This window comes from Paenibacillus athensensis, assembly GCF_004514475.2.
GTDB lineage: Bacteria > Bacillota > Bacilli > Paenibacillales > NBRC-103111 > Paenibacillus_AL > Paenibacillus_AL athensensis.
On record NZ_MYFO02000002.1, the window covers coordinates 115,344 to 230,686 of the forward strand.

The 115,343-nt window shown below is 55.1% G+C and carries 104 protein-coding genes, 1 tRNA gene, 2 pseudogenes and 1 other annotated feature (2 of these 108 cut by a window edge); of the genes and pseudogenes, 87 read left to right on the plus strand and 20 right to left on the minus strand.

Features of this window, described 5'->3' with window-relative positions; genetic code table 11:
* On the plus strand, positions 1-2,014 hold the 3' portion of the coding sequence (locus B5M42_RS04550) for a molybdopterin oxidoreductase family protein (RefSeq protein ID WP_456238742.1). Its footprint begins 287 nt before the window's first position; only the last 2,014 of its 2,301 coding nucleotides appear in the window; its start codon lies beyond the left edge, outside the window; it ends in the stop codon at positions 2,012-2,014.
* Between the two features lie 339 nt (positions 2,015-2,353).
* Here B5M42_RS04550 and B5M42_RS04555 read toward each other — a convergent pair whose 3' ends face one another.
* Positions 2,354-7,147: a DEAD/DEAH box helicase gene (locus tag B5M42_RS04555; RefSeq protein WP_134757128.1), complete on the minus strand. Its 4,794-nt coding sequence runs from the start codon at positions 7,145-7,147 to the stop codon at positions 2,354-2,356.
* 1,030 nt (positions 7,148-8,177) lie between these two features.
* Between B5M42_RS04555 and B5M42_RS04560 the strand changes: the two genes are divergently transcribed.
* From B5M42_RS04560 to B5M42_RS04575, 4 genes are read left to right on the plus strand one after another with little or no spacing between them, the layout of a single operon-like run.
* Positions 8,178-9,218, plus strand: coding sequence for an HD-GYP domain-containing protein (locus B5M42_RS04560; RefSeq protein ID WP_134757126.1), 1,041 nt, complete (start codon positions 8,178-8,180; stop codon positions 9,216-9,218).
* A 17-nt stretch (positions 9,219-9,235) separates the two neighbouring features.
* Complete coding sequence (locus B5M42_RS04565) at positions 9,236-10,129, plus strand: diguanylate cyclase (RefSeq protein WP_167690304.1); 894 nt, start codon at positions 9,236-9,238, stop codon at positions 10,127-10,129.
* A gap of 26 nt (positions 10,130-10,155) precedes the next feature.
* A complete protein-coding gene (locus tag B5M42_RS04570) occupies positions 10,156-11,964 on the plus strand; it encodes a GAF domain-containing sensor histidine kinase (protein ID WP_167690302.1) in 1,809 nt (602 codons plus the stop codon).
* The gene (locus tag B5M42_RS04575) at positions 11,951-13,603 is read left to right on the plus strand and encodes a thiamine pyrophosphate-binding protein (RefSeq protein ID WP_167690299.1); all 1,653 of its coding nucleotides are present in this window, start codon (positions 11,951-11,953) and stop codon (positions 13,601-13,603) included. Before B5M42_RS04570 ends, B5M42_RS04575 begins: the two co-directional genes overlap by 14 nt.
* Before the next feature lie 132 nt (positions 13,604-13,735).
* Here B5M42_RS04575 and B5M42_RS04580 read toward each other — a convergent pair whose 3' ends face one another.
* Positions 13,736-14,023 (minus strand): hypothetical protein, encoded by a 288-nt coding sequence (locus B5M42_RS04580; RefSeq protein WP_134757118.1) that lies wholly within the window; start codon positions 14,021-14,023, stop codon positions 13,736-13,738.
* Between the two features lie 228 nt (positions 14,024-14,251).
* Here B5M42_RS04580 and B5M42_RS04585 point away from each other — a divergent pair, with 228 nt between their 5' ends.
* Genes B5M42_RS04585 through pgmB form a run of 3 tightly spaced genes read left to right on the plus strand, consistent with a single transcriptional unit; the run spans position 14,252 to position 19,533 of the window.
* Positions 14,252-16,519: a glycoside hydrolase family 65 protein gene (locus B5M42_RS04585; protein ID WP_230632675.1), complete on the plus strand. Its 2,268-nt coding sequence runs from the start codon at positions 14,252-14,254 to the stop codon at positions 16,517-16,519.
* Positions 16,520-16,553: 34 nt separating this feature from the next.
* A complete protein-coding gene (locus B5M42_RS04590; RefSeq protein ID WP_134757815.1) occupies positions 16,554-18,851 on the plus strand; it encodes a glycoside hydrolase family 65 protein in 2,298 nt (765 codons plus the stop codon).
* A gap of 37 nt (positions 18,852-18,888) precedes the next feature.
* Positions 18,889-19,533, plus strand: coding sequence for a beta-phosphoglucomutase (gene pgmB / locus B5M42_RS04595; RefSeq protein WP_134757817.1), 645 nt, complete (start codon positions 18,889-18,891; stop codon positions 19,531-19,533).
* A 243-nt stretch (positions 19,534-19,776) separates the two neighbouring features.
* Here pgmB and B5M42_RS04600 read toward each other — a convergent pair.
* Positions 19,777-19,881, minus strand: a pseudogene (locus B5M42_RS04600) (LuxR C-terminal-related transcriptional regulator); the annotation flags it as partial.
* A gap of 572 nt (positions 19,882-20,453) precedes the next feature.
* On the opposite strand from B5M42_RS04600, the gene B5M42_RS04605 reads away from it, so the two are divergent.
* From B5M42_RS04605 to B5M42_RS04615, 3 genes are all read left to right on the plus strand, one after another.
* A complete protein-coding gene (locus B5M42_RS04605) occupies positions 20,454-21,038 on the plus strand; it encodes a hypothetical protein (RefSeq protein WP_230632678.1) in 585 nt (194 codons plus the stop codon).
* 95 nt (positions 21,039-21,133) lie between these two features.
* The gene (locus B5M42_RS04610) at positions 21,134-21,394 is read left to right on the plus strand and encodes a hypothetical protein (RefSeq protein WP_134757828.1); all 261 of its coding nucleotides are present in this window, start codon (positions 21,134-21,136) and stop codon (positions 21,392-21,394) included.
* Positions 21,391-21,780, plus strand: coding sequence for an aspartyl protease family protein (locus B5M42_RS04615; RefSeq protein ID WP_134757830.1), 390 nt, complete (start codon positions 21,391-21,393; stop codon positions 21,778-21,780). The genes B5M42_RS04610 and B5M42_RS04615 overlap by 4 nt, the downstream gene beginning before the upstream one ends.
* Before the next feature lie 156 nt (positions 21,781-21,936).
* Here the strand turns inward: B5M42_RS04615 and B5M42_RS04620 are convergent, their stop codons facing one another.
* Positions 21,937-22,158, minus strand: coding sequence for a helix-turn-helix domain-containing protein (locus tag B5M42_RS04620; protein ID WP_028556998.1), 222 nt, complete (start codon positions 22,156-22,158; stop codon positions 21,937-21,939).
* Between the two features lie 260 nt (positions 22,159-22,418).
* On the opposite strand from B5M42_RS04620, the gene B5M42_RS04625 reads away from it, so the two are divergent.
* From B5M42_RS04625 to B5M42_RS04670, 10 genes are all read left to right on the plus strand, one after another.
* Positions 22,419-23,111, plus strand: a complete 693-nt coding sequence (locus B5M42_RS04625) for a DUF6483 family protein (RefSeq protein ID WP_134756813.1) — start codon at positions 22,419-22,421, stop codon at positions 23,109-23,111.
* 86 nt (positions 23,112-23,197) lie between these two features.
* Positions 23,198-23,929 carry a class I SAM-dependent methyltransferase gene (locus B5M42_RS04630; protein ID WP_134756811.1) on the plus strand — a complete coding sequence of 244 codons (732 nt, stop codon included), beginning with the start codon at positions 23,198-23,200 and terminating at the stop codon, positions 23,927-23,929.
* Positions 23,926-24,912, plus strand: a complete 987-nt coding sequence (locus tag B5M42_RS04635; protein WP_134756809.1) for an MBL fold metallo-hydrolase — start codon at positions 23,926-23,928, stop codon at positions 24,910-24,912. Before B5M42_RS04630 ends, B5M42_RS04635 begins: the two co-directional genes overlap by 4 nt.
* A gap of 104 nt (positions 24,913-25,016) precedes the next feature.
* Positions 25,017-25,979 (plus strand): phosphatidylglycerophosphatase A family protein, encoded by a 963-nt coding sequence (locus B5M42_RS04640; RefSeq protein WP_134756807.1) that lies wholly within the window; start codon positions 25,017-25,019, stop codon positions 25,977-25,979.
* Positions 25,980-26,273: 294 nt separating this feature from the next.
* Positions 26,274-28,814 (plus strand): response regulator, encoded by a 2,541-nt coding sequence (locus B5M42_RS04645; RefSeq protein WP_167690250.1) that lies wholly within the window; start codon positions 26,274-26,276, stop codon positions 28,812-28,814.
* A 168-nt stretch (positions 28,815-28,982) separates the two neighbouring features.
* Complete coding sequence (locus B5M42_RS04650; protein WP_134756803.1) at positions 28,983-29,444, plus strand: hypothetical protein; 462 nt, start codon at positions 28,983-28,985, stop codon at positions 29,442-29,444.
* Positions 29,445-29,652: 208 nt separating this feature from the next.
* Positions 29,653-30,699, plus strand: coding sequence for a GerMN domain-containing protein (locus tag B5M42_RS04655; protein WP_134756801.1), 1,047 nt, complete (start codon positions 29,653-29,655; stop codon positions 30,697-30,699).
* 124 nt (positions 30,700-30,823) lie between these two features.
* Complete coding sequence (gene rph, locus B5M42_RS04660) at positions 30,824-31,582, plus strand: ribonuclease PH (protein ID WP_134756799.1); 759 nt, start codon at positions 30,824-30,826, stop codon at positions 31,580-31,582.
* Positions 31,566-32,210: an XTP/dITP diphosphatase gene (locus B5M42_RS04665; protein ID WP_134756797.1), complete on the plus strand. Its 645-nt coding sequence runs from the start codon at positions 31,566-31,568 to the stop codon at positions 32,208-32,210. Before rph ends, B5M42_RS04665 begins: the two co-directional genes overlap by 17 nt.
* A 181-nt stretch (positions 32,211-32,391) precedes the next feature.
* Positions 32,392-32,865, plus strand: a complete 474-nt coding sequence (locus tag B5M42_RS04670) for a DUF5680 domain-containing protein (protein WP_134756795.1) — start codon at positions 32,392-32,394, stop codon at positions 32,863-32,865.
* A gap of 27 nt (positions 32,866-32,892) precedes the next feature.
* Here the strand turns inward: B5M42_RS04670 and asnB are convergent, their stop codons facing one another.
* Positions 32,893-34,737, minus strand: a complete 1,845-nt coding sequence (gene asnB, locus B5M42_RS04675) for an asparagine synthase (glutamine-hydrolyzing) (RefSeq protein ID WP_134756821.1) — start codon at positions 34,735-34,737, stop codon at positions 32,893-32,895.
* Positions 34,738-34,958: 221 nt separating this feature from the next.
* Between asnB and B5M42_RS04680 the strand changes: the two genes are divergently transcribed.
* The gene (locus B5M42_RS04680) at positions 34,959-35,072 is read left to right on the plus strand and encodes a DUF4023 family protein (protein ID WP_134756793.1); all 114 of its coding nucleotides are present in this window, start codon (positions 34,959-34,961) and stop codon (positions 35,070-35,072) included.
* 112 nt (positions 35,073-35,184) lie between these two features.
* On the opposite strand, the gene B5M42_RS04685 is transcribed toward B5M42_RS04680, so the two are convergent.
* The gene (locus tag B5M42_RS04685; RefSeq protein WP_134756791.1) at positions 35,185-35,442 is read right to left on the minus strand and encodes a hypothetical protein; all 258 of its coding nucleotides are present in this window, start codon (positions 35,440-35,442) and stop codon (positions 35,185-35,187) included.
* Between the two features lie 145 nt (positions 35,443-35,587).
* On the opposite strand from B5M42_RS04685, the gene B5M42_RS25255 reads away from it, so the two are divergent.
* On the plus strand, positions 35,588-35,719 hold the full coding sequence (locus B5M42_RS25255) for a hypothetical protein (protein WP_268999077.1): 132 nt from the start codon (positions 35,588-35,590) through the stop codon (positions 35,717-35,719).
* A gap of 194 nt (positions 35,720-35,913) precedes the next feature.
* Here the strand turns inward: B5M42_RS25255 and B5M42_RS04690 are convergent, their stop codons facing one another.
* A complete protein-coding gene (locus B5M42_RS04690; protein WP_134756789.1) occupies positions 35,914-36,111 on the minus strand; it encodes a hypothetical protein in 198 nt (65 codons plus the stop codon).
* 163 nt (positions 36,112-36,274) lie between these two features.
* Positions 36,275-36,507: a binding site (T-box leader), on the plus strand.
* Between the two features lie 38 nt (positions 36,508-36,545).
* Between B5M42_RS04690 and B5M42_RS04695 the strand changes: the two genes are divergently transcribed.
* Entirely contained in the window at positions 36,546-38,408 is a 1,863-nt protein-coding gene (locus B5M42_RS04695) for an arginine--tRNA ligase (RefSeq protein WP_407946109.1), read from the plus strand.
* Positions 38,409-38,518: 110 nt separating this feature from the next.
* On the opposite strand, the gene B5M42_RS04700 is transcribed toward B5M42_RS04695, so the two are convergent.
* Together B5M42_RS04700 and B5M42_RS04705 are read right to left on the minus strand one after the other, a co-directional pair.
* Positions 38,519-38,830: a hypothetical protein gene (locus B5M42_RS04700; RefSeq protein WP_134756787.1), complete on the minus strand. Its 312-nt coding sequence runs from the start codon at positions 38,828-38,830 to the stop codon at positions 38,519-38,521.
* 182 nt (positions 38,831-39,012) lie between these two features.
* Positions 39,013-39,086, minus strand: a tRNA-Arg gene (locus B5M42_RS04705).
* 169 nt (positions 39,087-39,255) lie between these two features.
* Here B5M42_RS04705 and B5M42_RS04710 point away from each other — a divergent pair.
* The 6 genes from B5M42_RS04710 to B5M42_RS04735 all read left to right on the plus strand — a co-directional run bounded on the left by B5M42_RS04710 (position 39,256) and on the right by B5M42_RS04735 (position 46,025).
* Positions 39,256-40,155 (plus strand): hypothetical protein, encoded by a 900-nt coding sequence (locus B5M42_RS04710; RefSeq protein WP_134756786.1) that lies wholly within the window; start codon positions 39,256-39,258, stop codon positions 40,153-40,155.
* 249 nt (positions 40,156-40,404) lie between these two features.
* On the plus strand, positions 40,405-41,706 hold the full coding sequence (gene tig, locus B5M42_RS04715) for a trigger factor (RefSeq protein WP_134756784.1): 1,302 nt from the start codon (positions 40,405-40,407) through the stop codon (positions 41,704-41,706).
* A gap of 161 nt (positions 41,707-41,867) precedes the next feature.
* A complete protein-coding gene (gene clpP, locus B5M42_RS04720; protein WP_134756782.1) occupies positions 41,868-42,458 on the plus strand; it encodes an ATP-dependent Clp endopeptidase proteolytic subunit ClpP in 591 nt (196 codons plus the stop codon).
* Positions 42,459-42,470: 12 nt separating this feature from the next.
* A complete protein-coding gene (gene clpX, locus B5M42_RS04725) occupies positions 42,471-43,733 on the plus strand; it encodes an ATP-dependent protease ATP-binding subunit ClpX (RefSeq protein ID WP_134756780.1) in 1,263 nt (420 codons plus the stop codon).
* A 96-nt stretch (positions 43,734-43,829) separates the two neighbouring features.
* Positions 43,830-44,927 carry a flavodoxin-dependent (E)-4-hydroxy-3-methylbut-2-enyl-diphosphate synthase gene (ispG, locus tag B5M42_RS04730; protein ID WP_134756778.1) on the plus strand — a complete coding sequence of 366 codons (1,098 nt, stop codon included), beginning with the start codon at positions 43,830-43,832 and terminating at the stop codon, positions 44,925-44,927.
* A gap of 222 nt (positions 44,928-45,149) precedes the next feature.
* The gene (locus B5M42_RS04735; RefSeq protein ID WP_230632681.1) at positions 45,150-46,025 is read left to right on the plus strand and encodes a divergent polysaccharide deacetylase family protein; all 876 of its coding nucleotides are present in this window, start codon (positions 45,150-45,152) and stop codon (positions 46,023-46,025) included.
* On the opposite strand, the gene B5M42_RS04740 is transcribed toward B5M42_RS04735, so the two are convergent.
* Positions 46,018-46,698: an N-acetylmuramoyl-L-alanine amidase family protein gene (locus B5M42_RS04740; RefSeq protein ID WP_134756776.1), complete on the minus strand. Its 681-nt coding sequence runs from the start codon at positions 46,696-46,698 to the stop codon at positions 46,018-46,020. The two genes, B5M42_RS04735 and B5M42_RS04740, sit on opposite strands and share 8 nt — an antisense overlap.
* Before the next feature lie 179 nt (positions 46,699-46,877).
* Here B5M42_RS04740 and lonB point away from each other — a divergent pair, with 179 nt between their 5' ends.
* The 16 genes from lonB (at position 46,878) to hemG (ending at position 64,626) form a co-directional block, all read left to right on the plus strand.
* The gene (gene lonB / locus B5M42_RS04745) at positions 46,878-48,596 is read left to right on the plus strand and encodes an ATP-dependent protease LonB (protein WP_209280787.1); all 1,719 of its coding nucleotides are present in this window, start codon (positions 46,878-46,880) and stop codon (positions 48,594-48,596) included.
* A gap of 99 nt (positions 48,597-48,695) precedes the next feature.
* Complete coding sequence (gene lon / locus B5M42_RS04750; protein WP_134756774.1) at positions 48,696-51,041, plus strand: endopeptidase La; 2,346 nt, start codon at positions 48,696-48,698, stop codon at positions 51,039-51,041.
* A 37-nt stretch (positions 51,042-51,078) separates the two neighbouring features.
* Positions 51,079-51,738, plus strand: a complete 660-nt coding sequence (yihA, locus tag B5M42_RS04755; protein WP_134756772.1) for a ribosome biogenesis GTP-binding protein YihA/YsxC — start codon at positions 51,079-51,081, stop codon at positions 51,736-51,738.
* A gap of 228 nt (positions 51,739-51,966) precedes the next feature.
* On the plus strand, positions 51,967-52,554 hold the full coding sequence (locus tag B5M42_RS04760; protein ID WP_134756770.1) for a non-ribosomal peptide synthetase module: 588 nt from the start codon (positions 51,967-51,969) through the stop codon (positions 52,552-52,554).
* 40 nt (positions 52,555-52,594) lie between these two features.
* On the plus strand, positions 52,595-52,831 hold the full coding sequence (locus B5M42_RS04765) for a hypothetical protein (RefSeq protein ID WP_134756768.1): 237 nt from the start codon (positions 52,595-52,597) through the stop codon (positions 52,829-52,831).
* 135 nt (positions 52,832-52,966) lie between these two features.
* Positions 52,967-53,368, plus strand: a complete 402-nt coding sequence (gene speD, locus B5M42_RS04770) for an adenosylmethionine decarboxylase (RefSeq protein ID WP_134756766.1) — start codon at positions 52,967-52,969, stop codon at positions 53,366-53,368.
* A gap of 140 nt (positions 53,369-53,508) precedes the next feature.
* Positions 53,509-54,048, plus strand: coding sequence for an S-adenosylmethionine decarboxylase (locus B5M42_RS04775; protein ID WP_134756764.1), 540 nt, complete (start codon positions 53,509-53,511; stop codon positions 54,046-54,048).
* Positions 54,049-54,212: 164 nt separating this feature from the next.
* Entirely contained in the window at positions 54,213-55,592 is a 1,380-nt protein-coding gene (gene hemA, locus B5M42_RS04780; RefSeq protein WP_134756762.1) for a glutamyl-tRNA reductase, read from the plus strand.
* Between the two features lie 141 nt (positions 55,593-55,733).
* Positions 55,734-56,459: a cytochrome c biogenesis protein CcsA gene (gene ccsA / locus B5M42_RS04785; RefSeq protein WP_230632683.1), complete on the plus strand. Its 726-nt coding sequence runs from the start codon at positions 55,734-55,736 to the stop codon at positions 56,457-56,459.
* A 4-nt stretch (positions 56,460-56,463) separates the two neighbouring features.
* A complete protein-coding gene (locus B5M42_RS04790) occupies positions 56,464-57,159 on the plus strand; it encodes a precorrin-2 dehydrogenase/sirohydrochlorin ferrochelatase family protein (RefSeq protein ID WP_134756749.1) in 696 nt (231 codons plus the stop codon).
* A gap of 15 nt (positions 57,160-57,174) precedes the next feature.
* The gene (hemC, locus tag B5M42_RS04795) at positions 57,175-58,125 is read left to right on the plus strand and encodes a hydroxymethylbilane synthase (protein WP_134756747.1); all 951 of its coding nucleotides are present in this window, start codon (positions 57,175-57,177) and stop codon (positions 58,123-58,125) included.
* Positions 58,126-58,130: 5 nt separating this feature from the next.
* Complete coding sequence (gene cobA / locus B5M42_RS04800) at positions 58,131-59,696, plus strand: uroporphyrinogen-III C-methyltransferase (protein ID WP_134756745.1); 1,566 nt, start codon at positions 58,131-58,133, stop codon at positions 59,694-59,696.
* A gap of 229 nt (positions 59,697-59,925) precedes the next feature.
* Positions 59,926-60,921, plus strand: a complete 996-nt coding sequence (hemB, locus tag B5M42_RS04805; protein ID WP_134756743.1) for a porphobilinogen synthase — start codon at positions 59,926-59,928, stop codon at positions 60,919-60,921.
* Between the two features lie 173 nt (positions 60,922-61,094).
* Positions 61,095-62,159 carry a uroporphyrinogen decarboxylase gene (gene hemE / locus B5M42_RS04810; RefSeq protein ID WP_134756741.1) on the plus strand — a complete coding sequence of 355 codons (1,065 nt, stop codon included), beginning with the start codon at positions 61,095-61,097 and terminating at the stop codon, positions 62,157-62,159.
* Positions 62,160-62,163: 4 nt separating this feature from the next.
* A complete protein-coding gene (hemH, locus tag B5M42_RS04815; protein WP_134756739.1) occupies positions 62,164-63,117 on the plus strand; it encodes a ferrochelatase in 954 nt (317 codons plus the stop codon).
* 45 nt (positions 63,118-63,162) lie between these two features.
* Positions 63,163-64,626 (plus strand): protoporphyrinogen oxidase, encoded by a 1,464-nt coding sequence (gene hemG, locus B5M42_RS04820; RefSeq protein WP_230632685.1) that lies wholly within the window; start codon positions 63,163-63,165, stop codon positions 64,624-64,626.
* Between the two features lie 102 nt (positions 64,627-64,728).
* Here the strand turns inward: hemG and B5M42_RS04825 are convergent, their stop codons facing one another.
* Positions 64,729-65,388 (minus strand): Crp/Fnr family transcriptional regulator, encoded by a 660-nt coding sequence (locus B5M42_RS04825; protein WP_134755785.1) that lies wholly within the window; start codon positions 65,386-65,388, stop codon positions 64,729-64,731.
* Positions 65,389-65,467: 79 nt separating this feature from the next.
* Between B5M42_RS04825 and hemL the strand changes: the two genes are divergently transcribed.
* The 3 genes from hemL (at position 65,468) to B5M42_RS04840 (ending at position 67,668) form a co-directional block, all read left to right on the plus strand.
* The gene (hemL, locus tag B5M42_RS04830; RefSeq protein ID WP_134755783.1) at positions 65,468-66,766 is read left to right on the plus strand and encodes a glutamate-1-semialdehyde 2,1-aminomutase; all 1,299 of its coding nucleotides are present in this window, start codon (positions 65,468-65,470) and stop codon (positions 66,764-66,766) included.
* Positions 66,767-66,939: 173 nt separating this feature from the next.
* The gene (locus tag B5M42_RS04835) at positions 66,940-67,218 is read left to right on the plus strand and encodes an ArsR/SmtB family transcription factor (protein ID WP_134755781.1); all 279 of its coding nucleotides are present in this window, start codon (positions 66,940-66,942) and stop codon (positions 67,216-67,218) included.
* A 66-nt stretch (positions 67,219-67,284) separates the two neighbouring features.
* On the plus strand, positions 67,285-67,668 hold the full coding sequence (locus B5M42_RS04840; RefSeq protein ID WP_134755779.1) for a VOC family protein: 384 nt from the start codon (positions 67,285-67,287) through the stop codon (positions 67,666-67,668).
* Positions 67,669-67,782: 114 nt separating this feature from the next.
* Here the strand turns inward: B5M42_RS04840 and B5M42_RS04845 are convergent, their stop codons facing one another.
* The 5 genes from B5M42_RS04845 to B5M42_RS04865 all read right to left on the minus strand — a co-directional run bounded on the left by B5M42_RS04845 (position 67,783) and on the right by B5M42_RS04865 (position 71,880).
* The gene (locus B5M42_RS04845) at positions 67,783-68,031 is read right to left on the minus strand and encodes a hypothetical protein (RefSeq protein ID WP_134755777.1); all 249 of its coding nucleotides are present in this window, start codon (positions 68,029-68,031) and stop codon (positions 67,783-67,785) included.
* 69 nt (positions 68,032-68,100) lie between these two features.
* Positions 68,101-68,691, minus strand: coding sequence for a hypothetical protein (locus B5M42_RS04850; protein WP_134755775.1), 591 nt, complete (start codon positions 68,689-68,691; stop codon positions 68,101-68,103).
* 46 nt (positions 68,692-68,737) lie between these two features.
* Entirely contained in the window at positions 68,738-69,658 is a 921-nt protein-coding gene (locus B5M42_RS04855; RefSeq protein ID WP_134755774.1) for a polyprenyl synthetase family protein, read from the minus strand.
* Positions 69,659-70,309, minus strand: coding sequence for a response regulator transcription factor (locus B5M42_RS04860; RefSeq protein ID WP_134755772.1), 651 nt, complete (start codon positions 70,307-70,309; stop codon positions 69,659-69,661).
* The gene (locus B5M42_RS04865) at positions 70,306-71,880 is read right to left on the minus strand and encodes a sensor histidine kinase (protein WP_167690178.1); all 1,575 of its coding nucleotides are present in this window, start codon (positions 71,878-71,880) and stop codon (positions 70,306-70,308) included. The genes B5M42_RS04860 and B5M42_RS04865 overlap by 4 nt, the downstream gene beginning before the upstream one ends.
* Before the next feature lie 821 nt (positions 71,881-72,701).
* On the opposite strand from B5M42_RS04865, the gene B5M42_RS04870 reads away from it, so the two are divergent.
* The 9 genes from B5M42_RS04870 (at position 72,702) to B5M42_RS04905 (ending at position 83,063) form a co-directional block, all read left to right on the plus strand.
* A complete protein-coding gene (locus B5M42_RS04870) occupies positions 72,702-72,902 on the plus strand; it encodes a hypothetical protein (RefSeq protein ID WP_134755768.1) in 201 nt (66 codons plus the stop codon).
* Positions 72,903-73,144: 242 nt separating this feature from the next.
* Positions 73,145-73,579 carry a hypothetical protein gene (locus B5M42_RS04875; RefSeq protein WP_134755766.1) on the plus strand — a complete coding sequence of 145 codons (435 nt, stop codon included), beginning with the start codon at positions 73,145-73,147 and terminating at the stop codon, positions 73,577-73,579.
* A 269-nt stretch (positions 73,580-73,848) separates the two neighbouring features.
* Positions 73,849-79,617, plus strand: coding sequence for an RHS repeat-associated core domain-containing protein (locus tag B5M42_RS04880; RefSeq protein WP_167690176.1), 5,769 nt, complete (start codon positions 73,849-73,851; stop codon positions 79,615-79,617).
* Between the two features lie 5 nt (positions 79,618-79,622).
* On the plus strand, positions 79,623-80,111 hold the full coding sequence (locus tag B5M42_RS04885; RefSeq protein ID WP_134755762.1) for a contact-dependent growth inhibition system immunity protein: 489 nt from the start codon (positions 79,623-79,625) through the stop codon (positions 80,109-80,111).
* 35 nt (positions 80,112-80,146) lie between these two features.
* A complete protein-coding gene (locus B5M42_RS04890) occupies positions 80,147-80,956 on the plus strand; it encodes an RHS repeat domain-containing protein (RefSeq protein WP_230632687.1) in 810 nt (269 codons plus the stop codon).
* Positions 80,953-81,132: a papain fold toxin domain-containing protein gene (locus B5M42_RS25695; protein WP_167690174.1), complete on the plus strand. Its 180-nt coding sequence runs from the start codon at positions 80,953-80,955 to the stop codon at positions 81,130-81,132. Before B5M42_RS04890 ends, B5M42_RS25695 begins: the two co-directional genes overlap by 4 nt.
* A gap of 11 nt (positions 81,133-81,143) precedes the next feature.
* Entirely contained in the window at positions 81,144-81,446 is a 303-nt protein-coding gene (locus B5M42_RS04895; RefSeq protein WP_134755760.1) for a hypothetical protein, read from the plus strand.
* Positions 81,447-82,149: 703 nt separating this feature from the next.
* A complete protein-coding gene (locus B5M42_RS04900) occupies positions 82,150-82,410 on the plus strand; it encodes a hypothetical protein (protein ID WP_134755758.1) in 261 nt (86 codons plus the stop codon).
* Between the two features lie 95 nt (positions 82,411-82,505).
* The gene (locus B5M42_RS04905) at positions 82,506-83,063 is read left to right on the plus strand and encodes a CPCC family cysteine-rich protein (RefSeq protein ID WP_209280764.1); all 558 of its coding nucleotides are present in this window, start codon (positions 82,506-82,508) and stop codon (positions 83,061-83,063) included.
* Between the two features lie 263 nt (positions 83,064-83,326).
* Here B5M42_RS04905 and B5M42_RS04910 read toward each other — a convergent pair.
* A pseudogene (locus B5M42_RS04910) lies at positions 83,327-83,631 on the minus strand (ATP-binding protein); the annotation flags it as partial.
* A 162-nt stretch (positions 83,632-83,793) separates the two neighbouring features.
* Between B5M42_RS04910 and B5M42_RS04915 the strand changes: the two are divergent.
* From B5M42_RS04915 to B5M42_RS04945, 7 genes are all read left to right on the plus strand, one after another.
* On the plus strand, positions 83,794-84,045 hold the full coding sequence (locus tag B5M42_RS04915; protein ID WP_134755755.1) for a papain fold toxin domain-containing protein: 252 nt from the start codon (positions 83,794-83,796) through the stop codon (positions 84,043-84,045).
* Between the two features lie 68 nt (positions 84,046-84,113).
* Positions 84,114-84,413 carry a hypothetical protein gene (locus B5M42_RS04920; RefSeq protein WP_134755753.1) on the plus strand — a complete coding sequence of 100 codons (300 nt, stop codon included), beginning with the start codon at positions 84,114-84,116 and terminating at the stop codon, positions 84,411-84,413.
* Between the two features lie 293 nt (positions 84,414-84,706).
* Positions 84,707-84,868 (plus strand): hypothetical protein, encoded by a 162-nt coding sequence (locus B5M42_RS04925; RefSeq protein WP_167690172.1) that lies wholly within the window; start codon positions 84,707-84,709, stop codon positions 84,866-84,868.
* A gap of 266 nt (positions 84,869-85,134) precedes the next feature.
* Positions 85,135-86,127: a YhdH/YhfP family quinone oxidoreductase gene (locus B5M42_RS04930; RefSeq protein WP_134755751.1), complete on the plus strand. Its 993-nt coding sequence runs from the start codon at positions 85,135-85,137 to the stop codon at positions 86,125-86,127.
* A 123-nt stretch (positions 86,128-86,250) separates the two neighbouring features.
* A complete protein-coding gene (locus B5M42_RS04935) occupies positions 86,251-86,838 on the plus strand; it encodes a hypothetical protein (protein WP_134755749.1) in 588 nt (195 codons plus the stop codon).
* Between the two features lie 41 nt (positions 86,839-86,879).
* Positions 86,880-87,365, plus strand: coding sequence for an ankyrin repeat domain-containing protein (locus tag B5M42_RS04940; protein ID WP_134755748.1), 486 nt, complete (start codon positions 86,880-86,882; stop codon positions 87,363-87,365).
* Positions 87,366-87,452: 87 nt separating this feature from the next.
* Positions 87,453-87,782 carry a hypothetical protein gene (locus B5M42_RS04945; protein WP_134755746.1) on the plus strand — a complete coding sequence of 110 codons (330 nt, stop codon included), beginning with the start codon at positions 87,453-87,455 and terminating at the stop codon, positions 87,780-87,782.
* Positions 87,783-87,817: 35 nt separating this feature from the next.
* Here the strand turns inward: B5M42_RS04945 and B5M42_RS04950 are convergent, their stop codons facing one another.
* Entirely contained in the window at positions 87,818-88,099 is a 282-nt protein-coding gene (locus B5M42_RS04950; RefSeq protein ID WP_134755744.1) for a hypothetical protein, read from the minus strand.
* Between the two features lie 102 nt (positions 88,100-88,201).
* Here B5M42_RS04950 and B5M42_RS04955 point away from each other — a divergent pair, with 102 nt between their 5' ends.
* Complete coding sequence (locus B5M42_RS04955; protein WP_134755742.1) at positions 88,202-88,516, plus strand: hypothetical protein; 315 nt, start codon at positions 88,202-88,204, stop codon at positions 88,514-88,516.
* 109 nt (positions 88,517-88,625) lie between these two features.
* Here B5M42_RS04955 and B5M42_RS25260 read toward each other — a convergent pair whose 3' ends face one another.
* Positions 88,626-90,212 (minus strand): phosphodiester glycosidase family protein, encoded by a 1,587-nt coding sequence (locus tag B5M42_RS25260; protein WP_329959248.1) that lies wholly within the window; start codon positions 90,210-90,212, stop codon positions 88,626-88,628.
* A gap of 427 nt (positions 90,213-90,639) precedes the next feature.
* On the opposite strand from B5M42_RS25260, the gene B5M42_RS04965 reads away from it, so the two are divergent.
* From B5M42_RS04965 to B5M42_RS05000, 8 genes are all read left to right on the plus strand, one after another.
* A complete protein-coding gene (locus B5M42_RS04965; RefSeq protein ID WP_134755738.1) occupies positions 90,640-91,530 on the plus strand; it encodes an RluA family pseudouridine synthase in 891 nt (296 codons plus the stop codon).
* Between the two features lie 114 nt (positions 91,531-91,644).
* Positions 91,645-92,754: a LysM peptidoglycan-binding domain-containing protein gene (locus B5M42_RS04970; protein ID WP_134755736.1), complete on the plus strand. Its 1,110-nt coding sequence runs from the start codon at positions 91,645-91,647 to the stop codon at positions 92,752-92,754.
* A gap of 237 nt (positions 92,755-92,991) precedes the next feature.
* Positions 92,992-94,011 carry a zinc-binding dehydrogenase gene (locus B5M42_RS04975; RefSeq protein WP_134755734.1) on the plus strand — a complete coding sequence of 340 codons (1,020 nt, stop codon included), beginning with the start codon at positions 92,992-92,994 and terminating at the stop codon, positions 94,009-94,011.
* Positions 94,012-94,031: 20 nt separating this feature from the next.
* Positions 94,032-94,430, plus strand: a complete 399-nt coding sequence (locus B5M42_RS04980; RefSeq protein ID WP_167690170.1) for a MerR family transcriptional regulator — start codon at positions 94,032-94,034, stop codon at positions 94,428-94,430.
* 661 nt (positions 94,431-95,091) lie between these two features.
* Positions 95,092-97,764 carry a valine--tRNA ligase gene (locus tag B5M42_RS04985; protein WP_134755730.1) on the plus strand — a complete coding sequence of 891 codons (2,673 nt, stop codon included), beginning with the start codon at positions 95,092-95,094 and terminating at the stop codon, positions 97,762-97,764.
* Between the two features lie 6 nt (positions 97,765-97,770).
* Positions 97,771-99,159, plus strand: coding sequence for a bifunctional folylpolyglutamate synthase/dihydrofolate synthase (locus B5M42_RS04990; protein WP_134755729.1), 1,389 nt, complete (start codon positions 97,771-97,773; stop codon positions 99,157-99,159).
* 7 nt (positions 99,160-99,166) lie between these two features.
* Positions 99,167-100,558, plus strand: coding sequence for a UDP-N-acetylmuramate--L-alanine ligase (gene murC, locus B5M42_RS04995; protein ID WP_134755727.1), 1,392 nt, complete (start codon positions 99,167-99,169; stop codon positions 100,556-100,558).
* A 124-nt stretch (positions 100,559-100,682) separates the two neighbouring features.
* The gene (locus B5M42_RS05000) at positions 100,683-102,419 is read left to right on the plus strand and encodes an SPOR domain-containing protein (RefSeq protein ID WP_134755725.1); all 1,737 of its coding nucleotides are present in this window, start codon (positions 100,683-100,685) and stop codon (positions 102,417-102,419) included.
* A 724-nt stretch (positions 102,420-103,143) separates the two neighbouring features.
* On the opposite strand, the gene B5M42_RS05005 is transcribed toward B5M42_RS05000, so the two are convergent.
* Complete coding sequence (locus B5M42_RS05005) at positions 103,144-104,610, minus strand: N-acetylmuramoyl-L-alanine amidase (protein WP_134755723.1); 1,467 nt, start codon at positions 104,608-104,610, stop codon at positions 103,144-103,146.
* 184 nt (positions 104,611-104,794) lie between these two features.
* On the opposite strand from B5M42_RS05005, the gene B5M42_RS05010 reads away from it, so the two are divergent.
* From B5M42_RS05010 to B5M42_RS05070, 13 genes are all read left to right on the plus strand, one after another.
* Positions 104,795-105,037, plus strand: a complete 243-nt coding sequence (locus B5M42_RS05010; protein WP_134755721.1) for a DUF4321 domain-containing protein — start codon at positions 104,795-104,797, stop codon at positions 105,035-105,037.
* Between the two features lie 208 nt (positions 105,038-105,245).
* On the plus strand, positions 105,246-105,959 hold the full coding sequence (locus tag B5M42_RS05015; protein WP_134755719.1) for a Maf family protein: 714 nt from the start codon (positions 105,246-105,248) through the stop codon (positions 105,957-105,959).
* A 115-nt stretch (positions 105,960-106,074) separates the two neighbouring features.
* Positions 106,075-106,530 (plus strand): RrF2 family transcriptional regulator, encoded by a 456-nt coding sequence (locus B5M42_RS05020; RefSeq protein ID WP_134755717.1) that lies wholly within the window; start codon positions 106,075-106,077, stop codon positions 106,528-106,530.
* Positions 106,531-106,698: 168 nt separating this feature from the next.
* Positions 106,699-107,388, plus strand: a complete 690-nt coding sequence (radC, locus tag B5M42_RS05025; protein WP_134755715.1) for a RadC family protein — start codon at positions 106,699-106,701, stop codon at positions 107,386-107,388.
* 65 nt (positions 107,389-107,453) lie between these two features.
* On the plus strand, positions 107,454-108,488 hold the full coding sequence (locus tag B5M42_RS05030; RefSeq protein WP_134755713.1) for a rod shape-determining protein: 1,035 nt from the start codon (positions 107,454-107,456) through the stop codon (positions 108,486-108,488).
* A gap of 32 nt (positions 108,489-108,520) precedes the next feature.
* A complete protein-coding gene (gene mreC / locus B5M42_RS05035) occupies positions 108,521-109,372 on the plus strand; it encodes a rod shape-determining protein MreC (protein WP_329959257.1) in 852 nt (283 codons plus the stop codon).
* A gap of 13 nt (positions 109,373-109,385) precedes the next feature.
* Positions 109,386-109,913: a rod shape-determining protein MreD gene (mreD, locus tag B5M42_RS05040; RefSeq protein WP_134755709.1), complete on the plus strand. Its 528-nt coding sequence runs from the start codon at positions 109,386-109,388 to the stop codon at positions 109,911-109,913.
* Between the two features lie 70 nt (positions 109,914-109,983).
* Positions 109,984-110,643 (plus strand): septum site-determining protein MinC, encoded by a 660-nt coding sequence (gene minC / locus B5M42_RS05045; RefSeq protein WP_134755707.1) that lies wholly within the window; start codon positions 109,984-109,986, stop codon positions 110,641-110,643.
* A 41-nt stretch (positions 110,644-110,684) separates the two neighbouring features.
* A complete protein-coding gene (gene minD / locus B5M42_RS05050) occupies positions 110,685-111,479 on the plus strand; it encodes a septum site-determining protein MinD (protein ID WP_134755705.1) in 795 nt (264 codons plus the stop codon).
* 8 nt (positions 111,480-111,487) lie between these two features.
* Positions 111,488-112,636: an FtsW/RodA/SpoVE family cell cycle protein gene (locus tag B5M42_RS05055; RefSeq protein WP_134755703.1), complete on the plus strand. Its 1,149-nt coding sequence runs from the start codon at positions 111,488-111,490 to the stop codon at positions 112,634-112,636.
* A gap of 167 nt (positions 112,637-112,803) precedes the next feature.
* Positions 112,804-113,841 (plus strand): M23 family metallopeptidase, encoded by a 1,038-nt coding sequence (locus B5M42_RS05060; RefSeq protein ID WP_167690168.1) that lies wholly within the window; start codon positions 112,804-112,806, stop codon positions 113,839-113,841.
* Positions 113,834-114,721: a M50 family metallopeptidase gene (locus tag B5M42_RS05065; protein WP_134755699.1), complete on the plus strand. Its 888-nt coding sequence runs from the start codon at positions 113,834-113,836 to the stop codon at positions 114,719-114,721. The genes B5M42_RS05060 and B5M42_RS05065 overlap by 8 nt, the downstream gene beginning before the upstream one ends.
* Before the next feature lie 21 nt (positions 114,722-114,742).
* Positions 114,743-115,343, plus strand: the 5' portion of a protein-coding gene (locus tag B5M42_RS05070; RefSeq protein WP_134755697.1) for an Rne/Rng family ribonuclease. It continues 563 nt past the right edge of the window; 601 of the gene's 1,164 nt are visible here — the first part of the coding sequence; its start codon is at positions 114,743-114,745; the stop codon falls past the right edge of the window.

The following is a 115,343-nucleotide window of genomic DNA, read 5'->3' on the forward strand; positions in this document are numbered from 1 at the left end:
CTTCGGCTCAGGTGCGAACGCTGCGCATGACGCGCCTGCTGCCAGATTGCTCGCAGCCGCTGCCGAAGCTTCCGTGTCGACGGCCGAACGGTCCGCTGGACCAGCCACGGCGTCTGTCGGGCTGCCATATGCCGCTGCCGGCGATTCATGGCGCTCACTGAGCTGGGACGATGCCCTTGCAGGCATTGCTGCCGAGATCAAAGCGCTGCAAGCCGAATACGGCAACGACGCAGTTGGCGTCTATGGCGGGGGCTCTTTGACCAATGAGGTCAGCTACTTGCTCGGCAAGTTCACCCGCGTTGCTCTGCGTTCCAAATATATCGACTACAACGGTCGTTACTGCATGTCGTCGGCAGCAGCGGCCAGCAACAAGGCGTTTGGCGTCGACCGGGGAATGACGATGCCGCTGTCGGAAATTCCACAGGCCAAATATATCCTTCTGGCCGGCACAAACATTGCCGAATGCCAGCCGACGATGACCCCTTATTTATTGGAAGCGAAAAAAAACGGAGCGGTCATCGTCACCATCGATCCGCGCAACACGATGACCTCCAAAATCGCCGACATTCACGTCCGTCTGCAGCCTGGCTTTGATTCCGTGTTCGTAAACGGCTTGCTGAATGTCATAGTGACAGAAAAGCTGTACGACGCCGCGTTTCTGGAACAGCGGACATCGGGCTTTGAGGAGCTGGCAGCTGCGGTCAAGCCTTTCACGCCCGCGCGCGTGGAGGAGCTGACCGGCGTGCTGGAAGGCGTTGTGCGGACGATTGCCCGCGGTTTTGCCAAAGCGGAAAGCGGCATTGTCATGACGGCTCGCGGCTTGGAGCAGCAGGTCAACGGTGTGGAAAATACGCAAAATTACATCAATCTGGCGCTGATAACCGGCAAAATCGGCCGCAAAGGCTGCGGTTACGGCGCTGTAACCGGCCAAGCGAACGGGCAGGGCGGACGCGAGCATGGGCAAAAAGCCGACCAGCTGCCGGGTTACCGGCTGATCGAGAATGAAGCAGACCGCGCTTACGTTGCCGGCGTCTGGGGCGTCGACCCGGGCGAGCTGCCGGGCAAGGGCGTATCGGCCTACGAGCTGCTGCAAAAGGTGGACGAAGGCGAGATTCAAGCGCTGATTGTTCTCGGCTCCAATCCGCTCGTCTCCAGTCCGAACAGCCGGATGGTCGAGCGGGCGCTGCAGAAGCTCAAACTGCTCGTAGTTATCGACATGTTCGAGACGGAGACGGCCCGATATGCCCATTGGCTGCTGCCCGGCTCCTCGTTTCTCGAAGGCGAGGGGACGTTGACGAATCTGGAGGGCCGGGTATTTCATCGGCCGCAAGCGTTGGCGCTGCCCGGCGAAAGCAAGCTCGATTATCGGATTCTGTGCGAGCTGGCTGCGGCGCTGGGGCGCGGGGCCTTTTTTCAATACAACGGCATTGAAGACGTGTTTAACGAGCTGACGCGGGCGACGGCGGGCGGCAAGGCGGATTACAGCGGGATCACGTATGAGCGGCTCCAGCGGGAAAAAGGCGTGTTTTGGCCGTGTCCTTCTCCGGACCATCCCGGCACGCCGCACATGTTCGAGACGACGTTTGCCCATCCGGACGGCAAAGCACGGCTTTTTGGCATAACGCCGAAAATGCCGGCCGAGCCGATCGACGCCGACTACCCGTATGTGCTGACGACAGGACGTGTCGGCAGCCATTATTTAAGCGGTGCGCAAACGCGGCGGACGGAAGCGCTAAATAAGAAAAATCCCGTGCCGGTGGCAGAGATTCACCCGTGGCTGGCCGGTCGGATCGGGCTTGGCGTGGACGGCAAAGTGCGCATTACAAGCCGGAGAGGCTCGCTTGTATTTCCAGTGAAAGTAACCGAAGGCATTCAGCCCCGCACTGTTTTTGTGCCCTTTCACTGGGGGGAGGAGCTGTCGATCAACAAGCTGACCAACGGAGCGCTGGATCCGACCAGCCGGATGCCGGAATTTAAAATTTGCGCTGTACGTGTGGAACGGGTTGCAGATTAACGATAAAAAGGAGCGTACGGAGGTCAGCGAAACTGATCTTCCGAAACGCTCCTTTTATTGCTGTCGTACCGCGGCTCAGGCTCATGAAAGCCGTCCGGCTTTGCCTGCTGCAGACCGCAGACGGCAGACCGCAGACGGCAGACCGCAGACCGCAGAGCGCAGACCGCAGATCGCAGATCGCAGACGGCAGATCGCAGACCGCAGACCGCAGACCGCAGACGGCAGACGGCAGACCGCAGACCCTAGACTTCATGCGCGCGTCGGGTTCTCTTTGTTGCGCATGCGGACGGAACGACTGCTTTACCGGGAGGCGCTCCGTAGGGGGCCGTTAAGCATCGCTTACTGCAGCTGACTGGGCCACAGCACATAGCTGTTGCGATCGCGTTCGGCGCCGAGCCGCTGGAGAAGCTCGCGCTCAGGTGCGTCGGCGATACGCACGCCGTTCCAAGAGTCGACGACGATTTTGCGCAGCGATTGGGAGCGCAGAAACAAACGGAACATTGATTTCAAACGCTCGAGCGCTTGAGCGGCATCGTCTTCGGCTAACGTATCGGCAGCGGTGCTTTCCCGAGCTTGCGGCGAAAAGGCTGATCCTGCGTCTGCCGACAGGCTCGGGTCGAGGTCCGAACTGCGATCCGGCCGGATTGTGAGCGTGGGGCCTGCTGTTGTGGCGAGCGCGGCATGGCTCATGCTGTATATGCGCCGTCCGTTATTTTCGATCCAATACAGCCAGCTTCCGCCTTGGACCAGCAGAAAATTGCCGTTTTTGCGGGCGAAGGTTGCGCCCTTGACGGACGGCCACGGCACGATCAGTCCAAACGGGTTGGCCGGATCAAGTGCGCAGATGAGCGTCGGCTCGCCGGCAGGAACGGTATTTGCGGGCAACGTGCGGCGCAGCCTATCGAGAAACGTCTTGGCGGCGAACTGCAAGGCAGGCAGGTCGCGGATAAACAAACCGCGGACGACAAGGCCCCACAGCTCCAACTGGCGCAGGGCAGGCAGGTGGACATCCCATGTATAGGGCGAATAGGCTTCGGCTACATCCTTGGTCATGATGCCGAAGCGGTCGAGCAGATGGCGCGTCCATAGCAGCGCAGCCGCTTCCCGGTCATAGGCCCGGTCGGCAGTCGTTTCCAGCGCATACCAGCGGCCCAGGCCGGACTGGAATTTGTCGCCCTTCGGGGCGCTGCGTTTCGCTGCAGCAGCGTGAAGGCGCAGCGGCGCGAACTGGTCGTTGGCGATACGTCCGTCCCAGACCAGATCCAGCAGCTCGCCGAGCAGCGCGGACGGCGGTTGGCCGGCTTCCAGACTGAGTCTGCTCAGGAAGCTCGCGCCCTTGCTGCGGATCAGCTCCAGCAGCGCCGGGCGGGAAGGGGGACGAAGCGCCGCTCGCTCCAGACAGGGAGCCAGCAGCAGCTTGCCGTCGGGAGAATCTTGAAGAAAGAAGGCGATTCGGCCTTCTTTTTCTTCCGGTTCCTGACGCCCTACCCACACCAGCTCGCCGGAGGCGCAGAGCAGATCAAGCTCCTGCTTGCGGTAGCCGGTCTGCCGCGAAGGCAGAAGCACGGATTCCCAGAGGGAAACCGGCAGGAATAAGCCCTCGAGACTGCGCAACGCTTCGCGGAGTCCTTCGGTTCCCGGCGCTGCGCTGCGGCCAAGCTGCTCGCGCAATGGCATGGAACGCCAGTAGTCGAACGGAGAAACCGCGTCTTCGGCGCGCCGGTATGCCTCCAGCGACATGCGGATGAGCCGTGAAGCGATTTTGCCGCTTGTCCACAATCCCTCGTCTTCGCCTGCAGCGAACGGGGCCGGCTGTACCGCGCCCGAAGCAGCCGTCGACTGAATCCAGTTGGCTGCTGCCGTTGCGTCAAGCCCGTACCGCTCAGCCAGCGTAGCGGCAGTAAACGACAGCACGCGGTCGGCGTACCGCTGCAGGATAAAGCTTTGCGCGAACGCGGAAACGTGGACATCGGCGTAAAGCTCGCGCTCATCGCTGCTGATATAGCGCGATTCGCCGCCACAAGCGACCGCTTGCGCCCGGCGGTCAGTGAGCAGCGCGTCCAGCCAGCCGTCGAGCTGCTCCGCGGGAATCGCCCGCTCCAGCTCGGCTCGCGAGCTGTCGCCCTGCTCCTTGAGCAGCCGCAGCAAGCTGTCCGGTCCGTCGGGCGCTGCGGCGTGCGCGGGAGTGCCGCGCTCCAGCCGCGCGGCTTCGGCGGCGAGCACCTGCGGATCGATCGCTTGCCGCACCGCTTCCGGGCCGAATACCTCTGCGGCTAACTGCCGGCTGAATCCAACGAGCTCCAGCTGCAGGTCGCGCGGCAGCGCATCCGATTCGTACAGCTTTGTCTGTACGTAATCGGCTTGAAAAGCCGCAGCGAGCGGCGAAGGGTACAAGCTGTGACGTACAGCAAACGTCAGTCTGCCCGCCGCGGCTTCGGTCAGCAGCGTCTGCAGCCGCGCGGCGTCAAGCTGCTCTTCGAGGCATTCGCGCACGGCTTCCTGCAGCAGCGGGAAGCGCTCTTTATATGGAAGCGATGCTTTGAGCAGCTCTTCGCTGCGCATCCGCTTTTTCCACGCCGGCATGCGCTCAAAGCTGCGCGAGAGCAGCAGCGAGGTCTCGGCGAGCCGTGAAAAGGCGGCGGCGAACATGGGCGAGCCGGCTACGGCTTCGCTGAGCAACTGCTCAGCTTCATCGGCGCGCAGCGCAATCAACTGCTGCGTAACGGCGGCGATTTGTCCGCTGCCCTCCAGCCGCAGCACCAGCTCAATGCCATTATCCTTGGCATTGGAGTACAACGGCGTCCAGCCGTGAACGCGCAGCTTGCTTTCGAGCGCCATTAACCAGGCGCGATTCAATCTGCGGCCGAACAGGCTGTGCAGGACGATGTGCGTTTGCCCATGCTCATCGGCGAAGCTTTCCAGCACGACGGTCCGGTCCGTCGGTACGGCGTGGGCCGCCATTTGGCTGCGCACAAAAGCGATGAGCTGGCTGCCCGCCGCGGCGTCCATGAAGCATTCGCTCATGAGCCAGCTTAATGCCGCCGCGTCTTTGGCCTTGCGGCTTGCGTCTGCTGCTCCAGCTTCGGTTGCCGCTTCCGCTTCGGTCGCCGGTCCGTTCAGAGCCAGGGCTGCGTCCGGGGCATCCTCGGCGCTATCCTGCAAGGAGTGTTCGCTGTGTTTTTCCTGCGGATCGGAGCTGGCTTCAGGTTTGCCGTTTGCGGCCGCCGCCCGTTCGCCATCTTGCGCTTCAGACAGGCCGGTGAAGCCGCCTTCGTCCAGGCTGCCCCTCAGCCGTTCACTCAGCTCGCGCCAAAGCCGCCCGGTTTCCGCTCCCAGCTCAAAAGATCGGCTGCCGGCTTCGCCCCGCCAAAACGGAATTTCACTGTAGCGGTTTTCCGACTCGCTGACATAGACCCGCTCCGGGCGAATGCGCACGATGCGCCAGGACGAGGTGCCGAGCTGGAACACGTCGCCAACGGACGACTCCTGGATGAATTCCTCATCCAGTTCGCCGAGGCGCAGCCCGGACTCATTGTGATGCACGGGATATGCCGTGCTTTGCGGGATGGTGCCGGCTCCTGTCAGGGCGGCGACGGAGGTGACCGGCAGCGCCCGCAAGCGGTCGGCGTCGCGGTCCCAGGCGATAAGCGGGCGCACGAACGGATACAAGCCGGAGAGCACGTCCAGCATCGCCGTCACTTTGTCGCGAGACATGGCGCGGAAGCTGTCGCTCTGCCCGAGCAGGCGCAGCAGCTCGGGCAGCTCCCATTCGTCGCCGCCGGCCATCATGGCGACGATTTGCTGCGCGAGCACATCGAGGCTGCCGCGCGGCACGCGGATGGCCTCGATGTCGCGAGCGGCGATGCGCCGCCCGAGCACGGCAAGCTCGGGCAGGGAGCTGCGGCTGCGGGCCAGCAGCACGCCGCGGCTGACGCCGCCGACGGAATGGCCGGCGCGTCCGACGCGCTGGATGCCGGCAGCGGCGCTTTGCGGGGAGTCGATCTGGATGACCAGATCGACATGCCCGACGTCGATGCCAAGCTCCAGCGACGAGGTGGCCACGAGGCAGCGCAGCTCGCCGGCTTTCAGCAAACGCTCGACCTCCAGCCGTTTTTCCCGGGCAACGCTGCCGTGATGGCTGCGCGCCAGCTCATACCCGGCATGGTCGTTCAGTCGCAGCGTCAGCCGTTCGCACAACCGGCGGCTGTTGACAAACACAAGCGCCGCTCTGCATCCTTCCATGACTTGAAGAATGCGCTGCACCAGCGGCGTCCAAATGGCCTCGCGGTCAGCGCCGTATCCGGGACGCACAGGCTCGGGAACCGTCAACAGCAGGTCGTATCGCTTGTCCGCCGCACTTTCAACGATAGCAACCGCTCGCGGCTGACCGTTCGTCCAGCCGCCGAGATAGCGCGCCACCCGTTCGATCGGCTTTTGCGTCGCCGAGACGCCGATGCGCTGCGCGGGTCGTCCGCACCAAGCATCCAGCCGTTCGAGGGTCAGCGATAGGTGCATGCCGCGCTTATCGGCTGCCAGCTCGTGGATTTCATCAACCACAACCTGCCTGACCGTTCGCAGCATCTGCCGCGCCCGGGGCGAGGTGAGCAGCAAATAAAGCGATTCCGGGGTCGTCACCAGCACATCCGGCGGATGCTTGAGCATCGAAGCGCGCGTGCTTTGCGATGTGTCGCCTGTGCGGACGCCAACGGAAATGCCGGGCCAAGGGGCGTCGTCTGCGCCCTTGGCGCTTGTTGGACTCGTATCGGATACTTCTGCAAGAGGGCGCCCCAACGTCTGGAGCTCGGCTTCCGCTGCAATTTCCTGCATGAAACCGAGCAGATGATGGTGAATGTCGTTGTTCAAAGCTTTTAACGGCGTGACGACGAGTACGCGAACGCCAGAAGCGTAGTCCTTCGCAGAGCTACGCTTTTCTTGCACAACGCCGTCCAGACAGGGAAGCAGGGCGGCGAGCGTTTTTCCCGACCCGGTTGGCGACGAGATCAAGATGTGCCCATCCCCGGCTATTTGCGCCCAAGCCTGCTGCTGCACGCCGGTCGGCAGACCGAACCGTTTGGTGAACCAACTGCTCAGTACGTTATCAAATCCAAAATCCGCTGCGTGTTTATCCCGCATGGCGAACCCTCTTTCCGGTTGATCTTTGTCTTCAACATAGCATAATGCCCGCAAGCATGCCAGCTGAGAGCCAAGAGCAAGTGGGGCAAAGGGGGAGGGCCGTCTTATGGCGAACAAGCGCTCAGGCCCTTCGCTCTTTGGAGCAGGTCTCATGGAAAAACGTCTATCGTCTGCTGGGCCCTCAAAGTCCGCCCAAGCCGCCCTCCGCGTCCGCCTAAGCAGCTCGCTCCGCGAGCGCGTCCAACCGCGTCCGCCTGAGCAGCTCGTCCCCCGAATCGCCGCCCTCCACGTCCGCCTAAGCGCTCGCTCCGCGAGCGCGTCCAACCGCGTCCGCCTGAGCAACTCGTCCCCCGAAGCACCGCCCTCCGCGTCCGCTCAAGCAGCTCGCTCCGCGAGCGCGTCCAACCGCGTCCGCCTGAGCAGCTCGTCCCCCGAAGCACCGCCCTCCGCGTCCGCTCAAGCAGCTCGCCCTCCGCGCCGCCGCCTGCCGCGTCTGCTCAAGCCACTCGCTCCGCGAGCGCGTCCAAGCACGTCCGCCTGAGCAGCTCGTCCCCCGAAACGCCGCCCTCCGCGTCCGCTCAAGCCACTCGCTCCGCGAACGCGGCCATCCTCGTCTGCCCAAGCAGCTCGCCCTCCGCGCCGCCGCCTGCCACGTCCGCCCGAGCCTCCCGCCGTCCGCACCGCCGACTCCATCGCACCTCCCCCGAAGTGCCTTGGCCGTTTATTGGCCGCCGCTTCACAGCCCCGCGCCAACGCGGCGGACTCGTTGCGACCCCGTCGCTCCCTCCAGAGCGGCAATCCCTGAAATCCCGCGCCCCATGCGCGATCTGGGGTTTTTATCTTCTTCCGAAAACCCCAAGAATTGGAAGGTAAAACTGACAAAATCTTGTTGCTTTATGTCGAAAGTAGTCGAATTTATATTTAGAGTGTAAACATTAACAAAAAATGCATCATTGAAGAAGGAAATTGTCGGTTCTTGGTGAATAACTCCTAGTAACACTACGGCATTCAGGAGAAAAGGTAGGATCGGATGGAGAAAACACACTTTTTTAAAAATGTGCTAAGCTCAGATTCGATTGCGGAATCGCTGGAACACTTACGCGGCTTCTCCAAATCATTTTTGGGCAGTGAGCAGATTTGTGTACTCTTGTGGAACAAAAAGCACGGAAGCGATCAGGTGGATGTGTATCACACGAATCTTTCCGACGCTGAATTGACCAGATTGAAGCGTATCGCGCTGCACACGGATTTGTTCGCAACGATTCCCGAAGGCGGCAACCTCGTATCCGCCATTTCTCCGGAGTTTGCCGATTCCTCCTTCCAATCGGTTTTCGCGTTCCGCTTGCTTGGCGATACCTGCAGCGGCGTGTTGGCCTTTTGCTTTGAGGAATTGGTGCAGCCTCCCGAGGACGCCTTGGAAGTGTGCAACCTGATCCGGCTGCATATGGAGCATCTGATCGAAAAGATTCATTTTCGAAGGCAGCTCCTGCAGCTTAAAACGTATGAAAATTTAGTCAATACGCTGCGGATCAAAGATGCTTTTACCGTGAACCACTGCTACAACGTATCGTTCTACTCCGCGCTGCTGGGCAATCGGCTCGGGCTGCCGTTTCCGATTATGGAGCAGCTGAAGATTTCGTCTTTGCTGCACGATATCGGCAAGCTGGCGATTCCCGACAGTATTTTGCTCAAGCCAGGCAAGCTGACCAATGAGGAATTTCAGGTCATCAAGAAGCACCCGGTGCTCGGCTACGAGCTGCTCAAGGAGTACCCCGACGTCGAGCCGATGCTGCCTGTCGTTCGCTGGCATCACGAGCGGATGGACGGTCTGGGATATCCCGACGGGCTTACCGGCGATCAAATTCCGCTGCAGGTGCGCATTGTGAGCCTGGCCGACGCCTTCGACGCGATGACGTCAACCCGGGTTTACCGCTCCTCATTAAGCATTGAAGAGGTGAAAGAACAGATGCTGATGCATGCAGGGACTCAATTCGACGAGACCCTGATCCATGCGTTCATGGATGTACTGAACGAGCAGAAAAAGATGAAGCTGCTCCAATCGTTTGAATGAAAGGTGGATCATGGATAGTGAAGAAACGCATTTTACTCGTAGACGATGAACCGCACAACCTGGAGATCTTACGCATTTTTTTAAGATCGTTGAACTACGACATTTACGAGGCCGAATGCGGGGAACAAGCTTTGCTTATGGTGGATCAGGTACGCCCGGACGTCATCCTGCTCGATGTGATGATGCCCGATCTTTCAGGCTTTATTGTGGCCAAACGCTGGCGGGAGCGCCCCGATTTCAACATCCCGATCATTTTCCTTTCGGCCAAGGTGCAGAAAGAGGACATGATGCTCGGCTTGCAGCTCGGCGCAACCGATTATTTGACCAAGCCGTTTGACCTCGATTTATTGGAGAAAAAAGTTTCTATCGTGCTCGAGCACCGCGCCAAGCTGCAGGAGCTGCAGAAGGAGAACGCGCATCTGTCCGCGCTCGCGTATATCGATTCGTTAACCGGTTTATATAATCGCACGTATTTAACCCACGTCGAGCAGCTTGCCGCCAGCGGCCAGGGCCGCAGCTTCGTCAAGGCGATGATGGTCGACGTGGACCATTTTAAAGACATCAATGACAATTTCGGTCACTTGGTCGGCGATCTCGTGCTGAAGGAGACATCCCGCGTTATTTTATCCCATATTGATACTCACCAGGACCTTGCCTTTCGTTACGGAGGGGACGAGTTTTTAGTGCTGTTCGGAAAAGGAGAAGATGCCCTGCGGCTGGCGAACGCCATTTTGCAGGACGTCACAGGGCTTGCCATTCAAACCAACTGTGATCAGCTGGTGCGCGCCACGGTAAGCATCGGCTTGTCGGCGGAAGCGCCGCAGCCGGAATTGGCCGCTGTTATCGCCAGTGCCGATAACGCCCTGTACAGCGCCAAGCACCACGGACGAAACCAGGTATTCGGATGTTAACCTATGAGGAAAAAGAGGGTGGAGCCATGCAGCTGAAGAGCTATCAAAAACTGTTTCATATGACGAAGGTCATCAACTCCAAGTTCGAGCTGTCGGAAATCTTGCAGGTGCTGGTCGAAGCGATCGCAAGCGAGATTGCGCAAGCCGATCTGGTCGGATTTTTTCTCAAGCAGGAGGACGGTACGTTCCGCGGCTACAAAGGCAACAAGCTGCCCGTGGACATTACGGAGCTGGTTATCGATCCGGAGACCGACGCGTTCGTGCGGGATATTCTTACTTCCGGCGATCTGGACTACATTCCCGACACGAGCCTCGACCTGCGTCCTGATCAAGCCAAGGTGCAATTGCTGAAAATTCAATCCTTGCTGGGCATCCCCGTCATCGTGGAGGATGACGTGTTTGGGCTTGTTTTTGTGCACGATTTCGGAAAGTCGATGCGGGTGACCGAAGAACAGATTAAGGTGACGGAAGCGTTCGTGATCATGGCGAGCGTGGCGATCCGCAATTTCCAGATGTTCGAGCAGCGGCAGCTTTTACTGGAGCGCCAGCAGCTGCTTTTGGATGCGACGAACGCCTTGTCCAACTCGTTTTCCGTGGGCGAAGTGCTCAAGACCTGTTTTGCCTATATGAAAAAAGCCGCGGGTTCGCCCGATGTGAGCACCTATTTGTATAACGAAAAGGAACGCGCGCTCTACCCGTTTCATATTTCCTCGGAAAACGTGCCTGAGCCGGAATGGCGGGAGAAGCATCGTCGGGGCATCAATATGAGCATTGACGTCGACCGGCTGTTCTATGAAGTGATCGTGCATAAAAAAGCGATTGCCATCACCGACGTATTCGCTGATCCGCGTCCGAATCATGAAGCGCTGCGCAGCTTTGGCATTCAAAGTCTGCTCGCGATTCCGCTTGTAGCCAAAGGCGTTGTATTCGGGGCCATGGTCATTCCGGCGATTGGCGCTCCGCGCACGTATACAGAAAGTGAAATTGAATTTTGCCAGTCGATTGCCGATGTTAGCGCCACCGCGTTGTCGAACGTCATGCATACGGAAAATCTGGACAATCTGGTCAAAGAGCGCACGCTGGAGCTGCAGCAGGCCAACTTCAAGCTGGAAGGGCTCGTCAAGGAGCTGGAACAGCTGAACGAGTTGAAAAATGATTTTATCGCTTCGCTGTCACATGAGCTGCGCACGCCGATTACCGCGATCAAGGGCTCGGTTGATATTTTGAAAAAAGGCATTCTCGGCGAGCTGAACGCGGCCCAACTGGATTTGATGGACACGTCCAACAAAGCGATTGAACGGCTGCTCAATCAGGTGAACGAGCTGCTGGATTTCGCCAAGCTGGAAAGCGGACGCTTCGAGCTGAACGAAACTATTGCCGCTGCAGACGACATTCTCATCGAAGCGTCGCGAATTATGGAACCGCTGATCGAGAAAAAGCACCAGACGCTGGTGCTGGAGAGCGCAGGCGACGTGCTGCTGAAGGCCGATCACCAGCGCGTGCTGCAAATTTTGCTCAATCTCATTTCCAACGCCAACAAATTTACGCCGGAGCACGGTAAAATTACGATTCGCTGCTCGATGCGCGAGACAGGGCTTGTCGTAGAAATTCAAGATACAGGCATGGGCATACCGCAGGAAAAACAAAAATATATATTTACCAAGTTCTATCAAGTTAATAATCAGTTGAAAGGGACCGGTCTGGGGCTGGCGATTTCCAAGCAGCTGATCGAGCTGCATGGAGGGCGCATCTGGTTTGAAAGCCAAGAGGCCCAAGGCTCGTTGTTTGCTTTCACGCTGCCGAAAGAGAGGTTGGTGCAACATGCGGGCAATTGAAGCGGCGCTGCGTGGACTCAGCGCTCAAGGTATCCGGTACGTCTTTGGCATTCCAGCGGGCTCAATTAACGCGTTATACGACGCCTTGCTGGATATGCCGGAATTGCAGCCGATTGTCGTGAAGCATGAAACGAGCGCAGGGTACATGGCCTCCGCCTACACCCGCATTACCGGCATTCCCTCCATCTGCGTCGGCTCCAGCGGGCCGGGTGCAACAAACCTGGTAACACCGGCAGCTCACGCCTGGCGCGAGAAGCTGCCGGTGTTATTCATCACCGGGGCGGTGCCCACGTCGAAGCTCGGCAAGGGGGGCGCGCAGGAGCTGGATGCCGAGCCGATTTTTGCCCCGGTGACGAAGCTCAGCACGACCGTGCTGGACGCGAAGCTGCTGCCGCAGACGATCGCCGAAGCGCTGCATACGGCGCAAAGCGGCATCCCCGGGCCGGTGCACGTCGCCATCCCCATCGATATCCAGATGACGGATATCGGCGAAGGAGCAGCGGCGGCCTTCCCGTACCAGCCGCCGCTGCAGCTGCAAGCGCCCGACCCGGCGCTTGTCGTCGAGGCCGGCCGGCTCGTGCTGACGGCCGGCGAACGCGGCGCCCTGCTGCTCGGGCATGGCGCCAAATCGGCCGCGGCCGCGGTGCGGCGGCTCGCGGAGACGACCGGGTGGCCGGTAGCCACGACGCCGCGCGGCAAAGGCGCGTTCCCGGAGGACCACCCGCTGTCCCTGGGCGTTTACGGCCTAGCCGGCAACGCCCAAGCCGTGGAGCACCTGAACGGGCCGATGCCCGAGGTGCTCCTGGCGATCGGCACCAGCCTGGGCGAGCTGGCGACGGGCAACTGGGCCCCGGAGCTGGTGCGGGGCAAGCGATTGATCCATATCGATTACGACGTTGCGGAATTCGATAAGATGTATAAAGCCGCGCTCAACCTGTGCGGCGACGCCCGGCAGAGCGTAGAAGCGCTGCTGGATGTGATCAAGCCGGTAGAGAACAGCGATTGGCCGCTGGTTGCCGACCAGTCGGCGGCTGCGCTAGAGGAGGAAGCGTCGCTGTGGAACACGCAGGCGGCGATTTGCAAGATCGGCGCGTTCGCGCCGGACAACGCCCGTTTTTATCTCGATATCGGGGAGTTTATGACGTATTCCCTCCAAAACCTGCGTGTTCGCGATACGCAGGATTTTGATATCGACATTAATTTCGGTGCGATGGGCTCGGGCATTGGCGGGGCATTGGGCGCGCAGCTTGCCGAGCCTGACCGTCCGGTCATTTGCATTACGGGCGACGGCTGTTTTTTCATGCACGGCATGGAGGTGCTGACAGCCAAGGAATACGGCTTGCCGGTGCTGTTTTTCGTCATCAACAATGCGCGTCTTGGCATGGTGTATCACGGCCACATGCTGCAGTACAAGCGCTGCTTGAACGATTTTTCCCAAAATCGTACCGATATTGCGGCATTGGCGGCCACGCTCGGCTTGCGTTATGCGCAGGCGGCTTCGCACGAGCAGTTCCAGGCCGAGCATATGGCAGATTGGCTGGAGCACCGCGAGCCGATGGTGGTGGAAATCGTCGTTGACGGCAACGAAGTGCCGCCGATGGGCGAACGCGTCAAATTTTTGCAAGGCGCTACGTACTGACAGGCCTGGCTTGACGGACATCCGTTTTTGACAATCGAATAAACGCGTTAGCTGATGTGAAAAACCCTCTCCACTTGCCTTTTACGGGCGAAGCGGAGAGGGTTTTTGCATTTTTGCCTGTGCTACTACGGCTCAGAGCGTTTCGGACTCCGGCAGGCGGTGGCCCGGACCGTGGCCGATCCCCAGACCGTGGCCCGGACCGTGGCCAATCCCAGGGCCGTGTCCACCATGCCAACCGCCATGCCAGCCGCCATGCCACCCGCCGTGTGGTCCCCAGCCGCCATGCCACCCGCCATACGGGAGCGGAAGCGGCAGAGGCAGCGGAACAGGTACCGGATACAGATCGGGCTGCGGGTACGGATAAGGGTACGGATAGGGGTAAGGGGGTGGATACGGGTAATTCGGATCAACGTAAGCCATGTGAAATCTCCTCCTTAATTGCTATACACCAGCCTATGTACAGCGCTCGGAAATGGATGCTTGCCCATTGGCAGGACGCGAAAAATGGGCGCTAGCCCGGCAAAGCGCTTCCACGGCAAAACAAGAGAATATTTGACATGATCTAGGTAATATCACTCCTTATGTTTCCAATGCGCGCAAAGTATAATAGGCGGAGCTTTATATTTTGACGCTGGAAGGAGCTTGGCAATGAGTTGGACCGTGCAGGAAACGACATTCAATCAAGCGCAAATCACAACGAACGGCAACAAGTTTATGATAGGCAACGGGGCTCTGGGGTACCGGGGGACATTGGAGGAATTTGCTAAAGACCAGCTGACGGCAACAACGGTTGCTGGGCTGTACGATAAGGTAGGCGATCAATGGCGCGAGCCGGTGAATGCGCCGAACGGTCTGGCGACGAAGCTGTTTGCCAACGGACGTTTGCTCAGCGTGCTGGAGACGGAGCCGGTATCGCATACGCAGGAGCTTGATATCCGTCACGCGAAACATCGCCGTGAGACCGTATTTGCCGTCGATGGCGGCACGGTAACGCTGCAAGCGGAGCGATTTGTCAGCATGGATTCGCTCAATCTGATTGTTGCCCGTTTCAGCGTGACCTGCTCGCAGCCGACCTCGGTCATGGTGGAAACCGGAATTGACGGCGACGTTTGGGACATTAACGGACCGCATCTGGAGCAGTATCAAAGCTCGGTAGAGGGCAGCGCCATCGTGCTTCAGGCCATTACGCACGAGCTGCGTCTGCCGGTCGTTGTAGCGGAAGCGCTGGTCGCAGACAGCGTCCAGCAGGTCATACTGCAAACGGATAAAACGATCATGCGCAAGCTATTGCTGGATTGCGAGGCAGGCGTCACGTATACGTTTTATAAATATGTGGCGATTGCGGCCGGTCAAGATGACGCCGAGCCTGTACAAACAGCGGTTGCTGCGGTTACGGACGCAATGGCTGTCGGCTACGAGGCGCAGCTGGACAAACATACTTCGCAGTGGGAGAGCAAGTGGGCGCTTTCCGACGTGGCGATTGAAGGAGACGAAGAGGCGCAGTTTGCTTTGCGGTACAGCTTGTATCATCTTCTAATCATTGCGCCAACCGAATCGGAAAAGGTTTCGATTCCGGCGCGCGGCTTGTCGGGGCAGGTGTACAAGGGTGCGGTTTTCTGGGATACGGAAATGTTTATGCTGCCGTTCTTCCTGCATACGGACCCGCAGGTCGCCCGCAATTTGATGATGTATCGCGTGCATACGCTGGACGGCGCGCGGAGAAAAGCAGCTGAATACGGTTATAAAGGCGCGTTTTATGCTTGGGAAAGCCAGGATACGGGCGACGACGCCTGCACGCTATTCAACATTACCGATGTGTTTACAAACCGTCCGATGCGGACGTATTTCCGCGACAAGCAGGTGCATATCAGCGCAGACGTCGCCAATGGCATTTGGCAATATTATGCGAGTACCGGCGATGAGAGCATTCTGCTCGACGGCGGCGCGGAAGTGATGATGGAATGCGCGCGTTTCTTCTACTCCTACGCTTACTACAAAGTAGACAAACAGCGCTTCGAAATTCTCGACGCCACCGGACCGGACGAGTACCATGAACGCATCAACAACAACGTGTTCACTAACTACATGGCCGAGCAGACAATTTCCAGTACGCTGGCCATGCTGACGCTTCTGCAGGACAAGCATGCCGGCGTATTCCGCTCGCTGGTTGACAAGCTGGATTATGAAGCCGATATCGAACAACTGAAAACGATGCTGGCTCAACTGTATGTGCCGAAGCCGGACCCGCAAACCCACATTATTGAACAATTCGACGGCTACCTCAAGCTGGAGGACGTCACGCTTCCCGAGCTCAAATCGCGGATCATCAACCCTAACGAATACTTGGGCGGCGGCAATGGCCTGGCGACGACGACGCAAATTTTGAAGCAAGCGGATACGGTCCTGGCGCTGTTCATGCTCGGCGACCGCTTCTCCAGAGAAGTGAAGAAAGCGAATTGGGATTTCTACGAGCCGCGGACCGAGCACGGTTCCAGCTTGAGCCCGTGCGTATATGCGCTGATCGCCGCCGATATCGGGTATAGCGAATACGCCTATCGTTACTTCATGAAGACGGCGACCATCGATTTGACCGGCAATTCCAAGCAATACGTTGGCACGCTGTATATCGGCGGTACGCATCCGGCTGCCAATGGCGGTGCGTGGATGGCGGCGGTGCAGGGCTTTGCCGGGGTGCGGATCGATACGTGTACAGTGAAGCTGTCTCCGGCGCTTCCGCCGAAGTGGAGTGCGATGAAATTTAACGTGCAGGTGTTGGGCCAGCAGTTTAGCGTGGACGTCAGCAAGTCAGAAGTGCGGATTACTTCCGCGGAGACGAACCGTTCGTCCCAACTGTTCCGCATCGGCGGCGCCGAAGTCGTCTGCGAAGCCGGACAAACGGTCGTTCAGACCTATTAAGCCGAAACCATACTAGAAAAGGGAGAATCGAAAGATGGCAAAAGTGGCAGACAAATATTTGAAGGTCGACCCGTGGGGCGTCGTGGAAGAAGGATTCGACCGTGAACGGAACCGGGTGTCCGAATCGATTTTCTCATTGGGCAATGAATATATGGGCGTTCGGGGTTATCCGGACGAAGGATACAGCGGCGACAGCATGGTCGGCAGCTATTTTAACGGCTTGTACGATGAGACGCATCATTCCGCGCATTACAAGGGAATCGTCAAGCGAGTCCGTTTTATGGTCAACGCTGTTGATTGGCTGTATACCCGTCTGACTGCGGGCGATGAGCAATTGGATCTGGCGACAAGCAAAATCAGCGGTTTTGTCCGCAAGCTGGATTTCAAAAGCGGCACCGTTACCCGCGAATTTGTGTGGCATCTGTCCGCAGGCTCGTCCATCAAGGTGAGCTTTGAGCGTTTCGTCGGCATGACGAATACGAATGTCGGCTGTCAGCGCGTGACGCTGGAGTCGGTTGATTTCACCGGCGATGTGTGGGTCCGTTCCGGTCTCGATTTCTCGCCGATCCACGAAGCCCAGCACCAGAACCTGTGGACGACGCTGCAAAAAGGCGAGCAGGGCGGTATAGCCGCCATCCTGTCCAAAACGAAAAATACCGACAACCGGCTGTTCGCCAGCTTCGCGCTGCATACCGAGGCACAGCTTGCTTCATTTGAAGAGGAGCAGTTGATCGGCTATTCGTTCACGCTGCAGCTCGTACCGGGCCAAGCGGTTGGCTTTGATAAAGTCGCATTCAACTATGCGGAAAAAGACGCTTCCGTCGCTTCGGCCGCGCTGTGGGCCAAAGGACAGGAGCTTGCCGCCGCCAACGTCAAGCTGAGCTATGACGCGCTGCTGGCCGATCAAAAAGCGTACTGGACGAACGTCTGGGAAACGACCGACATTACGATTGAAGGCGACCCGGAGAATCAGCAGGGCATTCGCTTCTGCGTATTCCAGCTTTACCAAACGTACCACGGCGACAATCCGGGCCTCAACATCGGGGCCAAAGGGCTGACCGGCGAAGCTTATGGCGGCCATGCTTTTTGGGATACCGAATCGTATTGCCTGCCGTTCTACTTGTTCAATAACCCGAAAGCGGCCAAAAGCTTGCTGGAATTCCGCTACAAATCGCTCGCTGCAGCCATCGAGCGCGGTACGGATGTGGACTGCAACGGCGCGTTCTACCCGATCGCGACCATTGACGGCACGGAAAGCTGCAACCTGTGGCAGCACTCCAACCTGCAGCTGCACGTCGGCACGGCGATTTCCTACGGTATCTGGCATTACGACAAAATCATCGGCGACAAGGAATTCATCCGGACGAAGGGCATTGAAATGCTGCTGCAAATCAGCCGTTTCTATGCCAGTCGCGGCCAATGGGGCCAACGTTCCGGCAAATTCGGTTATTACGGCGTCATGGGGCCGGACGAATTCCAATTGATGGTCAACAACAACTGCTACATTAACTACATGGCCAAAAAGCTGTTTGAATACACGCTTGAAGTCGTCCGCGAAATGAAAGCCGAAGCGGCCGATGCTTACGCCAGCGTGGCGGCTCAAGTAGGCGTGACCGACGAGGAGCTGGCCAACTGGCAGCATCTGGCCGACCATATGGCGATTCCGTACGAAGCGGAAACAGGCATTTACGAGGAGCATGACGGCTTCTTCGACATGCCGCATATCGATATTCATTCGATCCCGGTCACGGACTTCCCGCTGTACTCCAATTGGTCGTATGACCGTTTGTACCGCTACGACATGATCAAGCAGCCGGACGTGCTGATGTTCATGTTCTTATACAACCAGGAGTTTACCCGCGAAGCGAAAACGGCCAACTACAACTATTATGAGCCAAGAACGATTCACGAATCGTCGCTGTCGCCGTCGATTCATTCGATCATTGCTTCGGAAATCGGCAAGCATGAAGAAGCGTATCAATTTTTCGAATTCGCGACGCGTCTTGATCTCGACAACTACAACCGCAATACGCGCGAGGGCTTGCACACCACATCGATTGCAGCGGCTTGGATGAACATCGTTTACGGCTTCGGCGGCATGCGCTCCGACGGCGACATGCTGCTGTTCCAGCCTTCGATTCCGCAAGCCTGGAGCTCGTACAGCTTCAAGCTGCTATATAAGGGAGCAGCCATCAGCGTAGCCGTCAACCGCGAGCAGGTTACGATCAAGGCCGCAGGCGATTCGGCCGTCGACATTCAGGTCTACGACCAGACCTACAGCATCGGCGCAGACGGCATTACGCTGCCCGTTCCTGCGGAGTGGGTCGGTTAATCGGTTTCGAACTACTACACGGGAGGCTATCAAACATATGCTCGACAATATCAAAGGTGCATTATTCGATCTGGACGGCGTAATCGTCGATACGGCGAAATATCATTTTCTGGCATGGGGCCGCTTGGCCAAGGAACTCGGCTTCGAATTTACAGAAGAACACAACGAGCGCTTGAAAGGCGTCAGCCGGGTGCGTTCGCTGGAGATTTTGCTGGAAATCGGCGGCATCAGCGCCAGCGAAGAAGAGAAGCTCGCAATGGCCGAAAAGAAAAACAACTGGTACGTCGATTACATCCGTGCGATGGACGAATCGGAAATTTTGCCGGGCGCACGCGAATACTTGCTGCAGCTGCGCGAAAACGGCGTGAAAACGGCGCTGGGCTCGGCCAGCAAAAACGCCCCGATGATTTTGGACAATCTGAAAATTACCGGCCTGTTCGACGTCATCATCGACGGTAACAAAACGTCGGCGGCCAAGCCTGATCCCGAGGTGTTCCTGCTCGGCGCTCAAGGGCTCGGACTCGCTCCGGCCGACTGTGTCGTGTTCGAGGACGCGGAAGCGGGCGTCGAAGCGGGCAAACGCGCCGGCATGCGCGTAGTCGGCATCGGCAAGCCGGAAATTTTGAAGGAAGCGGACATGGTTATTGCCGGGCTCCACGAACTGGTTGGCCAATATCAATAGCTTGTCGAAGGAAGATCACTAACTAGCATTTCATATAGAAGCTTTGCAGGAAAGCGGGCCTGATCTTCAGGTTTGCTTTCTTTTTATTTCAGCCAAATAAAACAATGATCGAACATCAGTTCTCTTTTATTTATTATATCACAAAAATAATGGAAAAAGCGGCCAAAATTAATAGCCCCTCTCGCGATTCCTGTTGGGAAAACGCATGAGAAGAGGCCCGATCGGATAGAGCTCCCAGCAGTGTCAGATCTTGAGTTCCCCAAGCTTGATCAGTTCGACTACGGCTTGTGAACGACCCTTTACGTTCAATTTTTGCATGACGTTGGAGATATGGTTTGAAACACACCGAAATTAATGTGAGGCTTGATGTTTAGTCGTTTTTTGTAGTTCTTCCTCCACAGACTTCATGCCTGCGTCATTCTCACCTCGTATTTTCTTGTCGCCGCCAAGCGACTTTGTCCATTTGTCAGAAAGGCGATCAAACGCTGTGTACAGTGCAAAGCTGTAAAGTATACTCTGTTTTAATTGCGTTATTGGCAGTTCAGGAAATACTTGTTCAAAGTTTACAAAGTAGATTACTGCCAACCCCAAAGCTAATGCCTTACAGACTGCTGTATCTGAACAAAGTTTCCATTTTCAATTTGTTCAAAACAAAAAAAGTGATAGTTAAAGGGACACAAGCAATTACAAATCTCAGTAAAGATAAAATAAAGTACATTGACGTATGAATTTATACTTATCTGATCCTTCTTTTTTTTCATAGTAATAAAAAGCAGAAATGAATAATGCAACTGCAAAAATAAATATAGATAAGTAACTGAATCCCCACCTCACAAAAAGTCTATTGGTTCTTACTAAAAGCACTGCCATTTATCCCGTTCTATTTGTTTTACGCTTCTAAAAACCCATCGTTCTGGGAAATGTTAGTAAAGTATTTCTTCCTGCACCAAGAGTTAACATGGATTGCTCCATCATTTGACTATGATGCTTTCCAAAGAGAGGTTTTCATTTCTTTGCAGTCTGGAAACATGTTAATTGTTGTCCTCATTGTTATCTTCTTCGGATATAAACGATATTTTAAAAGTAAAGAAGCCGAACATAAGAACCTCAAGGAAATTGCTGAATCTGATTTGAATTTAGCTACATATGATAATTTTATTCCGAGGATCACCGCAGCTCGAGCAATGGTAATTTATCAGAAATCAAAGGCTGCGCTCTTAAATGTTTTATACGCGGGTTTAGGCGCTCTCCTCCTGATTGTCTTCGTAACATTATTTGTATCGCATACAGCTTATCAATTAGGAAGCTTCGGGAAAAACCTTGCCCAATTTGACACAGATTATATAACAGTAGAGTATCAGTTCAATAATCAAGTTCAAAAAGTTGAAGGCATTCGAGTATATCAAGATAGAAACTATCTCTTCATTAGAGATGATCAAAATACACTTCACAGCGTATTTGCAGATCAAATACATGTACAGACCCAACAAAAAAACTCTAAGTAAGATATTATGAATAATAAGTCCCTATATGCCACCATTCATTGTTCTTCAAAGGTTTATGCTATAATAAAAACAAACGATCAAGCGAGGTGAAGCTGATGAAATGGGAACAAATTATGGAACAACATCCGAGCTGTTTTGTATTGGTAGAAGCTTTAAAAGCCAGTTCAAACAATCAATTACGCCATCTTGAGGACATGACCGTTATTCAAGATTACGACAATCCACAAGAAGCCTGGAGTGGGTACAAACACTTTCACAAGTTATATCCATCACGAGAGTTGTACGTTTTCCATACCAGCCGAACTGATGTTGAGGTCGTGGAGGAAATATTCTCAGGAGTGCGGCAGCACACATGAACATACGTCTCCATAATGGATTGCCAATTGTCTCCTTAACCTTAACGCATAATGACCAGACCATTCAACTGTCGAATGTCTTGTTCGATACAGGATGTGCCGCGACGATATTTGATACGGATTTACTTTCCCGAATTGGTATTTACATTGATTTCATTCATGGCAGAGCCAAACGAATGTATGGGGTAGGCGGAACAAGTGAAGTCTGCTATGAACAGGTCATTCCTCATTTAAGAATCAAGCATGTACAATTGGAAACATTCCCCGTACAGCTGGGGTCCGTTCAAGAGCCTTATGGCTTCGATGGAATACTCGGCATTGATTTTATGATGAAAGCCAAATGGAAGGTTGATTTTGAAACGATGTGGATTCATTACTCTGCTTGACTTCGCCAGTGCATAGAGACTTCATAACCGAGCGATGCTTGATTAGCATTCGCTTGGTTTTCTTTTTGCTTTCTAAAAAATTAAAAGCCCCCTCTCACGATTCCTGTTCGGAAAACGCATGAGAAGAGGCCCGATCGGATAGAGCTCCCAGCAGTGTCAGATCTTGAGTTCCCCAAGCTTGATCAGTTCGACTACGGCTTGTGAACGACCCTTTACGTTCAATTTTTGCATGACGTTGGAGATATGGTTGCGGACGGTTTTTTCGCTGATAAAAAGCTGCTGAGCGATATCCTTTGTTGTTTTGTCTTGAACCAGCAATTCGAATACTTCACGTTCCCGGTTGGTTAACAGGAATTTGTTTTTGTGGTCGCTGCCCATGGATGTGTGTCACCCCTCCTTGCTCGGGTTATTGGGAGTTACAAGGTTTAGGGATACAGTCAAATTCAGTGTATGAAAAGCCCTAAGTGATGGTGCGGTTTCCGGGCAAAAATGGGCGTAGCCCCGTGCCTGCGCATCGCGCGCGACTGTCGGAAAGCGGTGCCGGCTGTACGGCGGCTGCCGCTCCGCTGCTTTTGAGTTTTCGCTTCCCGCATGGTAAGCTGAAAGGATGAAGTTTTTCCGCGAGAGGAGTCCTGCGCTTGTTCAGACGCGATTATTTGATGCAGCAAATCGAGCAGTTGACGCTGGTGCTGCACCGCATCCTGGTTCACAAAGAGCAGCAGCAGCCCGGCAAGGCGCAGGAGTTGCTGGAGGAGGCGTGCCGGCACGTGCTGGGCATGAATCCGCGGGCGCTTGCGGCGTTGTCGGGGCGGGATATTTTGCAGCTGCTGACCTATAACGGAACGGTAGATCACGGACGGGCGGTGGCTGTGGCGGCGCTGCTGCTGGAGCAAGGCGCGCTGGATGAAGCGCAAGGTGAAACGTCTGCGGCTTATGCGCTGTATCTGAAGGCGCTCGAAGTGCTGCTGGAGCTACTCGATGGCGCGGCAACCGACGAGGCCGCAGAGTTGCGGGAATGGGCTTCGCCGCAAATCGGCAAAGCGCTGGAGCTGCTGAAGGGCAAGTTCCTGCCCGCAGGGCTCAAGATGCGGTTGTTTGCATACTGGGAAGCGGTGGGCCAATATGCTAAAGCCGAGGATATGCTGAGCTGGTGGCTGGAGGATGTGCAGCGTGATCCGGCTGCTGTCGCGCAGGCGTTGCGTGAGGGGGTTGCGTTTTACGAGCGGTTGCGGGAGCGGCCCGAGAGCGAGCTTGCGGCCGGACGCTTTAGCGCTGCCGAGGTCGAGGAGGGGCTGGCTTGGTGCCGCAGCCAGAGCGCAGGCGATGAATAGCTGGTGCAGAACGCGCCGGGTATGCGATAATAAGAGGGCTTGCCCGTCAGGGAAGCGATTTCAGGCAAAATGAGGTGTTCGATTACATGGCATGGTATCAACGAAGCTTTGGCGACGATTATTTACTCGTTTATAAACATAGAGATATGCAGGGCGCGTACGAAGAAGTCAAGCAGATGGCCGCTTGGCTGCGTTTGCCGCAAGGGGCGACGGTGCTCGATCTGTGCTGCGGCATGGGTCGTCACTCGCTGGCGCTGACCGATTTGGGCTATCGCGTAACGGGGGTCGACTTATCCGATGTGCTGCTTGGCGAAGCCGACAGGCTTGACCAGGAGAAGCGGGTGCGCCGGCTGCGCGGCGATATGCGTAGCGTGCCGCTGGACGAGACGTTTGACGCGGTGGTGAATCTGTTTACGTCGTTCGGATATTTTGACGACGATGCCGAGAACGAACGGGTGCTGGAGGAAATGAACCGGCTGCTCAAGCCGGGCGGCGCTTTTCTGATCGATTACCTGAATCCGGAATATGTCCGCCATCATCTGGTGCCGTATTCGGAGCGCACGGAAGACGGCGTAAGGATTCAGGAAACACGGCGGATCGAAGACGGCTGCGTGCGCAAGCGGATTGTGCTGTCGGGCGAGGGCGAGCCGGAGCGCGAATATTTGGAGCAGGTCAAGCTGTACGACCGCTCGGCGTTCGAGAGCATGCTGCTGCAGGCAGGTTTGACCTTGGACGCCGTGTATGGCGGCTATGACGGATCGGCGTATTCGGCGGAGGGCTCGACGCGAATGATTTTTGTGGGGCATCGGGAAGCATGAGCGAACGCGTGTTGACGCAAGTGGTCGATCATACCGATACGATAACGCAGGTGAAGGTGCCGCTGCCGTTTCCGCTGCGCTGGGTGAACAGCTATTTGATCCGCGGCGGCTCCGGCTATACGCTGATCGATCCGGGGCTGCGCACCCCGGACGCGGAAGCGCTCTGGCACGCGGTGCTGGACGCGCGTGGCATCGCCTTTGAGCACATTGAGCAAATTGTGCTCACCCACCACCACCCCGACCACTATGGGCTCTCGGGGTGGTTCCAGGAGCGCGCCGGCGCGCCGGTCCTCCTCTCGGAGACCGGGTGGAAGCAGGCGCAGCTCCTGTGGGGCGGGGAGCAGCCGATGACGGCGCTGCTCCTCGACCTGTTCGCCCGGCACGGCCTTGACGCCGCCGGGCGCGAAGCGATGACGACGCATATGGACAGCTTCGTCCCCATGGTTTCCCCGCAGCCGCAGATCACGCTGCTGCGGGAAGGCCCCGTGCGCCTCGGCGACCGGGTGTACGAAGCGATCGAGACCCCGGGCCATGCCGCGGGGCACATGATCTTCTTCGACGCCGAAGCGCATATCGTATTTTGCGGCGACCATGTCCTGCCGCAAATCTCGCCGAACGTCAGCTTCCTCCCGCAGGTGGAGGCGGACCCGCTCGGCGCGTATTTGACCAGCCTGGAGCAGGTCGCCAGGCTGGAGGTCGCCACGGCGTACCCGGGCCACCGGGAGCCGTGGAGCGGCTTCAGCGCGCGCTGCGCCGAGCTGATCGGGCACCATCGCGAGCGGCTGGCGCTGATGGCCGGGAAGCTGCAGCGGCCGCAAAGCGCCTACGCGCTGTGCCGCGAGCTGTTCGGCGAGCGGCTGAGCGTGCACCAGCTGCGCTTCGCGCTGGCCGAAACGATCGCTCATCTGATCGTGCTGGAGAAGATGGGCGCCATCTGCGCGCTCGATGCGCAAGCCGAGAGCCTCGTATATATCGCGCGCTAAAGGAAAACCGCAGCCGCATCGCGAATATACATAGTTGCACCGCAGCGCACCGCAAACTCAGCTCGCTCCGGTACATTCACGGCTCACTTACGGAGGGATTCAGCATGAGAACATTTCTGAAAGAAAAATCTCTGATCTTGAACGAGATGAGGGAAGAGGTCTTCCAGCATTTCTCGCAAAGCGATATTGAAGCAGCGGTTGCCCGGCTGCTCGTTGAAGTGAAGGGGATCAAAAAAATTCCCTTTGACCTCATAAGCGAAACCCTGATCGGCGTCATGAGCAAAACGGAAACGTACAATGTCATGACCACGCTGCTGGAGCTGGAGAAAAAAGTCAAGCATGATCCCGAGCTGAACGCCAGCATGAAAGACCCGGCGTATAACCTGCACCGGACAATTGCTATGTCGATTTGTGGCATGTACGGTAGCGGCGCCAGCTCGCTGTTCGGTTTCGTCGACTGCAAATTCCGCTTTTTCTTCCCGCACAAGCGGCCCAAATCGTTTGTATCCAAAGGCATATGCGCGCTGGTCGCTTCGACCGCAAGCGTTGTCATTTCCGACAACGTCAAGGAAGACTACACGCAGCGCAATCTGGAGCTGCTGGAATCGCGGGGCGTGAAGCTGGACGATATCGTCGACATTGTCGACTTCCTGCAGCGTCCGTATACGCCGGACCTCGACCGCAAGCTGTGCGAACGCCACGTGCTGGCTGTGCTGCGCAAGCAGCAAACGTTCCATACGGTGCAATTGGCGATCAAAATCGATTCCGCCGTCGAACAGGGCGAATTCAGCAAGCAATACAATCACATCGTCGGCATGGACGAAGGGCTGTTTGGCGTCGATGAGTCGATTGCGACGGCCATTCCGCTGATGTACGGTACGATTGCGCTGACCAATTTCGGCTATCTGGACAAAGCGAAAACCGGCATCATCAAGGAGCTGGACAGCGATCATACCGAAGGCAAATGCAATACGTTCGTCGACGACCTCGTCTGCGGCCTGGTGGCAGCGGCGTGCGGACGGCTGGCGCACAACAATGTATCTACTTTCAATAAGCCGCAGGATTAAGCGGCGTTCAACAGGTACGGCAAGCAGCCGACCGGGAGTTTTCCTGGTTGGGCTGCTTTTTTTGTGTTTAAATCAATTCCCGGCGTTTGTCAATGCAAATGTGCGGGGAAATTGGGCGAAATTTCTGCACAAAATAGGCAGGACATTTGCGTCATGGGGCCTAAAGAACTGTGCTATCGTAGGATTACACGAAAAAGTCTGACGAAAAATCCCGTTTGCCCCCCCGCACGTTTGTGCGATAATTAACATGACTTGTAAGCTGTGGACATGAATTTACGGTTGAGGTGTAGGGAAATGACCAGAATAATCACAATGGCGAGCATTTGCGTCATCCTGATTCTTACTTTTTCTATCGGGCAATCCGTCTGGCAATCGGATTTGACCGAAGACGGCACGTTCATCAAGCTGACTGATTGGCAGTATCGGCTGGGCGATTCGCCGCTCGATGCGGCTGGACGTCTGGTATGGGCGGAGCCGGACGGGCCGGACGCAGGCTGGAGCCCACTTGCGGGTACCAAGGCGTCGATTGACGATAGCCCGCATGGGATGGAATGGCTGCGGGTAAGGCTGCCGGAGCGACAGTGGAAGGACCCGGCGTTGTATTTTCTGATATACGGCAATTACGAGATGTATGTCGACGGCAAGCTTTTTTATCGGTATGGAGACATTGTGCCTGAGGGTAGGGGACCTTATATCGGGACGCCAAACCGGATCGTGGAGCTGCCACCGGACAGTGCGGGCAAAATGCTGTATATTCGCGCGCAAGCTACGCGGCTTGGGCCAAACGGCAGCAAGCTGGTCAGCGATTACGCCGACATCGTCGTCATGCTGGGACGCAAAGAATTTCCTTATATTTTGCTCGGCGTCATTTATATGCTGGCCGGCGTGATCGCGTGGTGCCTATACAGCGTGCAGCGCAAGCACAATATGATGTACGGCTTTGGCTGGTTTACGTTCTGTATTGGCTTGTATTTGCTGTGCCGCACCGATTTTAAGGATCTTTATCTCGACGCACCGCTCGGCTGGAGCTACGTGGAGCTCGCTTCGCTGTATGGGGGAACCGTCGGATTTATTTATTTTACCGAATGTGTGGCTGGATCAGGGCCGCTTTCCGTGCTGCGCAAGCTCTGGCAGCTGGGCTTATCTTATGCCGTCGGCTCGTTTGCGGCTTCGCTGCTGTTTGGATTCTCGATCGCCAAAACGCTGGCGCCGTTCCAGTACTACATGATGGCAGCGGCCTTCGTATGCGTAGTCGTCGTCAGCTTTCAAGCGATACGCAAAAACATGGAAGCGCGGCTGATGTGCATCGGCATTGCGCTGCTGGCGCTGTGCGGAGTGAATGACGTGCTGTGGATTACCGACATCGTTCCGGTGCCGTTCACCATGCTGCACGGCGGCCTGCTGGCGCTGCTGTTTATTCTCGTCGTGCTGTTGCGGCAGGTTTGGCTGGCTACGGTTGAAGCCTACGCCGCCGAGCTGGAGCGCAAAAACGCCGAGCTGTCCAAATACGACAAGCTCAAGGATCATTTTCTCGCCAACACGTCGCATGAGCTGCGCACACCGTTGAACGGCATTATCGGGATCGCGCAAGCGCTGGCGGCGGAATCCGCGGGCAGCGCCCGCAAAAATCTCGAGGTGATCATTGCCAGCGGTATGCGGCTGAATCATTTGATCAACGACATTCTCGATCTGAACAGTCTGAAAAATCATCCGATTCTGCTGAATCGCCAGCTGTTCAATCTCAAATTGACGGTAGACAATTTGTTTATCCTGCTGCACCCGCTCAAGAAGCCGGGCGTCGACTTCGTTAACGAGGTGCCGAACCTTTCGATCCTGGCCGATGAGAGCCGGATTCAGCAAATATTGAATAATCTGCTGGGCAACGCTTTGAAATTTACCGTTTCCGGTACGATTACCGTGACGGCGTCAGTGAAGGATAACGATCGGCTGGAGCTGATCGTATCGGATACCGGGACGGGTATTGCTGCCGACCAGCTCGATCTGATCTTCGAGGAATTTCATCAGGCGCCGGCTGCGCAGGCCGATGCCAGAGGGCGGGGGCTGGGACTGCCGATTACGAAGCGGCTTGTCGAGCTGCACGACGGCACGATTCGTGTCGAATCGCAGTTGAACGCAGGCAGCCGGTTCATTTGTTTGTTCACCGCGCCGGTTTATGCCGCCGACCCTGCGCTGCAGCCGCCGGAAGCAGGAGCCGGGGCTTTACTGGAGCCGGTCGTACATCCGGAGAAAGCGACGATTCTCGTCGTTGATGACGAGGAATCGAATGTGCAGGTCATCCGGCAGGTGCTCAGCCGAGTGCCGCAGTGGCGGCTCGTGGTCGCCGCGAACGGTGAAGAAGCGTTAAGGCTGGCCGAAAGCGAGTACCCCGACCTGATTTTGCTCGATGTCATGATGCCCGGCATGGATGGCTTTGAAGTATGCCGCTTGCTGCGCGAGTCGCCGCCGGCAGACGATCTGAAAATCATTTTTCTGACCGCCAAGGGGATGCAGGAAGCGCAAAAGGGCTACAACGTTGGCGCTAATGAATATTTGTGCAAGCCGATTGACAGGCTGGAGCTGATTCATCGAATCAACGCGCATTTGCAGTCGCGCTGGTTTTTGCGCAAGGAACGGCAGCAGGCTTTCACCGAGCGGCAGCTTGAATTTCTGCGGCTGGCGTTTGAGCATCAAGCGGACAGCAAAGAGGACTTGGCTAACCGGCTGTTCGTGAAGTATGAAACGATCAAGAAGGACGTCAAGAAAATCAACCAGTTTTTCGGTTCGCGCACCTATCTGGAAGCAGCGGTCCAAGCGAAAAAACGCAATATGATTTAGCTAAGGCTGCAACGAGCAAATGCACGTCCGGCAAGGCTTTGCGGGGAGGGAAAAAAAGTCCCCCCTTGTCCAAAGGCGCAGGGAGAAAACATATACTCGCGGCTTTATCTGCGATTCGGTATAAAAGAACTATATCAAGCAGGCGCTATTAAAAGGAGGGAGTTTGATATGTTTATTTTACTCGGAAAGATGCTGCTGCTCTGTCCGCTGCTGTTTGCCGGCATCGGCGTCAGCGTTTGTATGAATATCTGCGTCCTGCGCTTCTATAAATATAAAGGCGATGAAGCTGCTGCCCTGAGGCTGTCGGAACGGTTGAACAAATACGTCAAGCCGCTTTGTCTCGTGCTGCTGCTGGGCGCTGCGGCGCTGCTGAATCATGAAGCGATCGGCCATTTCCTGATGACGATGGATCGGGTAACGATGCTCGTATTGACCTTGTTTGTTTATGCGATAGCGTTTCTCAATGAAATTTTCAGCAAAATGACCACGGCTCCGATGCTGCAGGCGCTCGGACGCGATGCCGACGTCGATGTGCAAGGCGTCTTCCGCACGACCAAGCTATTTTTGCGCATGCTGGTTCCGCTGCTGCTGCTCAATGCCGTCATTGCCGTCTGGCCCATCGTTGTGTAACTCTGCCGCTGGAATCGAATAGAAGAGCTGAACGCCGCCTCCGGGAACCTTCCCGGGGGTTTTTGGGCTTTGTTGACGGCTTGTTCCGGAAAAAGGACAAAAAGTAGGCATATTTTGCGGCAAGGCCCGTACATATAGTACTAAACCAAGAAGCAGAGTACATGCCAGGCGGGATCATCTGCCGCACCATTAAAGGAGGAACAAGCTTATGAAACATGGAAATTGGATTCGTTCGGCCGCTATCGTCGGTGTGGTCGCGATGCTGACGACAGGATGCTCGATGTTCGGTTCGGACAGCAGCACGCAGATCGACCCGCCGCCCGCAGGAGCGGAAGGCGCTGCGCTGACGACCTCGGCTGCGGTGACGGTGGACATGGCTGCAGACCAATCGTCGCAGATGACGGTGTACGTGAAGGACGCGAAGGGCTTTATTGCGCCGGTCAGCCTGGGGCTGCCCAAGACGCAGTCCGTGGCGCGGACGACACTGGAGTACATGGTGGACGGCGGTCCGGTTTCCAGTCTGCTTCCGGCGGGCTTCGGCGCGCTGCTGCCGCAAGGCACGCAGATCAAGGGCGTTAACGTAATCGCCGACAAAAAGCTTGCCGTCGTGGATTTTTCCAAGGAGTTCCTGAATTATAACGAAGCGGATGAGCGTAAAATTCTGGAAGCCATCACCTGGACGCTGACCAGCTTCCCGACTGTAGACAAAGTACAGCTGTGGGTGGACGGCAAGGCGCTGAAGGAAATGCCAAAGGGCAAAACGCCGCTTGACGAGCCGCTTGGCCGGGCAATGGGCATCAACATTGAAAAATCGGAGGATGCCGATTTTGGCCAATCGACGCCGGTAACGCTGTACTTTTTGAACCAAAACGATCAAAACTATCAATATTACGTGCCGGTAACACGCATGATCAAACGTACGGACGATGTAGCGACGGCGGTTGTCGAGCAGCTGATCAAGGGACCGGATGGCAAAAAAGGTCTGAGCTCTGTCATCAACGCTACGGCGCAGGTTAAAAGCGTCAAGCAAAGCGACGATCTGGTCACCGTCGACTTCTCAGGCAGCCTGCTCGGCGCGGACCAGAAGGCCTCGGCGGAAGCGCTGCAATCGGTGGTGCTGTCGCTGACGGAAAATACCGGCGCTTCAAAAGTTCAGATCATGGTGGACGGCGCGGTGAAAATTACGTCTTCGGACAATCAAAACTACAGCAAGCCTGTGACGCGTCCGGCGCATGTCAATCCGGTGAAGCTGTAAACGGCGTATACAAGAGGGGGAGCGTTGCTTCCTCTCTTTGGCTTTTCTGCGCTTACTTTGCTACAATGGGGCGTAGGAACGACGCGCTTTCCGTTGCAGGGAAGCCGACAGGAGGAGAGAAAGAATGCGCATTAACGGAAGAAACGACCGCGAGCTGCGGCCATTAACAATAACGACGAACTATAACAAGCATGCCGAAGGCTCGGTGCTGATTGAAGTCGGCGATACGAAGGTCATCTGCACAGCGACGATTGAAGAACGCGTCCCGCCGTTCATGAAGGGGCAGGGCAAGGGCTGGGTAACTGCTGAATATTCGATGCTGCCGCGGGCCACGCAGGTGCGTAACCAGCGCGAAGCGGCCAAAGGCAAGCTGGGCGGCCGCACGATGGAAATTCAGCGGTTGATCGGACGGGCGCTTCGCGCGGTTGTCGACTTGGAAGCGTTAGGCGAGCGTTCGATTACGCTGGATTGCGACGTGATTCAAGCCGATGGCGGGACGCGCACGACGTCGATTACGGGCGCGTTTGTGGCAATGGCACTGGCGATCCACAAGCTGTCGACAGAGAAGCACCTGCCGCGTTTTCCGATTCGCGATTTTCTGGCATCGGTCAGCGTAGGTGTGATCGGAGACAGCCCGCGGTTGGATTTGAACTATGAAGAGGATTCGCAGGCCAAGGTCGATATGAACGTGGTGATGACTGGCCAGGGACAGTTCGTCGAGGTACAGGGTACAGGCGAAGAAGCGCCGTTCTCGCGCAAGGAGCTTGATCAGCTGCTTGGGCTGGCCGAAAGCGGCATTCAGACGATGATTGAAGCGCAGCGCAAGGCGCTGGGTCCAATCGCCGACCGCATCAGAGGGGTACAGCATGTCCCGGCCGAATAATATGATTGTGATTGCTACCCGCAATGCCGGCAAGGTGCGGGAATTCGCCCAGCTGTTCGCGCCACTGGAGCTCAAGGTGCGCTCGCTGGACGATTACGCCGAGCTGCCGCCGATCGTCGAGGACGGGGCAACGTTCGCCGACAACGCGCGGATCAAGGCCCAAGTCATTGCCCGCCATTTGCACGTGCCCGTGCTGGCGGACGATTCGGGCCTGTGCGTGGATAGGCTGGGCGGCGCGCCCGGCGTGTATTCCGCGCGATATGCGGGTGAAGGGGCCAGCGACGCGGACAATAACGCCAAGCTGCTGCGCGAGCTGGCGCAGGCGGGCGGCGGCTCCGAGTCGCCGGCTGCTGCGGGCGAGCCGCGGCTGCTGAGCCCGGCTGCGTTTGTATGCGCGCTGGCGCTGGTCGATCCGGTCGCAAACGCGGTCATCGAAGCCGAAGCGAGCTGCGAGGGCTTTATCATCGACGAGCCGCGCGGCGCAGGCGGTTTCGGCTATGATCCGCTGTTCTACGTTCCGGCGCTCGCCCGGACGATGGCGGAGCTTGCGCCGGCCGAGAAAAACGCGATCAGCCATCGGGCCAAAGCGCTGCGATTGTTTTTGGATAAGCTGGAGCAAAGCGTTTGATCCGACGGATCAGACGCTTTTTTTGTCCAGCGGGGCTGCGGTCTGAGGCTCGATTGCCTGTCCGCTTGCTCGCCTTGCGAAAAAGCCCGGCGGACCGCAGCTCTTGCGCAAGGCAAGCAAGCCGGGGCCGGTCGAGCCGGGGCGTACCAGAGTCGATAATGAAGGAAGAGGGGGGAGCGAGATGCCGATGGATCATCGCGAGGGGCTGCTCGGCTTCCTGATCGAAGCCAAGCGCGCGACTTATGCGACCGAAGGCGCCGTTACGGCAGTAGAGCCGGCGCTGCGCGGCTCCAGACAGCTAGAATACCGTAGCGGCAGCTATACGTACCGCGACATTTATTTCGGTTCGGCTTTTTTTGCCGGACAAGAGCTTGTGGAGCTGGAAGGACGACCGTTGTGGTCGATGACGTATGCCGGCGGGCTTTTGCCAGACGCCCCTGCAGCGGCGGAGGTATACGGATTTTTGCGGCGGGCGCTGCGAGAAGTGGGGCCGGGCTGCGTTTACCGGGGGCCGGAGCGCGTCGAGCAAGGAGTATATACGTACGTGAATGAAGCCGATGGGCCGCTTGATTTTTTTCACGGAAAGGAATGGATCGAAATCAGCGGCCGGCGCATCTATGAGCTTCGCTACAACGGAGGCGTCATCGTTCCCTGACAAGCGCGGCAGCCCATGCGGCTTCCGTTAGCGGATCGAGATTTTATAATGGCGCAGCCAAGTGTCAACTTGCGCGAGGTAAGCGAACATTTGCGGACCGGACATCAGCTGGCCGAACCACGGGATGTTAAGATCGGCTTCTTGCGATTCGGCGAGCTTGCGCACTTTTTTGACATCGATAAACGGCAGCAGCGGCGAGCCCGGATCATTCAGAATGTCGAGCGTCCAGGTACGGACGGCGGCCAGATAGTTCGGGTTATGCGTTTTGGGGTAAGGGCTTTTTTTGCGCGTCAGCACATCGTCTGGCAGCACGCCCTTGAGCGCGCGGCGCAGAATGCCTTTTTCCCGGTCGCCCGACGTTTTCATTTCCCAGGGAATGTTCCAGACATATTCGACAAGCCGATGGTCGCAGAAGGGCACGCGTACCTCCAGCCCGACGGCCATGCTCATCCGGTCCTTGCGATCGAGCAGCGTCGGCATAAAGCGGGTGATGTTCAGATAGGACATTTCACGCATGCGGTTTTCCTGCTGCGTTTCGCCGGCCAGCCGCGGCACCTCGGCCAGCGCCTGACGGTAGCGGTTGTCGACATATTGCGCCGGCTTGATCCAGTCGATCAGGTCGGGGGCGAGCACGTTCAAGCGGTTATGCTGCTGCAGCGACCAAGGGAACGTCTCGGCGTTCAGCGCGTCTTCGCGATGAAACCACGGATACCCGCCGAAAATTTCGTCGGCCGCTTCGCCGGAAATGGCGACGGTGGCGTGCTTTTTGATTTCGCGGCAAAATAAATACAGCGAACCGTCCACATCGGCCATGCCCGGCGTATCGCGGGCGTAGACGGCCGCTTTGAGCGATTCCACCAGCTCCGGCGTATCGAATTCGATGGCGTGATGCTCGCTGCCTACAAATTCGGACATCCGCTTGATCCACGGCGCATCGGCATTCGGCTGGAAGGCGTTCGCTTTAAAATGCTTGTCGTTGTCGACATAATCGACAGAGAACGTGTGCAGCGGCCCTTGACCGCTGGCTTTATAATGCTCGGCGGCCAGCGTTGTCAAGGCGCTGGAGTCGAGTCCGCCGGACAGCAGGGTGCAGATCGGCACATCGGACGCGAGCTGGCGCGCGGCCGTATCGTCGAGCAGCTCGCGAATCCGCTCGATGGAGGTGTCCAAATCGTCGGGATGCGGTTTGCTTTCCAGCTTCCAATAAGTGCGAATCGACAGCCCGCTGCGGTCAAAAATAGCGCAATGACCGGGCTTGAGCTCGGCCATATTGCGGTATATGCCGTGACCGGGCGTTCGTGCCGGACCAATCGCAAAAATTTCCGCCAGCCCTTCCGCGCCGACCTCGGTCTTGAAATCGGGATGGGCCAGAATCGCCTTGGGCTCGGAGCCAAACAGCAGCACGCCGTTCTGACAAGAATAAAAAAGCGGCTTTACGCCGAGGCGATCTCTGACCAAATATAAGGACTGCTCTTGTTCGTTCCACGCGGCAAAGGCGAAGATGCCGTTCAGCCGCTCGACGCAAGCCCGGCCCCATTCGATAAAGGCCGCCAGCAGCACTTCGGTGTCGCAGGTGGTGCGGAAGACGTGGCCGCGCTGCTCCAGCTCTTTTTTCAGCTCGGGCGCGTTGTAAAGCTCACCGTTATATACGATCGAATACGTATAATCGTCTTGTTTGCGAACCATCGGCTGTGCGCCGTTTTCCGGGTCCATGACGCTCAAGCGGCGATGGCCCAGCGCGCAATGCGGGGAAATCCATGTGCCGGAGGCGTCCGGTCCACGGGCGACGAGTGTTTCGGTCATAGCTTCAAGAATGGACGGATATTGTGTCAGGTCCTTCCGCCAATCGATCCATCCTGTAATGCCGCACATAGACATTCATCCCTTTCTCTTGGTGACATGATGATAAAGGGTATGCGGTCGCTACAGCGAAAATGTCTGTCCGTGCCGAAAGGTCGGCGGGGGTTTTTGACGGGCATGGAAGCAAAGGATTCAAGGGGGAAGGACCGCGTGAAGGGGGCTTTGGCATATTCCGCGGGCTGCTGGACAGCCTATAGAGGCAGTGCCATTCTTTCTTCAGGAGGCGAATGCTCATGGATAGCCATTTCATCAGCAAGCTGCATGACAAGCAGAACAAAGCCGAGAAGAATTTGAAGACTCAAGGGGACAAGCATCCCGGTAAACACCTGCCGAACAACCGGCACTAGGTCTGACATGGCACGAAAGGGAGCTTGAAGCAAAGCCGGCAGGCTGCGCAAGCGCCCGCGCCGAAAAACCTTCGCTGGACGCGCTGCTGCGTGGCGAAGGTTTTTTGGTTTCTTACTGGTTGTCCTCATCCGGCGAGTCTGCTTGCCGGTCCGAGTTTTGCAAGTAACGATCGTACCGACCGTCGATTTCCCGGGCATGGCGGCGAAGCCAGCGCGTCTCTTCGGCAATCGGGTCCATCTGCGCCTGAATGCGGATTTCATATCGGGGACTGAGCCGGCGCCGCGCCTCCTCTTGAGCTTGTGCCTCGTCAATCGGTGGCTCCTCCAAGCTGTGCGTCAGCGATTGCTCCAGATGTTCCTGATCAGACATATCTCGTTCCTCCTCCATAGGTAAAATCGCTCCATCGTCTTTAGTTTGCGCTTCTGCGCCGGAAATTAACAAGCATAGCCGCTGCGCCGCCCAGCCACACTACATGCGTAACGCATTCAGCCAACCACCAGGAGGGAATCGTCACATGGGCAAAAAGAAAACCAATGCGCAGGAAAAAATGAGCGCGCAGATGAACAGCAACAACGCCGAAGAAGCTCAGCAAAACCTGAAATCGACCGAGCCGGGCCTCCACCCGCAAAATCGTCCGTCGACCTAAAGACGGCACGGGTCCGACAACTGCTACGGCCGGCATCGCGCTTCGGCAGTCGCGCGCGAGCGGAATATGGCTGCTGGTCCCGTCTATGAAACGACTAAATGAGAAAACCCGTCCGAATCCCGCAGCAGGCTGCGTCTTCGGACGGGTCTTTCTTGCGTTCAGCAGCGCATGCCCTGCTTTCGGGCAGCTGGCGCTTATTTCAGTCGGAATTCGCTTTCGTCGCGGAGGTAAGTCGTTCCGTTGACCTTGACAATGTCCGAAGAATATTTTTCAATCGTTCCGGCATCGACAAATACGGGAATATCGTCGGCCGTTCTTTGAATCACATTAATCTTGCGTTGGAGGAGCGCAGCGGTCAGCAGCTCCGCGTCCGAGCTCAACATTTTGTTCATAGGATTTCGCTTAACCTCACTTCACAAGGTTCTACATGTATATTTTACAAGCTGCCGCAGCGATTCGCAACGGCTTTTGGATGATTTTCGCGAGGAAATCGGGAGTTAGAAAATTTAATTATTGATTTTTCTGAATATTCAGCTATAATGGTGTGAATTGAAACATAACTCGATGAAGGGGAGAGTAGCTTCTGACGCCTATGTCCAAGCGAGCCGGGAAGGTGAGAGCCGGTACAGGTGCAGAATGCGAAGCGGGCCCTGGAGACGGTTTTCTGAAACGAAGCGTGCGCGCCCGGTAGGAAAACCCGGCGGGAGCCGTTATCGTCCGTAAGCGATTCAACTGCCTGATGGTTGAATAACAAGAGTGGTACCGCGAGCTGTGTCCTCGTCTCTTTATGGAGACGGGGCTTTTTATTTTTCAAGGGGGAATTCAGATGTTTATCGAATGGATGACAGGACAAATGACGAAAGCTGTGCAAGATGTGGTTCATGAAACGGGAGCAGGACCATTATCAGTGCCCTTGCGGGTGAAAATAACGCCGTCTCCGCAACGCGAGCATGGAGATTTTTGTTGCCAGGCGGCCATGCCGTTGGCTAAAATATTGCGGATTGCGCCCTTGGCGCTGGCGGAACTAATCAAGGCCAAGCTGGACGCTGCCGGTCGCATGGAGGGCGTGCTTCTCAAGGCGGAAACGGTTGCGCCGGGATATATTAACCTGTTTATTGACTGGTTCGCGTGGGCAGGAAGAGGCTTTGATCCGCCTAAGAAATCGGCAACCCAAGCAGTCGTTGAGCATACGTCGATTAATCCCAACAAATCGGCTCATGTCGGCCATTTACGCAATGCGTGCATCGGCGATACGCTGGTCCGTATGCTTAGACGGAACGGGACGAAGGTCGAGGTGCATAACTATATTGACGATCTCGGCAATCAGTTGGCCGATACGGTGGCAGGATTGCTGCATACTCCGTTAATCGGGATATATCGTCGGTTCGGCGATTATTGTTGGGACTTGTACGCAGCGGTAAATCGGGAATATGCGTCTGATCCGGGATTGACCGACAGACGCGTGCAGGTGCTGCATGAGCTGGAAAAAGGCGACGGAAATGTTGCTTGGGTCGGCGCGTTGGCCGCGGAACGCATCGTGCGCGAACACGTGGAGGAAATGGAGAGGTTTGGCATCGACTACGATCTGCTTGTATGGGAAAGCCGGATTGTCAGAGAAGGGCTTTGGGAGCAGGCGTTTGGGCTCTTACGGCAAAGCGCCGGCTTCCTGCGCGAAGACGAGGGTCCGCTGGCCGGCTGTTGGGTGCTCAAGCGAATCACCGGCTCCGTCGATGAGACGCCAAAAGCTGTCGAGCATCTCGCCGATAAGGTGCTGGTGCGCTCTAATGGCATTTTAACGTATACGGCCAAGGATATCGCTTATCATCTGTGGAAGTTCGGATTGTTGGAGGGGGATTTTCTATATAAACCGTTCAGGGGCGAGCTGTGGACAACGGCAGCCGAAGGGGAAAAGCAACCCAGACGCAGAGCCGATCTGGTTGTCAATGTGATCGATCATCGTCAGCAATATCCGCAGCATATGGTCAAGGAAGCGCTAACGGCGCTTGGATTTGAGGAACAAGCCTTGCGGTTGAAGCATGTTAGCTACGGGGTTGTTTCGCTAAGCCGGGATGCTGCGACCGAACTGGGCATCGATACAGCCGATGGAAGGTCGTCCTATCCCATGTCTGGACGGCAAGGGATCGGAATCAAGGTCAATGATTTGTTGGCTCGCGTGGAAGCCGTTATTGAAGGGGGCCGTGCTGATCAACAGGGTTTATCCAGCAGTTGCATTGCCGCAGCCGCGATACGTTATTACCTGCTGAGGTTTCATTTGCAAACTGAAGTGGTGTTCGATTTGCGGCAGGCGACCGAAATTTCGGGAAATACCGGCGTTTACTTACTGTACGCCTATGCGCGGGCTGTGAATGTGTTAAACAAGGCGGATGGCATTGTGGACGACATACCTGTCAGATTGCAGACGTTAGAGCCGGCCGAGCATGCGCTGCTTAGACAGATCAGTTGTTGGCCTGATGTGTTGTACGAGGCATGCGAGGCGCTGGCGCCGCATCAGATTTGTGCGTTTGCATATGAGCTGGCAGCTGGATTTCATACGTTTTATGCCGAATGTCCGATTTTGAAGGCTGAAGCTGAGGTGCGGGAGCTGCGTTTGTGGCTAAGTGCTCGTTTCCGGCAGACGTTGGGCGACGCTTTGCAGGTGCTGGGCCTGCCGACTCCCGCGCGGCTTTAAGCGAATAGACATTCCAGAAAGCTCAAGATGCAGCGCAAGACGCATACAGCGCGACCTGAGGACGTGAGCATGCGTCTTGTTTCATTAAAGATAAGCTAGCCGAGCTTGAATCAGCAACCGATAGCCCAAGAATAAGTCGCACACAGCGGGTCGGTTTTCTGTAAAACCAGATTAGGTCCCATGATCGTCCAGCCGACCAAATCCGAATGATGAACATTCATCAGCTGCAAGCCTGTAGGCAGGAGCGCGACCATCATGACCATTCCGGTTGCCGGCGTGTAACCAACATAAAGAACAATGTAAGACATTCCACCGATTGAAGTTCTGTAATACTGTCCAACTGGACTTAAAGCTGGATTAAAACTGCCCGGACTTACAGCGTAGTTTGGAAATCTTGGATCATAGGAATAGTAGCTCACCATTTATTACCTCTTTCTGCCGTTTTTCCATTACCCTATCAGATATATGCCTATAGCATGGGATTGTTACAACATAAAATACATTATATTACAAGTGAAAATGAAGAAAACCCGCAACCCTCGATGGTGCTGAGGATTGCGGGTTTGTAATTATCCGCTTAAAAAGAATTTAGCTTGATTAAAAGCGTCCCAGGAGGGATTCGAACCCCCGACAACACGCTTAGAAGGCGTGTGCTCTATCCAACTGAGCTACTGGGACATGATCGCTTGCCTCGGCTGTGGGATAAACCTTTTCGGCGAAGCAAGAGTTATAATATCACACTGATTTCCGGAAAGTCAACCCTGGATCTGGATAAATATTTTTGCAATCAGGGGCATAATCCGTTACACTGTCAGCAAATAAATTGTAACGGGAGGAGGAGACGGCGATGGACGGTTCCCGCGAAAATATCGTGCTGTTTCCCAAATCGGTGCCTTATTATGAGCAGCAACTCACGCAATTGTTGCAAACGGAGCGGTATGCCGAAGCGCTGCGACTGCTTGACGAACTGCTGGCGTATCCGAATGTCGACCCGGACAAGGCCGGACAATGGCAATCGCTGCTAATTTGGCTGCAGACGATGTGTCCGGAAGCGGTGTTTCCGCCGCTTGCGCCCGACGAGGACGATACGGAGGAAGCGCTGCTGCGCAGCTACGTCGCCGAGCGCAGCGCTGCAGACGGCGCCTATTCCGGCAAGCTGCTGACGCTGCTTGAAGAAGGCGCGCCGGAGCAGCGTTCGGCAGCGCTGGAGCAGCTGGCCTTTGTCGACGACCCTGCTGCTGCAGCTGGCGTGCGCCGTTGGCTGGAGCAAGGTGCGCATCATCCGCTGCTGCAGCTCCAGGCGCTCCAGACGCTCAAGCAGCTTGGCGCGACGGGCTATGTCCGCTTGCGGAAGCCGGGCGGAATCGCCGACGTCGACATTGAGGAAACGCCGCTGACTGCGGAGCAGGTTCCGGTGCAAATCCGCGAAATGATCCGCCGCGTCGAAACGATCAGCGAAGCGGAGCAGCCGGATCTCAGCTATTTTGCCCGTCAGACGTGGCAGGAATTTCTTGCTTTCGCCTACGGCACGGCGCTGTACGCCGAGCTGCAAACCGCAGAGGAAGGCGTTGTCGATGTGTGGGCTTCGGCATTGCACGGCGCGTTGCAGACGGCGCTGTTTGGCCGTGCGGACCGCGATGAGCTGCTGGAGCTGTACGGCGTGACGCTGGAGATGGAGCCGCTGTGGGAAGAAGCGTATGAGACGCTTTGCGGTTTTATGGCTTTGCTGCTGCCCGAAACGGAGTAGCTGGAACGAGCGGCGTCATGCTTGGAAAAACGGAGTTCCCAGCCGGTTTTCAGGCTGTTGGCTTTACGCGAAATCCGCATAGCTGTGCGGGCTTGGGGGCTCTTGCGAAACGTGTGAGAGGTCGCTTGAAATGAAAAAGTAATATGTTATAATAGAATGGTTATAATGGCAAGAGCGGGAAAAGATGAACGCCCGTTTGCCAGAACGTGAAAATATGTCAGGGTACATTTTTGGAGGGGAAGGCATAAAATGAAAGCAAGTTGGGAAAAGATAGAGAAGAACGTGGGCGTTCTCGATGTGGAAGTCGGCGCAGAGCGCGTCGCAGAAGCGCTGGATAAAGCATTCAAAAAGGTATCCGCGAAAGTGAACGTTCCGGGCTTCCGCAAAGGCAAAGTGCCTCGCTCGATTTTCGAAGCGAAATTTGGCGTGGAAAGCTTGTACCAGGACGCTCTGGACATCATTTTGCCGGAAGCATACATACAGGCTGTAGAAGAATCGGGCATCGATCCGGTTGACCGTCCGGAAGTGGACGTTGAGCAATTCGGCAAAGGACAGGCGCTGAAGTTCAAAGCGAAAGTGACTGTGAAGCCGGAAGTAACGCTTGGCGAGTACAAAGGTCTGGAAGTACCGGCTGCCGAAGCCGAGGTTTCCGACGAAGAAGTGAATGCGGAGCTGGAGCGTTTGCAGCAGCGTCATGCCGAACTCGTTGTGCTCGAAGAAGGACAAGCCGAGAATGGCGACGTGGTTGTGCTTGATTTTGAAGGTTTTACAGACGGAGAAGCGTTCCAAGGCGGCAAAGCGGAGAATTATTCGCTGGAGCTTGGTTCCGGCAGCTTCATCCCTGGCTTTGAAGAGCAGCTCGTGGGCCTGGCTAAAGGCGACGAGAAAGACGTTGAAGTAACGTTCCCTGAGAACTACCACTCCGAGGATCTCAAAGGCAAAGCTGCGCTGTTCAAAGTGAAAATTCACGACATCAAGCGCAAAAACCTGCCTGAGCTGGACGACGAGTTTGCGAAGGACGTCAGCGAATTCGATACGCTTGAAGAGTACAAGCAGGATATCGTAGCTCGCTTGAAATCCCGCAAGGAGAACGATTCGCAAGCTGCGAAAGAAACGGCTGTTGTCGAGCAAGCCGCTGCCAACGCCGATGTTGAAGTGCCTGAAGCGATGATCGAAGCCGAGCTGAACGTTATGCTGAAGGAATTTGAAAGCCGTCTGCGCACGCAAGGCATGACGCTGGATCTGTACTTCCAGTTCTCCGGTCAAAACGAAGAAGCGCTGAAAGAGCAAATGCGCGAAGACGCCGTGAAACGCGTCCGCAACAATCTGGTCCTTGAAGCGATCGCCGCAGCTGAGAACATCACCGCATCCGAAGAGGACGTGGAAGCCGAGCTGCAGCAAATCGCCGATCGCCACAAAACATCTCTGGATGAAGTTCGCTCCATCTTGACGGCCAATGGCAGCATTGCCGGCCTGCAGAGCGACCTCGCCGTTAGAAAAACGGTTGACTTCTTGCTGGCAAATAGCAAGAATGTTTCCACAGCAGAGTAAATAAGGTAGTAAAGGCACGTACATTTGCAGCGTGCCTTTCTTTTACCCACTTTTGCGCATGGCCTTGCCAAAAAAATGACTTTGCCGCACAAACGTGTTAAACTGTTACTAAATCCCTTGGGGATGAATATGGCTATAGGCCGATAAAGGAGTTGGTTACAATGAGTCTCATTCCTATGGTAGTGGAACAGGAGAGCCGAGGCGAACGCTCTTACGATATTTACTCGCGCCTGCTAAAGGATCGCATCATCTTCATCGGAAGCGCGATTGACGACGATGTGGCCAATCTGGTCATTGCCCAGCTGCTCTTTTTATCCGCTCAGGATGCCGAAAAAGATATTCACTTATATATCAACTCCCCGGGCGGTTCGGTTACGGCAGGGATGGGTATATTTGATACGATGCAGTTCATCAAGCCGGACGTGTCGACGATTTGCGTAGGCATGGCTGCCAGCATGGGCTCGCTGCTTTTGACGGCCGGAGCGAAAGGAAAGCGTTATGCGCTGCCGAACGCCGAGGTCATGATCCATCAGCCGCTCGGCGGCGTCCGCGGTCAAGCGACCGATATCAAGATTCATGCGGACTGGATCATCAAGACGAAGCAAAAGCTGAATCAAATTTATGTGGAACGCACGGGACAGCCGCTGGAAAAGATCGAAAGAGACACCGACCGCGATAACTTTATGAGCGCTGAAGAAGCGAAGGCATACGGTTTGATCGACGAGGTTATCACTCGAAACGACTTGAAATAAAGGAGTGATCCCATGTTTAAATTTAACGATGAAAAAGGCCAACTGAAATGCTCGTTTTGCGGCAAATCGCAGGACCAGGTGCGCAAGCTCGTTGCCGGTCCCGGTGTATATATTTGTGATGAGTGCATTGAGCTGTGCACCGAAATCGTGGAAGAGGAACTGGGCCACGAAGAAGAGCTGGATCTCAAAGACGTACCTAAGCCTAAGGAGATCCGGACGATTCTGGATCAATACGTCATCGGTCAGGATCAAGCCAAAAAGTCGCTCGCGGTAGCGGTGTACAACCACTACAAGCGGATCAATTCCCAGAACAAGCTGGAAGACGTAGAGCTGCAAAAGAGCAACATCGTGCTGCTCGGCCCTACAGGCAGCGGCAAAACGCTGCTCGCGCAAACGCTTGCCAAAATTCTGAACGTACCGTTCGCGATTGCCGACGCCACGTCTTTGACGGAAGCCGGTTATGTAGGCGAGGACGTTGAGAATATTTTGCTCAAGCTGATTCAAGCCGCAGATTACGATGTAGAGAAAGCCGAACGCGGCATCATCTACATCGATGAGATCGATAAAGTAGCCCGTAAATCGGAGAATCCGTCCATTACCCGGGACGTTTCTGGCGAAGGCGTGCAGCAAGCGCTGCTGAAAATTCTCGAAGGCACGGTAGCATCCGTTCCGCCGCAAGGCGGGCGCAAGCATCCGCACCAAGAGTTTATCCAGATTGATACGACGAACATTCTGTTCATTTGCGGCGGCGCGTTCGACGGTCTGGAGCAAATCATCAAACGCCGGATCGGTAAAAAAGTCATCGGCTTCAGCACCGACGGCAGCAAGGTTGACCTCAAGCCGGGTGAGTACTTGTCGATGGTACTGCCGGAGGACCTGTTGAAATTCGGTCTGATTCCGGAATTTGTCGGCCGTCTGCCGGTGATTTCGACGCTGGAGCCGCTCGACGAAGCTGCGCTGGTGCGGATTCTGTCCGAACCTAAAAATGCGCTCGTCAAGCAGTATCAAAAGCTGCTCGACATGGATAACGTCTCGCTGGAGTTCGACGCGGAAGCGCTCGACGCCATTGCCAAGGAAGCGATCAAGCGCAATACCGGCGCGCGCGGCTTGCGGGCGATTATCGAAAGCATCATGCTGGATGTGATGTTTGAGGTGCCTTCGCGTACCGACGTTTCGACGTGCAAGGTAACGAAAGAAACCGTTCAGAACAAGCTGAGCCCTGTATTGACGACGAAAGACGGTCAAACGGCGAAGAAAAAGGAAGAAAGCGCATAACCGATAGTTTTATCAGCCAACCAGCAGCCTCCAATCCGGCTTCCGCAAGGAATTCGGAGCGGGGGATGTTTGGTGTCATGGGGGAGAGAACCACCGATGTTCCACAGAAAAGATACGGTGCCCGTCCGCGTCGGCAATCTGACGATTGGCGGCAGTAACGAAGTGATCATTCAAAGTATGTGTACGACAAAAACAGCGGACGTGCAAGCCACCGTAGCGGAAATTTTGCGGTTGGAGGAAGCGGGCTGTCAAATCGTTCGCGTCACTGTCAACAATCAGGAAGCGGCTGCTGCGATCAAAGAAATTAAAAAGCAGATTCATATTCCGCTGGTCGCCGACATTCATTTCGACCACCGGCTGGCGCTGGCAGCGATTGAAAACGGTATCGACAAGGTGCGGATTAATCCGGGCAACATTGGACGCCGCGACAAGGTCGAAGCCGTCGTCAAGGCGTGCAAGGAACGGGGAATCCCGATCCGCATCGGCGTGAACGCCGGTTCGCTGGAGAATCACCTGCTGGAGAAATACGGCTACCCGACACCGGAAGCGATGGTTGAAAGCGCGCTTTATCACATCAACATTCTGGAAGAGCTGGACTTCCGCGACATTATCGTCTCGCTGAAGGCATCCGACGTGCCTATGGCGATTGCGGCGTACACGAAAGCGGCGCAAGCGTTCAATTATCCGCTGCATCTGGGCATTACCGAAGCGGGAACGCTGTTCTCCGGCTCGGTTAAAAGCGCAGCCGGCATCGGCACATTGCTGCATCTGGGCATTGGCAATACCGTACGCATCTCGCTGAGCACCGACCCGGTAGAAGAAGTGAAGGTAGCGCGTGAACTGCTCAAGACGTTTGGTCTGATTACCAACGCTGCCACGCTTGTTTCGTGTCCGACCTGCGGCCGGCTCGACATTGACCTGTTTTCAATCGCGAACGAGGTGGAGGAGTATATTTCGAAGATCAAGGTGCCGATTAAGGTATCGGTGCTCGGCTGCGCCGTGAACGGCCCGGGCGAAGCGCGCGAAGCCGATATCGGCATTGCCGGAGCGCGCGGCGAAGGCATGCTGTTCCGCTATGGCGAAATGGTGCGCAAGGTACCGGAAGCTGAGCTGCTTAGCGAGCTGAAGAAGGAAATTGACATCATTGTAGCGGCATATGAAGAAACCGGCGTGATACCCGGCCGCAAGCATTAGAAGACTGTATAACATCATAACGCCGTCAGTCAGGTGAAAGCGTCGCTTCCCGTTCCGGGCAGGCGCTGATCGCCGACTGACGGCGTTTTTTTTGCTTGCGCTGGGGCGTCTGTTTTCGCGGCATGTCCGTTCGTCGAATGGGCGCATGAAGCGATGTGGGCAGTAACGCATAATTTTTTTCCAGTGAAGCATAATGAAGGAAGCCAGAAAGGAGATTAGAGGATGCCTATAACCAAATGCTTACCCTTGCGCCGCTCTGCCGTTTCCATGCTGATTGCGCTAATCTTGACTGCGTCTATCAGCGCGCTGCCTGCTGCCGCCGACGAGCCTGCGGCTTCACAGCCGCCGACAACATCCGGCCCACAGGCTGGTTCGCTACCGCCTGCCCCTGCCGCCGCAGCGAAGAAACAAATCGCCATCGTCATCGACGACTTTGGCAACAACATGGACGGCACCGCCGAGATGTTCAAGCTGCCGATCAAATTCACAGCCGCGGTTATGCCGTTCCTGCCGTCGACACAGCAAGACGCGCAACTAGCCCATGAGCACGGCGACGAAGTGATTGTCCATCTGCCGATGGAGCCGGTGCGCGGCAAAAAAAGCTGGCTCGGTCCGGGCTCGATCACAACCGATCTGTCGGACGACGAGATCCGCAAGCGCGTCAATGCCGCCATTGACGATGTGCCTTACGCGATTGGCATCAACAATCACATGGGCTCCAAGGCAACGGCCGACGAACGGGTCATGAATATCGTGCTTGATGTCTGCAAAATGCGCGGGCTGGTCGTGCTCGACAGCCGCACCTCGCATAAAAGCGTCGTAGGCAAGCTGGCCGAGCAGAAGGGCATTTTGCATGCCGACAACGACCTGTTTTTCGACGATCAGTACACCTACCCGCACATCAGCAAGCAAATGGTCAAATTGAAAAAGCTCCTGAAAAGTCAGGAGCAAACGATTGCGATTGGCCACGTCGGCCCTCCGGGCAAAAAAACGGCGCAGGTGATCCGCGAAGCGATTCCGGCGATTGAGCAGGAAGCCGAATTCGTCACCATTTCCAAAGTGGTCAAGCTGAATGCAGCAACGCCGCCCGTCAATTAGGATGTATCATGGCAAAATAATGCTCCACCGCCGAGCCGATCGCTTCTGCAATCTGATTCTGACCGTGAGAATCGTTGAGCAGCTTGCGGTCGGCTCGGTTGGTGATGAAGCCCATCTCCACGATGACCGTCGGGCATTTCGTGTGCCGCAGCACGTAATACGTGCGTCCGAGCATGGGCGGTTCGCTTGTTCCGTACAGCTTATTGAGCGATTGCTGGAGCAGATGCGCGAGTAGAATGCTGTCCGATTGATTCTGGTAAATCATCACCGGACCACGCACGGCCGGCTTGCCCGACCAGTTGACGTGCAGGCTGAGCATCATTTTTGGCCGTACCGTGTTGGCGAGGCCGGATCGCTGAGCGAGGTCCTTTTTGTGCCGGTTGCCGGAGGACCAGGTGTTGTCGTCGCTGAGCGCATAGTCGGAGTCACGGTTCAATATGACGCGGTAGCCTTTTTTGCGCAGCAGCTTGTACGTTTTTTTTGCTATGGCCAAATTCATGTCTTTTTCTTCATATTTACCGAACAGCGTTCCGCTATCGATGCCGCCGTGACCGACGTCGAGCAGCACGTCCGCCGAAGGCAGCAACGGCTCAATAGTTTCGGCCGCCGAAATGCCCGGCGCGAGCAGCGCCAGCAGCAAGCCGGCGCACATCGCTTTGTACAGCAGCTTCATGCCTGTCACATCCTTTTTATCCTGCGAGGTCTGCTCTTATCGTTCGTCGGCAGCGGGCCAATCATGCACGCAACCTCATCCAAAACTTTGCAAAAAACTGGATTAACCTGCTATCGCTTCGGGAATAATAAACATATCCAAGGCTACAGGCGAATGATGAATTTCGGGAGGTATGTCAAGTGAGTTTAAGTATTATTCTTATGGTGATTCAAGTTTTTTTTGCGGTTGTGATCGGGTTGTACTTCTGGAATTTGCTACGCAATCAGCAGACGAACCGCTCTGCTGTCGATAGAGAATCGAAGAAGGAGCTGGAGAAGCTGCGCAAGCTGCGTTCCATTTCTTTGACCAAGCCGCTGTCGGAAAAAACGCGTCCGCAAGCGATGGAGGATATCGTCGGGCAAAAGGAAGGGCTGAAGGCGCTCAAGGCTGCGCTGTGCGGTCCGAATCCGCAGCACGTTATTATCTACGGCCCGCCGGGAGTCGGCAAGACGGCTGCCGCTCGCGTCGTATTGGAGGAAGCGAAAAAAAATCACGAATCGCCGTTCCGTCCCGAATCGAAATTTACGGAAATCGACGCGACGACGGCGCGTTTCGATGAACGGGGGATTGCCGATCCGCTGATCGGTTCGGTGCACGATCCGATTTATCAAGGTGCGGGCGCAATGGGCGTCGCGGGAATCCCTCAGCCGAAGCCGGGTGCGGTGACGAAGGCGCACGGGGGAATTTTGTTTATCGACGAAATCGGCGAATTGCATCCGATCCAAATGAACAAGTTATTAAAGGTGCTTGAGGACCGTAAGGTGTTCCTGGAGAGCGCTTATTACAGCTCCGAGGACGGCAACATTCCGAATTACATTCACGACATTTTTCAAAATGGTCTGCCCGCCGATTTCCGGCTGGTTGGGGCCACGACGCGCACGCCGTCGGAAATTCCGCCCGCGATTCGTTCGCGTTGTCTGGAGATTTTTTTCCGGCCGCTGTTGCCGGGTGAAATCGGTTTGATTGCTGAAAATGCGCTGCGCAAGATCGGCTTCCGCGAAAGCTTGGCTGCAGTTGAAGTCGTGACGAAATATGCGACCAACGGGCGCGAAGCCGTCAATATCATCCAGCTTGCCGCAGGCATTGCATTGACCGAAAAACGCGAATATATTACGGCAGCCGACGTCGAGTGGGTGGTTAACAGCTCGCAAATTCCGCCGCGCCCCGAGCGCAAGGTGCCGGCGCTGCCTCAGGTCGGTTTCGTCAACGGACTGGCCGTGTACGGACCGAACCTAGGTATGCTGCTGGAGATTGAAGTGATTGCCATAGCCGCAGGAGCGGCTGGGGCTGGACGCATCAATATTACCGGCGTGGTTGACGAGGAAGAAATGGGCGGGGGCTCGCGGACGCTGCGGCGCAAGAGCATGGCTCGCGGCTCCGTCGATAACGTGCTGACCGTGCTGCGTCGTCTCGGCATGCGGCCCGAGGATTACGACCTGCATATTAACTTCCCCGGCGGCGTGCCGATTGACGGGCCTTCAGCCGGCATTTCGATGGCTACAGCCATTACCTCCGCGATACATAAAATTCCGGTGGACAACAAGCTGGCCATGACGGGTGAAATGAGCATTCACGGCAAGGTCAAGCCGGTCGGCGGCGTCGTCGCCAAGGTGGAAGCCGCGCTGCAGGCGGGCGCCACTCGTGTGATCATCCCCAAGGAAAATTGGCAGGAGCTGTTCGCTAAGCTGCCGGGGGTCGAAGTCATGGCTGCCGAATCGATTGAAGAGGTGCTGTTTGCCGCGCTGGGTCTGGAGCTGGAGGGTAAAATCATCCCGTTGCCGCTTTCGTCCGAGCGTGCGGTATCGCCGGCTACGCTGCCGATTTTGCATGCCAAGTCGCCGGGCGCCGTCGAGTCGTAAAAGCCGCAAAGCCGCGCCACAGCGCCCATTGGTGTTTTGATTGCGATTTTGATAAAATGTAAAGGCAGCAGGGAATCAAATTGCCAGGAGGTGCAGAGGATGGGGCCCGGTAAAATGAAGATACGCAGATTGCCGCTACTCCCTTTAAGGGGCTTGCTCGTTTATCCAAGCATGGTGCTACATCTGGATGTGGGACGGGAAAAATCGGTCAAAGCGCTGGAGCGGGCCATGGTGGACGACAGCATGATTCTCCTCTGTTCGCAATCCGAGATCAACATAGAAGAACCCTCCAAGGAGGATATTTACCGGATCGGCACCATCGCCAAGGTGCGGCAGATGCTCAAGCTGCCCAACGGCACGATTCGCGTGCTCGTCGAAGGCGTGCTGCGCGCCGAGATTACCGAGTATGTCGCCAATGACGAATATTACGAGGTAACGGTCCGCGAGCTGCCGGAGCAGGAGATCACCGATCCGGAAATCGATGCGCTGATGCGCACGGTGCTCAATCAATTTGAGCATTACATCAATTTGTCCAAAAAAGTGACGCCCGAGACGCTTGCCGCGGTATCGGACATCGATGAGCCCGGCCGTCTGGCCGATGTCATCTGCAGCCACTTGTCGCTGAAAATCAAAGACAAGCAGGAAATTCTGGAAACCGTCGACGTGCGTCAGCGCTTGGAAAAGATGCTCAGCATCCTGAACAACGAACGCGAGGTGCTGGAGCTCGAACGCAAGATCAGCCAGCGCGTCAAGAAGCAGATGGAGAAGACGCAGAAGGAATATTACCTGCGCGAGCAGATGAAGGCAATTCAGAAGGAGCTCGGCGATAAGGAAGGCCGTGCCGGCGAAGTCGACGAGTTGCGCAATCAGTTGGCCGAGACGGAAGTGCCGGATAAGGTGCGGGAGAAGGTCGAGAAGGAAATCGACCGGCTGGAAAAAATGCCGGCTACCTCGGCCGAAGGCGGCGTCATTCGCAACTATATCGATTGGCTGCTGACCTTGCCGTGGAACAAGCGGACCGAAGACGATCTGGACATTGCCAAAGCCGAGATGATTCTGAATGAGGACCACTATGGTCTGGAAAAGCCAAAGGAGCGCGTGCTGGAATATTTGGCCGTGCAAAAGCTGGTGAAGAAGCTCAAAGGACCGATTCTGTGTCTGGTCGGGCCTCCAGGCGTCGGCAAAACATCAATTGCCCGCTCGATCGCCCGTTCAATGGGCCGTCAGTTCATACGTATTTCGCTCGGCGGCGTGCGCGATGAAGCGGAAATCCGCGGACACCGCCGCACGTATGTCGGGGCGATGCCGGGCCGGATCATCCAGGGCATGAAAAATGCCGGTTCCAACAATCCGGTTTTCCTGCTGGACGAAATCGACAAAATGGCGATGGACTTCCGCGGCGACCCGGCTTCGGCGCTGCTGGAGGTGCTGGACCCCGAGCAAAACAGCACTTTTAGCGATCATTTCATTGAAGTGCCCTTCGATTTGTCCAGCGTGATGTTTGTGACGACGGCCAATGCCGTGCATAACATTCCGCGTCCGCTGCTCGATCGGATGGAAGTGCTTTACATTCCCGGCTATACGGAAATCGAAAAGCTGCAAATCGCCAAGACGTATCTGATGCCCAAGCAAAAGCGCGACCACGGCCTGCAGGAAGAGCAGCTGACGGTGGACGAAGCGGCGCTGATGCGCATTGTGCGTGAATATACCCGCGAATCGGGCGTACGCAATTTGGAGCAGCAGGTAGCGGGCGTATGCCGCAAAGCGGCCAAGATGATCGTGACCCATCCGGAGCAGCCTGTGCACGTAACGCCGGACAATCTCAAGGATTTCCTCGGACCGGCCAAGTTCCGCTACAACGTTGCCGAAGAGCAGGATCAGATCGGCGCGGTGACGGGGCTGGCCTGGACGGAGGTCGGTGGCGATACGCTTGTCATCGAGGTGACGGTGATGCCCGGCACGGGCAAGCTAACGCTAACCGGCAAGCTCGGAGACGTGATGAAGGAATCCGCGCAGGCGGCGTTCAGCTATACACGCACGCGGGCCAGCCATTTCGGGATAACGCCGGATTTTCACGAGAAAAACGATATCCACATCCATATCCCCGAAGGGGCGATCCCCAAAGACGGTCCTTCAGCCGGTATTACGATGTGTACGGCGCTGATCTCGGCGCTGACGAATATTCCGGTGTCCCGCCAGGTGGCGATGACCGGAGAGATCACGCTGCGCGGCCGCGTGCTGCCGATCGGCGGATTGAAGGAAAAGGCGCTGGCCGCCCATCGCGCCGGCATTCGCCGCATCCTGCTGCCGCAGGATAACGAAAAGGACATTCAGGAAATTCCTGAAAGTGTGCGCAGCGAAATGACATTCCTGCCGGTCAGTCACATGGATCAGGTGCTGGAGCACGCGCTCGTGCGCAGCAAGCCCCCGGTCGAGGTTCGCTAAGCCCGGAAGGCCAGTTTAACGTAAAGGTGTGCAAAACATGAAGGTCAATCAAGCTGAATTCATTATCAGCGCGGTTGGACCTGGTCAATACCCGCAGGATGCCTTGCCGGAGATTGCTTTGGCAGGGCGTTCTAATGTCGGGAAGTCCTCGCTCATCAACCGGATGATCGCGCGCAAAAATTTGGCCAGAACCAGCTCGCAGCCCGGTAAAACCCAGACGCTTAATTATTACCGCATCAATTCGGACTTATATTTCGTCGATCTTCCCGGCTATGGCTATGCCAAGGTATCCAAAAGCGAACGTGAGCGCTGGGGCAAGTTTATCGAAAACTATCTGTTAAACCGCGAGCCACTGCGTTTGGTGCTGCTGCTCGTCGATTTGCGCCATCCGCCTTCCAAAGACGATCAGGCGATGTACGATTGGCTGTCGCACCACGACATTCCGCTTTGCGTCGTGGCTACGAAAGCGGACAAGCTGCCGCGCAGTCAGGTGCCCAAGCATGCGAAAATCGTCCGCGAGACGCTTGGCATGCCGAAAGGGCAGCCACTGATCTTGTTTTCGTCGGAAGCGGGCCTTGGCAAAGACGAGCTGTGGGCGCTGATCGAGCCATACATCGTCTCCGAAGAGGCAGAGGCAGAGGCAGAGGAACAAACCGCTGCCGTTGCGGAGCTGCCAGTAAATCAAGAGCCGTCCTGAAATTCCGGGACGGTTTTTTGTTGTCCAAACGACCTGTCATATGCCAAGAAGACAGACAATTAGCGAGAAATTCGCTTGAAACTTCGCCGGGAGGCCGTTTCTGTTGCGTTTTTCTTGGAAATTTGGCCGATTTCCCTGTTTTGGAGGCAGGAATATTCAGCGCCGATGTAGTATAATAATAAACATAAGGTAAACCAATGGCTTTAAATAAAGAATCGAGGGATTTTTATGGCACAAAGGTTAGCGACTGAATATGTCAAAACCTGCCTACAGTTAACGGAAGCCCAGATGTTGACGTTTTTTCAAATGTTTGCGGATCATCAAGTGACCTTGCAGATCAAAGTCATGGAGAACGGCAATCAGGATGTCGTTTTTCAGGATGGCGCGGGTCAGGAAATCGTCCTTTCATTTGAACGGAAATCAGGCATGTATGAATGCACCGGGTCCTGTCGATTAAGCAATACGATTCTGGCTAATTTGATGCGCAAGGCGGTCTCCGACTTCAAGGGAAGCGCAATCGTCAACCGGATTTACACGGGCTATACGATGGTCTATCACTACAAACGCGGTTCTGTGGTCAAAATTGTCGAGGTCAAAGACAGTCAGATCAATGTCATTTATGAATACAAGGATACGCTCGGCCAGATGGAGGAGTTGTATTACAAGCGGGAAGTCGAACGGGAGATCAGCGGCATTCAAGAGCAGATCAACCAGTTCCTCGACCTTCGCAATGCTGTTCAGACTCCGGATGTTCACGAGCAAATCGACAAGCGTCTCGGTCAGCTGACCAAGCGGCTGTTCGTACTCGAAGCTTAACTTTCCTCCTTACACAAGCTCTCGCAAGAGAGCTTTTTTCATGTCTGTCAACGTGCCGGGAGCCGCAGAAGCGTCTGGCCAAGCCGGATTTCAAGGCGTTGTGCAGGCGGAACGGCAAGGTAATTTTTTCCGGGAATTTGCGGCGGCAGATGCGGAAAACATAAGCGTTCCAAGCCTCTGCGCCCCGTTGAATTCATCCTGCAGCCGGAAGGCGCAGGGACTATCAAAAAAAAGTATTGCATTTCTGCTGAATAGATGTTATTTTTATTTTCGTTGACAACAATATAGGAACCAGGATTCACTCAGGACATTGAATGTTGCGAGAGATTATTCCCTCGGGAAGTGAATGACGTAGGTCCTAGCGGATGAAATTTTTTTAAACATTTTATTCCTAGGAAGGGGGAACCGAAAGATGGAATACTCTACTTTCGGAAGACACGTTGCTGTAGATACTTGGGGAGTTGATTTCGGACTACTGAACAATGCAGAATGGCTGCAGGCTCAGATGGTAGAAGCTGCCGAAGTGTGCGGGGCAACCGTGCTGTCAGTGCAATCGAAGCAATTTGAACCACAAGGAGCAACTGTGCTCGTCATGTTGTCCGAGAGTCATCTCTCCATTCACACGTATCCTGAGAGAGGTTTTGCCGCGCTGGATTGCTATACTTGCGGCGAAACGGTAGACCCGCAGTTGGCTATCGACTTTATGGTGTCCGTATTGAAACCGGAAACCGTCCATGCGAAGAAGCTGATTCGCGGAATGGGCGAATTGCAAGTTGAAACACCGGAAATGAAGCAAGTCGAGCTTGTGAAGTAAGCAGATAAATAAGTGTACCTATATGTACGTAATGATAACCACGGAGAAATCCGTGGTTATTTGTTTGTGGTCCCCTCCATACAATGAAACAGGGTACAGGCCTTGCGCGGCGGCTGTGCTCAAGGAGGGAGGCGCAAGCGATGCCAAGAAACCGATGGAGCAAAAAGCTGCTGCTGTATGCCGTACTGGCACTTCTGCTGGCCGGAGCCGTCCGGCAGCTTATACATGTGGCCGGCTCAAGTCCCGAGACCCATGACGCCGGATATTTGCTGTACCAGGTGACGCTTTACCAGATCGAGCTGCTGAATCGCAATGCGGGCGAGGCTGCGGCAGCAAGCGATACGAAGGAGCTGACACCATTCAAAACAGCGCTTGGCTCCGCCGCTTACGCCCATGAAAGGCTGGCGCTGGCGGAAGGGGATGAGACATCGCTGACGCCGCTGGACAGCTTGCCTCTGCTCCAGCAATATGTGGAACGGCTCCAGGTAGGCGGGAGTCGGCCGCTGCGCGGCGATGAGCAGCAAATTTTGCAGACCGCTGCTGTCCAGCTGCGCGAGCTGTACAGCGTATATGCCGAGCTGATGTCGTCAAGCCATCGCACGCTCAGCTCGAAAAATGACAAGCTGCGGGCGATCGACGAGGAGCTGGGCGCGTTGATCCGCAAAAAGCTGCTGCAATAAGCAGCCCGCGATTGCTGGTATAAAGAGGAGCCGGGCAGGTGATAACTAACAAGGCCGGCGCGCTCAACATTCATAATATTTTCAAAAAAAATGTCGGAATGACGCATGCGCTATGCTATACTGAAATAGTTCGTAGATTCGAGTGGAAAGGCAGGTGTACCCGGATGCATATTGTCGCAGTTGGCTTAAATTACCGAACGGCCCCTGTCGAAATTCGAGAAAAATTCGCTTTTTCCGAGCAGGAATTGCCCAAGGCGTTGGCGGAATTAAAGGACACGAAAAGCATACTGGAATGCGTCATTGTGGCCACCTGCAACCGGACGGAGATTTATGCGGTGGTGGACCGGCCGCACCTGTGCAGCCATTATATCACCAGCTTTATAGAGCGTTGGTTTCAAGTCTCGAAGGACCAGTTTGCCAAGCATTTATATACGTATGAAAACGAGCGGGCCGTGGAGCATTTGTTCCGCGTCACAAGCGGTCTGGACTCGATGGTTATTGGGGAAACGCAAATTCTCGGGCAGGTGCGCGACGCGTTCCTGCTGTCGCAATCACTGAAGGGAACAGGTTCTTTTTTCAATATGCTGTTCAAGCAAGCGGTGACGCTGGCCAAGCGGGCACATGCCGAGACGGGCATCAGCGATAACCCGGTGTCGGTCAGCTATGCCGCGGTGGAGCTGGGCAAGCGGATTTTCGGTTCGTATGCCAGCAAGACGGTGATGATTATCGGCGCCGGCAAGATGAGCGAGCTGACGGTCAAGCATCTGTATGCCAGCGGCGCGGGCCGGGTGCTTGTTGTGAACCGGACGTGGGAGCGTGCGGTCGATCTGGCGGCGAAGTTCAACGGGATTCCATGCCCGATGGAGCAGCTGCTGGAGCGGCTGGCCGAGGTTGACATCGTGATCAGCTCGACCGGAGCGCGCGATTATGTGCTGACGAAGGAGCATGTGCAGTCCGTGCTGCAAAAGCGCAAATCGCGTCCGCTGTTCATGATGGACATTGCCGTGCCGCGCGATCTGGACCCGCAGATCAGCAGCTTGTCCAATGTATTTTTGTACGATATCGACGATTTGCAAGCGATTGTGGACAACCACCTGCAGGCCCGGCAGCGGGAAGCGGTCAAAATCGAGACGATGATCGCCGGCGAAATGGCGGCGTTCGAGCAATGGACGAAGACGCTGGGTGTAAGCCCCGTGATCAAGGCGCTGCAAGCCAAGGCAAATGTGGTGCACGAAGAAACGATGGACAGCCTGCTCAAGAAGCTGCCGGAGCTGGACGAGCGTGAGATCAAGGTGATCCGCAAGCTGACCAAGAGCATGCTCAATCAGATGATGCGCGATCCGATCCTGCGCGTGAAGGAAATGGCTGTAGAGCGCCACGGCGACGAGGCGCTGGAGATGTTCACGAAGCTGTTCGCCTTGGAAGCGGAGCTGGAAGAAGCGGGCGGCGAGCAGGCGCTGACGGAGCCCGAGTCGCAGCAACGCAAGACGGAGGACAAGCATGCGTTGCTTGGACTTGGCGTTGACGCGCTGGCGCGGTCTTGAGGCGGCGAGGTCCGATTACGGCCAAGGAGAGGTGCGATGGTCACTCAAAGCTGGTTTTATGACGCTATGATTTATATATATGCCCTGAGCCTCCTGTTTTACTTCTCCGACTTCGCGCGAGCGAACCGGAGCGCAAAGCGGATGGGAACGGGGCTGCTTGCATTTGTATGGGCTTTGCAAACTATTTATATGGGGATGCTGTTTTACGGGCATGTGTCGGATTGGGGATTTTCGCGGGGCGACGTGCTGATGGCGTTTTCCTGGCTGCTGGTCGGGATGTCGCTGGTCGTGAACCGTTTTTTCCGCATTGAGCTGTTTCTGTTTGCGATTAATGTGTTCGGCTTTGCGATTCTGGCGCTGAATATTTTTGGCAATCCCGTGGTGACGCCGATTCGCGCAAGCTGGGATGTAAACGATGAGCTGTTGTTCATACATATTTCGCTGGCCTTGGCCAGTTATGCCGCTTTTTTGGCTGCCGCGATTTTCTCGGGGATGTATTTGTTTTTGCATCGCAAGCTGAAGGAAAAGCAATGGACGCCGACGATGCTGCGGCTGCCGTCGCTGGAGAAGATCGAACGCTATACGTATTTCTCCGTCATTCTAGGCGCGCCCTTGTTGATGCTGGCGCTCTCGTTGGGGATCGTTTGGATCGCTTTGCAAGGAGATCACAATTTGTTTTACGATCCTAAGGTGGTCAATTCGGTTTTCGTGCTGGCGGCTTATGGCTTTTACATCTTCCAGCAGCGGTCACTGCGCGTGTCGGGCCATCGGCTGGCGGCGTGGAATTTAGCGGCTTTTTGTATTGTTGTGGTTAATTTCGTCGTGTCGAACTCGGTTTCGGGTTTCCACGACTGGATCTGGAGTTAGGGCGATGGGACGCGACTATCCGATTCATTTGCAGATCGAAGGGTGTGCATGTCTCGTTGTTGGCGGCGGTCAAGTCGCGTTTCGCAAGGTGTCCGGTCTGCTGGGGGCCGGTGCGCGGGTGAGCGTGATCAGCCCGTCTGTCGGGGATGAATTGGCTGCGCTGGCAGCCCGGGGCGACGTGGTTCTGTACAGCAGGCCGTACGCCGCCGGGGATGTTGCGCAGGGGGCCGCGGACGGCAGCCGGTGGACGCTGGTGTTTGCAGCGACGGATGCGCCCGAGGTGAATCGGCGAGTGTGCGACGAAGCGGCGGCGCAAGGAGTGCTTGTGAGCGTAGCTGACCAGCCGGAGCTTGGCAGCTTTATTGTGCCGTCGGTCGTGCGCCGCGGCAAGCTGACGCTCGCTGTTTCGACAGGCGGGGCCAGCCCATCGCTTGGTCGGCGAATTGCCGGCGAGCTGGCGGCAGTCTACGGCGAGGAGTTCGGCGCGTATATGGAGTTTCTTGCCGAAGCACGCGCACTGGTGCAGCGCAGGGTTGACGATCAGGCGCAACGTCAGCGCATGTTCAGGCGCATGCTGGAATGGGACGTGCCCGCGCTGATTCGTGACGGCGCGTTCGAGAGCTGGCGGCGAGAGCTGCTGGCGGCATTGGAGAGAGAGCCCGATTTGCGCACGGTGGATGCGTTCGTGCGGCGGGATTAGAGAGGCGGAGAAGCGATGAGAACCATAGTGGTAGGAACAAGACAAAGCGCTCTGGCGCTGACCCAGACGGGCCAGGTCGTCGAGCAGCTGGAGCGGTTATGCGCCGAGCACGGAATCGACTGCCGGTTTGAGATCCGCAAGATCGTAACGAAGGGCGACCGCATTCTGGACGTGACCTTGTCCAAGGTTGGCGGCAAGGGACTGTTTGTTAAGGAGATCGAGCAGGCGCTGCTGGACGGCGATATCGATATGGCCGTACACAGCATGAAGGACATGCCCTTCGAGCTGCCGGAAGGGCTTGTCATCGGCGCGGTGCCCAAGCGCGAGGACCCGCGCGACGCGTTGATCACGCGCGGCGCAAAGACACTCGACGAGCTGCCACAGGGCGCGCTCGTCGGCACCAGCTCGCTGCGCCGCGCTTCGCAGCTGCAGCACGCCCGGCCGGACCTTGCCATCGAATCGGTCCGGGGCAACATCGACTCAAGGCTGCGCAAGCTTGAGGAGGGCAACTTCGATGCGATTTTGCTCGCGGCCGCCGGTCTGCACCGGATCGGCTGGCAGGATCGCATCACGGCGTATTTGCCGCCCGAGACGTGTCTCCCTGCCGTCGGTCAGGGAGCGCTGTGCATCGAGTGCCGGGGCGGCGACGACTTCATGCTGGGCCTGCTCGGCAAGTACCAGCATGAACCTACAGCGCTCGCTGTCCGCGCCGAGCGCAGCTTCCTCGGCCGCCTGCAGGGCGGCTGCCAGGTGCCGATCGGCGCCTATGCGAGCGTCGCCAGCGACGAGCGCGCTGCCGAAGGCGGCCCGCTGCTGACGCTGACCGGCATGGTCGGCTCGGTCGACGGCCGCACGCTGCTCAAGGAGTCGGCGTCAGGCAACGATCCGGAAGCGCTGGGCCATCTGGTGGCCGACAAGCTGATCGCGCGCGGCGCGGACCGGATTCTGGCCGAGGCGAAGGAGTGAGCGCGATGGGGACAGGACGCGTCTATCTCGTCGGGGCCGGCCCCGGCGATCCCAAGCTGATTACCGTACGCGGTCTGGAGGCGATCCGCAAAGCCGATGTCATCGTCTATGACCGGCTGGCCAGTCCGCGCCTGCTCAAGCACCGCAAGCCGGACGCCGAGCTGGTGTTTGTCGGCAAGCTGCCGGACAAGCACATGATGAAGCAGGAGGACATCAACCGCCTGCTCGCCGATTTGGCGCTGCAGGGCAAGGTTGTGACGCGCCTCAAGGGTGGCGACCCGAGCGTGTTCGGCCGCGTCGGCGAAGAAGCCGAGCTGCTGGCCGAACACGGCATAGCCTACGATATTATTCCAGGGATTACGTCGTCAATCGCGGTCCCGGCGTACGCCGGCATTCCGGTGACGCACCGCGACTTCACGTCATCGGTGGCGATTGTCACAGGTCACGAATATCCGAATAAAACTTACTCCAGCCTCGACTGGGAGCATCTGGCCAAAGCGATTGGCACGATGGTGTTCCTGATGGGCGTAGCCAATCTGGAGCAAATCTGCCGCGAGCTGATCCGCTGCGGCAAGCCGCCGCATATGCCGGTGGCTCTCGTCCGCTGGGGCACGTGGACGGATCAGGCGACGATTACCGGCACGCTGGAGGATATTGCCGCCAAGGTGAAGGCGGCCAATTTCCAATCGCCGGCCGTGATCATCGTCGGCGAGGTGGTTAAGCTGCGCGAGAAGCTGGCGTGGATCGAGAAGAAGCCGCTGTTCGGCCGCCGCGTGCTCGTCACGCGGGCGCGCTGCCAGGCGAGCGAGCTGACCGAGCTGATCGATGAACTGGGCGGAGAGCCGGTCGAATTCCCGGTGATCCGCTTGCAGCCGCCGAGCCGGCCGGAGGCGCTCGCCGCGCTGGACGCTGCGCTCGCTGATCTCGCCCGCTTTGACTGGGCGATTTTTACGAGCGTCAACGGCGTCGAGTACTTTTTCCGCCGCTTGCGCGAGCTGCGGCTGGACGTCCGCGCGCTCGCCAAGGCGCGGTTGGTCGCCGTCGGGCCCAAGACGGCCGAGGCGCTGGAGCAGCGGGGGCTGGTCGCCGAGCTGCTGCCGGGCGATTTCCGCGCCGAAGGGCTGCTGGAGGCGCTGTTGCCGCAGCTCGCTGCCGGTCAGCGCGCGCTGCTGCCGACGGCGGACATCGCCCGCGACTACTTGCCGGTCAAGCTGCGCGAGCTGGGCGTCGAGGTGAGCGAGGTCGACGTCTACGAGAACGTGCTGGCGCTGGAGGACGGCGACGAGGTGCTGGAGCTGCTGCGTCAAGGCGGCATTCACATCATCACGTTTACCAGCTCGTCGACGGTAACGAATTTATTCGAAGCGCTGCGCCGTCTCGGCGAGCCGGAGCCGCTGCAGCTGCTGCAGGGCGCGCAAATCGCCTGCATCGGGCCGAAGACCGCGGAAACGGCCCGCAGGCTGGGCCTTTCGATCACCTATATGGCCGAGGAAGCAACGGTCGCTTCGCTGGCTGAAAGCCTGACGTGGCCCGGCCGGAAGCACGAGTCCGTGGGAGATCCAAACCATTAATCAAGCGAGTCCGCGGCTCTGACAGCCGCTGTCGGTCGGCATCGCCCGCCGGGAGTCGTACGCGGCGCGGAAACCCCGACGTGCTCCGTCCGCTTCGAGCAATTGCTCGATTGGCGGCTAGACCGAATTAAGCTGCGTTCCGTCTTCGAATGGTATCGAAACGCGGCTAGACATTGTTGTTCCGTTAACTCGATCCAAACCGATTTGATCAGGCAGGAGGCTTTTGAATATGACTTTTCCCGTAGTTCGCAACCGCCGTTTGCGCGGCAGTAGCGCGATTCGCCGGCTCGTCCGCGAAAATCGCGTCACAATCGACGACCTGGTGCAGCCGGTTTTTGTTACCGAAGGCGAGAATATCAAGCACGAAATCGCCTCGATGCCGGGCGTGTACCATTTTTCGCTCGACCGTCTGGATGAAGAAATCGACGACATTGCCCGACTGGGCATTCCGGCCGTGCTGCTGTTCGGCGTGCCGGATCACAAGGATGCCGAAGGCACTTCGGCGTTCGACGACGAAGGCATTGTGCAGCGGGCCACGCGCCGGATCAAGGCGCGGCATCCCGAGCTGCTGGTCATCGCTGATACGTGCTTGTGCCAGTTCACCGACACCGGCCATTGCGGCGTCATTCATCATCATCCGGTCACCGGACAAGCCGACGTCGCCAACGACCTGTCGCTGGAGCTGCTGGCGCGCACGGCGGTGTCGCAGGCCAAGGCGGGCGCCGATATTATCGCTCCGTCGAACATGATGGACGGCTACGTGCAGGCGATTCGCAGCGGCCTTGACGATGCCGGATACGAAAACGTGCCGATCATGGCCTATTCGGTCAAATATGCCTCGGCGTATTACGGCCCGTTCCGTGACGCCGCGCATTCCTCGCCGCAATTCGGCGACCGCAAAACGTACCAGATGGACCCGGCCAACGGCCGCGAGGCGCTGCGCGAAGCGGAGAACGACGTGCTGGAGGGCGCGGATTTCCTCATGGTCAAGCCGGCGCTCGCGTACATGGACGTGATCCGCATGCTCAAGGACAACTTCGACCTGCCGGTCGTCGCTTACAACGTCAGCGCAGAATATGCGATGATCAAAGCAGCGGCGCTGCAGGGCTGGATCAACGAGCAGGCGATTGTGATGGAAACGATGGTCAGCTTCAAGCGGGCCGGCGCGGACATCATTTTGACCTACTTCTCCAAAGATATCGCCCGTTGGCTGCAAGAGGGCTAACATTACCCAGAACCATTCGCGCCCAGGGCGACCCGGCCCGGATCGAATGGTTCTTTGTCATACTTTTGTCGCATTCCAAGAGCGCTCATGTCCGGGCACAGGAGTATAATTAAAGCATAATGGACAACAATAGGCTACATATAACGGCTGGGAAAAAGAGGAAGGTGGCCCCTGTGAGCTACAACGATCGTTTTATTCAAGCCTGCCGCAAGCAGGACGTCGATACGGTGCCGGTCTGGTATATGCGTCAAGCCGGACGGTACGACCCGGAATACCGCAAAATTAAAGAGAAATATACGCTGCTGGAAATTTGCCGCCAGCCCGAGCTCGCCGCCGAGGTGACGATGATGCCGGTGCGCAAGCTGGGCGTGGATGCGGCGATTTTGTATTCGGACATTATGAATCCGGTCGCGTCGCTGGGCGTCGAGTTCGATATCGTCAAAAATATCGGCCCGGTGATTTATACCCCGGTGCGTACGGCGGCCGATGTCGAGCGGCTGCGTCCGATCGATGTGGACAAGGACCTGTCGCACATCATCGAGACGATCCGCATTCTTGACAAGGCGCTGGAGGTGCCGCTGATTTCCTTTGCCGGCGCACCGTTTACGATTGCCAGCTACTTGATTGAAGGAAAACCGTCCAAAAGCTACATTCGCACCAAGCAAATGATGTACAGCGAGCCGAAGGTGTGGTACGCGCTGATGGACAAGCTCGGCGATATGGTGATTACGTACCTGCGGGCGCATATTGCGGCCGGGGCGAAGGCGGTGCAGCTGTTTGACAGCTGGATCGGGGCGCTCGCGCCGGCGGATTTTCAACTGTATGTGCTGCCGACGATCACGCGGATTTTTCAGGAATTGTCCGATCTGGATGTGCCGAAAATTTATTTCCCCGGCGTCAGCTCCGGCGAGCTGCTGCCGTATTTGCGCGGCCTGGCAGCCGATGTAATCGGGCTGGACTGGCGCGTGCCGGTAAGCGAAGGACGCCGCCGCGTCGGCGACCGCTTTGCTGTGCAGGGCAATCTTGACCCTTACGTGCTGACGGCGCCGATGAGCGTGATTGAGCGTCAGGCGCAAGCGATTCTCGATGAGGGGATGCAGCAGCCCGGTTATATTTTTAACCTCGGACACGGTTTATTCCCGGAGGCTTCGCTGGACAAGCTCAAGGAGCTGACCGCTTTTATTCATAATTATTCGCATGCCGTTTTATCCAAGCAAGCAGAAAAGAGTGGTGTATAAGACGATGAGCAAGCAGCGTATCGGCGTATTGGTGATGTCCTACGGGACTCCGGAAAGTTTGGATCAGATTGAAGCCTATTACACGCATATCCGGCGGGGCAATCCGCCTTCGCCCGAGCAGCTCGCCGAGCTGAAGGCGCGGTATGAGGCGATTGTCGGGGGCTTTTTCCCGCTGCGCGAGAATACGAACAAGCAGGTGGCAGGACTGGAAGCGGAGCTGAACCGCGAGCATTCCGGCGATTCGGAGCTGGAGTTCGTCTGCTATCAGGGCTTGAAGCATGCGTTACCTTATGTTGAGGACGGCGTGGAGATGATGGTGAAGGACGGCATCCGGCAAGCGGTCGGCGTCGTGCTGGCGCCGCATTTTTCGACGATGAGCGTGGGCGGTTATGTGAAACGGGCCAAGGAGAAAGCCGCAGAGCTCGGGCTGGCGATTGATTTTGTGCTGAGCTACCACCTGCATCCGCTGCTGCTGGAGGCTTTGTCTACGCGAGTGGAGTCGGCGCTGGAGCGCTTTGAAGGCGTGGCGCGCGACGAGGTGCGCGTGATCTTTACGGCGCATAGTCTGCCGGAGAAAATCCTGGAAATGAACGACCCGTATCCGCAGCAGCTGTTGGAGACATCGAAGGCGATTGCCGAGCGTGTCGGCTTGACCAATTGGCAGTTCGGCTGGCAAAGCGCCGGGCAGACGGCGACGCCGTGGCTCGGTCCGGACATTCTCGACGTGCTGCGCACGATTACGGCTGAGGAGCAAGTGAAAAACGTGCTGCTGTGCCCGATCGGCTTTGTCTCCGACCATCTGGAGGTGCTGTACGATATCGATATTGAAGCGCAGGCGCTGGCAAGCGAGCTGGGCTTACACCTGGAGCGCACGGAATCGCTGAATACCGATCCGCTATATATGCAGACGCTGAGCGACGTAGTTTACGCCAAGGCGACGGAAGCGCTGAAGGTGTAGCAGTCTGGCACAGGAAGCAAGGCCATAACGGAAGGAGAGCTGGCGATGGACGACAATCGGCCGCATCTGGTGATCATCGGCGGGGGGATTACAGGCTTGAGCGCGGCGTTTTATGCGAAAAAACGGCTGGAGGCTGCGGGCGCGCGCGCGCGTCTGACGCTGCTGGAGCCGACGCAGGCGCTTGGCGGGAAAATTCATACGCTGGAGCGGGACGGCTTTTTTATCGAAAAGGGACCGGATTCTTTTCTGGCTCGCAAGCGGCCGATTATCGAGCTGACGCGCGATCTTGGGCTGATGGACGAGCTGACCGGCACAAATCCGCAGGCCAAGAAGACGTTTATCGTCCGCGGAGGCAAGCTGCATCGCATCCCGCAGGGGCTGTCTCTGGGCATTCCGACCGAGGTGTGGCCGTTTGTGCAAAGCGGGCTGATCTCGCCGGCCGGCAAGGCTCGGGCTGCGCTCGATTTGCTGCTGCCGCGGCGTGGCGAGTCGGGCGACGAGTCGTTGGGCGATTTCTTCGAGCGCCGTCTGGGCAAAGAAGTGCTGGAGCAGATCGCCGAGCCGCTGCTGGCCGGCATTTATGCCGGGGATTTGCATGCGCTCAGCTTGCAGGCGACGTTCCCGCAGTTTCAGGCGATGGAAAAAAGACACCGCAGCCTGATTCTCGGCACGCTGGCGAGCAAAAAGGCCGCGTTAGCCGATGCGCTGGAGCTGCCCGAGGCGGTGCGCCATTCGACGTTTCTGTCGTACCGGCGCGGCCTGCAGACGCTCGTGCAAGGGCTGGTCGCTGCGCTCAAGGACGTCGAGCTGCGCACGGGCGAAGCAGCGGCGTCTGTGGCCCCGGCGGCGGGAGGCGGCATACAGGTAGCGCTGGCCGACGGCGGTTCGCTGGCAGCGGACGGCGTCATTGTCACGACGCCAACGTACGAGGCCGGACGGCTGCTGGCGGCGCATGTGCCGGCGGCAGAAGCGCTGCAGCGGATCGAATATGTGTCGGTCGCGAATATCATTATGGCGTTTGAGCGCTCGGACATTCCGTTCCCGCTTGACGCCTCGGGTTTTGTCGTGCCGCGCCGCGAAAAGCGGACGATTACGGCTTGCACGTGGACGTCGGCCAAATGGACGCATACGGCGCCCGCCGACAAAGCCGTGCTGCGCTGTTATGTGGGGCGAACCGGCGAGCAAGAGTGGCAGGCGTGGAGCGACGAGCAGCTCATACAAAAAGCCCGCCACGATTTGGGCGAGCTGCTCGGGCTCCGCGCAGAGCCGTTGTTTGTGGAAGTGACGCGACTAGCGAAGTCGATGCCGCAGTATCCGGTAGGCCATTTGGCCCAGGTGGCGGCATTTCGCGCCGAGCTGGCGGAGCGGCTGCCCGGTGTGCTCGTGACGGGCGCGGGCTTTCACGGCGTCGGCTTGCCGGACTGCATCCGGCAGGGGCGCGAAGCGGCCGAGCAGCTCGTCGACAGCGTGCTGACGGCGCGGCGCAAGTCGGCCGCTGTGCCGGTGTGAGGTGAGCCTGGTGTGGGACGCTGTGCGTCCGCTGCGGCCTTGCACAGCCGATGGGGCGATTGCCGCAAAGCCGTGAGCCGCTGCGGGTCATCCGGAGGACGCTTAGCGCAGCTTGGCGAGATCGAGCTTGAAATCAACCGGCGAAATGGTGAGGATTTGCTTTTCCTCCAAATCGCGGACGACTTGCATGAGCGTAATTTTTTGCACGCCGGCCATTTGGGAAATTTCGTCGAAGTTGAGCACAAGCTTGATTGTAATGATATTGCCGTTGCGCATACCGTGCTTGTTGGCCAGCTTGATCAGGCTTTTGATCACGCGCGTGCGGGCATCGAGGAACGTTAAGTCAAACACATGCTGGTTCGTGTCGCGCAGCCGGTTGCTCAGCTCTTGCATGATGCCAAGCGTAATGTCGAAATGATTGCGCAGCAGCTCGAGGAAATGCTGGCCCATCAGCGTGATCAGCACGCATTCCTCCAGCGTCTTGGCGGAAGCGGAGCGGGGCTTGCCGTCGATCAGCGACAGCTCGCCAAAGCTTTCTCCGGCTTTGAAAATCGATAAAATTTTCTCTTCGCCGCCAGGGCTGGTTGTATACACCTTGACGGAACCGCTGTAGACCATATAAAAGACAGAGCCGAGCTCTTTTTCGGAAAAAAGCACGACATTGGGTTTATAGGTTTTGCGAGTACAAATGGCAGCAACTGCCTGCAATTGAGCTTCATTCAGTCGGGAGAACAAAGGCACATTTCTGACAAATTCAATCATGCATATCTCCTCTTTATCTTTGCGAAGTGTAGTTCCGTGACTATTTTACCATATTTATGAGGCGGGTGCGCAATTGTTCATGAAAAATCCAAGCAGAAACGATACGCGGTCGGCAGCCGCTTTCCGCGAAGCCAAACAACACATTCCCGGCGGTGTAAACAGCCCGGTACGGGCGTTCAAATCGGTTGGCTTGACGCCGCTATTCATCGAGCGGGCCGCCGGCTCGCGCGTGTTTGACATCGATGGCAATGCCTTCATCGACTACGTCGGCTCATGGGGACCGCTGATCGTCGGCCATGCGCATCCCGAGGTGCTGGAGGCGATTCATTCGACCGCAGCCAAGGGAACGAGCTTCGGCGCGCCGACCGAGCTGGAGACGGAAATGGCCAAGCTCGTGATCGAGCGGGTGCCGTCGATCGAAATGGTACGCATGGTTAATTCCGGTACGGAAGCGACGATGAGCGCCTTGCGCTTGGCGCGCGGCTATACGCAGCGCAGCAAAATCGTCAAGTTCGAGGGCGGCTACCACGGCCACGCCGATGCGCTGCTGATCAAGGCGGGCTCGGGCGTAGCGACGCTGGGGCTGCCTGATAGTCCGGGCGTGCCGGAGAATGTAGCGGTCAACACGATCACGGTGCCGTATAACGATTTGGAAGCGGTCAAGCTCGTATTTGAGCGCTATGGCGACGATATCGCCGCTGTGATTGTCGAGCCGATTGCCGGCAATATGGGCGTTGTACCGCCGCAGCCGGGATTTTTGCAAGGACTGCGCGAGGTGACGGCGGCGTGCGGCAGCCTGTTGATTTTCGACGAGGTGATGACCGGCTTCCGTGTGCATCTGAATTGCGCGCAAGGGCTGTACGGGGTGACGCCGGACTTGACGTGTCTGGGCAAGGTTATCGGCGGGGGCTTGCCGGTTGGCGCTTACGGCGGCCGCCGCGACATCATGGAGCAAATGGCCCCGGCAGGGCCGATCTATCAGGCCGGTACGCTGTCGGGCAATCCGCTGGCGATGGCCGCGGGTTACACGACGCTGAAGCTGCTGGGGCGTCCAGGCGTGTACGAGGAGCTGGAGCGCAAATCGGCGCTGCTGGAAGCGGGCTTTGCGCGCAACGCAGCCGAAGCAGGCGTAGCCAGCACGATCAACCGCGTCGGATCGATGGTGTGCCCATTTTTCACCGACGTGCCGGTGACAGACTATGCTTCGGCCAAAACGTCCGACCTCGGCAAGTTCAACACTTATTTTGCCCGTTTGCTGGATTTGGGCGTTTCGGTGGCCCCGTCGCAATTTGAGGGCATGTTCGTTTCGACGGCGCATACGGATGAGGATATTGAAGCGACGATTGCCGCGCATCGCGAGGCGTTGCAGGGATTGTAGAGTTATTTGAACGCGGCTGCAGGGAGATGATCTCCTTGCGGCCTTTTGTGCTTTCATTGAAAACGCGTGGGAGCGAGACCGATTTTGGACAGATGATCCTTTGTTAAGATCTATGTGCAACTTTGTAGTTGCATGTATTGACAAGTAACTTATAGGTTGCGTATAATCAGGCTATGAACGAAGACAAAGACGCGATTTTTCATGCATTGGGCGACCCGACCCGACGGCTGATCCTGGATGAGCTGGCGGAACGTAACGAGCTGACGTTGTATGAGCTGACGGCCCGTCTCATTATGAAGCATAACCTGTCGATTTCGCGACAGGCGATCGCCAAGCATCTGGCTGCGCTGTCGGCGGCCGATCTCGTCCAATCCGTCAAGAAGGGCAAGTATCGGGTGCTGGTTTTTCATAACGAGCCGTTGAAACACTTGTTGAACAGATGGCTGGAGTAAGCCGCAACGAGAAGCGGGCCTATTCGGACCTGGAGTCCGGGCTATTTTAAAGGAGGCAATTTTGTGATGAAAATCATTGTAACCAGCCTGTTTGTCGACAATCAGGACAAGGCCCTGGCATTTTATACCGAGAAGTTGGGCTTTGTTATCAAACATGACGTGCCGATGGGCCAATTCAGATGGATCACGGTCGTATCTCCCGACAATCCGGACGGCACTGAGCTGCTGCTTGAGCCGAACGAGCACCCTGCGGCCAAGGAGTTTCAAAAAAAGATTTCGGCCGACGGCATCCCGGCTACGATGTTTGGCGTTGAGGACGTGCAGATGGAATACGACCGCCTGATCGCTCTGGGCGTGAAGTTCACGATGGCTCCGACCAAGATGGGCGACATCACGATTGCCGTATTTGACGATACTTGCGGGAATTTGATTCAGATGATTCAGCGTTAGCTGGTAATGAGATAACAGGTGAGCTGGATATATCAACAGCGGCAGTCGTGACGTTGCTTTTGAACGCATGGCTGTCCGCTGTTTTTTTCAAATAAAAAAACGGCATTTCTGCCGTTACAAAAGTTCTTTATATTCCACGTCCAGTGGTAATTTTCCATTTCTCATATCTTCTGCAAGGAATGAAACGTTAAGCTGTACGCTGGATGTGATGATTTCCTCACAACAGCTTTGATTATTGCAGGACCAAGTAGGGATATTACGTATAGTAAAGCTTTTTCCAGATTCAATCCAAGATATATCTTTTAATTGATATCGAGCGTGATTTCCACATCTGCAATGAATAGTGTCCGCAAGATAAACCATCGTAACCCCTCCTTACCAGTACTTATATTATACCATGATTTGTTATTGTAATACGTAATGCATCCCAAGTCAGCGTAATTTTTTCTTGAATTCTTGAAGTTTTTCCATCATTTCCGGGTTGTCTCGTAAAGATTTAGTTAACTCGACGATGTGTTCATTACTTACGGTTATAACTCGAATGCGTTCTCGATTTATCATTTCGAATGATACAGTTATCTTAAAGCGTTCATCGTACTCGGTATGATACAAAGTATAAGTCAGGTTCGTAAAGCCTTTCCATTCAGCGTGTGCGTCAACCCTGTCACTGTCAATAACCAATTGTATAACAAGAAGTACACTATCGACGGACGGGGGAGTACTTTCTGTGGCTTTATCTACTCTTACCGCGATGCGTTCTCTTGCGTGTTGAGTAAACACAATAGTGTCATCCCTAATCAAGTCTCGTCTATCTTTACCAGCGACCAGACTGTTCTTTAACGAAATAATTTCTGTTTGTTGTGAAGAATCGAGAGGGATTTTTATGCCTTTGTCCAAAGCAATCCATTCTGATTGGGTTCGATTACTCGATACTTGATGAATATAATTTTGTTGTTTTGCGTTCAATTCAATAATATCTTGAAATTCGATTACACGGTCAGCTAAATAGACTTTAAAACTCATTGTACACCTCTTTCGATACTTTAATGTTGTATGCTCTTCGCGCAATTCACACCTCCAGCACCGACATCACCCTCTCGATAAGCCGTTCCTTCCAAGGCGACGTCCCTTCCAGCGACTGCAAAAGCTGCTGCGCTTTGTTGGCAAATAGGAACTGAATGGCCCGGGCGTATTCCAGGCATCCCGAATCGCGAATATATTGCAAGCATTCGGCTTTTTTTTGCACAAAAGATGAGATGTCCATGCGGCCTTCGTAAAATAAGATGAGCGCTGGGAACTGCTCGCGGCTGTGCTGGAGCAGGAACAGGACGGGCAGCGTTTTCTTTTTATGAAGCAAATCGTTTTTCAAGTCGGGGCGCAGCAGGTCCCGCGTATCGTTTTTGAGCTGGGCGACGATGCCGACATATTGGGCCAGCTCGTCGAGCCGGGCCACGGTTTCGGGGGCGGGCGGTTCGGCAGCCTGCAGATAGCCCATCGCCACCGCCACATTCATCAGCGAAGCGGATTTTTCCTGAATCATGACGATGTAGTCGGCTTCGGTCTGTACGGAATGGTTCAAGTCGCGTTGTTGACCGCTGATCGCTTGCGCGATGAAGCGCAGCAGGCGGGGGAGCTGGGCCGGGCGAGAACCGGCGATTTCACTGACCGATGCCGTGATAAAAGCGAGAATTGCCTGCAGCGCATAAGCGGGCTGGCACTGCATCCAGGGCTTATCAGGGTTGTCCTGATCCTGCACATCGTCTACGATGTCCAGCGCCAGCATCAACAGCTCGACATGGGCCGCAGCGCTGAACAGACGGTCGAGATCGCCACCCAGCATGCCGCCGCAGCAAAGCGTAAGCTCCGACCACAGGCTAGGTCCTTCCTCCGACTTATCGCGAACAAAACGCTTGAGCAGCTTGTTCAAATCGCTGACCGGAAAATAATCGTTAATCATACGTTCGATTTCGGCGAGAATGCGCTCCTCCATTTAATCCCTCCGCTGCGCTTCATAAATGTGCTTGTATTGCATGAACTTGTCCACGGCTTGGCCGCGCGATTTGACGCCAATTTTCTCGTAAATTTTGCGTACATAATTGTCCACCGTTCGCTTGCTCATATGCATTCGTTCGGCCATCTGTTCATTTGTTAGCCCTTCGAGTATCATGGACATCATGTGCATGTCCTGCTCGTCCAGCACATCGGTTTGCAGCAGATTGTCGCTCTCCACGCGCATGTTGTGAAAAACGGGCAGCGGTACGATAGTATGATTCTCCATTAAAATCGTAATCAGGCTTTGAATCAGCACACCCTTGGATTCTTTCGAAATCACGGCGCTCACTTCAAGTCCGATCAGATGATTGTACAGATGGGTAAATTCAATGCCGGTGAAAATAACCAGATGAATCGCCGGATAACGGCTTTTGATGATCTTGGCGATTTCGTCGCCGTATTGATCGGGCAAATGGAAATCGAGGAACACAATGTCCGGGCGATAGCGCTCGACCAGCGCCAGCCCGTGCGCGCCATTGTCGGCAATGCCGGCCACCTCGACGCCTTCAAGCTGACGCAAAGTAAATGAAGTGGCTTCGGCCATCAGCGGATGATCGTCGACGACGACGATGGTGACTTTGCGATTCATACGACCCAGCCTTTCTGTTCAGGTAAAGGAATGCGAATGGTCAATTCGACGCCGCTTCCCGGCTCGGAGCGCCAATTCCATAGACCGCCAAGCAGCAGCACGCGGCTGCGCATTTGTTCCAGTCCTACTCCGGCATGGACCGGCGTGTAGAAACGAGGCATTGTGTCCAGCCTGGCCGGATCGAGCCCAATGCCGTTATCCCGATACGACAGGCAGACGGAGGAGTCTTGTGCCGACAGCCGGATGTGTACTTCGGTAGCTTGCGAATGCTTTTTGGCGTTGTTCATCAGCTCTTGGAAGATGCGGAACAGATGTTTTTTACTCTCCGGATCGAGCGTTTCGACGAGGGCTGTCCCCTCGGCTTGAAAATGTATGTCTACTTCGGTCAATCCCCGGTCCAGATCAATGGCCGCTTCCATTGTTTTAATCAATCCGGCCCGCTGCAGCAAATAGGGATTCAGCTCAAAGCAGCTTTGCCGCAAGCTTTCATTCAGCATTTCGAGATGTTTGACGACCTCTTGCACAGGCTGATCGCTGGTGTGATTGTCGATGTAGGCGATCAATTTACGGCGAATCAGCACAATGTCCTGAATAATCGTATCGTGCAGGTCGGTAGCAATCCTGAAGCGTTCTCGCTCCTGCAGCGCGAACAACGATTTGCGCAGCCAGGCGAAGTCTTGTCCGGCCTGCTCGTCGGGAATTTGCGAAGCCAATTCATGTACCCTTAGCGTCAGCTTGCGAATCAGGTAGACGTTCTCCAGACAGACGGCCAGATAGGAAATAATCAAGTCGAGCCATTGCTTCTCTTCTATGCCTAGAGGGGTATTGGTCTTCTTTTTCGTAAAGACAAAATAGCTTGTATACTCCTCATGCCGGTTGATTTCCAGCACCGTATACGCCTGTTCGCTCAACGTCTGATCGAGCAGCCCTTGCTCCACCGCCTCCAGTTCCAGCTCGCCTTCACTAATCATCTCTGTATCGTTCTGATAGCAAAAGACAATAGCTCCGCCGTACACCTGCAGCGTATGGACAATATCGAGCAAAATGATTTCCTTCAGCTCTTGAAAGCTGGTAATGGCCCGCAAATTGCGCGCGACTTTTTTCAGCGCCAGCTGCAGGTGATATTTGCGCGGGAACATAATCACTTCCAGCCGCGTGGCGAAGTATTCCAGCATGTAGAGCAGGAACGAAATCGTGGTCAGGATAAACAGGAAGCTGAACGCGAGATTTTGCAGGGACGCTTCATGGATGAATACAAAAGACAGCAGCCCCACCAGCAGCACGCTGGGCACAATCGCGATCAGCGTAGTGAACACAATGCGCCGCATGATGGTCTGGATGTCAAACAATTGCTTGGTGACGATCAGATAACAAAACGAAATCGGGAATAAAATGACACAATAACCCGTGTAGAGCGGATCGACGATTGGATTGCCGCTGACCAGAATGGGAATGAAGGACAAAAAAGCCAACGGCGCGCAGGAGACGAACAAAGCGAACCAGACGATTTTGATCATCGATTGAATCGACGCGTCCACGTGACGGTATTTGACATAGATGTAGACGAACATGAACAGGTTGAGCAGCAGGCCGAGCAGGAAGAAGGAGAGGACGATTAGGTATTCTATTTTGTAAAAAATGAAAATATTAAATGGAGTTAAGAAGCATAACGTTGCGATTCCATTAGCTGCTGCGATGTAATACAGTACGTTTAGCCACTTAGTGGAAAGTCGTATTCCGCTTTTTTCCTTAAAAAACAGAATTAAAAAATGTAAAAACACTAATGGCAGTGCAATGACGAAATTAGTAACGAAAACCTTAGCGAGAGGGTCGCCACGATATGATGAAGCGAAGCTCATAAAAATAATACCTGTAATTAAGAATACAAGCGATAGAAAACGTGCAGCTCTTGAAGCTGGAATTCGAAGATAGATTAACAAGGACAGAAATAAACTTATAACTTCCCCAAACATGGAGAAAAAATCGTAGATAGGTTGACTTCGGTCTTTAATAACGATCTCAAACTCTACACCGTTTCTGGAAAGTGTAATGGTATCTGCTTGTTCGATTGCTCCCCATTTTTTAATTTTACTGAATTCATTAGGCTCGTTTCCGTTAACTTTTTCCAGAATGTCGCCGACGCGCAATTCGGGTCTCCGGATATCCCCGCCTGCGTCAAATCCTTTAATGGACCAAACATTTTCATGATTTTTCTCGAAGAGAATTCCTGAATAGCCGTAGTGAAAGGTTATATGAAGAAACCAAAGCTGAACAAATACTAGACAAAAGAGCAGAAGACTGCGGATCAATTTATTTTTCATATACGCTCCTTTGCGCTTAGTTGTTATAATGAACACAACCAACCAAATAAAATAGAAAGGGATGTGAATTAATGAACCTAGGAGCGTGGTCTCCAGAGCTTTCTCATTTAATTTTTAAATTAAAACACAATAAATCTGACGGACTTTCCAAGGATGCAATTCATCGCTTTTTAAAGTCATCTGAGCTTTCTGTGGATGAGAAGCAAGCAGTAGTAAAAGTTTTTTTAAAAAAAAGTAATGATCAAGACGCTCCAGCAATAAATTGGCTTTAATATTTTGAAGCGCCAATATGCTACATAATTTTACAAAAATATGAAGGAAGCTGCAATTTCTTTTTAGAAATTGAGGCTTCTTTTTTTGTTTTTCGCAAAAAAGGTCGTCATAAGCTGCGCAGAGCGCAAAAAAAATTGCGCAATGCGCAAGAAAAACGTGCGATGCAGCCAACGGGCCGTGGCGCTAAGATAAGAATTGTAGAAATTTCCAGTTGCGAAAATGACATGGAGGGATACTGACAATGAAGGACAAGACGATGAAGCGTTGGAGCTCGTATGAGCCGTTTTATATCGAGTTGGCCGGTCATAGGGTGGCGGATATCATCATTACGCGCCATGCCAGGCAGCGGTGGGCGGAGCGGGTGGAACTGGAGCAGGTCGGGGTGGGGGAGATTTGCGCGTTTTTGTGGGAGAGGCTGAAGCAGGGACGATTGGCGTTGTATTACGCGAACGAGCAGGACGTGTATGTCGTGGACGATGATTTGCTGCTGGTGGCGGAATTTGCGATGCATGATGCGGTGGATATCGTCGGCGGGCCGCTGTATAAAATGGTCGTGATTACGTTCCTCGGCCGGATGTCGGAGACCTTGGAGCTGCGCGATTTGCGGAGTTATTACGCATGGCTGCGCCATTCGCGGCGGATGACGTTGGTGAAGCATGGAAGGAAGCGGCGGTAGGGAGAATTACGTGTATGGGTATTCGTTGTCAATGCCGTATGTAACCCGAGCTTATCATCAAATCGTATTTTTTCGTCGATATGCCGCGATTTTCATAGCATCCATGCATTCATTTACGGCTTTTTCGAAATGACCATTCGTGAAAATTGCACTATACTGGTAATCCAATTGAATCGGGAAGGGGAACCCTCATGAATTTGAAACGGATCATCTCTTTATGTCTTGTTTTGCTTGTATTATGCTCACTCTGGCTCCCAGGCAGGGGCAGTTTGGCTGCTGCAAGGACAAGCTCTGCGGAGCCGGAATCGGCAGCCGTTTCTCAAGCGGTCTACAGCGAAGCACCTGTCGTTGACGGCTTTGGCGGATCAACAGGCAGCTTCACCGCCGACGAGCTGGCAAGCATTCGCGAACTGCCAGGCAATCTGAAAAAGCTCGCTGCCTACTATTATCCTGAGCTGACTTCGCTGCTTACGCAGGACGAGCTGCTGGACGTACTTGCCTGGTCAGATTCGGAAGTGGAAGCTCTGGTGCGGGATCTGAGCAAGAAGGAGCAGAAACAACTGCGCCAGTTGACGCCTTCGGTATTTAGTACGGTCGACGTCAAAGATCGCAAAGCGGACAAGCTGATCGAGGACAAGTCGACGCTGCTCACCGGCAAACAGGTCGCATCCGGCATGTCGGCGATGACTACAGGCACTCCGGATTCCCAATACAGTCCGCTGGAGCCTTATCGTTATCAGGTATCGCGCGACGGGTACTTTGACCCGCTTTACCGAGTGGCGACCCAGCAGGATGTCGATGTCCGCTTGCCGGGCAAGCATGGGCTCGATTTGGTGCTGGCGCGGACGTATAGCTCGATGAGTGCGGATGCCAAGGGGGTAAACAGTGCTGCCCGGATTGCGAGCGGCTGGAAGCTGCTGGTTCCCGAACTCACGATGAATCGCTGTCCGGAGGGTGGCAACTGCGCCGTTTTTAGTTTGGAGGACGGTAGCTCCTATGTATTCAAACGCACCCCTTCTTCGAATCAGTATACACTGTCAGCGGATTCTCCTTATCAGAATGCCAAGGTTGTTGCGGATTCGACGGGCCGGATGTGGCTTACCCTCGACAACAAAATCACCTATCTATTCAAGTATGATGCCAGTTGGGACAAAGGCTGCCTGATCAGCAAAAGCAACGAATTTGGGGATACGATTACCTACAACGGTTACTACCCGTATAGTCGGATGATTTCAACCATTACAGACAGTGTAAATCGAACCATCACCTTCTCCGAATCTAACAGCCAGATCACCGGCCTGGAGGTCCGAGATGCAACAGGCACCTTGACGCACAAAATCAATTATGAAAACACGTTGCGCCAAACGAGTCTAACACTTCGCAAACGAATCACCATTCAATCCGACCCGCATCCCTTTGTGACTGAAACCGTGTTTTATACAACGTTGGATCGGGTTACCGATGTAATTGGCAACCGAACCCTGCACACCTATACGTACTACGATCCACGTGTAGCCGACTTCAATCAATCGGATACGTTGTACGACAATTATGACACACAAGTGGCACTTGATGTCGTGGTGAACGGGGAAGCCATTGAGAAGGCCGGCTACATGAGTGTGGGAAACTATGAAGAGATGGCATACATTCTCTTAAAAGAAGCGACCGACGATATCGGCTTCACGGTACAGTACATGTACGACTCGTACAATTCGAACTGGTATACCAACGCCTATACGGACTACGCTCAGAGCGATCTGAGCCGAGGCACCGTGCGCAGCTACGGGGGACGGGGGATTCGCAACTATCAAGGCTACCATCCCGTATCTCAGGTATTCTACAAATATACCAATAACGTTGGTCAAGCCAAGGTGCTCAGCCAAAGCTTGCTCAAGATGAGCAATCGGGTTCAGGAGATGTGGATCATCAACCGTAATGGGTCGGACCCGGTCACTGGTTATGCCAGCCGCTTCAAAAACGTCAGCAGCTACCGCTCCGGCGACCGTCCAGTCACGACAATCATCACGAACTACGGCGACTACAGCATTCGCACGGAAACCGGCTACACGGCAGTCAACTACGGCAAGTTCCGTCAGGACTACAGCCTGACCAGCTATTCGCCGATCAGTAACGGCGTCGATTGGACTGAAAATGGCAGTCGCTATCTGAACGCACCGACGGAATATACCACCTATCAATACGATGAGGGCAAAACACGTCCGTATCTGAACAAAAGCTTCACCTCGGATAGCCTGGGCGACCCGACGCCAGCGGCTATCAAAAGCGCGTTGCTTAGCTGGGGCAGCCGTACGCTGCCGGCGGGGATGGCGAACTACGCGACGATTACCAAGCAGGAAACGAACAACGTGGGCTTCCCCACCTACCAAGAAGATGCTCTCGGAAATACAATCACCTACACCTACGGCTATTACAGCGGCAATGGATATGCCGGTACGTATTTGACCAGCAAAAAGCTGACTGCTGCCGATAACCTGACCGCTTCGGAGGACAGCTACACGTACTTGGCTCCGGGCAAAATCAGCACACAGACGCATACCAGCACGTACCGAAACCCGGCCAACCCATCGGAGGTGCGGACCGATACGACATTGATGGAATTTTTGAACTACAACAGCAGCGGCGTGCCAACGTTGATTAAAGAAAGCAGCTCGGGAAATCAATACGGCCAGCAGCCGATGGTCAAGCAAACCGCGCTCACTTACGATGCCGCAGGCATTCATGTGTTGTCCGAGACCACAAGCCTTGCGATGGGCAGCGCTCAGACACCAACGCCGACAACCGTGAGCTATGCCTACGATAACCGCGACCGCTTGACGCGCGTCACGTACCCGGATGGCAGTAAAGCTGAGTATCAATACGATTTCAAGGATCGAGCCGCAGCGGAGACGTTCACCCCGGCTTCGGGCAGCGGCGGTAGTCCGCGCACGATCCAGTATACGTACAACGATACCTCACGGCAGGTCGTGGCTGTGCTCCCGGATGGCGAGAACCAATTGACCACCTACACCCCCTACGGGGATGTGGAAAAACAAGAGCGCAAGGCGGGAAGCAGCACCAAAACCACGATGGTGCGCAATTTTGACAGCACAGGCACACGGCTGCTGATGGAGCTGCCCTATAACGATTACAATCACCGCACGGCCTATACGTATGATAAAAACGGTCACGTCAAATCGATCATGAATGGATTGAATCAATCTACCTACGTCTACACAGCCAACACGGCGTACCGGACAGACGGCAGCAGCATGTATCCGCAAAGCACGATACGCACGGTCGAACCCGACGGCAAAGAAACGTGGGTGTTCAAGGATCGGAGCGGACGAGTGACGAGCCAACGCGAAGCGAGCGCAACCAAGAATCGAACGACCAGCTTCACGTATACCCCGCTGGGCCAAGTGGCGCAGCAGCAAGTAACGGGCGGAGGGATCACGCAAACGACCCAATACGGCTATGACGCCGACGGGCATTTGATCTATTTGAAGGACGATCAGGGCCAGGTGTATCAGTATGTATACAACCGAATGGGCAGCTTGATCGCGACGTATATCAACGGCACGTTGAAGCAAAGCAGCGCGTATAACGAAGCCGGTTGGCTGCTGTCAACGAAAAACGCGGCGAATCTGACCGATAGCTACACGTACCAAGTCAACGGACTTGTCGCTACGCGCACCGACAAGGACAACCAACGCTACAGCTACACGTATACGCCGTACAACGAGCTGAGCACGACAACGATCCAAAACAGTGCAGGGACTACGCTGTACACCGAGCAAAACACGTATGACAGCGCCACCCGGCTGCTCACCAGCGCGACGAACAGCGACAACGAAACGCAAGGGTATCACTACGACATCTGGAAGCGTCTGGACTATCAACAGGTGGCAGGGCGTACCTATCTGCTGGGGTACGATAGCTTGGACAACCTGAACAGACTGACCTACCCGGACGGCAAAAGCGTCACTTACACCTACGACAACCTCAACCGCATCGCCAGCGTTGCTTATCCGGAAATGGGGGTGCAGCCGGTCAGCTACACGTACAGTACTGCAGCGAACGAAAACAACATGACGTCGACCTACCCGGCGCTCGGAGCCAGTCAGGAGAAAAAGGTAGATGCGTTCAAGGAGCTAATCAGCGTCCGGCATCTGAGCGGCACGACACCGACCTGGAACGAAACCTTCGGCTATGACGGCATGGGCAACATCACCAGCATGAACCGAAATGGAGCAGCCAGCACCTACACGTATGACAAGCTGAACCGCATCGACGTAGAGACGGTACCAGGGGGAGTCAAAAACTACGACTACGACAGTCGCGGCAACATCCAGTCGATCCAGCATAACGGCACTGCATATGTAAGCACGTACGACAGCACGGATCGGCTGCAAACCGTCAACACGCCTAACGGGCCGAGCAGCTACACCTACGACAATCGGGGGAATCGATTGACCTCCACGGGAAATGGCAGGTCCGGCACGTATACGTATACCGCGTTAAATGAATTGAAAACCTACACGAACACCGTAACCGGAGCCACCTACGGCTATACGTATTACCCCGACGGCCTGCGCGCCACAAAAGGTATCGTCGGGGGCGACCCGACCCGTTACGTCTATCTGAACGGCAAAGTGATCGAGGAATTGGGTTCGCAGAATATGGTCAAGGCCCGCAATATTTGGGGCAACGAGCTGTTATATCGCCAGGATTTTACCGCGAACAAGCTGAGCAACGGTTCGTTTGAAGCCACACCTGCCCCGGCGTGGTTCGTAGACGGCGGGCAAATCGTAAGTGGCGGCACGGACGGAAGCAAGATGATTCAATTTACCAATGCAACGACCGCCAATGCAACTGCCACGCAATACGTACCGGGGTTAACAGCCGGCAAGCAATATGTGATCGAAGGTTCGATCAAGACGCAAAATGTGACAGGTACGGGCGCCTTCATTTGGCTGTCCTATCGTGACGCCAGCATGAACGAAATCGGCGGCTACTGGCTGGGGACGCAAACGGGGACGAGCGATTGGAAACGAGCCAGCATGCGGGTAACGTTACCGGCTGGGACGACCTCCATGTACGTCGGAGCTTTCTTAGTCAATGCCAGCGGTACAGCCTGGTTCGATGATTTGCGCGTCACCGAAGTAGGCGGATCGGCCCAACAATCTGGTTACTATTTCTACAACGGTCACGGCGATGTGGTAGCGGTGAAGGATTCCAGCGGCAGCACGTTGAATACGTATGATTATGACATTTGGGGAAATCTGACAAGCAAAACGGAGACGATGCCGCAACCGTTCCGCTATGCGGGCGAGCCGCAGGATGATGAATCGGGGTTGATTTATCTCAGAGCGCGGTACTATGATCCTGCTGTGGCAAGATTTATTACGGAGGATACGTATACAGGGAAGATTGATAATCCGCTGAGTTTGAATTTGTATACGTATGCTTGGAATAATCCGTCTAAGTATGTAGACAGAACTGGAAATAATCCAGCAGCAGTGGTAGCTGGGGCGGTTATATGCCCTGAATGTGCATTAGCAGTTGCTGCTGTTGGAGTTGTTGCGTATGGTGGAATTAAATTATATAAGTGGTGGGCATCAAGCGATGACGAGGCTTCTGAGCCTCTTAGCGATGAAGAAATCATTGATAAGGAACTTTCAAGAACTCAAAAAGACCAAATAGACAATATTGATAAAAATTTAGATGCTGTGAACGATGAGGAACATCTGGATGCATACGAAATAGAAAAAAAAGGTGACTATGTTCGAGACGCGAATGGGAATATAAGAATTAGTTCCAAGACAGGAAAGCCATTCAATCATGTACAAGAAGTAGAGCAATCCGAGGGAAAGATTTCTAAAATGGTTGAAAAATTAAAGAATGCACAGAAAAGTCCTTCGTTTCAAAAGGATACTTCAGAGGTCACAAAAAAAGCCGTTCAGGACGCGATAGATCGTGGACAGAAATTTATCGATAAGGTTAAAGCTATAAGGGAAAATATTAAAAATGGTGGGTGAGACAATTGAATGGAAAATATTTCATAAATGATTATGGAAAATTGACCATAAATGAAATTTCAAAGCTAGAAGGTCATGAAGGCGAACATGAAGTGGATGAACGATTACCCTTGTCTGTATGGTACGGGAGAATATTGGATAAAAAATTAGCTGATTTATCAGATGGTGATATAGCTAAATTAATTAGACAAAACGTTCACCTGCCGCATGTTGTTCCCGAAGGTATAAAAAGAATTCATCTAAACCCGATCGCTGGGGATCTTGGTGATTTCGAATTGCTAGAAGCTTTTAACTATATTGATGTGGAAGAATGGAAATTAGAATTGCAATTAAGCTATGAAGTCAAGATTTTTTTTATTAAATTACTCGAAAAAATAGAGAGAAACGAACTTGATTTGCCTCAAGATAAGGAAAGATTTTCTGAAGAAGACCGAGAAGAACTAAAAGGGAACATTGAGAAAACAATTAATACGTTACAAGAGGCTTTAAGTTAAATCTTTATACTTTTTTCCGCCTGGCGATTCATCGCTTGGCGGTTTATTTTTTGAAAAGAAAAATGCTACTCTACAACGGTCACGGCGACGTGGTAGCGGTAAAGGATTCGAGCGGCAGCACGTTGAAAACGTATGAGTATGACATTTGGGGTAATTTGACAAGCGAAACGGAGACGATGCCGCAGCCTTTCCGCTATGCGGGTGAGCCGCAGGATGATGAGAGTGGATTGATTTATCTGCGGGCGCGGTACTATGATCCTGCTGTGGCGCGGTTTATTAAGGAGGATACGTATACGGGTAAGATTGATAATCCGTTGAGTTTGAATTTGTATACGTATGTGGAGAATAATCCATTAACGCATTGGGACCCGAGTGGACATGGCCCTTTTGGTCGAGCGGCAGTAGGGATCGGGGAAAGTCTTGGTGCAGATCTGGGGGGAGCTGGAAGTATGCCAGGGTCTATGTCAGGGGCGCCGTATCCTATCGTGACTCCACTGCAAGACCCCGAGGGATCTGATCCGTATGTGGATAAAAAGATTTTACCGAATTTGCCAAGCACGTATACGAATCAATGGCAAGTTGATCAACCTTTTATACAGGTGGATCAGCAAACTGCTAAAGAAAATTCCCCAACAGTAATGCAACAACCTGTAGTAGATTCATCTATGTACATTTTAGCCAGCGGCATTTCTCCTTTACAGAATGGTTTAGCCCTTTCTAAAATTGCAGGTAATTACGGAAATTTGAAATGTGTTAAGGCTGCAAATGCTATGAAATCTTACTTGACAAAGAATAGTTTAAAAGGGGAGCAAATATCTATAAAATATCAAGGGGATTTATTGTGAGTGACTCCTATCAGAATGGGAATGAAGCTATCAGCATAAATGGATTCCATACAGGCATATTATATGAAGATAAAGTTTACGATAACATTCATAAAGAGGGTGTACCCTACCAGACTTGGCTAGACGATTTTAGCGGCTTTGGCCAAAGGACGATCACAAGGGACAAAATAAATTAATGGAGGGAAACATGAATATTTTATATAATAAGCTTCAACAGATCAAACAAAAACCTGCACTGTATCTTGGAAAAAAATCTTTACCTCTACTTCAAGCGTATCTAAACGGATATGTAGCTTATCACAATGATACAAATAATGAAGAAGATTATTTCTTTCTTCCTGAATTAAGGGACTATATTATACAGCATTATAATATAGATACTTCACATGGCTGGCCAGAACTGATTACCTTTTTCTCAAGCAATGATAATGAAGCGTTTGATAAATTTTATGAATTGCTGGATGATTTTTTCTCCAAAAATACGGATTAACGGAATTGAAGCTTAGATCATGATGTGTAAGGGCCGTCTTGCGAATTACGCTTGGCGGCTTTTATTTTAGTATGGTTAATGTCAAAGATCGCATCCGCATGTCGGCGTTGACCACAGTATGAAATTTGGGGCAGTTTGACAAGCAAGACGCAGGCGATGCCGCAGCCGTTCCGCTATGCGAGGCAGATTAATAATCCATTGAGTTTGAATTTGTATACGTATGTGAGTAATGGATTGATGGTTTGGCCGTAAATGTGAATACTGGTTTAAAAGAAAAAGCCGACGCAATGATGGAAGACCCCAACTGGTATCCGATAGGTAACTGGGCTACGATGGGAACCTTTGATACCGTAAATGGGGCTATTAATCCAGATGAACCGGAGCATTGGGTAGATTCGGCGGGTACAGCGACACTGGAATTGGTGGTATCAGTGGACAGGCAGGTAAGGTTGGAGCTAAGGCTGCGGTAAAAGCTGCAAATGTTTTATCAAAGGGTGAGCGAATTAATATTTTCAATCAAGAATTGTTAGATGCTTCTCCAGCGAAGTCAGCAGAAGAAGCCTTAAACCGGATTATACGACTAAGATACCAGATGGTAGTCTAAGAGCAGTAACAAAAGGGAACATAATTGAAATTTATGCAAAAAATGAGTATAAGACGCAAGAGAGATTATTATTGACTAAGCCGGGAGCAGGTGATTAAGATGGGAATAGATGAGGTAAAACAGATATTCAATAATCGTTATTCTCAATTGAATATTTACTTTGAACAATCAGGTATAGCGATATGGGTCAGTATGAACGATGGGGAAAGCAATTATGTTGAAGTTCAAGTAACACCTAACCAAGGTGTCGGGGTCTCTAAAATACAATATGTTGAAGAAATTGATTTTGGTGGTCATGATGAAGTGTTTAACTCATTAGATGAGGCACTAAACTATTTGGATCAAATATTTTCCAAATAATTCAAAACAGTGTATCAACCTTGATTGGCTTCAGGCCTTTCAAGGTTCTTTTTGATCTTGTGGCTTTAAGAAGTGGACTGTGAGGTGTATACATTTTGAATCGTCAAGAGGCGGTATCTATTATCATTAAAAATAATATTGAAATTATGTCGAATGAGGCAAGGTACGAAATTTTATTAAATTGGTGGGCAGTTGGGCAAGAAGATCATTTTTTTGATAAATTACCACAGTCGCTTCAGAATGAACTGCTAAGCACAGACGAACCGCCGGATGACGTTTTGGATGAAAAGTATGATCCACTTATTTTTGAAGCATTGAGAAGCCAGTATGTCGGAGTCAAGAATGAATATTTAGCAAGCAAGATTTCTCAGATTCTTAACACTAAGCAAGAAGTAGAAGGATTGCAGGAGGAATTGATTGTTTGTCCATGTTGTCAGTATAAGACGCTCTCATCGAGAGGTGAATACGATATCTGCCCGGTTTGTTTTTGGGAAGATGACGGTACTATTGAGACTTCAGATCATAGTTCACCAAATCGCATGACCCTTGCTCAAGGGCGTTTGAATTTTGCTCATTTAGGAGTCGTAAGTACTTCTGTTTTACATTTTGTCGAACTGGATAGATTTGATAAGTATTCAAAATCATTTTTGTAATTATATCTGAAAGGTATTTCTCCTGCCTTGCGATTCATCGCTTGGCGTTTTTTTGTTATATAGTATCCAATTGCGTAAATTACGTCAAAGAATCTATTGGCGTTTATCGACAGGGATGTTTATTAGTGAGATTGGTGATATTCGGAGATTTCCAACAGCGGAGAAATTGAGTATGTATGCAGGCATTGCCCGTATGTTTTTTGCAAGCGAAAAGTGCTTAAATTGGCTGCAAAAAATGCCTAGGTCACTTGCCAGATGAATCGTCACTGCGGAATTCGTTCCATCGCTTGCTTAAGTCGGAAACTATCGCCTGTAAATGAGAGAATGTGTGCGTGATGAACAAGGCGATCGACCAAAGCGGACGTGAGCTTCGTATCACCAAAAATCGAGGTCCACTGCCCAAATTCGAGATTGGATGTTACGATGACGCTCTGCTGTTCGTAACAATCGGCGATCACATTGAACAGGAGCTCGGAGCCTATTTGGTTAATGGGACATAGCTCACTTCATCCAAAATAATGAGTTCCATCTTCTTCAGCTTCTCTCGAAAGCGGCTGAGCAGACCCTGATGAAAGAGTGCTCTTAACTCGAAAGAAAGCACTCTTTTGTTCTGTCTTCTAGAAGTTACTAACTAAGTTCTATCTGAACTGGACACAGAGAATCTAGAAAATTACGCCGTAAGTTGATAAATACGCTCATATTGATTCGGGGTACGATAGCCAATGGAGGAGTGAAGGCGTTAGAAGCACGCGATATGCTCAAAAATATTGGCTCGAGCTTCCTGCAGCGTCTTGAACGTTTCCTGACAAAAAATGGTCTGAAAGGGGAGCAAATATCCGTAAAATACGATTCAAATGGTTTCATTGTGAGCGATTCATACGGAACTAAAGCTATTAGTGAAAATGGATACCATACTGGGATATTATATGAAGGTAAGGTTTACGATAACATACATCCAGAAGGTATGCCGTACCAACAATGATTGGATGATTTGTATGGTGTTGGAAAATGGGAGTCACCTCAGTTCAAATCAATTACTGGAGGAAGAGTATGGACATTCTATATAAAAAAATTCAGCAGATGAAACAAAGACCAGCAATGTATATGGGGAGAAAATCATTGCACTTACTTCAGGCTTATCTGAATGGTTATATAGCGTACCATAACGAAGTACATGATGAGCCAAATTATTTTTTTCTTCCTGAACTTCAGGAATACGTGCAGCAGCGATACAATTTACACACAACTCATAGTTGGGCATCTCTTATTACCTTTTTTTCAGGTAGTGATGAAGATGCGGTAGATATTTTTTATAAATTACTTGATGAATTTTTCTCCGAGAATCCTTAAAAGAGGGATGTGGTTTTACAATAATTTAAAGGGTGCTCAGCATCAATGAAAATATTGGCTTTCCTTCTCCTTGAGAGATCAATCAGCCAATTTAGACTAGAACTAACGAATGCCCTGATCACGAACGATATTGACAGCCACAAAGTTAATAATTTTCCATATGACGAGGTAGTAAAGGCCGGATTAAAACAGAACTCAGATTATTGGGCCGAATTGGCTTTGAAATGGTTCATTGATGAACCGTTTGAAAGTATGGAGGTTATTGAATTATTGAGAGGAGCTTTGCACTCAACATGGGCATCACAAAGATTACGACACCGAATAAAGAAATTGCTTTTGAAGTAGTAGAAATACGGGAAATAGTACAACAAAAATGGCTTGCTAGAGGAAGGGCATACGAGAATATTAGGCTGGAAAGCAACATCGCTGCTATCGCCTTTAACGAACAGCGCTAAAAAAATATAGCCGCGTCATATCAAGCAGAAAGGTGAACCGTGGCGCAGGTAGCGCGCGAACTGGATCTTCATGAAAATGGTGGGGCTGACGGGGATTGATTTTCTTAAATTGAGGACGTATGTAGGCATTGCTACTATCGTCAAGGGCTTGGTGGCAAGTATGGAATGAAGAAAAATCCATATGGTATATCACATTACTGCTATTAAAGCACGGGAGTATTTTCTATTGCGTAATAATTTTAACAAATAAATTGGAGGCCAAGATTATGGAATCGTTTCGAGCTTGTATTGTGCGGGAACAAAATCAGCAAGTATCTTACTGCGTGGAGAGCATTCAACAGGATTTTTTATCCAAAGGCAGTGTAATCATTAAAACAGCTTATTCTTCTGTCAATTATAAAGACCACTTGGCGGTAAAAGCGAAAGGTGGCGTTATTCGCAGTTATCCAATGATACCGGGAATTGATGTTAGCGGAACAGTTGTATCTTCCGACACAGCCGCGTTTCAATTAGGTCAAGAGGTTGTAGTGACTGGCTTTGGAATGGGAATGACACACACTGGCGGTTTTTCAGAGTATGTGCAAGTTCCCGAAGAATGGATTGTTCCGCTTTCAAACGGACTTTCCTTGCGTGATGCAATGGTTATCGGTACAGCCGGGTTTACTGCTGCCCTCTCAATTGATGCGTTGGAAAGCAAAGGGATGAGCACATCTGAACAGCCTGAAATTTTGGTAACCGGTGCTTCTGGCGGTGTAGGTAGTGTGGCAATTCGGCTTTTATCGCAAAGCGGCTACACAAATATATCTGCACTAAGTCGCAAAAAACAAGAAGAAAGGCTGCTGTTATCACTTGGAGCCAAAGAAATTGTTTACCCGGAAGACGTGATACCAGAGAAATCAAAACCTTTGGGGCAGCAACGATTCCATTATGTACTTGATACAGTAGGCGGGAATGTGGCATCTGCGCTAATTCCTCAACTATACTATGGCGGAAGCATCAGCATGTGCGGCAATGCTGGCGGTATCAACATGGAAACGACGGTGCTTCCTTTCATACTTCGCGGAGTGAATATACTTGGCATTGATTCCGTAAATTATCCCATTGAAAAGCGCCCTCATATATGGAAGCGATTTGCGGATGAATGGCATATCATGGACTCATTATGCATTCATGAAATTGGCTTGGATGAATTAAGCAATACTTTTTCCGCGATTGAACAGGGAACGCATGTCGGGAGAACTATAGTCAACATGAATTAGCTGTTGGTGAGCCAACTAAGGGCAGCGATTGTTGAACCTTCACAGATTCTTCAGGTGCTTCGAAATCATGGTCTATTAGTTATAAAAATGAATAATTTTGTTCCTTATGATTAAGGAGGCAATATGGTTAATTTAGAGAGGTTTATTGACGATGTTATTTTTTCTCACGGATTTGAGCATAGCGAACAAAATTACTCCGCTATTCTGAAATACTTGTCGCAACACGAATCAGCGGTGAGAGATTTTTCTAACTCTTTCAAAAAAAAGATACATGTTTTGGACCTATCATCTACACGAAGAATAGTAAGTTTGCTCGATGACATGGTGTTCACTTATGAAATTCAATTAAATGATTTGTACAGTGAGATTTTGCAGCTTATGTTCCGAAAATCAAGTTTTGATGCATCGTTGTCAAGCTCTTTTCTTAAATTATTAATTGGAATAAAAAGGGATAAAGTTGAGGTTTTTTCTAATGTAGTTGAGTATATAAAAGATTTCGATCCTACTAAAGTTAATATTTCACTTTATGCTTTATATGGTAATTACCCTGACTTTGCTATTTTACCAGAGAGTGTACTTCAAAATTATTTAGAAATTATTCAAAAGTGTCTACGAGCAAATTCGTATTTGAAAAAGGATGCAAAGCATTATTTGGAGAAAAGAGTGAAAGGCAATAACTATGAGAAGTATTTAAATGACTTTTTTTCATGAGGTAAGGATCATTAAGCTCGATATATTCTGGAGGTCATGATATGTCCATATCAGAAAAAGCAAATATTTTCACAATTGCGCAACTTGGTGATCTGGAATTGTTTAAAAGAAAATTCTCACCCAATGATATCCATATAAAGAGCGATGCCGGATCAAGTCTACTGCACTATGCTATCGCTGGTAGAAATTATGCTATTGCAAATTTCCTTTTGAAAAACGGGATAGAGGTCAATCTAACGAATACAGACGGTCAAACTCCGCTGCACTATATCGGCGAATTTCCGGATATCGCTACAGCGCAGACGATTTTAGAGAAAGGGGGTAATCTCAACATAAGGGACAAATATGGCAACAATGCTCTTTGGACGGCAGTCTTTAATTGTAAAGGGAAGTATTACGACATGGTGGAACTGTTTATGCCTTATAAACCAGATGTAGGGACTAAAAACAAGGCGGGAAGATCACCCCTTGATTTCGCCATTCAAACAGGTAACGATAAGCTTATAGCCCTGCTTCAAAAAGGATAAAATTCAATCTTAAAAATAAGCACAACTTATTTGGAGACCGTAGAAGAACTAAGCCCCAGGAATTCATTCTATTCAAGGAGATATTCAATGCTGGAAGAAAATTGCTTTTCAACTGGAAAAATCATATATAATGAGCTGAAAGATATCAATGCAAGAAAATTAATAAGCGATCAGACGGATCTTTTGAAAGAAGATCTTTTCCAAGTTCAGTACGAGGAATGGGTAATCGTAGATGTTGGCTGGTATCCTTCCTTTTCAGTCGAAGGTCACTTCCGAACTGTTGTCATACAGAATTGTGATTGGGAAACGCCTATTTTTGAGAAAACGTGTACGGACCTGGAGCTATTACAGCAACATTTACTAGAAGCCTTGGATATTGCATCGAAATTAGTCCAACAGAACACAAGCAATCCATAGCGCTGGCCCGGTTCTACGGCATAGCTCATTGCGCTTCATTCTCCTTTCAAATATCGAATTAGACTGTAGGTCAGGTTATAGATGATACCGCTGCCGCTAATTAAAAGGGGGATCCACAGATGTATCTGGAAAGTGTCATGATCGGTATAAACCACTATATTAAAATAAGCATACGTCACTTTTTTAATCGAAGCATGAGCATATTGAAGGTATGTCAATAATCTTTCTATATCAAAATACAAATGCGTGCAAGCAGTGAACAGCGCAGCAAGTAAGATGAGATTGTCAAAAATGAGAGTTTTTTTGGTTTTACTCATAGGTGGCTCCTTTATATAATAAATGGGTATTGTACAAGATTATTTGGGCTTGTCAGAAAAAATGAGGCTTGGAAGTCATAGCCAGTAGGCAGGGGATGTTCCATGAGCGATGAACGACTCAGAGAGTTAGAAGCACGGCTTAAACGCATTTCCGTTCGTTTGCTGCCGCGTCTGAAGGTGGAGCGACGTATCGATGAAGCAGATTTTGCTGAGCTTTTTGCGTGTTTGGATGAAATAAAAGATTTCACGTTTCAAAAGACTGATATTTCGCGGAGCTTGGTGAGCAAATTGTTTCATATGTTTTTTTTGATCAACCGGGATATTAGCTTTGTTCCTTTGTCAAGGGAAAGAAACGAAGTGTGGTCAAGATTAATCACGACTTTAGCAGCTATCTTTGATGATCATCAATTCAGTTAAGGCAGGAGATCGGAGTACGGGTTCATATGTATTAAAAAACAACGAGCACCTCGCCTGAAGCGGGTTCTCGTTGTTTTTGTATGCGTTCGCTTGTATGTACAATCAAGCGTTAATGACCGGCGGGCGATTCATTCGCGGCCGGCTGCTGCAGCACTTGCCCCGCACCGCCGCTGCCACCGGCTCCGCTGACGCTCGGGTCGCCGCCCGTGTCGCTGCCGGCGTTCGCACCGCCGCCGGCTTGCCCGGCCTTCGGCGTTGCCGAAGGCTGCGGGCTCGCGCTGGCGCCCGGCGTTCCGCCGCCGCCGTCCGCCTGCGGCGTAGCGCCTCCGCCTGCGGCGTTACCCGTGGCTGCGCCACCTCCGGCTGCGCCGCTGCCCGCCTGCGGCGCAGCGCCCGTGCTGCCGCTCTGGCCCGGCCCGCCGCCGCTCGCGCCAGCCCCAGCGCCGCTACCCGCGCCGCCCGCACCGTCGCCGGGCTTCGCCCCGGGCGCGCCCGACGCCTGCGGCGTTCCGCCCGCGGCTGCGCCGGGGCTGGCCTCCGGCACAGCCGTCGGCTTGGCCGACGGCTTAGGCGTCGCCGTCGTCTTCGGCTGCGTCGCTTTTTTCTCCGCCTGCTCGCGCAAGTAGTCGGGGTGGTCGTACGCGCCGCCCGGATCAATCGTCGTCAAGCCGTCCCAGATATGGTCGACCTTGACGTCCTTCGGGTTGTCAAAGACGAGGAACGCCGACGGCAGCCGCCGTTCGCCGTACCGGCTCGACGGGCTGGTCACCAGCTCGCCGTCGACGACCATTTCCGACGACGCGCCGCCGTCAAGGAACCCGGCGTTGATCACGCCGTCTTCCATGAACAAATCCTGCACCTCTTTCAGCGTCGCGCCGACGCTGTGCGTTTGACGGCCGTCGATGACGATGAAAATGACGGTGCCGTCGGCTTTTTGCCCGATCGCGGTGCGTGGAGCGCGGCCCCAGCCGCCGTCGCCGCTCGTAATCAACGGCTTGCCGTTGGCGATCACGCGCGGATAAAACGACACGGCATCGGTTACGCCGAGCTTGAGCAGCTCGTTAATCGTATACTTGCCGATGATCAGCGTGCCTTCCTTGGTAAAGCCGACGATGTGCTGCGGCACCGAGCCGTCCTGGTCGGTGTACAAAATGCTGCCGCCCGACATAATCACGCCAATCGGCGCAAAGCCGTTGCCGAGCCCGTCGGGATCGACGAAGCCGCCGCCGTTGATGCCGGCGACTGCCCCGCTGCGCTGCACCATCGAAGTGATACGCTCGCCTTCGCCTTGTCTGGATGGCACCATCACGCGGATCGTCGTCGGATCGTAGACGTACATCCGCTTGCCCTTCCACAGCTTGCCGGAAATATCCTCGACTTTGACCAGGCTGTCCGCGGAGCGACCGCGATATTTAATTGCGTTCAGATCCTGCTTCTCCAGCGCGTTTTTCTCGGTTAACGCCTGCACTTCGGCGACCAGCTCGTCGCGTTTTTGCGCACCGACCAGAATCCAGGCCCAGTCGCGGTGCTGGGTCGTAATGACTGTTTTGGCCAAATAAATCCGAATGCTTGCGCCCGTAGGCGTCAAAAATAAAAAGCTCGATCCGATAAATCCGCACGCAGCAACAAGCAGCAGCAGGCGTTTCAGCCAGCTCCAGCTCCGATAGGGGTCAAACAAATTAGGGGTGGTTCTCACAGCTCTTGTTCCTCTCCGATTGGTTCTCTTGTTTTTTCTCTTCCAGCCGATCGCGGATTTCATCCGTTGCTGTCGCCGGCTTTGCTACTGACGGCCTGCCCTGATTGCGGGGGCACGACCACCTGCAAAAGCCGACCGCTAACGCTGTTTCCGTCTCTCTATCGACGCTTCGGCCGCTTCTTCTCCCAACTTCGATTGAAGCCGGGCATTTTGCGCGCTATCTACTAGACAATATTTTACCACAGCGGACATGCAAATGTGTTTGGTAATTGTTAAAATAAAATGGACATTATTCTCGACGCAAGGAGTTTTGCCGGATGGAACGCTACTATATGTTCGATTTTCCGATAGATTTGCTGGCGGTGCTGGCCGTGTTTTTGCTGGCGCTGGTAGGGATCATGATAACGGTTCGCAGGAGGAGGTCCAAATGAGCGGGTGGACGCGAAAAGGGGACTGGCTGGAGCTGCCGCTGCCCCATCCGGACTGGCAGCCGCAAGCTCCGCAGGCGGCCGTAGAGCTGGCGCGGCTGCTGCCTGTGCCGGACAAGCTGTACCGGCGGCTGGCGTCGTCCGGCGGCGTACGAACAAGCGGCGGCAAGCTTCACCTGCGCCTGTTCGCGGCGGAGGAGCCGCAGTTCGAGCCGGAATACGATGCCGGCAGCGAACTGGATATTCTCTACGAGGATGCATTTTGCCTCGTCGTCAACAAACCGGCCGACATGTCCGTTCACCCGGCCGAACGCAATCAGCGCGGCACGTTGGCCGGAGCGGTCGCGTGGCATTATGCCGCGACCGGACAGGCGTGCGCGGTGCGCCATATCCACCGTTTGGATAAAGACACGACCGGAGCCGTGTTGTATGCCAAAAACGAGTGGGCTCATGCGCTGCTCGGCGAAGCGATGGAGCGCAAGCAGATCGACCGCCGCTACTGCGCGGTCGTCGCAGGCGCGCCGGCGGCGCGGCAGGGGACGGTGCGCGAGCCGATCGGCCGCGACCGTCACCACGCCGGCAAACGGCGCGTCAGCCACGGCGGCGATGCTGCCGTCACGCACTACAAGGTGCGTGAGCAGCTGCGGGACGCCGCCTGGATCGAGCTGCGCCTGGAGACCGGGCGCACGCATCAAATCCGGGTGCATATGAGCCATCTCGGGCACCCGCTGATCGGCGACGCGCTCTACGGCGGCGCGGCGTGGTTTCCCCGCCAGGCGCTGCATGGCGAGCGCCTGCTGTTCGCGCACCCGGTCGATCAAACGCCTGTCGACGTGCATGCGCCGCTGCCCGGCGATCTGCGCGGGCTGCTGGACAAACTGAGGGCTTGACGAAAATCTAGTCATGCCTGGCCCCCTTCACCCATATACATGTAGAGACAATCGACGATGGGTTGAAAATCGGCCGTTCGACGAGAACGTCCGGTTGAAGGGAGGATTCAATCAGTGACTGAACAGCAAGGCGGATTAAGATTCGATATTTACGAACGCGTCCATTTGCAGGAAGGAGTCGCCGGCATCCGCGAGCTTGACGGCGTGGAGCTGGTTCCGAACATTCAGGTGCTTACGAGCGGCGATCAGGCGGTGCTGCAGGGCAACCTGCAGTTATTCGGCAGCTATGGCGGCGAAGACGGTTCTGTTGAGCAGACCCTGCGCCACCTCATTCCCGTGGAGATTACGCTGCCGCTCAGCCGCGTGCAGCGCGTAGAGGATATTCAGATCGAAATCGAAAATTTTGATATCGACCTGCTGTCCTCGCGCAGCCTGAATGTAACCGGCGTATTGTCGCTGAACGGGCTGGAGACCATTTCTTCGCCAGCCGACAGCTGGGAGGAGGGGGAAGAGCTGACCTTCATCCACGAGGCCGGCGAAGCTCGCCATGAGCCTGTCCCTGTTCCCGTGCCCCAGCCTGAGCCCGAGCCGGCTCCTGCGCCGCCGATTTGGGCAGAGCCTGCGCCATTGCCGGCGCCGCAGCCTGAGTCGACACCATTGCCGGAGCCCGTTCCGATTGTACCGATTCCCGGGCCGATTGCCGAGGTGTCACCCCAGCCCGCGTCGCCCCCGGAAGAGCCGCAGGCCGCTGCGCCGACTGATTCGTCGGAATGGACGCAAGGCGCTTTGGATGCCGAAGAAACCGAAATCAAGGTTGAAGACACGCCGGAAGCGACCGTGGTCACCGAGGAGAAAAAGGAGCTGAAGGTCGCTTTTGGCAAAAAAGCCGACGAAGCGGTCGAAATCAAGCCTTACGGCATCAAATCTCTGCTCACCAAGGCCGGCTCGCTGCTGCAGGGCGACAAGCGCAAGGAGGAAGCGGACGCCCGTCCGGCGACAGCTGATGAGTCCAGAGCCGATGCCGTGGAGTGGAAGAGGCTCTTCCTGCAGTCGGGAGACGAACGTCAGGAATTCCGCAAGGTGCGCATGTGCATCGTGCAGAAGGAAGAAACGCTGGAAACGATCGCCAAACGCTATCAGCTCAACGCTCGTGAGTTGCAGCTGCTGAACCGCTTGAGCGATGCGGACGTATCGGCGGGGCAGGTTATTTACCTTCCGCGATGATACATACATATGCCAAGGCCTTCGGTCGCGATCTGCGGCCGGGGGCCTTTTCAAGTTCGTCCTCCCTTGCGAACCGGTTGTCGCCCGGTGTTTCGGCATTTCATAATGTGCGACTTGTGCCGAGCGCGCCTTCCGCTCCGTCTGATGCCCCGCAATTTTTGCACGCTACCCTCTTGACTTAGAGCGCTCTCTAACAGGTAATGTAGCAAGCATACGACCTGACAGGAGGCATGAAGCATGGAGCAAATGAAAAATGAAGTCATTCAGGTAATCGGCTATGGCGGCGCAGAGGTACTGCGAACGGTACGGACGGAGCTCCCCGTTCCCCGGGAGGATGAGGTGCGCGTGCGCGTGTTGGCAGCCGGTGTGGCGCTGGCTGATGTGATGCGCCGCAAAGGTGTGTACCCGGGTACGCCCGCTCCCCCTTTTACACCAGGGTATGATATAGTAGGAATTATAGAAGAAGCCGGAAAGCAAGTGCGGCCGGCGAGAATCGGCACGCGTGTCGCCGTGTTTCTCGGCGGCTTGGGCGGCTATGCGCGTTATGTGTGCGTGCCGGAAACGGACATTGTCGAGCTGCCGGATAATGTCAGCGAACAAGCCGCCGCCGCCGTCATTCTCAATTATGTGACGGCCTGGCAGCTGCTGCGGCGGGCCGCAGACGTGCAGCCGGGCGCGAGCGTGCTCGTCCACGGCGCATCGGGCGGCGTTGGCACGGCGCTGCTGGAGCTGGGCGGTCATCTCGGCCTCAAGCTGTACGGCACGGCTTCGGGCCGCAAGCACGGTCAGCTTGCACGGTATTCGGCCGAGCTGATCGATTACGCCGCCGCCGATTTCGTTGCGCGGATGGCCGAGCTTGCGCCGGAAGGCGTCGACGCCGTGTTCGACCCGATCGGCCCGGCCAACTGGCAGCGCTCGCTGGCGGTCGTCAAGCCGGGCGGTCAGCTTATCGGCTACGGCTTTACGACCGTGACCAACGATGCGGCGGCTGCGGAAGGCGTAGCGGAGGCGTGGCGCGGACTTGACGATCCGGCATTCGGCGGTGGCCGCTGCCGCACGGCCACCTACAGCGTCACCGGCTGCTACAAGGACGATCCGGCAGCGTTCCGCGACGATTTGCAGCTATTGCTCGGCTGGCTTGCCGCTGGCCGCATAAGGCCGCAGGTTGCGGAGGTTTATCCGCTCGAACGCGTCGCCGACGCGCATCGCGAGCTGGAAGACGGCGGTGCAGTCGGCAAAATTGTGCTCAAGGTTTAAGCAAAAAGGAGGAAGCGTCCGTGCTCATTCGGGAAGCCGCCGAGCAGTCGGGCTTGTCTGCGCATACGATTCGCTATTACGAGAAGCTGGGGCTGCTGCCGCACGTCAAGCGCACGCCTGCCGGGCTGCGGGATTTTTCGCCCACTGACGTGCAATTTCTCAGCTTTGTCGCTGCGCTGCGTCAGACAGGGATGCCCTGGAAGCGCATCGCCGTCTTCCTCAAGGACGGCTGCATCTCTGAGCGCATGAACAGCCGGGAGGTATCTCCGGCTGTGGTCGAGGAGCGGTTGGCGCTGCTTGAGGAGCATAAGCTGCGGCTCGCTGAGCAGCAGCGGGAGCTGGTCCGGCTCGATGCCGAAGTCGATCGCAAAATGCAGCTATACACGCAATGGCTGCAAACGCAGCCGGACGGTGGCTGACCGATTACTGCCCGGCTGCCGAAGTCAATGTTCCTTTCCGGCGTTTGCAGCCCGTCCTTCCGTCGTGCTTCTCGCTCCAGGCGCTCTATCCCGCTTTGCATTGCGTACCTGCTCTCTGGACAGCAGCCCGATCGGGCATCAAGCGACTTGCCTTGCGGCTGCAGCCCGTCCTCCGTTTTCTGTACCCCCGCCTTTATAATTGCCGCCCGCACAAGCATAAAATCCGCCAATTTGCCGATACTGGCAAGTATGGACGGGGGCGCGTATTGACGCGGCTGCAAATGTTCGATAATATATGATGTATCGTTTTGTGCAATATTGGAAACGTTGATGGGGAGTAGTAGATAGCCGGTCCTTCAGAGAGTGGAGCTGCAGCGCTGAAAGGCTCCATAGGTTGCCGACGATCGAAGTCGCCCCTGAGTTGCAGACGTCACCGCGCTTCTGTCAGAAGCCGCGCAGCGTTTGCCGGCCGCAGCCGTTATCTGTTTGAGCGCCATCGTCGCAGCTCTTGCTTTGTTATGAAGCAAGGGGGCTGAACCGACGGTGGAATGAAGGTGGTACCACGGAAGCGAAAGCCTTTCGTCCTTTGCGGCGATGGGCTTTTTTTGTATTTTACCGGGCTTTCCCGAATATTTTGCCAGATTGATGGAGGGTATTGTCGATGAGCGAAGCGAACGAAACGAAACAGCAGCTGCAAATGCCAACCACCTACGATCCGAAGGAAGCGGAGCGTAAATGGTACGACTACTGGATGCAGCATGAATTTTTTAAAGCAGGCGACCGTCCGGACGCCGAGACCTACACGATTGTGATCCCGCCGCCGAACGTTACGGGGATGCTGCACATTGGACATGCGCTCGACTTTACGCTGCAGGACATCCTGATCCGCACGAAGCGGATGCAGGGCTATGACGCCTTGTGGCTGCCGGGCTCCGACCATGCGGGCATTGCCACGCAAACGAAGGTCGAGCAAAAGCTGCGCGAGGAAGGCTTGACGCGCTACGATTTGGGCCGCGAGAAGTTTCTGGAGAAGGTGTGGGAGTGGAAGGAGCATTACGCAGGCACGATCCGCGAGCAATGGGCGAAGATGGGCTTTTCGCTGGACTATTCGCGCGAGCGGTTTACACTCGACGAGGGGCTGTCGCAGGCCGTGCGCGAGGTGTTCGTTTCTCTTTATGAAAAAGGCCTGATCTACCGCGGCAACTATATCATCAACTGGGACCCTGCAGCCCGCACCGCCCTGTCGGACGTTGAGGTGGAATACAAAGAGGTGCAGGGCAATCTGTACCATTTGGAATATAAAACGAAGGATGGCTCTGGCTCGATCGTCGTCGCCACGACGCGTCCGGAAACGATGCTCGGGGATACGGCGGTTGCCGTTCATCCGGAGGACGAGCGTTACAAGCATCTGATCGGACAAAGTCTGATCCTGCCGGTGATCGGCCGGGAAATTCCGGTCGTTGCCGACGAATATGTCGAGAAGGAGTTTGGCAGCGGCGCGGTAAAAATCACACCGGCCCACGACCCGAACGACTTCGAGGTGGGCAAGCGCCACGATTTGCCGCAGGTGCTCGTGATGGACGAATCCGGCACGATGAATGCCAACGCCGGCCCGTATCAGGGACTGGACCGTTTCGAATGCCGCAAGAAGCTTGTTGCCGATCTCAAGGAGCAAGGCGTGCTGATCAAAATTGAAGAGCACGTCCATCAGGTTGGTCACAGCGAGCGCAGCGGCGCGGTCATCGAGCCGTATTTGTCGACGCAATGGTTCGTCAAGATGAAGCCGCTCGCCGAACGGGCGATTGCAGCGCAAAAAAGCGGCAACGGCGTTAATTTCGTGCCGGACCGCTTCGAGAAAATTTACCTGCACTGGATCGAAAACGTCCGCGACTGGTGCATTTCCCGCCAGCTGTGGTGGGGACACCGCATTCCGGCGTGGCATTGCGACGATTGCGGCGGCTTGACGGTGGCCCGTCAGGACGCTTCGGCCTGCTCGCATTGCGGCAGCGCAAACGTCCGTCAGGACAACGACGTGCTCGATACGTGGTTCAGCTCGGCGCTGTGGCCGTTTTCGACGCTTGGCTGGCCGGATGCGGACAGCGAGGATATGAAGCGTTTTTACCCGACCGACGTGCTCGTCACGGGCTACGATATCATTTATTTCTGGGTGGCGCGGATGATTTTCAGCGCGCTGGAGTTTACGGAGCAAATTCCGTTTAAGGATGTGCTGATTCACGGACTGGTGCGCGACTCCGAAGGCCGCAAAATGTCCAAATCGCTGGGCAACGGCGTCGATCCGCTGGAGGTCATCGAGAAGTACGGCGCAGACGCGATGCGCTTTATGATTTCGACCAGCAGCACGCCGGGGCAAGACCTGCGCTTCCGTTGGGAGCGCGTCGAGCAGGCCCGCAATTTTGCCAACAAAATTTGGAACGCTTCGCGTTTTGCGCTGATGAATCTGGAAGGCGTACAGGCTGCGGATATCGATCTGTCGGGGGTAAAAGCGACGGCGGACCGCTGGATTTTGCACCGCTTGAACGAAACCGTGCGCGAGGTGACGCGCTTGATCGACAGCTACGAATTCGGCGAAACCGGCCGTTTGCTGTACAACTTCATTTGGGACGATTTGTGCGACTGGTACATCGAGTTCAGCAAGCTTTCCCTGTATGGCAGCGACGCCGCCGCCAAAAAGCAGACGCAATCGGTGCTCGCCTATGTGCTGGACCGCACACAGCGCCTGATTCATCCGTTTATGCCGTTTATCAGCGAGGAAATCTGGCAGCATTTGCCGCACGAAGGTCAGACGATTACGCTCGCTCCTTGGCCGACGGAGGAAGCGGCGTTTGTCGCGCCGGACGCGGTGGCCGAGATGGAGCTGTTGATGGACGCCATTCGCGCCGTGCGCAACATCCGTGCCGAGGTCAACGTGCCGATGAGCAAAAAAATCGAGCTGCTGATCAAGCCGGCTGGCGCGGAGTCGCTGGACATCCTGCGCCGCAACGAAGATTACGTCAGCCGCTTCTGCAACACGTCGCTATTATCGATTGACAGTGCGCTGACAGCGCCGGACAAGGCGATGACCGCGGTCATTACGGGCGCTGAGCTGTACCTGCCGCTGGCCGGTTTGATCGATATCGAGCAGGAGCTGGCGCGGCTAAACAAGGAGCTGCAATCGCTGCACGGCGAAGTGGCGCGTATCGAGAAGAAGCTGGCGAACGAAGGCTTTGTCGCTAAAGCGCCGGCCAAGGTTATTGATGAGGAAAAAGCGAAGCTGGCCGACTATGCCGACAAGCGTGACAAGGTCATTGCGCGGCTGGCCGAGCTTCAGGGGTAAACGGGGATGAGCACAATGCAGCAAGACCACAGCTCCGCCGAAGGGGCTTTTCAAACAGCGCGGGAAGCGATCGACTGGATTGTCGGACGGATGGAGAAGCTGGGCATGAAGCCGGGGCTGGCGCGGATGCAGCAGCTGATGGCCCGGCTCGGCCATCCCGAGCGCAGACTGAAATTCATTCATGTGGCCGGCACAAACGGCAAGGGCTCAACCTGCGCCTTTCTGACCTCTGTGCTGCGGGCATGCGGCTACGATGTCGGCACGTTTACCTCCCCGTACTTAGAGAAATACACGAACCGGATTCAGGTGAACGGCGAGGATATCGACGACGCGTCGCTTGTGCGGCTCGTCAACGAGCTCAAGCCGGTCATCGAGGAGATTTCGCAAGAGGAAGAGTACGGTCCGCCGACGATGTTCGAGATTACAACGGCGCTGGCGATTATGTATTTTGCCAAGGTCGGTTATCCCGATTATGTCGTATGGGAGACCGGACTTGGGGGAAGACTGGATTGCACAAATATTGTCACGCCGGTTGTCTCGGTAATTACGAATGTCGGCCATGACCATATGGAGATTCTCGGCGATACGCTGGAGCTGGTGGCGGCGGAGAAAGCCGGGATCATCAAGGCCGGCGTGCCGGTCATTACAGCGGTCGATCATCCGGGCGCTCTGGCAGTCGTGGAGCAAACGGCCAAGGACAAAATGGCGACGATCTACAAGCTTGGCGCACAGTATGGCTTTACGCCGACCGGAAGCGAGCTGGACAATCAGCGGCTTGATTTCCGCGGGCCGTTCCGCGAGCTGCAGGACGTGGAGATTTCGCTGAACGGCAGCCATCAGCTGACCAATGCGGCAGTCGCGATCATGACGCTGGAGGTATTGCGCCAGTACTACGCCTGCATCGTTGACGACGAGGATTTGCGGCGCGGGCTGCGCGAGACGCGTTGGCCGGGCCGGCTGGAGATGATTTCGCAGCAGCCGCGGCTGCTGCTCGACGGTGCGCACAATCCGGAAGGCGCCCAGACGCTGGCAGCGGCGCTGCGCGACGTGTATCGCTACGACAAGCTGCATTTTATGATCGGAATGCTGTCGACGAAGAATCATACAGGCTACCTCAGGCATATACTACCATTGGTGGATACGCTCATCCTTACCGAACCGGATTTTCATAAAAAAGGAGAAGCGAGCAAGCTTGCCGAGCTGGCGCAGGAGCTCCTGAAGGACATGAACCTGCAGGCGGACATCGTCGTGGAGCGGGACTGGAAGCGGGCGCTGACGCTCTTGACGGAGCGGACGGGATCGGACGACCTGGCGGTTGTCTCCGGCACGCTGTATCTGATCTCCGATGTTCGTTCCTGGATTATCAAGCAAACCGATTCTGAAAAGGGATGGTGAGAACGGCGTGAGTCAAGCAGAGCACGTACATTTCATCGGCATCGGCGGATACGGCATGAGCGCCATAGCCAAGGTGATGCTGGAGATGGGCTACCGCATTTCCGGCTCGGACCTTGCGCAGCAGGAGCTGACGGAGAAGCTGCGGGCCAAGGGAGCGCGCGTCTTTATCGGACATGAAGCGCAAAACGTCAGCGGCGCGGATCTGGTCGTCTACTCCACGGCGTTGTCCAAGGACAACGTGGAAATGCAGGCTGCCGAGGAGCTGAACATCCCGATCATTCACCGCTCGCAGATGCTGGCGCGGCTGATGAACGAACGCAAGGGCATCGCCGTTGCCGGCGCGCACGGGAAAACGACAACGTCTTCGATGATCGCGCTGGTGATGGAGACGACGGGCATGGACCCGACATATATCATCGGCGGCGAAATCATGAACGTAGGCAGCAACGCCAAGGCGGGCAAGGGCGAATACGTCGTCGCGGAAGCGGACGAGAGCGACGGCACGTTTTTGCAATACCACCCGACATTGGCGTTGGTCAACAATATTGAAGCGGATCATTTGGAAAACTACGACGGTGATTTCGAAAATTTGAAAAATGCGTATGCGCAGTTTTTGAGCCAGGTGCGCCCTGGCGGCAAAGCGATTGTCTGTCTGGATGACGCGCATTTGCAGACGATGATTCCGCAAATTCAAAGCGAAGTGCTGACGTACGGCATTGAGCGGACGGAAGCGGACTTTGTGGCGACCGATATCGCGCTTGGCGACCGTCGGGTGACGTTCAACGTGAAGCGCAGCGGGGAGACGCTGGGGCAGATTACGTTGTCGGTTCCCGGCCGGCACAATGTCTATAACGCGCTGGCGACGGTCATTACGTGTCTTGCGGCCGGCATTCCATTTGAGCGGATCGCAGCGGCGATTACCGAGTTCCGCGGCGCGAAGCGGCGTTTTCAGGTGCTGGGCGAAGTCGGCGGCATCCTCGTGATCGACGATTATGCGCATCACCCGACAGAGATCGAAGCGACGATCAGCGCGGCCAAGGCGACCGGCAAGCGGATTATCGCCGTATTCCAGCCGCAGCGCTATACGCGCACGTATTATTTGTTCGAGCAGTTCAGTCGTTGCTTTGGCGATGCCGATGAGGTGATTATTACCGACATCTATTCGCCGGCGGGCGAGAAACGGATCGAAGGCGTCGATTCGGAGAAGCTGGTCGAGCTGATCCGCCAGAACAGCAATCCGCATGTGCGGCACATTGCCACGCGTGACGAGGTGCAGGCCGAGCTGACGGAGCGGGTACAGGACGGCGATCTGGTGCTGACGATGGGGGCGGGCGATATTTGGAAGGCTGCCGACGGTCTGGCCAAATCGCTGCGCAGCAAGTACGAAACAAGCGCATAACTTGCAAAACCGCTGTGCAGCGATAAGCTCAGGCGGTTTTTTCTTTTTTTGAAGACCGGCACATATTTCGATTCTCTCTATCATAGTCTGATAGTACAAGATTTGGACAAGGGAGAGGACATAGATGAGCAAAGCGAGAATTACGTATCGGTTTGATCAGGATCGGCAGGAGCACGGGGGACGCAGAACGGGAGCGGCGAAAGGGGAGCGGGTTATTCCGCTGTATGCCGACGAATATAGTGTTAAGGAAGATTCCGCTCCTTCGCGGGCGGACGAGTCTGGAGCGGACGAGCGCTCTGCGGGTGATGTTGAGCCGTGGCGGGAAAGCGATTTGCGGCAAGATGGGCGAAAGTTCGGGGCCAAGGAGGTTAAAGCCGCCGGTCGGGGTGCGGTCCCCGCACAATCGGGACGTGGCACAGTCGAAGCGCATATGGAGCGCAACGCGAAGCGGCGCGAGCAGCCGCACGAGCAGCAGCGTGGCGAGCAAGAAGCGTGGCCGACGGCCGATTTGGACGAATCGTCCACCAGGCGTTATACCAGCCTGTTCGGGCCGGACGATTTTCAATCGTTTACGAGCGAGTACGGCGGCTGGTCAGCGCCGGTGGAAGCGGAAAGCGAAAGCGATCGGGTTGAACGGGCCATTCGCGAATCGCGCAGCGGGCGTTCGCTGGACGGCGGCGCCGGAAAAAGCGAGCTTACCGGACAGACGGGGTCTGCGGGAACGGTTGGTCGCGCCGGAGCTGCCGGCTCTACAGAGTTTGCCGGTTACGGCGGGGCGCCGGGAGTGGATAAAGACGGGCGCGAGTCCGGGCCGTGGAGCGGCGGCTGGGGCGACGAACGCGGTGTTTGGACGAACCGCGGCGGTCGTGACGAGCAGGAAGGGCGCGGGCCGTGGTTCGAGCCGGAGACCGGCGTGCGGTATGCCCGCTCGGGGAGGACGCCTTGGGTGCGCATTGCTACCTCGATTGCCGGCGCGGTCGTGACAGGCGTAGCGTTTGGATTTTTTGTGCTCAGTCTCTTTTCCGGTGGAGATCAGCCGTCGGGCGACAGCGGCGCAGTCAAGCAAGCCGCCGTGCAGACGTCGGCGGCGACTGACGGGAGCGGGGCGACGGCTGGGAACGCGGCTGGTGGCGCGGCCGCGGTCGGAACGGGCGCTGCTGCGGGCAGCGACGGTGCGGGCAAGGCGGACGTTGCCGGTGCTGCTGCCGGAGCCGGAGCGGGCGGTCCGGCTGTACCGGCGCAAATCGCGGCGCAAAGCTACGCGTTTTTGCAAAACGGCGTGTTCAGCACACTGGCTAGCGCGCAAGCCGCGCAAACGGAGCTGAAAAGGAAGGGGCTGGCTTCGGCGCTGGAGCAAAGCGACAAGCTGACGGTGTTCGTCGGCTTTGCGCAAAGTCGCGACGACGCGTTGGCGTTAAGCCAGCAGCTGCAGGATAAGCAGCTTGAGGTGTATATCAAGTCCGTCGACATTCCGGCTGCGGCGCAAATCCGCTGGAGCGGAAGTAAACCCGAGGCTGTCGGCGCTTTGGTAGGCGATGCCGGCAAGCTCGTCCAGACGATCAGTGGCTTGACGGTTGTGCATTTGGCCGAATCGAGCCCGACTTCGATCGACGATGCGTCGATGCAGGCCATTCGCGCGGCGCATCAGGCGTTGACCAAGCAGGCGGCGGCAGCGGGCGAGGGGATGAGCGAGGACGTGAAGCCCTTTGTGCAGCAGATGACCACAGCGGCCAGCAGTGCGGTACAATCGATGGAGGAGTACAAAAAAAATCCATCCGCTGCGATGCTCTGGCAGGCACAATCGTCGATGATGCAGCTGATTCTTGCCGAAAAGGCGCTGATGAAGCAAATTGCGCTATAAGGTGAGGGATGAGGCGCTTGCAGCGGTGCTGTGGCGCTGGATTATTGGCCGAGGGGGCTTATCTGATCTGTCTATCTGTCCGCCTGAATGCAATCGCTGTGCAGGTTGTCTGACAGTATCGGAAGCTTGAGAGGTGAGCTTGCGCATTGCCTGCCGATGAGCGGAGCTGCCAGATATCCGCAATATGGAGAGCTTGAGCTTCGCGCAGGGGGCGATTGGGGGAGCCAGGTCGTGAGAGCCAGAGCCATATACCACTATCGCAGGCCGCTTTCAGGCAGCCGCTCCCTTCTGCCGACGCAGAAACGGGCCTGACGGAGCCATTCACGGTGATGGGCCAGACTTGCAGACAAAGCAAAAACCTCTTGTTTTCCTTCCTCTGGACGAGGAGGGAAGGGCAAGAGGTTTTTTGCCGAGTTGCCTCAGCGAGCATGGATAGCCGAGCAAGGATTGGACCGGCATAGGCGCCGGCAGGGGGCTGACGCAAGTCCGTTTTCGGGAACTGCCGCGGGCTCGGTCCGGCTTAGCGGGCCGAACAGCTTGCTGCCGACGCAGATCCTTCGGCGCGTAGTGCCGGGGTACGGCGGCAGTCAGGGCTCTGACATGCGGCGTGGGGCCGAAGCTGTAACTGCGGGAGACTCCCGGAGCGCGCTGCTGCGGCTGTACGGCGGCTGTCGAAGCGGCGCGTTGTAACCGCGGCCGTCGCCTGCTGACTGCGCAGCCGACGTCAGCGCCCGGTCGCGGCGGCGTAGCGGTCGAGCAGCGCCGCCATCTCCGCGCGCGTCATCGGCGCCTCGGGCTCGAACAGCGTGTCGGTGACACCGCTGATCAGCCCTTGCGCCTGCAGCGCGCGAACTGCGCCGGCGGCCCAGTGCCCCGCCGGCACGTCCACGAACGCGCCGCTTGCTGTCGGCGCGTGCGTTCCCGGCTGCGCTGCCGCGAGCAGCCGCGCAAACAACACGGCGACCTCCGCGCGCGTGATTGGTTGGTCCGGACGGATCGTGCCGTCCGGATAGCCTTCAAGCAGGCCGAGTCTGCCTGCTTGCAGCATCGCGGCGCTGGCCCAGTGCGCCGCTGGCAGATCGCGGTAGCCGGCCTCGTTCCCGGCGGAAGCCTTCGCCGGTGCCGCTGTCCCGCTGCCCGTGGAGCCTTTCGCCGCCGTTGCTGCCCTGGCGGCGGCTTGTCCGCGCGCGGCGTCAGACGCAGCGTCCGCTCCAGCGCCGCTGCCGGCCGCGTCCACCGCCAGCGAAACGCTGCCGCTTGCGGCCGTACTCGCTGCCGCCCTGCCCGTGGCCGCGTCGGCAGGCACGTCAGCCGCATCGGCCGCCGCGGCGCAGCCGTACACCGCGCCGGTCACCGTAGCCGCTGCGCCCGTACAGCCAAGCGCGTCAAAATCAAACGCCCGATCCATCAGCGTCACGAATTCCGCGCGCGTCAGCGCCCGATCGGGCGCGTAGCGGTTGTTCGCGCCTTCGACCCAGCCCAGGTCGTGCAGCCGCATAATCGCTTCTCGCGCCCAATGGCCGATCGTATCGACGAATACCGGCGGCGTGAACGCCTCGATGCCGCGTTCAATGGCAATCGCCATCCGCGTGCGAACGGCATCGTCGGCCAGCAGCGACGCGTCGCTCCAATTGCTGAGAAAGGCCGTTTCCACCAGAATGCTCGGAATGGTTCCCATACGGGTTACATACACGGCGCTGGGCGTCAGGCCGAGATTGCGCGTACCGGCTGCGCCGACCAGCGACGTCAGCACGTCTTGGGCGAGCTGTTTGCTGTAAGGCGTCATCACTTGCATCGTATCGCTGGCCGGATAATCCGATTGCGGGTAAGCATTGTCATAATATAGCACCATCGAGCCTTGAATGTCGGAGCGCGTGTGCGAATTGGCATGGATCGACACGAACAGGTCGGCATTTTGCGCATTGGTGAAAGCGACCCGATCGGCCAAGGAAATATAATGATCATCGCTGCGCGACATGACGACTTCGTAGCCGCGGCTGGCCAGCTCGCTGCCGAGCTTGGCGGCGATATCCAGATTGACGGCTTTTTCCTGCAAGCCGTTGACGCCAATGGCGCCGGGGTCGCTGCCGCCGTGACCGGCGTCGACGACAACCTTGTAGGCCAGTGCGTCGTAAGGAAAAGCGAGCGTTAGCAAAAGCGTTAGCGCCAGCAATTTTTTAAAGGTAGGCATAAGCGGTCGATTCCCTCCCGTTGTTCATCTTACTAGGAACGCCCGCCTGCTGTAAGCAGGTAAGATTCGGCAAGGCCGTTTGTCTGGCGCAAAACCGGCAGGTCAAGGCGGATGAAACCCGCGGTTGAAGCCCGGCGGCTCGGGCAAGTATAATAAGCTTGTGTGAGCGGAGAGGATGGCGGCTATGAAAAAAAATACAATCACGCTCGTGTTGTTTCTGATCGTCGGCCTGCTGGCCGGCGTGATCGTCGGGCAGCTGCTGGAGCCGGTGCCTGCACTGGGCTTTTTGAGCAAATCGACGCAGATCAGCTGGGAGCCAAAAGGCGATCTTCAGGTGCTGAAATACGAGCTTCACCTGCAAATTAAATTGAATCTCTGCACCATTTTGGGATTGGCCGGTGCATACTTGCTATACCGCAAGCTGTGAGCGGTAGGGCAATAAAAGTCCGGTGAACAAGTGGCCGGAGAGTCGATAGGGAGCTGGAACAGCGTCAGCATTCTCCTTGTAGACGGATTTTCACCCCAAACGGGGTCATTCCATCGAAAATCCGGCTACTACAGCGAGTGGAAACCGCTATCGACCGGAGGACACTGGTTTTTCACCAAGCTTTTAAACAAAAGGAGTTGACTGACGTTTGAAACCCGCATTGTCTCAAACTTTGATCCTGGCTTCGTCGTCTCCGCGCCGTCAGGAGCTGGTCCGCTCGCTGGGACTCCCTTATATCATTCGGGCCAGCGACGTGGATGAGACCGTCGAAGGAGCGCGAAGTCCGCAGGAATTTGTCGAAATTCTCGCTTTGCGCAAAGCTGAAGCCGTGCGCGGCATGCTCAGCGGCACGGATGAAGCCGACGGTGTCATTATTGGCTCGGATACGATTGTCGTACATCGCGGCGAGGTGTTGGGCAAGCCGGCGGACGAAGCGGATGCTTACCGCATGCTGGAGGCTCTGCAAGGAGCCGCTCACGAGGTTTACACGGGCCTGGCCTGTGTGGATATCCGCCGCGGCCGCCCGACTATCCAAGCAAGCGAAGGCGCAACGCAAGCGGCGGTACGGCTTGGCGATGTCGGCCAATTTCGCAGCGTTGCCGCTGAAGCAGACGCCGCGGCCGTTACGCTGCTCGGCTATACGGCCAGCAAGGTGACGTTCCGGCCGATGAGCGATCAGGAGATCCGCGCTTACATAGCGACAGGTCAGCCGATGGACAAAGCCGGCGCTTACGGCGTACAGGGCATCGGCTCGCTGTTTATCGAGAAGATCGAAGGGGATTTTTACAGCGTGATGGGTTTGCCGATGAATTTGCTTTATGCGATGCTGCGTCAGTTGGGGATCAGTCCTTTTCAGGCGTAGCCCGCAAGCTGTGCGGGTAAAGCGGCTCTGCCGCCGCCGACATTGACGATGCTATCTGTAACGGTTACAATAACAGTAACTGACTTGTATTCGCTTTCTAACAGGGGGGAACGCGATGAACAGCGAATTTACGATAGCTGTGCACAGCCTCGTCCTGCTTGCTCATTTGCCCGGGCATATGGCGACGAGCGAGGAAATTGCCGTGAACGTATCCACGCATTCAGCGCGCATTCGCAAGGTGATGGGCTTTTTGCGCAAAGCGGGTTATGTAGCGACAAAGGAGGGCATCGGCGGCGGTTTCATTTTGCAGTGCGACCCGAATCAGGTGACGCTGGCCGAGATTTATCGGCTGACCTGTCCTGGCTCGCTCAAGCCGAACTGGTGCTCCGGCGACGAGAGCAAGCCTTGCGTCGTTGCTTCCAAGATGGACAAGGTGATGAGCACGGTATTTGCCAATGCGGAAAAGCAGATGGAGGCCTATCTGGAGCAGCGCACAATCGGCGATTTGCTGCACTGGGTTTACAATTTGGAGCAGATGTGTCCGAACGCAACTAGCGATTCGTGCAGCTGAAGCCCCCGGCAAGGGACGCCGGGGGTTTTCACTTGCGGCTTATTTTACAATAATTTCATATAAAATATATATTTTTACATTTCTTCACTCCTCTCCCTGCCCTCGAATGATATAATGAATGGGATAAGCCCAAGTAACACATTCTACCTAGAGGAAGAAGGGAAAAGCATGGAAGCCACTGGCTTGACGCTGCGGGAAATCCCGCCCGAAGAAAGACCGAGGGAGAGGATGCTGAAGTACGGCGCCGAGATGCTAAGCAACGCGGAGCTGCTGGCAGTTATTTTAAGGACGGGTACGTATTCGGAGTCGGCTGTCCGGCTTGCCGAGCGCATGCTGTCGGAATGCGGGGGCTTGCGCAAGCTTGTCGATATGAGCAAGGATCAGCTGACGCAAATACGCGGCATCGGTCAGGCTAAGGCGCTGCAGATTCAAGCCGGCATCGAGCTGGGGCGCAGGCTTTCCAAAAGCAAGCTGGAAGAGAACGTAACGATCCGTTCGCCCAAGGATGCCGCCGATCTGGTGATGGAGCAGCTGCGTTATTTGCAAAAGGAGCATTTTGTCTGCTTGTTCCTGAATACGAAGCATCGCGTCGTTGCACAGGAAACGCTGTCGATGGGCAGCCTCAATGCATCGATTGTTCATCCGCGCGAGGTGTTCCGGGCAGCCATTAAACGCAGCAGCGCAGCGATTATTTGCGTGCACAACCATCCGAGCGGCGATCCGATGCCTAGTCCCGAGGATATCGAAATGACGCAGCGGCTGAGCGAAGCTGGCTCCATTATCGGCATTGAAGTGCTGGATCACATCATTATTGGGGATCAGAAGTTCGTAAGTTTGAAGGAGCATGGCTATATGTAATATAATGATAAGTATGCTCAATACAAGATACAGAGATCGAGCACATCGGGAAAGGAGTAACTGTCATGTTTGGAGGGTTTACAAAAGATTTGGGCATTGATTTAGGGACAGCGAACACCCTTGTATATGTAAAAGGCAGAGGAATTATCGTGAGGGAGCCCTCGGTGGTTGCACTCCGTACCGATACAAAAACGATCGAAGCCGTCGGCAACGACGCAAAAAAAATGATTGGCCGTACGCCGGGCAATATTCGGGCTATCCGGCCGATGAAGGACGGCGTCATCGCCGACTTCGAGACGACGTCCACCATGATTCGTTACTTTTTGAAGCAGGCGCAGAAGGACCGCTGGCTGTTCCAGCGTCATCCCAACGTAATGGTATGCGTGCCGTCCGGGATTACCGCGGTTGAGAAGCGTGCGGTAGAAGACGCAACGAAGCAAGCCGGCGCTCGCGAAGCCTACACGATCGAAGAGCCGTTCGCTGCAGCGATCGGAGCAGATTTGCCGGTCTGGGAGCCGACCGGGAGCATGGTGGTTGACATCGGCGGCGGCACGACAGAAGTAGCGGTTATCTCGCTCGGCGGCATCGTGACCAGCCGCTCGATCCGCATTGCTGGCGATGAGATGGACGACGCGATCATTCAATACATCAAGCGTACATATAATCTGATGATTGGGGAGCGCACCTCAGAGATGCTCAAGATGGAGATCGGCTCTGCGCTGCCGCTCGACAAGCCAATTGCCCAGGAAATTCGCGGGCGCGATCTGGTAAGCGGTCTGCCCAAGACGCTAAGCGTCACATCGGACGAGATCACCGATGCGTTGGCCGACACGGTTAACGCCATCGTCGACGCCGTCAAGATTACGCTGGAGAAATGTCCGCCAGAATTATCGGCCGATATTATGGACCGCGGCATCGTGTTGACCGGAGGGGGAGGTATGTTGCGCAATCTTGACCGTTTGCTGGCACGCGAGACGGGGATGCCTGTACTGGTTGCGGACAATCCACTGGACTGCGTGGCGATTGGCACCGGCCGCGCGCTCGAAAACATTCATTTGTTCAAGACAAGATCGGGGCCTGCGACGAAATTCAAGCGATGATAAAGTAGAAGGTGTTCATTTTGTTGAAATTCATGGGGAATAAAAGGCTGATCTTCCTGATGTTCGGCCTCATCTGCTTCTTTATTTTAATGGGGCTGACGCTTGGCGCCCGGGCGCCGATGACGTGGCCGGAAAAATTCATCAAGGATACTGTCTCATGGACCCAAGGAATCTTCTACAAGCCCGCTGCAGCAATAGCGGGTTTCTTTGAGGATATTCGCAAGATGCGGGTCATTTATGAAGAAAACAAGACGCTCAAGCTGACTTTGACGCAATATGCGCGCGATACGCAGCGCCTGAATGAGCTGGAGGATCAGAACAAACGACTGATGGAGGCGCTGGGCTTCACCGAACGGCAGCGGCAGTCCAACAATTACATCTACCGGATTGCTGAAGTGGTAACCGTTAATCCCGATCCTTACAACAGCACGATTTCCATTGATCTGGGCGACAAGGACGGCATCAAAGAGAACATGGCGGTGATGACGATTGACGGTCTGGTCGGCCGCGTCAACAAGGTGTTCGGCTTTCATTCGAACGTTCAGCTGCTCACCGACATTACCGATACCGACAATAACTCCAAGGCGATTGCCGTTTCGGTCAAGGGCAAGGAAAGTCAGTCGTTCGGCATGATTGAGAGCTATGATGCCAAAACCGGCTATCTGGTGATGAACAAGGTGGACCAGGCTGATCCGATGCAGGTCGGGGATACCGTCATTACCTCGGGGCTTGGCCAAGTATTTCCGGGGGGCATTGAGGTGGGCCGGATTGTATCGATTGGCCCTGGCGAGTTTGGCATTACGCACAAGGTGATGGTTGAGCCGAAGGCCAGCTTCCGTCACATTCGCGAAGTGTTCGTCATCGAAGTGCCGGAAGTGAAGTGAGGTGCGACTGTTGTTGATACGTCATGCAATGTGGCTGGTGCTGCTGGGTCTGTTTTTTTTGCAAGGCACGATCATTCCCTGGCTGATTCCGGCCTCCTGGCAAGATCAGGTGTATATCGCGCCGCATTTTACGCTGATTTTCGTTTTGTATATCGGACTTTTCGTACATCGTTATACCGCTTTAGTTTATGGACTTATTTTCGGGCTGCTGCAGGATTTTGATTATTACGGCGCGATGCTGGGTACGTATTCCTTCAGTATGGGGCTGGCCGGTTATTTGGCGGGACTCGTGCAGCGCAGGCAGCCGAATCTGCTTTTCTACAACCTGCTGATTACCGGCGTGGCGCTGCTGTTGTTTGAGCTGCTGAACTACGGCATTAACCGACTGTTCAACGTCATCAGCATCGATTTTCAATTCAGTTTGACGCATTACATGCTGCCCAGCGTATTGTTTAACCTGCTGTTCGCCTTGCTTGGTTATGTCCCGGCGCGCAAGCTGCTGGAGCGCGTGACGCTCGCGCCGACGGCGGGAGACGATTAATTTCGCAACCCAGCAGGAGATTCGACGTCGCGAACCGAATTGTAAAGGTTGGGGGGTCGAAAACTCGCTTATGTCGGTGCCAAAACATCATGTGACAATTAAAGGAGTCAAGGACGGACTCGTCTTTTTGCTGGACGATGCCTGTGAATGGGAAACGCTGCTCAAGGAATTGCAGCACAAACTGGAGAAAACGCACCAGCAAATTCTCACCGGGCCGATCGTTCACGTCCACGTCAAGCTGGGTGCGCGCGAGATCAGCGATGAGCTGAAGGAAGAAATTCGCGCCATCATCGGGCAAAAAGGGAATTTGCTGATTCAATCGATAGAGAGCCAACAACCGGATCCTGCCGGCGACAAGCCGACCGAGGTGCCGGTCAAAACGCTCAAGGGCATGGTCCGTTCCGGGCAAACGCTGCACCACGAAGGGCATCTGCTGTTCCTTGGGGATGTGAATCCGGGCGGGACGCTGACCTGTACCGGCAACATTTATGTGATGGGCTCGCTGCGCGGGATGGCCCATGCCGGGCTGAACGGCGACGAGTCGGCCATTATCGCAGCTTCGCATATGCGCCCGACACAGCTGCGGATTGCCGGCATCATCAGCAGGCCGCCGGACGAGTGGGGCATTGAAGAAGCTTTTATGGAATTCGCTTATATCAAGGAAGGCAAGATGGAAATCGACAAGCTCCATCAGCTGCATCGTCTCTGGCCGGAGGCGGAAGGCGGCTGATACAGCATACGGCACAAATACAGTTGTGGGAGTGAAGAGCCATGGGAGAGGCAATCGTAGTCACCTCGGGGAAAGGCGGCGTCGGTAAAACGACGACCTCGGCGAATCTCGGTACGGCGCTGGCGCTGCAGGGCAAAAAGGTCTGTATGGTCGATACGGATATCGGGCTGCGCAATCTGGATGTGGTGATGGGGTTGGAGAACCGGATTATCTACGATCTGGTCGACGTTGTAGACGGCCGCTGCCGGCTGCCGCAAGCGCTGATCAAGGACAAGCGATTCGATGAGCTGTACCTGCTGCCCGCAGCGCAAACCAAAGACAAGCACGCCGTTTCGCCCGAGAGCGTCAAAGCGATTATCGCGGAGCTGAAACAGGAATTCGAATTTGTCATCATCGATTGCCCGGCTGGGATCGAGCAAGGCTTCAAGAATGCCGTAGCCGGCGCGGACAAGGCCATTGTCGTAACGACTCCGGAGAATGCCGCGGTTCGCGACGCAGACCGGATCATCGGGCTGTTGGAGAACGAAAAAATCGCATCGCCCAAACTGATCATCAACCGGATTCGCGCCAACATGGTCAAAAAAGGCGAAATGCTCGACATCGACGAGATTTGTGCTGTGCTGGCCATCGATTTGCTTGGCATTGTGCCTGATGACGAATACGTCATTAAAGCGGCCAATTCCGGAGAGCCAACCGTTATGAACCCGAGCTCGCGGGCAGCGATTGCTTATCGCAACATCGCCCGGCGCATTCTGGGAGACACGGTGCCGCTGATGCCGCTGGAGGACAAAACCGGATTCCTGAAGCGGATGAAAAAGTTTATCGGGATAGGATGATATACCCTGTGCTCGCCAAGCTGAAAAAGATCGATATTCCGATCGTTGTTATTTTGTTTGTGTTTATGATTATCAGCACCATGTTGGTTTACAGCGCGTCGATGGATCATCCGACCATTTCCATCGGCATCCAGAAGATGATTGTGCTGTATGTGATCGGTTTTTTGGCGTTTTTGGGCGTAAGCCTGTTCGATTATCGGCTGCTGCTCAAAATCTCTGTCTATTTGTACGGCGCAGGCGTTCTTTCCCTCTTGGCCGTTTACGTGTTCGGTGCGAAAATCAACGGAGCGCGCGGCTGGTTTGCACTGCCTGGCGGATTGAATTTCCAGCCTGCGGAGCTGGTCAAGCTGATTCTGGTCATCGTGCTGACCCGGCTTTTATCGCGTAAAGCAGGCGGCACGTTGGAATTCAGACGGGATTTGCTGCCGATTGGCGCTGCGGTTTTTTTACCTTTTCTGCTTGTGCTGATCCAACCGGATTTGGGCAATGCGATTATCTTCATCGTCATTCTCGTTGGGATGCTGTGGATCGCCAACATCAAATACATGCATGTGCTAATCGCAACTGTGGTTATTGTTGGCGGCAGTTTTCTCGCCCTATTGCTGTACCAGCATTTTCACGACCCGTTGTATGCCGTGCTGAAAAATTACGGCGTCAGCCACTGGGCAGATCGTATGGACACCTATTTGTTTCCGCAGAACGTTTCGCGGGACGAAAAATTTCAGGTGTATAACGCCGTACGGGCAATCGGTTCCGGCGGTTTCTACGGCGACGGTTACATGAAGGGTAATTCGGTGCATGCCAATCTGGTGCCGCTGGCGTATTCCGACTCGATCTTCGTCGTGGTTGGCGAGGAGTTCGGCTTCCGCGGCGCGGCCTTGCTGCTGCTGATTTACTTTTTGTTGATTTACCGAATGATCCTGATCTCGATTCAGAGCACGTTTCTGAGCGGTTCCTATGTGGTCGTGGGCATTGTTTCGATGATGGTGTTCCAAATTTTCGAGAACGTCGGAATGATGCTCGACATCATGCCGTTAACCGGGATTACGCTGCCTTTCGTCAGCTATGGAGGCACCTCGCTACTCATCAACATGATGTCGATTGGCTTGATCATGAGCGTGAAGCTGCATCAGGATATCGAGCCGGAACTGATATAAAAGCCGCTTTTCGAAGCGCTGCGCAATGGCCCCGAGCGGTCAGGCGCAGCGCTTTTTTGCTTGCCCGGCTCCAAGAGGCTTCCGTCAAACGAAGCGTGATTTCATAATCTTGTCCCGCGCTTCATACGCTTTAAGTAAACAAGCTATGAATGAGGGAGGGGACTTCCATGCAAGTCAAGGATACAGTCAAGCAGCGGCGTATGGAACGGCTGCGGCTTTTGCGCGAAGCCGGGGAAGCGGGAGGCGGACCTGAGTGGCCGGGAGCAGGAAGGGGACCGGGATTCGGATCGGTAAACGGAGCCGGACCAGCAGGCGGAGCTGCAACAGGACCAGCAGCCGGCATGGGAGCTGGTCGGTACGGCGGGTCCGGAAGCGGGAGCGGCATAACGAGTTCGCCGCTTGCACCGCGTCCGGCTGGTGCGTCGGACGAGGAGCGGGAGCCGATGACGGAAGATCGGGCCCGATGGCAGCGGCGCATGGAGGATCCGGAATTTGCTTGGCGCTACAAATACGAAAATGACGCGGTGCTGAACGGGCGCAGCAGCTGGTTCGGCGGCGGAGCGGAAAGCGATCAGGACGGCCCCGGCGGTCCGTCCCGGCGTTCGGCGCTTGCCGTAAAGCTGATGGTCAGCCTCGTGCTGTTCGCTGGCGTCTGGGGGCTGTTTCATGTCGAACAGCCGTGGGCTTCGGCCGGCAGAGGCTGGGTAACGTCCGCGCTGACCGAGCCCTTTGATTACCAGACGTTGTCGGTCTGGTATGCGCAGCGCTTCGGCGGCTCGCCTTCGTTCATCCCCAGCTTCCGCAGCCGAGAAAACGGGGAAGCGGTCAAGGTGAACGCCAGCAAACGGACGTTATTCTCGCCAGCCAAAGGCGTCGTAAGTACGCCGTTTGACGCCGGCGCACATTTGGGCGTGCTGCTGCAAACGGCTGCCGATGCGCCGGTTTATGCGCTTGACACGGGTCAGGTCGTTTTTGCCGGCGTGCAGGAGCATACAGGATTCACGATTGTTATCCGTCATCCGGGCGGCTTGCAGTCGGTGTACGGCTGGGTTAGCGATTCGCCGGTGCAGACGAACGACTGGATCAAAGGCGGTGAAGCGCTTGGCAAAGCGTCAGCGGGCGAAGCGGGCAAGGGCAAGCTGTACTTCGCCGTTACCCGTGACGGCAAGCCGGCGAATCCGACGGAAGTGATCGCTTTTGACTAAATGGCTCGGGACGCGGTACCGGTTTCATCCTTTGTTTATCCTCATGATGCTCGGTTCGGCGGTTACGGGCTTGTTTCTCGAAGCAGCCACGCTGTTTGGCGTCGTTTTGATTCATGAATTAGGCCACGTTGCCGCGGCGAAGGGCTTCGGCTGGCGGGTCAAAGAGGTGCAGCTGCTGCCTTTTGGCGGTGTCGCTGTTGTTGAAGAGCTTGGCTCGGTCTCGGCCCGCGAGGAGCTGCTGGTGGCGTTAGCCGGACCGCTTCAGCATGTATGGATGATGGCGCTCGCTTGGGCGATGCAGGCGGTCGGCGCGCCGGGCGGCGACTGGTGGGGGTATTTTTGGCAGGTGAATGCGATGATCGCGATGTTCAATCTGTTGCCGATTCTGCCGCTGGACGGTGGGAAGGTGATGATGTGCTTGCTTTCGTATGCGATGTCGTATCATCGCGCAATGGTTTACAGCGTGTGGGCGAGTCTTGTCCTGAGCTCGGGGGTCGTGCTTGCGGCGATCGGTCAAGGCGTTTTTGGCGGTGCCGGCAGTCGTCTGCAGCTAAATTTGGCAGTCATCGGGCTGTTTTTGCTCGTGTCCAACTGGTATGCCCTCAAGCAGCGGCAGTTTCACTTTATGCGCTTCCTGATGAACCGCAGCTTGCGTGCGGAATCGTTGATCGGGCAAGGTGCGCTGGCCCAGCCGATTGTGGTGCCGAAGGGGCGGCGCATCGCCGATGTCGTCAAGCTGCTGATGCGCGACAAATACCATTTGATCTATGTATTGGGGGAGCGCGGACGCATTCAAGCCGTCGTTCCGGAGCAGCAGCTGGTCAGGGGATTTTTGGAGGGGAAAAAAGCGGGGAGTGCAGTTTCGGAGCTTTTCATGTAGAATAGGCGTTGAGGTGAAAGCATGAAGCAGCTCATCATACACTGCGCTCCCGAGCTCACCCAATCCGCGCTTCTGGAGGAGGGGCGGCTGGTGGAGGCGGATGCGCAGTATCCGCTTGATACGAAACGAGCAGGCAGCATTTATTTGGGCCGTGTCGTTAACGTGCTTCCCGGCATGCAAGCCGCATTTGTCGATATCGGTCTAGCCAAGAACGCATTTCTCTATATAGATGATTTGCTCCCCGTCCATATGGACAAGCAGCCGAAGATCAAGCCGCCGATTACCGACCTTGTCGAGCCGGGCCAAAGCTTGATGCTGCAAATCAGCAAAGAGCCGGAAGGCACCAAGGGCGCGCGCGTGACGACGCACGTATCCATTCCCGGACGCTGGACGGTCTACATGCCGGATGCCGACTACATTGCGATTTCGCGCAAAATCGATCTGGAGGCCGAACGACAGCGGCTCAAGCAGATTGCCGAGGGTATGCTACAGCCGGGCGAGGGCGTCATCCTGCGAACCGGAGCGATCGGGCAAAGCGAGGAAGCGATTCGCGAGGATTTGCAAAATCTGCGCGATCTCTGGAACGCGATCCTGTCGAAGCGAGAGGGCGCTTCGGCTCCGT

Excerpts from the sequence above, each read along its gene's own strand:
- B5M42_RS04875 (WP_134755766.1), top strand. The coding sequence starts at position 73,145 with ATGAAGGACAAGACGATGAAGCGTTGGAGCTCGTATGAGCCGTTTTAT.
- B5M42_RS05010 (WP_134755721.1), top strand. The coding sequence starts at position 104,795 with ATGAAAAAAAATACAATCACGCTCGTGTTGTTTCTGATCGTCGGCCTG.
- B5M42_RS04775 (WP_134756764.1), top strand. The coding sequence starts at position 53,509 with ATGCCAAGAAACCGATGGAGCAAAAAGCTGCTGCTGTATGCCGTACTG.
- B5M42_RS04825 (WP_134755785.1), bottom strand. The coding sequence starts at position 65,388 with ATGATTGAATTTGTCAGAAATGTGCCTTTGTTCTCCCGACTGAATGAA.
- B5M42_RS04920 (WP_134755753.1), top strand. The coding sequence starts at position 84,114 with ATGGACATTCTATATAAAAAAATTCAGCAGATGAAACAAAGACCAGCA.
- B5M42_RS04610 (WP_134757828.1), top strand. The coding sequence starts at position 21,134 with ATGAAATGGGAACAAATTATGGAACAACATCCGAGCTGTTTTGTATTG.
- B5M42_RS04955 (WP_134755742.1), top strand. The coding sequence starts at position 88,202 with ATGAGCGATGAACGACTCAGAGAGTTAGAAGCACGGCTTAAACGCATT.
- B5M42_RS04925 (WP_167690172.1), top strand. The coding sequence starts at position 84,707 with ATGGGCATCACAAAGATTACGACACCGAATAAAGAAATTGCTTTTGAA.
- B5M42_RS04585 (WP_230632675.1), top strand. The coding sequence starts at position 14,252 with ATGAGTTGGACCGTGCAGGAAACGACATTCAATCAAGCGCAAATCACA.
- B5M42_RS05020 (WP_134755717.1), top strand. The coding sequence starts at position 106,075 with ATGAACAGCGAATTTACGATAGCTGTGCACAGCCTCGTCCTGCTTGCT.
- radC (WP_134755715.1), top strand. The coding sequence starts at position 106,699 with ATGGAAGCCACTGGCTTGACGCTGCGGGAAATCCCGCCCGAAGAAAGA.
- B5M42_RS04975 (WP_134755734.1), top strand. The coding sequence starts at position 92,992 with ATGGAGCAAATGAAAAATGAAGTCATTCAGGTAATCGGCTATGGCGGC.
- hemA (WP_134756762.1), top strand. The coding sequence starts at position 54,213 with ATGCATATTGTCGCAGTTGGCTTAAATTACCGAACGGCCCCTGTCGAA.
- B5M42_RS04635 (WP_134756809.1), top strand. The coding sequence starts at position 23,926 with ATGAGCGAACGCGTGTTGACGCAAGTGGTCGATCATACCGATACGATA.
- B5M42_RS04860 (WP_134755772.1), bottom strand. The coding sequence starts at position 70,309 with ATGAATCGCAAAGTCACCATCGTCGTCGTCGACGATCATCCGCTGATG.
- B5M42_RS04645 (WP_167690250.1), top strand. The coding sequence starts at position 26,274 with ATGACCAGAATAATCACAATGGCGAGCATTTGCGTCATCCTGATTCTT.
- B5M42_RS04835 (WP_134755781.1), top strand. The coding sequence starts at position 66,940 with ATGAACGAAGACAAAGACGCGATTTTTCATGCATTGGGCGACCCGACC.
- B5M42_RS04840 (WP_134755779.1), top strand. The coding sequence starts at position 67,285 with ATGAAAATCATTGTAACCAGCCTGTTTGTCGACAATCAGGACAAGGCC.
- lon (WP_134756774.1), top strand. The coding sequence starts at position 48,696 with ATGGGGCCCGGTAAAATGAAGATACGCAGATTGCCGCTACTCCCTTTA.
- B5M42_RS04605 (WP_230632678.1), top strand. The coding sequence starts at position 20,454 with ATGTTAGTAAAGTATTTCTTCCTGCACCAAGAGTTAACATGGATTGCT.
- B5M42_RS04680 (WP_134756793.1), top strand. The coding sequence starts at position 34,959 with ATGGATAGCCATTTCATCAGCAAGCTGCATGACAAGCAGAACAAAGCC.
- B5M42_RS04650 (WP_134756803.1), top strand. The coding sequence starts at position 28,983 with ATGTTTATTTTACTCGGAAAGATGCTGCTGCTCTGTCCGCTGCTGTTT.
- B5M42_RS04630 (WP_134756811.1), top strand. The coding sequence starts at position 23,198 with ATGGCATGGTATCAACGAAGCTTTGGCGACGATTATTTACTCGTTTAT.
- B5M42_RS04760 (WP_134756770.1), top strand. The coding sequence starts at position 51,967 with ATGGCACAAAGGTTAGCGACTGAATATGTCAAAACCTGCCTACAGTTA.
- B5M42_RS04935 (WP_134755749.1), top strand. The coding sequence starts at position 86,251 with ATGGTTAATTTAGAGAGGTTTATTGACGATGTTATTTTTTCTCACGGA.
- B5M42_RS04985 (WP_134755730.1), top strand. The coding sequence starts at position 95,092 with ATGAGCGAAGCGAACGAAACGAAACAGCAGCTGCAAATGCCAACCACC.
- B5M42_RS04895 (WP_134755760.1), top strand. The coding sequence starts at position 81,144 with ATGAATATTTTATATAATAAGCTTCAACAGATCAAACAAAAACCTGCA.
- B5M42_RS04560 (WP_134757126.1), top strand. The coding sequence starts at position 8,178 with ATGGAGAAAACACACTTTTTTAAAAATGTGCTAAGCTCAGATTCGATT.
- ccsA (WP_230632683.1), top strand. The coding sequence starts at position 55,734 with ATGGGAACGGGGCTGCTTGCATTTGTATGGGCTTTGCAAACTATTTAT.
- B5M42_RS05000 (WP_134755725.1), top strand. The coding sequence starts at position 100,683 with ATGAGCAAAGCGAGAATTACGTATCGGTTTGATCAGGATCGGCAGGAG.
- ispG (WP_134756778.1), top strand. The coding sequence starts at position 43,830 with ATGTTCCACAGAAAAGATACGGTGCCCGTCCGCGTCGGCAATCTGACG.
- B5M42_RS04665 (WP_134756797.1), top strand. The coding sequence starts at position 31,566 with ATGTCCCGGCCGAATAATATGATTGTGATTGCTACCCGCAATGCCGGC.
- clpP (WP_134756782.1), top strand. The coding sequence starts at position 41,868 with ATGAGTCTCATTCCTATGGTAGTGGAACAGGAGAGCCGAGGCGAACGC.
- B5M42_RS04580 (WP_134757118.1), bottom strand. The coding sequence starts at position 14,023 with ATGGCTTACGTTGATCCGAATTACCCGTATCCACCCCCTTACCCCTAT.
- hemB (WP_134756743.1), top strand. The coding sequence starts at position 59,926 with ATGACTTTTCCCGTAGTTCGCAACCGCCGTTTGCGCGGCAGTAGCGCG.
- B5M42_RS04740 (WP_134756776.1), bottom strand. The coding sequence starts at position 46,698 with ATGAAGCTGCTGTACAAAGCGATGTGCGCCGGCTTGCTGCTGGCGCTG.
- B5M42_RS04620 (WP_028556998.1), bottom strand. The coding sequence starts at position 22,158 with ATGGGCAGCGACCACAAAAACAAATTCCTGTTAACCAACCGGGAACGT.
- B5M42_RS04655 (WP_134756801.1), top strand. The coding sequence starts at position 29,653 with ATGAAACATGGAAATTGGATTCGTTCGGCCGCTATCGTCGGTGTGGTC.
- B5M42_RS04865 (WP_167690178.1), bottom strand. The coding sequence starts at position 71,880 with ATGTTCGTCTACATCTATGTCAAATACCGTCACGTGGACGCGTCGATT.
- B5M42_RS04965 (WP_134755738.1), top strand. The coding sequence starts at position 90,640 with ATGAGCGGGTGGACGCGAAAAGGGGACTGGCTGGAGCTGCCGCTGCCC.
- B5M42_RS04575 (WP_167690299.1), top strand. The coding sequence starts at position 11,951 with ATGCGGGCAATTGAAGCGGCGCTGCGTGGACTCAGCGCTCAAGGTATC.
- B5M42_RS04900 (WP_134755758.1), top strand. The coding sequence starts at position 82,150 with ATGGGAATAGATGAGGTAAAACAGATATTCAATAATCGTTATTCTCAA.
- speD (WP_134756766.1), top strand. The coding sequence starts at position 52,967 with ATGGAATACTCTACTTTCGGAAGACACGTTGCTGTAGATACTTGGGGA.
- B5M42_RS04850 (WP_134755775.1), bottom strand. The coding sequence starts at position 68,691 with ATGAGTTTTAAAGTCTATTTAGCTGACCGTGTAATCGAATTTCAAGAT.
- B5M42_RS04695 (WP_407946109.1), top strand. The coding sequence starts at position 36,546 with ATGTTTATCGAATGGATGACAGGACAAATGACGAAAGCTGTGCAAGAT.
- tig (WP_134756784.1), top strand. The coding sequence starts at position 40,405 with ATGAAAGCAAGTTGGGAAAAGATAGAGAAGAACGTGGGCGTTCTCGAT.
- B5M42_RS04670 (WP_134756795.1), top strand. The coding sequence starts at position 32,392 with ATGCCGATGGATCATCGCGAGGGGCTGCTCGGCTTCCTGATCGAAGCC.
- B5M42_RS04590 (WP_134757815.1), top strand. The coding sequence starts at position 16,554 with ATGGCAAAAGTGGCAGACAAATATTTGAAGGTCGACCCGTGGGGCGTC.
- B5M42_RS04710 (WP_134756786.1), top strand. The coding sequence starts at position 39,256 with ATGGACGGTTCCCGCGAAAATATCGTGCTGTTTCCCAAATCGGTGCCT.
- B5M42_RS04700 (WP_134756787.1), bottom strand. The coding sequence starts at position 38,830 with ATGGTGAGCTACTATTCCTATGATCCAAGATTTCCAAACTACGCTGTA.
- asnB (WP_134756821.1), bottom strand. The coding sequence starts at position 34,737 with ATGTGCGGCATTACAGGATGGATCGATTGGCGGAAGGACCTGACACAA.
- rph (WP_134756799.1), top strand. The coding sequence starts at position 30,824 with ATGCGCATTAACGGAAGAAACGACCGCGAGCTGCGGCCATTAACAATA.
- hemC (WP_134756747.1), top strand. The coding sequence starts at position 57,175 with ATGAGAACCATAGTGGTAGGAACAAGACAAAGCGCTCTGGCGCTGACC.
- hemL (WP_134755783.1), top strand. The coding sequence starts at position 65,468 with ATGAAAAATCCAAGCAGAAACGATACGCGGTCGGCAGCCGCTTTCCGC.
- B5M42_RS04990 (WP_134755729.1), top strand. The coding sequence starts at position 97,771 with ATGAGCACAATGCAGCAAGACCACAGCTCCGCCGAAGGGGCTTTTCAA.
- pgmB (WP_134757817.1), top strand. The coding sequence starts at position 18,889 with ATGCTCGACAATATCAAAGGTGCATTATTCGATCTGGACGGCGTAATC.
- cobA (WP_134756745.1), top strand. The coding sequence starts at position 58,131 with ATGGGGACAGGACGCGTCTATCTCGTCGGGGCCGGCCCCGGCGATCCC.
- minD (WP_134755705.1), top strand. The coding sequence starts at position 110,685 with ATGGGAGAGGCAATCGTAGTCACCTCGGGGAAAGGCGGCGTCGGTAAA.
- B5M42_RS04735 (WP_230632681.1), top strand. The coding sequence starts at position 45,150 with ATGCCTATAACCAAATGCTTACCCTTGCGCCGCTCTGCCGTTTCCATG.
- hemH (WP_134756739.1), top strand. The coding sequence starts at position 62,164 with ATGAGCAAGCAGCGTATCGGCGTATTGGTGATGTCCTACGGGACTCCG.
- B5M42_RS04570 (WP_167690302.1), top strand. The coding sequence starts at position 10,156 with ATGCAGCTGAAGAGCTATCAAAAACTGTTTCATATGACGAAGGTCATC.
- B5M42_RS04930 (WP_134755751.1), top strand. The coding sequence starts at position 85,135 with ATGGAATCGTTTCGAGCTTGTATTGTGCGGGAACAAAATCAGCAAGTA.
- minC (WP_134755707.1), top strand. The coding sequence starts at position 109,984 with ATGTCGGTGCCAAAACATCATGTGACAATTAAAGGAGTCAAGGACGGA.
- B5M42_RS25255 (WP_268999077.1), top strand. The coding sequence starts at position 35,588 with ATGGGCAAAAAGAAAACCAATGCGCAGGAAAAAATGAGCGCGCAGATG.
- B5M42_RS04950 (WP_134755744.1), bottom strand. The coding sequence starts at position 88,099 with ATGAGTAAAACCAAAAAAACTCTCATTTTTGACAATCTCATCTTACTT.
- B5M42_RS05030 (WP_134755713.1), top strand. The coding sequence starts at position 107,454 with ATGTTTGGAGGGTTTACAAAAGATTTGGGCATTGATTTAGGGACAGCG.
- B5M42_RS04945 (WP_134755746.1), top strand. The coding sequence starts at position 87,453 with ATGCTGGAAGAAAATTGCTTTTCAACTGGAAAAATCATATATAATGAG.
- clpX (WP_134756780.1), top strand. The coding sequence starts at position 42,471 with ATGTTTAAATTTAACGATGAAAAAGGCCAACTGAAATGCTCGTTTTGC.
- B5M42_RS04790 (WP_134756749.1), top strand. The coding sequence starts at position 56,464 with ATGGGACGCGACTATCCGATTCATTTGCAGATCGAAGGGTGTGCATGT.
- yihA (WP_134756772.1), top strand. The coding sequence starts at position 51,079 with ATGAAGGTCAATCAAGCTGAATTCATTATCAGCGCGGTTGGACCTGGT.
- hemG (WP_230632685.1), top strand. The coding sequence starts at position 63,163 with ATGGACGACAATCGGCCGCATCTGGTGATCATCGGCGGGGGGATTACA.
- mreC (WP_329959257.1), top strand. The coding sequence starts at position 108,521 with ATGGGGAATAAAAGGCTGATCTTCCTGATGTTCGGCCTCATCTGCTTC.
- B5M42_RS04765 (WP_134756768.1), top strand. The coding sequence starts at position 52,595 with ATGTCTGTCAACGTGCCGGGAGCCGCAGAAGCGTCTGGCCAAGCCGGA.
- B5M42_RS04640 (WP_134756807.1), top strand. The coding sequence starts at position 25,017 with ATGAGAACATTTCTGAAAGAAAAATCTCTGATCTTGAACGAGATGAGG.
- B5M42_RS05005 (WP_134755723.1), bottom strand. The coding sequence starts at position 104,610 with ATGCCTACCTTTAAAAAATTGCTGGCGCTAACGCTTTTGCTAACGCTC.
- B5M42_RS04855 (WP_134755774.1), bottom strand. The coding sequence starts at position 69,658 with ATGGAGGAGCGCATTCTCGCCGAAATCGAACGTATGATTAACGATTAT.
- B5M42_RS04870 (WP_134755768.1), top strand. The coding sequence starts at position 72,702 with ATGAACCTAGGAGCGTGGTCTCCAGAGCTTTCTCATTTAATTTTTAAA.
- B5M42_RS04685 (WP_134756791.1), bottom strand. The coding sequence starts at position 35,442 with ATGTCTGATCAGGAACATCTGGAGCAATCGCTGACGCACAGCTTGGAG.
- B5M42_RS04555 (WP_134757128.1), bottom strand. The coding sequence starts at position 7,147 with ATGCGGGATAAACACGCAGCGGATTTTGGATTTGATAACGTACTGAGC.
- B5M42_RS05060 (WP_167690168.1), top strand. The coding sequence starts at position 112,804 with ATGCAAGTCAAGGATACAGTCAAGCAGCGGCGTATGGAACGGCTGCGG.
- B5M42_RS04940 (WP_134755748.1), top strand. The coding sequence starts at position 86,880 with ATGTCCATATCAGAAAAAGCAAATATTTTCACAATTGCGCAACTTGGT.
- B5M42_RS04690 (WP_134756789.1), bottom strand. The coding sequence starts at position 36,111 with ATGAACAAAATGTTGAGCTCGGACGCGGAGCTGCTGACCGCTGCGCTC.
- B5M42_RS04845 (WP_134755777.1), bottom strand. The coding sequence starts at position 68,031 with ATGGTTTATCTTGCGGACACTATTCATTGCAGATGTGGAAATCACGCT.
- B5M42_RS04615 (WP_134757830.1), top strand. The coding sequence starts at position 21,391 with ATGAACATACGTCTCCATAATGGATTGCCAATTGTCTCCTTAACCTTA.